The sequence below is a fragment of the Caulobacter sp. GW821-FHT12D05 genome, from assembly GCF_058807295.1.
Map to the genome: position 1 here is coordinate 168,867 of NZ_JBXAQO010000005.1, position 110,037 is coordinate 278,903.

Sequence of the window (110,037 nt, forward strand, 5' to 3'; positions counted from 1 at the left end):
TCGAAGGTTTGGGCCTGTCCTATCTGGACCTCGTTTTGATCAACGACCCGCTGGCCCCCGCCCTGCCCCCGGCCTTCGACGCCGGCCTGCGCTTCCTGCATGAGAGCCGGGCGGTGAGGGGCCTGGGCATCGCCAGCCGCGGCGACATCGATCCGCGCCTGCTGAAGAGCGGCCTGGTCACGGCCATCTCCTCGCCGTTCAACCTGTCGTCCGGCTGGGCTGAGCGCCATCGCATCCGCCATGCGTCGCAACACAACTTCGCGGTCATCGGCGAGGACTTCTGGCCCCAGGCCCTGCGCGAGAGCGCCGGGGTCAGCGCGACGCCCAAGCCGTCGCTGTGGCGTCGCCGCACCGATCCGCTGGCCGACTTCGGCGGCTATGATTTCCTGCACACCACCCCCAGCTGGAACGCCGAGGACATCTGCCTGGGATACGCCCTGACCGAACCCTCGCTGGCCACCGTGCGCGTCACCGCCGACAGCCGCGCCGAGGTCGAGCGCCTGGCCGCCGTGGTCGAGCGCGACCTGCCCACCGGCGTCTGCGCCCAGATCGAAATGGCCCGCTTCTCGGCCCAGGAGCGCGAGAAGGCAGCGGGTCGCACTTGACCCTGAGCCCTATGGCGCCTAGCTGAAAGGCTTACGCTCCAGGACTATTCCCATGACCGACGTCGCCTCCTCCCCCGCCATCGACTTCATCGCCAAGACCGTGGCCGAGCATCCGGTGGTGCTGTTCATGAAGGGCGTGCCGGATCAGCCGCGCTGCGGCTTCTCGTCGGTGGCCGTGCAGATCCTCGACCACCTGGGCGTCGAGTTCATCGGCGTCGACGTCCTGCAGGACGACGATCTGCGCCAGGGCATCAAGACCTTCACCGACTGGCCGACCATCCCGCAGCTCTATGTGAAGGGCGAATTCCTGGGCGGCAGCGACATCGTCCGCGAGATGTTCCAGTCGGGCGAGCTGAAGACCCTCTTTGTCGAGCAGGGCCTCATTTCGGCGTGAGCCGGCTCTTCGTCCCGCCTTCGGACGCCTATTCCCTGACCTTCGAGCCCAAGGCGTCGGACATCGACGCCAACGGCCACGTCAACAACGTGGTCTACCTGGCCTGGGCCCAGGACCTGGCCATCGCCCACTGGGAAGCCTGGGCGAGCGAAGAGCAGCGCGCGCCCTGGAGCTGGATCGCGCGCCGCCATGAGATCGACTACCGCCGTGAATTGCTGCCCGGCGAGATCGCCACCGGATACACCTGGGTCGGCGAGCTGAAGGGTCCGCGCTTCGAGCGCTACGTCCGTATCGACGGCCCCGACGGCGAGATGTGCGCCCAGAGCCGCACCGACTGGGTCCTGATCGACATCGCCGCCAAGCGGCCTGCACGGGTGCTGCCGTGGATGGTCGAACGGTTTACGCCGAAGGGCTGAGCACGGGATTGGCGATGGCGACGCGCTCGCCGGGCGTCAGGCCCAGTTCCGCATAGCTGAACCGCAGCTCGGCCCAGCCCGCCGGCCCCTTGCACGTCTCCAGCCGCCGCCGCGCGAAGGCCACGACCGCATGCCCGGCCTTACGATCGACGCGGAACACGAAGTCGGCCTTGGCCGTGCAGCCCTTGGATGTCACACGGATGGTCAGGGCGTCGGCGGCGGCATTGGCGGCGAGCAACGGCTCCAGCTCGGGAAAGGTCTCGCCGGGCGCCGCGGCCAGCAGGCCAGGCGTGGTCGCGCACCCGGCCAGCGCCAGGGCCGCTCCGGCGATCACAAAACCTCTGCGCGACTGAACGAAGTTCATCGACCTCTGTACGAACGATCCAAACTGCGGTGAAGATCGCCCACCGCTGGCGACATAGCCAGCCTTCGGGGAGTTCATCGTGCGTCTTCGTAGTGCTTTGTTGGCCGCGTCGCTGGCCACCGTCTTCGCTGCGCCCGCCCACGCGGCTTCCGACTACAAGAAACTCGACGCCGAGATCGATCGCCTGATCGTCGCCGGCAAGATCCCAGGCCTGGCCGTGGCCGTGATCGACAACGGCAAGGTCACCCACGTCGTCGCCAAGGGCATGCGCAACGAGAAGGGCGATCCGCTGACGACCGACACGATCATGTACGCGGCGTCGCTGACCAAGATGACCTTCGCCTACTACGTCCTGATGCTGGTCGACGACGGTAAGATCGACCTGGACAAGTCGATCGCCGACTACTTGCCCGAGCCCCTGCCCGCCTATCCGAAATATGCCGACCTGGGCGTCGATGAGCGCTGGAAGACCATCACCCTCCGCCGCCTGCTGACCCACAGCTCGGGCCTGGCCGACCAGCGGTTCTATGATCCGGAGAACAAGTTCCGCTTCAATCTCGAGCCAGGCAGCCGCTACGCCTATTCGAACGAGGGCATCAACCTGGCCCAGCTCGTCATCGAGGAAAGCCTGGGCGTCAAGGTTGGCGACGAAATGAACCGCCGCCTGTTCCAGCCCTTGGGCATGACCCGCTCCAGCATGATCTGGCGCGACGACTTCAAGGGCAACCTGGCCGATGGCGTGCACGAGGACGGCAAGTGGGAGGCCCACGATGACCGCTCCAGCGTCAAGGCGGCCGGCTCGCTGGACACGACGATCGCGGACATGAGCAAGCTGGCGGCGGCCATGGTCTCGGGCTGGGGCCTCTCGGCCAAGACCCGCGCCGAGCTGGACAAGGCCAGCTTCCCGATCGTCAGCGAGGCCCAGTTCCCGCCGTTCCTGATCAAGGACAATCCCGACAACGCCAAGATCGGCCTGGCCGCCGGCATCGGCGTGGTCGTCTATGACGGACCGGAGGGCCACGCCTTCTTCAAGGGCGGCCATAACGACATCACCGACAACCACGTGGGCTGCGTCGAGAAGGGCAAGCGCTGCGTCGTCCTGCTCAGCAACAGCGGCCTGGGCCAGCGCCTCTATCCGACGCTGGTCAAGTCCGTGCTGGGCGACCTGGGCACACCCTGGGCTTGGGAATATCCCCGCAAGCTGCCGGTGGCCGCGCCTTAACCCCAAGGACCAGGATTGCTCGGCGGAACGACCGAAGACGTCACCGGGACGGCCGGCCGCCGCGCGCCCTGCCCCACGCCCAGCCGCATCAACGCCTCGACGCGGTTCTGGGTCGACGGGTGGGTCGAGAACAGGTTGTCCGCGCCCTTCCCGGCCAGCGGGTTGATGATGAACATGTGGGCCGTGGCCGGATTGCGCTCGGCGTCGTGGTTGACGTAGCCGCCGCGCGCATAGGCTTCGATCTTCTCCAGCGCGCGCGCCAAGGCGGCCGGGTCGCCGCCGATCTGGGCGCCGATGCGGTCGGCTTCGTATTCGCGAGCCCGGCTGATGGCCATCTGCACCAGCATGGCGGCGATCGGGGCCAGGATGGCGATGGCGATCGCGCCGATCATCCCGCCGATGCCGCCGCCATTGCCTTCCTCGTCGCGCGAGCCGCCGAAGAAGAACGCGAAATTGGCCAGGGCCGAGATCGCGCCGGCGATGGTCGCCGTCACGGTCATGACCAGGGTGTCGCGGTTCTTCACGTGGGCCAGCTCGTGGGCCATCACGCCGCGGATCTCGTCGCGGGTCAGCAGTTGCAGCAGGCCGGTGGTCGCCGCGACGGCGGCATTGGCCGGATCACGGCCGGTGGCGAAGGCGTTGGGCTGGGCGTTGTCGATGACCGTCACGCGCGGACGCGGCAGGCCGGCCTTCTGGGCCATCTCCACGACGTCGACCACATAGTTGCGGATCAGCGGCTCGGGATGGCTCTCGTCGACCTCCTGCGCGCCATAGGTCCGCAGCACGATCTTGTCGGCGTTCCAGTACGAGAAGGCGTTCAGGGCCAGGGCGAACGCCAGGGCGATCAGCATGCCGGTCGGCCCGCCGATCAGATAGCCCGCGCCCATGAACAGGGCCGTCAGGCCCGCCAGCAGCATGTAGGTCTTGAAGTGGTTCATCGTGCTTGTCGTCAGTCGAAGATGTCGAAGAGGTCGAAACGCTTCTTCTTGTGATGGCCGTACGCGCCGTGGCGACGGTGATCGTCGTCATCGCGGTCGTGGCGCTTGTGGTCGGCATAGTGGTCGGGGCGCTTGTAGGGCCTGGGCTCGGCATAGGCCGCCTGGACCTCCTCGCGCTCGATCACCATCAGCTTTTCCAGTTCGCCACGGTCCAGCCAGACGCCACGGCAGCGCGGGCACATGTCGAACTCAACGCCGGCGCGCTGCACGGCCTGCATGGAGCCGTCGCAGTTGGGGCACATCAGAAGGGGCATACGAAAACCTCCGGTCCAAAGAGATGGATCGGGTGTCCTCGTGTCGGAGGCGGCGCCTTCAGGGAGGGGGGCTTAGGCGGCCGGACCCAGTGACATCGAGAACACCCGATGCGGTCCGACATCACGAGTGCTTGCATCACTCGCCAGAGGGGCCCGGTCCCGCCCCATAAAGCTGGGGTAGCCTCCGGAGCCTTTCAAGGGGGCTCTGTCCCTTAAGGGGCGCAACAAAAAAGGCCCCGGATCGCTCCGGGGCCTTTTCCGTTGGTTCGGATCCGACGCTTACGAAGCGTAGAATTCGACGACCAGGTTCGGTTCCATCTTCACCGGATACGGAACTTCCGACAGTTCCGGAGCGCGGACGAAGGTGGCCGACAGGCTCTTGGCGTCGACCGAGACGTACTCGGCGAAGTCACGCTCGTTCGAGGCGACGGCTTCGAGGACCAGAGCCATGTTGCGCGACTTTTCGCGAACCTGGATCACGTCGCCGGCCTTGCAGCGGTACGACGGGATGTTCACGCGCTTGCCGTTCACGGTCACGTGGCCGTGGTTCACGAACTGGCGGGCGGCGAACACGGTCGGCACGAACTTGGCGCGATAGACGATGGCGTCCAGGCGCGACTCGAGCAGAGCGATCAGGTTCTCCGAGGTGTTGCCCTTGCGGCGAGCAGCTTCCTCGTAGGTGCGCGAGAATTGCTTCTCGGTCAGGTTACCGTAGTAGCCCTTCAGCTTTTGCTTGGCGCGCAGCTGCAGACCGAAGTCCGAAACCTTGCTCTTGCGGCGCTGGCCGTGCTGGCCGGGACCGTACGAGCGTTGGTTGACCGGGGACTTCGGACGGCCCCACAGGTTTTCACCCATGCGGCGGTCGATCTTGTACTTGGCGCTATGGCGCTTGGACATAAGTCACTCTTTATTCGATCCGGGCCGGCTCCCCCAAAGGAGGTGCGATCTCAACGGCGGCTTCGGGTCAATCCGTCATGCGGTTTTCGCGCCGTCCGGCGAGCCGGCGGCGTGAAGGGGTGGCTTATGGGCGAGAGAGGCCGGAGAGTCAATGTTGGCGGGTTATAGCTGAGCCGCATGCCGGATACGGACGACACGCACGACCCCGTCACCGAAATAGTAGCGGATCACATAGGGTGGCACGACGACCAGTTCCCTCAGCGTGGCGGTCGCTCTGCGGCCACGCTCTGGATGATCCGCCAAGCTCTCGACCGCCCCCCCTCAGGCGCACGGCCATGCGTTGCGCGGCCAATGGGCTGAACTGTCCGATATATTCGCGAATGGCCATCAGGTCGGCCAGCGCGCGTTTTGTCCAGACTACTTGCGCCACTTGGCTGGTGCGGGTTGCTCGTCTGGCGTTCCCCAGGTGTCGAGCCAGGCCGCCACCTCTTCGTGCGGCACCACACGGCCGGCGGCGATGTCAGCCATGCCTTCCGCATCGGCGGCCGCTTCGGCTTCCTCGTCGATCTCGAAGATGGAGGGTTCGGGAACCATGAGGGCAGCATAGCAGATCGCCATGCGCCCTCAACGGTCAGAAGCCAGAAACTACAATCTTTGAGCGTGCCACTCCAGGTGCTCGCCGATGAAGGTCGTGATGAAGAAGTAGCTGTGGTCATAGCCGTCCTGGCGGCGGACGGTGACCTTCCCGCCGGTCTTTTCGACGGCGGCTTCGATCAGTTCGGGCTTCAGTTGGCTTTCCAGGAAGTTGTCGGCCAGGCCCTGGTCGATCAGGATGTCGTCGAAGGCCTCGCCCGCTCCGTCCTCGATCAACGCGCAGGCGTCGTGAGCGCGCCAAGCGGCACGGTCGGGACCCAGATAGGCCGTCATCGCCTTGTCGCCCCACGGGCAGTTCAGCGGCGAGACGATCGGCGAGAAGGCGCTGACCGACTTGAACAGGTCCGGGTTGCGCAACGCCAGGGTCAGCGCCCCGTGGCCGCCCATCGAGTGACCGAAGATCCCTCGCCGGCCTGCGTCCAGCGGGAAGGCGCCGTCGACGGCCTCCAGCAGGTCCTTGGTCACATACGAGTACATCTGGAAGTGCGGCGCCCACGGGGCCTGGGTGGCGTCGACATAGAAGCCAGCGCCCTGCCCCAGGTCGTAGGCCGGATCGTCAGCCACGCCCTCGCCGCGCGGGCTGGTGTCGGGCGCCACGATCGCCACGCCGTGCTGGGCGGCATAGGCGTAGCCCCCCGACTTCACCGTGAAATTGTCCTCGGTGCAGGTCAGGCCCGACAGCCAGACGAGATAAGGGAAAGGCCCCTCCCCGTCTGGGGTCCACACCGTGAACTTCATCGGCGTGCCGGTGCTGGCGCTGGCGTGCCGGCAATAGCGCAGCGTGCCGCCGTGGACGCGATGGGTGTTGAGGATTTCCAAGGTCATGTCGCCATCCGTTCGATGGTTAGCCTTCGCCGCGTCGCAGCCAGAACGCGCCGGCGTGCTTGGCCGCGCCCTTGAACGCGCTGCGGCGATAGAGCGGCAGGAGGGTCGGCCTGAACACCTTGGCGTCCGAGGCGTAGATGCCTGGAAACTCGATCTGGTCCCCGCCGGCGCCGCCCAGCAGATAGGCCGCCAGCAGATACTGCTCGCTGTAGAACCGGTCCATCCAGGCCTGCGGATAGTCGTTCGGCAGGAACACGTCGTGCAGGCCGTACATCACCCCGGCGGGCAAGGCCGGCAGGGTCTCGGTGAAGAACACCGTGACGTCCGAATTGGGCAGGCTGCGGTGGCTGTTGTCGATGAAGACGATGTCGTTGGCTTGCAGTAGATCGCCGTACAGGCGGTCCGGCACCTTCTCGAACGGACGGCGGATGACCTTGTCGCAGATCCGGTCGACCTCGGCCCGCGGATAGGGGTCGATCGAGATGATCTTGGTGGACAGACCCCCGTCGCGGATGGCGCGGCGCGCGAACTTGGTCGAGTTGCCGGACCCGACTTCCAGATAGGTCGCCGGCTTCAGCGTGCGGACCATGGCGTACAGGACCATGCCGTCCAGGGTCGGGAACATGCCGTTGATCCAGCCGGGCTCGTCGCCCTCGGGGATCTTGGGGATGCGTTTCAGGTCGGGCAGGTAGTGCTGGATCTGGTCCAGCCAGAACGTGATGCGAGGATGGGACGCGACCAGCTGGTCGACGATCTTCCGCCCGCCAACCGACTTGGCGTAGGGCCGCTGGCGCATCTCATAGGGATAGTCTGAGACGAACAGTCGCCCCTCGTCCCGCGCCGCCAGCAGCCCGCGCGCCTCTTCCACGGCGGGATCGATCGGCGGCGGTTGCGGAGCCTCGACGACGGGTTCGGGCTCCGGCGCCACAGCCTCGACCACCGCCGGCTCGAGCACGGGCGGCTCAAGCGCTGGCGGCAAGGTCTCGGCGCGTTTCTGGAACCGCTTGAGGAACGACATAAGCACCCGTGGCGTGTGATCGAAACCTGCGGGAGACGCGCCCGCCAACGCGTCTCTCGACTGCGGCGATTCCCGTTCGGGACCTAGAACGTCACCACGGTCCGGATGCTCTCGCCCGCATGCATCAGGTCGAAGGCCTTGTTGATGTCTTCCAGCGGCAGGACGTGGGTGATCATCGGATCGATCTGGATCTTGCCGTCCATGTACCAGTCGACGATCTTAGGCGTGTCGGTGCGGCCGCGCGCGCCGCCGAAGGCCGTGCCCTTCCAGACGCGGCCGGTGACCAGCTGGAACGGACGAGTGGAGATCTCTTTCCCCGCCTCGGCCACGCCGATGATGATGCTTTCGCCCCAGCCGCGGTGGCAGGCTTCCAGCGCCGTGCGCATCACGCCGGTGTTGCCGGTGGCGTCGAAGGTGTAGTCCGCGCCGCCGTCGGTCAGGGCCACTAGGTGGGCGACCAGGTCGCCCTGCACGTCCGTCGGATTGACGAAGTGGGTCATGCCGAACTTGCGGCCCCAGTCCTCACGCGCCGGATTGAGGTCGACGCCGATGATCATGTTGGCGCCGACCAGCTTCAGGCCCTGGATGACGTTCAGGCCGATGCCGCCCAGGCCGAAGACGATGGCGTTGGCGCCCGGCTCGACCTTGGCGGTGTTGGTGACCGCGCCCACGCCGGTGGTCACGCCGCAGCCGCAATAACATGCGGTCTTGAACGGCGCGTCCTTGCGGATCTTGGCCACCGCGATCTCGGGCAGCACCGTGTAGTTCGAGAAGGTCGAGCAGCCCATATAGTGGGCGATGGCCTGGCCCTTGTACGAGAAGCGGCTGGTGCCGTCGGGCATCAGGCCCTTGCCCTGGGTGGCGCGGATGGCCGTGCACAGGTTGGTCTTGCCCGACAGGCAGCTTTTGCACTGGCGGCATTCCGGCGTGTAGAGCGGGATCACGTGGTCGCCGACGGCCACGCTGGTGACGCCCGCGCCGACCTCGACCACCACGCCCGCGCCTTCGTGGCCCAGGATCGAGGGGAAGATGCCTTCGCTGTCCAGGCCGTCCAAGGTGTAGGCGTCGGTGTGGCAGACGCCGGTGGCCTTGATCTCGACCATCACCTCGCCGGCCTTGGGCCCTTCCAGGTCGACCTCGACGATTTCCAGCGGCTTCTTGGCTTCGAAAGCGACGGCGGCGCGGGTCTTCATCTTGAGTCTCCTGGAGAGCGAACGCGCGCAATCTGCCGTCGAAGCGACGCCGGGTCGAGCCTCGATACGCACCCATTTTTTGCCCACCGTCGTGACCACGGTTCATCGAACAACTAGGGTCCCGAACCTTCGCCGTCGGAGCTGCCCATGACCAAGACTCTCAACGTCGTCCTGCTGGGCTACGGCATGGCGGGCAAGGTGTTCCACGCCCCGCTGATCGCCGCCACGCCGGGCCTGACGCTGAAGACCGTGGTCACCTCGCGGACGGACCAAGTGGCGGCGGACCATCCGGGCGCGGCCGTTATTCCCGACGTCGCCACGGCCCTGGCCGACCCCGCCATCGATCTGGTCGTGGTCGCCACGCCCGACGCCGTCCACGCCCAGCACGGCCGCGCGGCCCTGGCGGCGGGCAAGGCGGTGCTGATCGACAAGCCGTTCGCCACGACCCTGGCCGACGCCCAGGCCCTGGCGGAACAGGCCACGCACGAAGGCAAGCTGCTCAGCGTGTTCCACAACCGCCGCTGGGACAGCGACTTCCTGACCATCAGGCAGTTGATCGCCGACGGCGCCCTGGGCGAGGTCACGCACTTCGAGTCCCGCTACGACCGCTTCCGCCCCGTGGTCGTCGACCAGTGGAAGGAGAAGGCCGGCGCCGGCACCTGGTACGGCCTAGGCCCGCACCTCGTTGACCAGGCGCTGCAGCTGTTCGGCATGCCCCTGGGCGTCTATGCCGACTTCGCGGTGCAGAAGGATAATGGCCAGGCGGTCGACTACTGCCATGTGCTGCTGCGATATCCGCGCCTGCGGGTCGTGCTGCACGCCTGCCAGCTGGCGCCGACCAACGACCTGCGCTTCATCGTGCACGGGACCGGCGGCAGCTTTATCAAGCACGGCCTGGACCCGCAGGAGGCCGCCCTGGCCGGCGGCGCGAAGCCTGGCGGCGAAGGCTGGGGCGTCGATCCGCGTCCGGGCAGCCTGCTCCGCGTCGAGGGCGGTTCGGACTTCACAAACCTGCCTGGCGACTACCTGGCCTTCTATGCCGCCCTGCGCGACGCCCTGAACGGCGCGGGTTCGAACCCGTCGAACCCCGCCGACGCCCTGGCGACCATGACCGTCATGGACCTGGCCATGCGCAGCGCCCAGGAGCGGCGGGAGCTTCTCACTTCGTAGCCTGAACCTCCGCGATGAGCTCGCGGATCGCGGCCAGGACAGGCTCGGGCTGGTTGGCCTGCATGTAGTGGTTGGAGTTCGGCACGGTGATGTTCCGACCCCGGCTGGACCGCGCCGCCAGCGCCGCGTGCCCGCGCTTCACCACAGCCTCGACGGATTGATTGAAGAAGTCCGTCGCGCCGGGCGTGGGCGGGAACTGGGTCCGCGTCAGCACCACCACCGGCAGCGCGCCCCAGTCCTTTTTCGGTCCCGTATCCTCGTCGATATGGCTGTATTCCGAGGCGATCGTCTCCCACCGCTCGGGGCGCTGATAGACGGGCAGCATCCGCGCCGCCTCGTCGCGCGTGTAGTACGGCAGCTTGGCCCCGAAGCAGCCTTGCGGCGCCTCCAGCGTCATCTCGTGGCTACGCGCCTTGGCGGCGCAGTTGGACCACTTCTCCAGCGCCTTCACGCGCAGCCCGTCGAAGAACGTCTGCTCGCTGGGCGACAGGCCCAGGTCGTCCTGGCCGTAGAAGCCAGGATCGACCAGCACCATGCCGGCGACGTCCTTGGGGAAGCGCTCGTAATAGTAGGGTGCGTAGCGCCCGCCGATCGAGTGCCCGATCAGCACGAACGGCTTGCTCACCCCGGCCTTGCGCAGCAGGGCGTGCAGGTCGTCGGTGACGTTCTTGGGCGTGCGGGGCTGGTCCGAGGCCGGGCTCTGGCCATAGCCCGCACGGTCGTAGAAGCAGGTGCGGTTGGTCTTGCTGAGCTCGACCTGGATGTGCTGCCAGTCCAGGATCGTGCCGCCCAGGGCCTGCTCGAAGACCAGGGTCGGCGCGCCCTGGCCGATGCAGACCATGTTCAGCTGCCGGCCGCCGCCGATATCGACCAGGCGCTTGTCCAGCATTTCCGGACTGCCCGCCGTCATGGCCGGAACCACCGCCTGGGCCGACGACAAGGCCGGCCACAGGCACACCAACAGACCGATCACAAACCCACGCATCATCCCTCCGCTTGAAGCTCAACCAGAGCTTCAGCGGCGAACGGGACGATTCCATGGCGCCGCTTGGGCGTTCGCTAGGCCTTGACCACCGCCGGGAAGCGGAAGGTGCCACCGAGCAGCTCGGCCTTGGGCAGATAGGCGCGCAGATAGAGGGCGAACGGACCCGACTTCGGCGCGGGCAGCCAGTTGGCGCTGCGGTCGCCGCCGGGGTCGGTGCGGCCGATCCAGATGTCCAGCGCGCCGTCGGCGTTGCGCTTCAGGCCCGGCGTGCGGTCGCCGATCGTGTAGCGCTTGATCGGGTTGTCGGTGAAGAAGAACTGCCCGTCGGGCATGGCCTCGTACATCGACAGCGACCAGAAGCCGTCCAGCGGGATCTGGGCCGGCAGGCTCAGGCGATAGAGGCCGTCGCCCGTGAAGTTCCCCGCCCCGTCATCGCCGGCGGCCTTCATGTACATCGCCTCGGCTGGCGGCAGCGCGCCCAGGCCCTGCAGAGCGACGATGCCGCGATAGAGATAGTCCTGGCCGTAGTCGCCCAGGTTCGGGCGCGGATACGACCAGCCGCCGACGAAGGCCTGCCGCCCCTTGGCGAAGATGGTGATCATCCGGGCCTGCTCGACGCCAGCCGCTGCGGCGGCCTCGTCATAGGGTCCCGCGCCCAGGAAAGCGCCGGTGCGGGCCAAGATCTTCAGGTCGGTCGGCGGGGCCGGGTCGCTGGCCAGCAGGCCGCGAGCCGTCGCGAAATAGTCGGCCGGCTTGGCGTCGCGATTGGCATAGGCGGCGACCGGACCACCGGCGGGTCCCTTCACGACGAAGCCGTCCTGGGCCTTGTGGGCGGCGTCTAGATCGGCCTCGCCATTGACCAGCGTGCGGACCAGCAGCCAGACGTGCGGCGTGGCGATCCGCGTCGGGTTCGGCCCACTCGAGGCCTGCCCCGGCCCGACCAGGGTGAAGGTCCCGCCCTTGCCGCCAATCGTGCGCGTGCCCAGCACCACGTTGTTGTTGGTGAACATGTCCATGACCGCCACCGAGTAGTAGCGCTCGCCCAGGGCCGGGATGGTCAGGGTCACCGGCCCCTTGGTCAGGTCCAGGAAGGCCGATGAGTACAAGGTGTCGTTATTGGGCGTCGTCACCCAGCGGGCGTTGTGGTCCGACAGGGTGCGGGTGTGGGAGATCCTGTTGATCGCCGCGCCCGGAGCCTTCAACAAGCGCGCGCGCGTCGTGGCCATCTCGATCAGCGGCAGGGCGTAGAGCCAGGCGTCTCGCGCGGCCGTCGGATCCCCCTGCGCCCGCGCCAGCGACGGAACCAGCCCCAGAGCGCCAGCCATGGCCAACCATTCCCGACGGTTCATCACGACCTCCCCAACATTTGTTTGAAGGGAGTTGAACGCGAGAACCGCCACAGTTCAAGCGGCGCCGAAGCATCGACCTCTCAGGGCATGGCAATGGCCAGGGCAAAGGAGACGCCCATGTCCAGATCCGCCCTACTCGCCGCCATCCTTTCGCTGGCGATCACGCCTGCCGCATTGGCCGCCGAGCGCCAGCATGTTCTGCCGGAGAGCCCCCGCCTGCTGGTGCGTGAGCAGCCACCCGCTTTCGGCGACCGCAGTCAGCCGGTGCTCTATGTCCATGGCGCGAGCTTTCCCTCGGCCCTGTCGGTGATGTTCCGTTTCGGTGGACGATCCTGGGCCGACGCGCTGAACGACGCTGGCTACGACGCCTTCGGCCTGGACTTCGCGGGCTACGGCGGATCGGAGCGCTATCCGGCAATGAACGGCCCGCAGGCAGGCGCTCCGCTGGGCCGCACCGAGGACGCCGTCCGCCAGATCGAGCGCGCCGTCGCCCTGATCCGCCGGGAGACTGGGGCCAAGTCCGTCGCGATCATCGCTCACTCGTGGGGGACCATGCCGGCGACACGCTTTACCGAGTTGCATCCAGAGCAGGTCAGCCGCTTGGTGCTCTTCGGCCCCATCCTGCGCCGCGACGGCCCCGGCGGGACCGAGCCCACAGCCTGGAACCTCGTCACCAACGATCAGCAACACCGCCGCTTCATCAAGGACGTACCGCCCGGCCATGCGCCAGTGTTGGAGGAAGCCGACTTCCCGGCCTGGGCGGCGGCCTATCTGGCGTCCGATCCCGGCGCGGCCCAGCGCTCGCCGCCGGCAGTCAAGGTCCCCTCAGGTCCCTCGGCCGACGTGTTGGACGCCTGGTCCGGCAAACTACCCTACGATCCGGCTCGGCTGAAGGTCCCGGTGATGGTGGTGCGCGGCGCCTGGGACAGCTCCTCGACAGCCGCCGACACGGAGCGGTTCTTCGCCGAGCTGCCACCGAACCTGGAGCGTCGCTTCGTCGAGATCCCCGAGGGCACGCACCTGCTGCACCTGGAGACGGGCCGCCACGCGTTGTACGCGGCGGTCAACGCCTTCCTGGCCGGGCGCTAGGCCTCGCCGCTCTCGGCCGCCTTTTTCGCCGCCAGCTTGGCCAGCACGCGACCCCGGCCCTTGCTCAGCGCGGTGATCACGCCTCGGAGGGTGCGGACCTCCTGGTCGGTCAGGCGCGCGCGCGCCAGGGGGACGCGCAGGTTGCGGACCATTGAGGGGCGCTTCTCCGGCGGATGATAGAAGCCGGCCTTGTCCAGCTCGCCCTCGAGGTGCTCGTACAGGCCCAGTAGCGTGGCCTGGTCGGCGGGCTCCTCGACATTGTGCTCGAACTTCTTCCAGGGTCGGTCGTCCTGGGTCATCTTCCATTCGTAGGCGTTGATCGACACCGCCTGGGCCAGGTTCAGCGAGCGGAAACGCTCGTCGATCGGGATCGAGACGATGGCCTGGCACAGGGCGATGTCGTGGGTCTCGAGCCCCGCGCGCTCGCCGCCGAACAGCAGGCCGACCTTGCGGCCGTTGGCGACTTCGTCGGCCAGGTGGCCGGCGCTTTCCCGCGGGGTGTAGACCGGCAGGCGCGTCTCGCGCGGGCGCGCGGTCGTGGCGTAGACCAGCTTCAGGTCGGCGATCGCTTCTTCCAGGGTGTCGAACACCTTGGCGTCGTCCAGCGGCCAGCTGGCGCCCGAGGCGCTGGCCCAGGCCCGTTCCTGCGGCCAGCCGTCGCGCGGCCGCACCAGGCGCAGCTCATAGAGCCCGAAATTGGCCATCACCCGGGCCACCGAGCCGATGTTCTCGGCCAGCTGGGGCTCGTTCAGGATCACGCAGGGGGGCGTGACTTTGGGGGGGACAGGCTTGAAGTCTTCGGTCATCCGCACCCTTTGCCGCCGACTGAGCGCCCGATGCAAGAGGCTGGCAGCCGAAACCGCCACGGCCGCGTTTACCCGGCATGTCCCGCCGCGCCGTCCTGACCGCCCTCCTCGCCCTGCCCCTGCTGCATGCCTGCGGCGAGAAAGAACCGATGCTGGGCCAGGAAGAGCCGATCATGAAGCCCAAGCGGCTGCAGAAGCGGATCGAGGCGATCGCCGCCCGCGCTCAGCCGGCGACCTTGGGCGTCGCGGTCGAGGACCTGACCACCCGGCAGATGTGGGTCTTCAACGGCGACCACGCCTTTCCGCTGGGCCCGGCCGCGCGGGTGCCGATCCTGGCGGCGACGATGGCCGAGACGGCGGGCGGTCGCCTGCCGCCCGAGACGACCATCCCCGTGCGCGACGTCGACCTGTCGCCGCCACCCAGCGCCGTCGCCGACGCCTGGCCCGAACGCCAGGTCTGGAGCGTCGTCGACCTGGAGGTGCTGGCCGAGCACGGCGACGCCACCGCCCTGGACCTGTTGACCAAGAAGATCGGCGGACCGGGCGCCGTCGGCGGCTGGCTGGACGTCAAGCGCATCGAAGGCGTCCGCGTTGACCGCTACCAGCGCCAGGTCCGCACCGAAGCCGTGGGCTTGGCCTCGTTCCGCGCCGACTGGAAGGGCGAAGCCGCCTGGAACAAGGCGATCGCCAGCGTGCCGCCCGCGCAACGCGCCCTCGCCGCCCGCGAACTGCAGACCGACCACCGCGATACCGCCACGCCCATCGGCATGCTGCGCCTGCTGGAGGCCTTCATGCAGCGCGAGCTGGGCGTGTCGCCCGACGCCGATCGCCTGCTGGGTCACGACCCCGGCCATCTGGCGCTGGCCTTGCCGAGAGGCGCCCGGCTGGCCCAGGCGGCCGGCTCGGCGCGCGCCGACCAGGGCTTCACGCCGTCCAGCCACGCCCTGGCCGTGGTCGAGCTGAAGGGCGGCCGGCGCGTGGCGTTCGTGGTGTTCCTGACCGGCTCCGCGGCCGACGCGGCGACCCGCGAACGGATCATCACCGACATCGGCAAGGCCGTGCTGGAAGAGTTCTAGCGCCGGCGCACCCGCGCCAGGGCCTCCAGCAGTTGGGCCGGATGCAGCGGCTTGGCCAGATGCAGATTGGCGCCGGCCGAGTGGGCGGCGGCGACGTGCTCCTCCATAGCGTTGGCGGTCAGCATGACGATCAGCACCGGCGGCGTGTGCGACGCTGCTTCACGCGCGCGGATGGCGCGGGTGGCGGTCAGGCCGTCCATCACCGGCATCTGCATGTCCATCAGCACGGCGTCGAAGCTGGCGGCCTCCAGGGCGTCCAGCGCCGCCTGGCCGTCCTCGACCATGGTCAGGTCCACGCCGAACGGCTCCAGCACGATCTCGACGACCTTGCGGTTGGTCGGATGGTCCTCGGCGACCAGCACCCGCAGGCCCTCCAGCGAGATCTCGCGGTCCTCCTCGACCGCCTTTTCGGCCAGATCGGCGCAGCGGATCAGCGGCAGCACCACCTCGAAGCGCGCGCCCTGGCCCGGCGTGGCGTCGGCGTCGATCGTCCCGCCCATCATTTCGGCCAAGGCGGCGCAGATCGACAGGCCCAGGCCCGTGCCGCCGAACTGGCGGGTGATCGACTGGTCGGCCTGGACGAAGCGCTTGAACAGGCGGTCGCGCACGGCCCCGTCGAAGCCGACGCCGGTGTCGTGGACCACGAAGCGCACCGCCTCGCCCACACGGTCGACCTCCAACGAGACCTCGCCTTCGGCCGTGAACTTCACGGCATTGGCCAACAGGTTGGAGAGGATCTGGCTGATCCGCCCGGCGTCGCCGTCATAGGTCCCCTCGGCGTCCGGGGCGACGGACCAGCGGAACACCAGGTGCTTGGCCTCGGCCGCCGCCGCGTGCAGCTCGGCCATGCCGCGCACCAGCTGGGTCAGGTCGAAGGCGCCGATGGTCAGCTGGAACTCGCCGGCCTCGATCTTGGAGACGTCCAGGATGTCGCCCAGCACCTGCTCCAGCAGGCGCCCCGACGACGAGACCAGGGCGGCCAACTCGCGGCGGGCCTCGGGATCTTCCTCATTGGCCAGGCGGTCGCCGATGGCGATGACGCCGTTCAGCGGCGTGCGCAGCTCGTGGGACATGTTGGCCAGGAACACTGACTTGGCCTGGTTGGCGCGCTCCAGTTCGGCGGTGCGCTCGGCCACGCGGTCCTCTAGCGAGCGGCGCAATTCCTCGTTGCGGTCGCGCTGGCGGCGCAGAGCGCGGGCCAAGGAGCCGATCTCGTCCGCCCGCGCCTCGATCGGGCGAGCCGCGGCGGGATCGCCCTGCTGCTGGGCGTCGGCCAGCTTTTCGAGCGGCTCGGTGACCATTCGGTTAGTCAGGCGATAGAGCAGCGGCGCCTGCAGGGCCACGCCGATGAAGCCGAACAGCAGCACCCACGAGGCCGTCTTCAGCGACGACCAGACGATGTCGCTGGACGGGAAGGCCATGATGAACCACCAGCCCGGCTCGACCAGGCGGCCATAGGCCACCAGCTTGTCGCCCTTGGGCGAGAGCACCGTGCCGACCTCGCGCTTCTGGGCGCCGATATGGTCGACCAGGCGCTTCAAGTCATTGTCGGTCTCGAACTTGCGCAGGATGCCGACATCGACGACGCCGTTGCGGGCCAGGCCTTGCGCCGCCACCAGCTCGCCGTCGTCGGCCACGATCAGGTTGCGCCCGCCCGGCAGGGCGTCGGCCACGGCGCGCAGCAAGTAGCTGTCCAGCGACAGGCTGGTGCCGAACGCCCCTTTGAACTGGCCCTTGTAGTAGAAGGGCGTCATGCAGGCCGCGTTCAGGCCCCGGCCGCTGGGGTCGGAGATCAGCCGCCGCAGCTTGGTGCACTTCATGACCCGGCTCGGATTGTTTTCCGGCAGGGTCAGCTGGGTCATTTCCTCGTGGGCGATGTCGAGGGTCGGCGGCGCGGTCTGGCGATAGAACATCAGCTTGTCGGGCCGGTTGGGGCCGAACATCACCAGTCGCGTGCGGGGCGTGAAGAAGTAGAAGTTGTCGTAGTGGCGGATTTCGGTCTCGCCGGTGGCGGCCACGACATCGGTCGCGCCGACGAACAGCTCCTGCTCGGGCAAGCTCATCGTATCGGCCTGCGGCAGGTAGGCGCCGACGCCATAGACGTAGCGATTGCCGATCCGCGCGCCGTCGAACAGGCCGGGGATGGAGCGACGGGTGCCGTCGCCCTTTTCCGGGAACAATCGCTCGAACTGGGCGTGGATCTCGGGGTCGTCGCTCATGGCCAGGCGCCGGGTCAGGGCCTCGCCCGCCGCGTCGTGGACCTTGACCAGGTCGGAGAACAGGCGGTCCTCGGTCTTGACCCGCTCGCCGACATATTCGGCCAGGTGCCGGGTCTGGGTGTCGGCCGCGCTTTTGCGCACGAAGACGAAGGCCGCCGCCGTCGCGACGCCCGTCACGGCGATCGACAGGATCGCCACCATGGTCAGCAGCCGCCGCGCCAAAGGCGCGGTCACCCCCGCTATAGCCTCGTTCAAGAAAGCTCCCTGGCCCGCGCCCCCGGGCCGTTATCCCCAAATCGCTACGCTTGAACGCTGAACTCACTAGCAAGGTGGAACCGACTGGCTTTTCCCCTGCGACGCAACAGTCTATAGCCTCCCGGTCCGCGCCGCTTCCTGGCCCTGTGCGCCAGATCGCCACAGGCGCGCCACCGCCAGAGGAACCTCCCCGCAATGGCCAAGATTAAAGTCGCCAACCCCGTCGTCGACATGGACGGCGATGAAATGACCCGGATCATCTGGAAGCTCATCAAGGATAAGCTGATCTTCCCGTACCTGGATCTGGAACTGGACTACTACGACCTGTCGGTCGAGAACCGCGACGCCACCAACGACCAGGTGACGATCGACGCCGCCGAGGCCACCAAGAAGCACGGCGTCGCCGTGAAGTGCGCCACCATCACGCCGGACGAGCAACGCGTCACGGAATTTAACCTCAAGAAGATGTGGAAGTCGCCGAACGGCACGATCCGCAACATCCTGGGCGGCGTGATCTTCCGCGAACCGATCATCTGCCAGAACGTGCCGCGCCTGGTGCCGGGCTGGACCCAGCCGATCATCGTCGGCCGTCACGCCTTCGGCGACCAGTACAAGGCCACCGACTTCCTGTTCCCGGGCAAGGGCACGCTGTCGATCAAGTTCGTCGGCGAAGACGGCGAAACCATCGAGCACGAAGTGTTCAAGAGCCCGTCGGCCGGTGTGGCCATGGGCATGTACAACCTCGACGACTCGATCCGCGACTTCGCCCGCGCTTCGTTCGCCTACGGCCTGGGCCGCGGCTATCCGGTCTACCTCTCCACGAAGAACACGATCCTGAAAGCCTATGACGGCCGCTTCAAGGACATCTTCCAGGAGATCTTCGACGCCGAATACGCCGACCAGTTCAAGGCCAAGGGCATCCACTACGAGCACCGCCTGATCGACGACATGGTCGCCTCGGCGCTGAAGTGGTCGGGCGGCTACGTCTGGGCCTGCAAGAACTACGACGGCGACGTGCAGTCGGACATCGTCGCCCAGGGCTTCGGCTCGCTGGGCCTGATGACCTCGGTGCTGATGACCCCGGACGGCAAGACGGTGGAAGCCGAAGCCGCCCACGGCACCGTCACCCGCCACTATCGCCAGCACCAGAAGGGCGAGTCGACCTCGACCAACTCGATCGCCTCGATCTTCGCCTGGACGCGTGGCCTGGCCCACCGCGCCAAGCTGGACAACAACCAGGAACTGGCCGACTTCGCCCTGACCCTGGAAAAGGTCTGCGTCGACACCGTCGAGAGCGGCTACATGACCAAGGACCTGGCCCTGCTGGTCGGCGACAAGCAAGGCTGGCTGACCACCGAAGGTTTCCTCGACAAGATCGACGAGAACCTGAAGAAGGCCATGGCCTAAGACTCAAGGCTCTTAGCCTAGAGACAAGAGCGCCCCGGAGGATCACCTCCGGGGCGTTTTCTATTCCGCCTTGCCGCGCTCCATCAGCGCCTTGCGCGAAGATCGCTCACAACAATCCTTGGGCGACAATTGACAAATACAACTTATAAGACTTCACTTGCGTACAAGTCGTCCTGTTGGGCGCCTTCCCCGATCCGTAGTCGAGAGTTTCCTCCCCGACCGGATCCGCCTCCAGCGCCGCTTCCGCCCCCGGGAGCGGCGCTTTTTTCTCCCGCTCCGAGCAGAAACTCGTTTTCACAACCACGACTGTGGACAACAGCGAGAACGAACGCCACGATGCCCTCAAAACGTGCACTGGGGAGGGCGCGACATGGATCTGACAACGCGACTAGCGGAGCTTCAGAAGCGAACGATTGAACATCGCGAAGTTCTGCTGACAGAGGAAGCCGCCAAGACGGCGCTCGTCATGCCGTTTATCCAAGCATTGGGCTACGACGTCTTCAACCCGTCGGAGGTCGTTCCGGAATACACCTGCGACGTCGGCACCAAGAAGGGTGAGAAGGTCGACTACGCGATCTGCGACGCCGGGAAGATCAAGATCCTGGTGGAGTGCAAACCGGCTTCGGCGGCGCTGAACCTGAACCACGCGAGCCAGCTCTTCCGCTACTTCAGCGTCACGGACGCTCGGCTGGCGATCCTGACGAATGGCGTCGTCTTCCAGTTCTATTCGGACGTGGAAGCGCCCAACAAGATGGACGACAGGCCGTTCTTCTCCTTCAGCATGGACACGCTGAAACCCACGGACATCCGAACGATCGAGAAGTTCTCGAAGCACGCCTTCGACATCGAAAAGATCGTTCAGGAAGCCGGCTTCCTCAAGCTGCAGTCCCTGCTGCGGAAGGAGTTGGAGAAGGAATTCTCCGATCCGTCCGAGGAGTTCGTACGCATGATGGCGAGCCGGGTTCACGACGGACGCATCACGTCTCAGGTTCGCGAAAACTTCTCAAAGCTGCTCACGAATACGATCTCGACGCTCATCAGGGACCTCGTGAACGATCGCCTATCGTCCGCTTTGAATGCATCAACCATTCCAGAGCAGACGGCGACCATCCAGGAGCCGGAAACCGAGGCCGAAATCGTCACCACTGCCGAAGAAATTTCGGGCTTCCATATCGTACAGGCCATCGCTGCAAAACACGTCAGCCCCAAACGGGTGGTGATGCGAGATGCGAAGTCCTACTGCGCCATCCTTCTGGACGACAATAATCGAAAGACCCTGGCGCGCCTCCATTTCAATGGCCTCACCACCAAGTATTTCGGTACGTTTGTGGGCAAGGAAGAAACGCGCCATCACATCAACGATCTCACCGATATCTACCAATTCGCGGATCAGATCGCACTGCGGCTGAAGGAGCTCGACGGAGCTCCCGACTAGAGATTTCTCGCCCCCTCCCCATAGCGAGCGCGCCTGACGCGCGAGCGCCCTTGCGGCGAACGGCGATAGCTGGTCTATCCGCGTTAACCTTTGAGGTGGGCAAAGCGGCATGACTCTGCAGAAGCGGATCTGGGACCTGATCGTCTTGGCGATCTTCGTCTTCGCCGCCGCCTTCGCCACGGCGCCCTGGTTCGCATTCCGGGCCCTGAAAGCCGCCGCCCAGTACGAAGACGTCCAGGCCATCGGCGAGCTGGTCGACTTCCCGGCCGTGCGCCGCAGCCTGACGGGCCAGCTCCTGGCCGATACGCCGGCCGCCCAACCTGAAGCCCCGTCGATCTGGCGCGATCCGCTCAGCGTCTTCAAGAAGGCCATCGAACCCCTGGCCCCGCCCGAGCCCAAGGTCGACCGCTACCTGACCGTGGCCGGCGTCTCGGCCCTGACTCGAGGCTATGCGCCCGGCAAGGCCCCGCCCGCCTCGGCCCGCGACGGCTCGCTGGGCGGTCAGATCAAGGACGTGGTGCGCGGCCCCTATCCCGGCATCGCCTATTGGGATCCCAACCGCGTGCGCATCTCGATCAAGCGCCCGGACGCCAGCGGCAAGGTCACGATCTTCACCTTCGAGCGCAAGGCGCTGTTTACCTGGAAGCTGGTGCACATCCGCCTGCCGGGCGACGAACGCCAAGGCTGACGCTTAACCCGTGCTGCCCCTCGTTCTCGACGTCGTCTCACGGGTCTGGCCGTTCTTCCTGCTGGTCGGCGCGGGCCTGACGCTGAGCCGTCTGCGCCTGCTCGACGCCAAGATGACCCAGGGCCTGTCGGCCTATGTCTACTGGGTCGGCTTCCCCGCCCTGCTGCTGCACTCGCTGTCGCGCCTGGGGCGCCCCGGACACGACCTGCTGCTGGGCCTGGCGGCCTATGCCGGCGCGGGCCTGCTGGTCATGGCCGTCGTCGTCACCGCCGGCCGCCTGCTGGGCTGGAGCAAGGCCGAGCGCGGCGGCGCGGGCATGGCGTCCGGCGTTGGCAACAGCGCCTTCCTGGCCCTGCCGATCACCGCCGCCGTCATGGGGGCCGAGACCGCCCGCCTGGTCGCCGGCGTCGTGGCCATCGACTTCGTGGTCATGGCCGCCACGGGCGTGGGCCTGCTGGGCTGGGCGGCGGGCCGTTCGGTCTGGCGCTCGACCGTCCAGGCGTTCCGCAATCCCGTCGTGGCCGCCGCCCTGGCCGGCGTCGCCCTGGCCCTGCTGGACCTGGCCTTGCCCGAGCCGCTGGACCGCGCCGTCGGCATGGCCGCCGTCTCGGGCAGCCCGGTCGGCCTGGTCGCCCTGGGCGCGGCCCTGGGCCTGCGCGAGACCGAGGGTCAGGCCGCGCCCTCGTGGGGGCCGGTCACCCTGGCCGCCATCGGCAAGCTGGTCGCCTTCCCGCTGCTGGCCTGGTTCCTGATCGGCCTGACCCCGGCCCCGCCCGCCTTCCGCGCCGGCGCGACCCTGCTGGCCGCCGCCCCGACCGCCGTGAACGTCTTCATCCAGACCCGCGCCTATGGCGTCTTCGCCCGCGGCGCGGCGCGCACGGTGGCCCTGACCACGGCCCTGTCGATGGTCACCCTGGCCCTGGCCGCCCTACTGCTGAAATAGATCCCGGAATCGGGCCGGCCGACCTTGCGTGTGTTTGACACCGCCGCCCCCGGCCGATAGACGCATTTGCGAGTAATTATCGATTGCATGGAAATCGCACAGTCATGGCGCTGGCGTCTTTCCGCGCCTCGTCGCCGCTTTCCAGGATCCGAGTATATGGACGCCCGCACCCCGCCCGCCGTCGCCAAAGCCGCTGGCAGCGTGAGCCTGCCCAAGCTGGCCCTGCGCCCGCTGCTGGGTTTCTTCCACCGCTGGGTCGGGCTGTTCATCGCCGGCTTCCTGTTCATCTCGGGTGTCACCGGCGCGGTCATCTCGTGGGACCACGAGCTGGACGACCTGCTAAATCCGCACCTGATGCACGCCCGCGCCGAGGGCCTCCCCAAGGCGCCGCTGGAGATCGCCAAGCTGATCGAGGCCCGCGACCCGCGCGTCCAGGTCACCTTCATCCCGCTGGCCCCGGAGAAGGGCGAGGCCTACGCCTTTGGCGTCTATCCCAAGCAGAACCCGGCCACCGGCAAGCTGTTCGTCCCCGGCTACAACCAGGTCTTCATCGACCCGGCGACCGGCGCCGAGCTGGGCCGGCGCGACTGGGGCGCGGCCTGGCCGATCACCAGCGAGACCCTCGTCTCGTTCCTGTATGTGCTGCACTACACCCTGCACATCCCGGCCATGTGGGGCATCGACCGCTGGGGCGTGTGGCTGATGGGCGTGATCGCCGTGCTGTGGACGATCGACTGCTTCGTCGGCTTCTACCTCACGCTGCCCGCCAAGACGGGCAAGGGCTGGTGGAGCCGCTGGAAGCCGGCCTGGCAGATCAAGACCAAGGCCAGCGCCTACCGGATCAATTTCGACATCCACCGGGCCTTTGGCCTGTGGCTGTGGGGCGTGCTGTTCACCGTGGCCTTCACGGCCTTTTCGCTGAACCTCTACACCGAGGTCTTCTATCCGGTGCTGTCCAAGGTCTCGAAGACCACGCCCGGCCCGTTCGAACTGCGCACGCCCGCGCCGCTGGACCAGCCCATCATCGCCAAGAAGACCTACGCCCAGGTCATCGAGACGGCTCAGGCGGAAGCCAAGAAGCGCGGCTGGACCGACCCTGTCGGCGGCGCCTTCTACGCCCCCGGCTACGGCGTCTATGGCGTGACCTTCCACCAGCCGGGCGGCGACCACGGCGCGGCCGGCGTCGGCACGCCCTACCTCTACTACGACGCCCAGACGGGCCTGCCGGCCGGCGAGCGCCTGCCGTGGGTCGGCACCGCCGCCGACATCTTCGTGCAGGCGCAGTTCCCGCTGCATTCGGGCCGGATCCTGGGCCTGCCCGGGCGAATCCTGATCTCGTTCATGGGCGTCGTCGTCGCGGCGCTCAGCGTCACCGGCGTGGTGATCTGGCTGAAGAAGCGCAAGGCGCGGGTGGCGCGCCGGGCGAAGGCCTGACTGCTGACAATCTCTGTCAGCGGCCGGACCTAGATTGGCGTCAGGAGGAGACGCCATGATCAGCTACATCACCATCGGCGCGAGCGATATCGACCGCGCCGGCGACTTCTACGACGCCGTCCTGGGCGCCCTGGGCAACCAGCGGCTTTGGCGGCAGGGCGACTGGATCGGCTACGGCCCCGATCCCGAGCACGCCACCGTCATGATCTGCGCGCCCGAGAACGGCCTGCCCGCCAAGGCCGGCAACGGCATCATGGTGGGCCTCAAGGCCGAAACCTCGGAGCAGGTCGACGCCTTCTACGCCGCCGCCATGGCCAAGGGCGGCGTCTGCGCCGGCCCGCCCGGTCCGCGTCCGGCCTATGGCGAGGGCTACTATCTGGCCTATGTGCGCGATCCGGACGGCAACAAGCTGTCGGCGTTCTTGAAGAGCTAGCCCGGCCCCTGCCCGCTCAGCACATTGGAGGTCGGCGCGCTGCCGGGCGGCCCCTGGTCGCCGGCCTTCCAGCCCGTCGGACACGGACCGATGCGCTGGTAACGGCGAGCCTGGACCACCTTGCCGCCGGCGCTCTGCAGCGGCTGCAGGGCGAAGCGGACCGTAAAGTCGTCGACCTTGTAGCGCGTCGTCGTGACATAGAGGCCGTAGCGCGTATCGCCGACCTGGCAGCGCTTGATGTGCTCGTCGGCGGTGTCTTTGGCGACTTGGCCATAAAGCTGGCAGGGCGCGCCGTTGATGTTCGGCTCGACCCGCGAGAACGAGCTGACCACCTCGGGATTGGCGCAGACCAGGACCACGCCGCCCTGGCCGCCGGAGTCCTCGACCACCTCGATCCGCCACAGAGCGGGCGGCGCGAAGTGCTTGGGGGTGTCGACCGGCTTCTGCTCGCAGCCGGTCAGGGCCAGCAGACCGACGACCATCAGGGCCTTTCGCGACATACGACCATCCAGATTTGAACTACGTTTGTAATTCTATTGAACTGGCGTGCGCGCTGCCGTCAAGTCGCAACCTCAGTCGACCGAGGGAGAGCTGCGGTGAAGACAATGGCGAGAACTTTCACGATCTGCGCGACGTCGTTGCTGCTGGCCGCCTCGGCGGGCGCGGCGACCGCTTCCGCCGCCGAGCCGTCCGGCTTCGCCAGCAGCGCGGATGTCCAGGCCCAGCTCCGCGACATGCTCACCGCCATGAAGCCCGACCAAGGCTTCATGTGGCGCCCCCTGGTCCGCGACGGCGCCAACGTGGCGGCGATCGAAATCTGGAAGAAGCCGGGCCGCCCCGCTGTTCACCCCGCCGAAGCCGAATACGCCATCGTGCTGGAAGGCGCCGGCACGCTGGTCTCCGGCGGGACCATGACGGATGCCAAGCCCAAGAACGCCAACCTGATCGAAGGCGGCCAGATCGAAGGCGGCGCGACACGAACGCTCGGCCCGGGCGATGTCATTCTGGTCCCCTCGGGCGTGCCGCACTGGTTCGGGATCACCGGCGAGCGACTGGTCCTGCTGGGGATCAAGCTGCCCGGCGCCAAGTAGGCGCCCGGTCAGCCGCCAGGACGTCCGTCCACGCTTAGCCCATTCGGCCAAGCCTGAACGCACGCCAGCAATCAGACGGTCGGCACCGTGCCGCCGTCGATGACAAACTCCGCGCCGTGGATCGCGGCGGCGCGATCCGAGGCCAGGTAGGCGATGACGTCGGCGACCTCATGGGGATCGGCCGGACGCCCGATCGGGATCCCGCCCAGGCTGTCCAGGACGAGTTGCCGCGCCTCCTCGATCGTGCCGCCATTGGCGGCCTGCAGGCGCTTCAGCAACTCGACGGACGACTCGGTCATGATCCAGCCGGGGGAGACGGCGTTGACCCGCACACCCTTGGGACCCAATTCCTTGGAGATCGACTTGCTGTAGGTCCTGAGCGCGGCCTTGGCGGCGGCATAGGCCGTGGTCGCCTCGGGCAGAGGCAGAACCGACTGGATGGAGGTGACGTGCACCACGGCGCCGGCGCCGCGCTCGATCATCTGGGGAACCAGCAGGCGATCCAGGCGGACCGTGGCCAGCAGGTTCAGGTTCAGTTCGGAGAGCCAGTGATCGTCGGTCAGGGCGACAAAGCCGCCGCCCGGCGTGGACGAACCGCCGATCACGTGGGCGAGGATATCGACGCCGCCCAGGCGCTCGAGCGCCGCCTTGGCCAAGCTTTCCCCGCCCTGCGCCGTCATCAGGTCCGCCTGGACGAACTCGACGCCGTCGATGGGCTCCAGGCTTCCGCGAGCGGCGGTGATCACCCGGGCGCCGCCGGCCAGGAAGCGATCCACCGTGGCGCGACCCAAGCCCTTAGAGCCGCCGCTGATGAGCACGCGCTTTCCCGCGAACTCGGTCGGATCAGCCTTGAGGGTCATGCCGTGATCTCCAGGGCTTTGATGGCGTCGTTTTCGAGCGTGAAGCGATAGGTGAAGCGGATCGGGCTGCCCTTGAAGTCGCCGTGGGCGGGGCCTTCGACGACGACCTGGCCGTCCTCGTGGCGGGCGGTGTCGGGCGTGAAGATCGCCTTCACGGGGATCACGGCCTCTTCAAACAAGGCGCTGATTTCGGCGTGGCCCCGCAGAACGGCCCCGTTGTCGCGGACGACAGCGTCGGCCGCGAAGGGCTCGAGCATGCCGGCGGCGTCCAGGCGGGCGTTCGCGGCCACATACGCGGCGATCGGGGATGGAAGGTCGAGCGACATTTGTTTCTGTCCTGCTTGCTGCACTTCCGTGCCGGGGCGGCTGAAAGTGCGATGTCAGCAAGGTAGCGATGGACAGATCACGCGATAATCAGGACAGTCCGGGACGCTTCATCACGGAAACCGGGACAATGGCGCTGAGTGGCCTGACGGAATTGGACGCCGTCCTCATGGTCGCCCGCCTGGGCAAGTTCCGCACGGCCGCGCTTGAGCTCGGGGTTTCAACGACCGCGCTTAGCAATGCGGTCGGAAAGCTGGAGCGCACGCTCGGTGTACGGCTTTTCAATCGGACGACGCGAAGCGTCTCCCTGACAGAGGCCGGCCAGCAATTCGTCGCGCAAGTCGCGCCCGCCGTCCGCGACATTCATGAGGCCATGGAGGTTGCGCGCTCTCAACAGGCTACGCCGTCAGGCACGCTGCGCATCAACGCCTTTCCGACAGCGGCGCGGGAAATCTTCTCCTGGCTCGTCCTGCCGTTCCTGCGCGCGCACCCTCAGGTCCATATCGATGTCGTCACTGAGGGACGTCTGGTGGACATTGTCGCGGGCGGCTTCGATCTGGGCGTCCGGAGCGCGGACCTTGTGCCGGCCGACATGATAGCCCTTCCGCTGGGGCGCGCGCGGCGCAATGTCGTGGTGGGCTCACCAGCCTATTTGACAGCGCACGGGACGCCCAAGATCCCCCAGGACCTCGCCCAGCATTCTTGTTTCCGCGTCCGGCTTCCCAATGGCGCGATCTATCGCTGGCCGTTCGAGAAGGATGGGCAATCGGTCCATGTCGACGTCGAGGGCGCCATCACCCTCGACGAAGCGAGCCTCGCACGCGCCGCCGCTCTCGCCTCCGTCGGTCTGACCCTCGCGATGGAGTCCGACGTGCGAGACGACATCGAGGCGGGACGCCTTGTGCGCGTGCTTGAGGATTGGACGCCCACGCTGGCGCCCTTGAGCCTCTATTATCCGAGCCGGCGCAATCCGACCGCCGCGTTCAAGGCGTTCATCGACTTCGCGCGGCGGCATAGTGGATCCGGCGATCGCTTCCAGTCTCTTCGGACATGAAAAAGGGGACGCCTCTCAGCGTCCCCTCATCTCGTTTCAAGCTATCGGCCAGATCAGCCGGCCAGCGCCGCCTTCACCGCCGCGAGGCCTTCGTTGGCCTTGCTGTCGTCGGGCGCGCCGCCTTGGGCGAAGTCGGCCTTGCCGCCGGCGCCCTGGCCACCCATGGCGATCACGGCGGCCTTGGCGAGGTCAGCGGCGCTGAACTTGCCGGTCAGGTCGGCGGTGACGGCCACGGTGACGGCGGCCTTGCCGTCGCTGGTGCCGACCAGGGCGACGACGCCGCCATTGGTCAGCTGCTTCTTGAACTCCTCGGCGACGCCGCGCAGTTCCTTGCCGCCGACGCCGTCCAGGACGCGGGCGATCAGGGCCGTGCCGTTGATGTCCTCAGGACCGGCCGCCGCACCGCCGCCGCCGCCCAGGGCCAGCTGCTTCTTGGCGTCGGCCAGTTCCTTCTCGAGGCGCTTGCGGTCGGCGATCAGGGCGTCGACGCGGGCGCCGACTTCGGCGACCGGGGTCTTGAACTGGTCGGCCAACGACTTGGCCACGCCCGCCTGGTCCAGCAGGAAGCGGCGGGCCGCCTCGCCGGTCAGGGCCTCGATGCGGCGCACGCCGGCGGCGACGCCCTGCTCCGAGACGATCTTGAACAGCGCGATGTCGCCGGTGCGGGCCACATGGGTGCCGCCGCACAGTTCGACCGAATAGGCCTTGGCCTCGTCGGCCAGCGACTTGCCCAGGGTCAGCACGCGAACGCTGTCGCCGTACTTTTCGCCGAACAGGGCCACGGCGCCGGCCTCGATGGCCTCCTGCGGAGCCATTTCCTTGGTCTCGGCCGGGACGTTCTGGCGGATGACCTCGTTGACCTCGGCCTCGATCTTGTCGAGCTCCTCGGCCGTCAGCGGACCGCCGTGGCTGAAGTCGAAGCGCATGCGTTCGCCGTCGACCATCTGGCCCTTCTGGGCGACGTGCGGGCCCAGCACATGGTGCAGGGCGGCGTGCACCAGGTGGGCGGCCGAGTGGTTCGAGCGGGTGGTGTGGCGGCGCTCGGCGTCGACCGAGGCCACGACCTGGTCGCCGACCTTCAGGTCGCCCGACAGCTCGACGCGGTGGACGAACAGTTCGCCAGCCTGCTTCTGGGTGTCGATCACCTTGTTCTCGCGGCCGTTGGCTTCCAGCACGCCGGTGTCGCCGGCCTGGCCGCCGCTCTCGGCGTAGAAGCTGGTGCGGTCCAGCAGCACCTCGACGGTCGTCCCGCCGGTGGCGCTCTCGACCTCGACGCCGTCGACCAGCAGCGCCTTCACGACGCCCGTGGTCTCGGTGTTCTCATAGCCGACGAAGTCGGTCGCGCCGGCCTTTTCCTTGATCGCGAACCAGGCGGCCGCGCCGGCCTGCTGGCCCGAGCCGGCCCAGTTGGCGCGCGCCATCTGGCGCTGCTTTTCCATGGCCGCATCGAAGGCGTCGGTATCGACGGTCAGGCCCTTGGCGCGCACGGCGTCCTGGGTCAGGTCCAGCGGGAAGCCGTAGGTGTCGTAGAGCTTGAAGGCGGTGTCGCCGTCCAGCACGCCGCCGCTGGTCAGGTTGGCGGTGGCCTCGTCCAGCAGGCCCATGCCGCGGCCCAGGGTGACGCGGAAGCGCTCTTCTTCCTGGCGCAGGGTCTCGACGATCGAGGCCTCGGCGCGGCGCAGTTCCGGATAGGCCTGGCCCATCTCGGCCACCAGGGTCGGGGCCAGGCGGTGCATCAGGGGCTCGTTGGCGCCCAGCAGATAGGCGTGGCGCATGGCGCGGCGCATGATCCGGCGCAGGACGTAGCCACGGCCTTCGTTCGACGGCGTCACGCCATCGGCCAGCAGGAACGACGACGAGCGCAGGTGGTCGGCGATGACGCGGTGCGACGGGGCCTGGTCGCCCTCGGCCTTGACGCCAGTCAGCTCGACCGACGCGGCGATCAGGCTCTTGAACAGGTCGACGTCGTAGTTGTTGTGCACGCCCTGCAGCACGGCCGCGACGCGTTCCAGACCCATGCCGGTGTCGATCGAGGGCTTGGGCAGCGAGACACGCTCGCCGCCGGCCAGCTGCTCGAACTGCATGAAGACCAGGTTCCAGATCTCGATGAACCGGTCGCCGTCTTCATCCGGGCTGCCCGGAGGGCCGCCGGGGATGCCTTCGCCGTGGTCGAAGAAGATTTCCGAGCACGGGCCACAGGGGCCGGTGTCGCCCATGGACCAGAAGTTGTCGCTGGTCGGGATGCGGATGATGCGGTCGTCGGACAGCCCGGCGATCTTCTTCCACAGGTCGGCCGCCTCGTCGTCGGTGTGGTACACCGTGACCAGCAGCTTTTCCTTAGGCAGCTTGAACTCGCCGGTCAGCAGGGTCCAGGCGTGGTGGATCGCCTGTTCCTTGAAGTAGTCGCCGAACGAGAAGTTGCCCAGCATCTCGAAGAAGGTGTGGTGGCGAGCGGTGTAGCCGACATTGTCCAGGTCGTTGTGCTTGCCGCCGGCGCGGACGCACTTCTGCGAGCTGGCCGCGCGCGGATGGGCCGGCGTCTCGGCGCCGGTGAACACGTTCTTGAACGGCACCATGCCGGCATTGACGAACAGCAGGGTCGGATCGTTCTGCGGCACCAGCGGCGCCGACGGCGTCACCGCGTGATCGGCCTTGCCGAAGTAGTCGAGGAAGGTGCTGCGGATCTCGTTCAAGCTGGGCATGAGCGTCTCAAGTGTGGGCGTCCGGCGAGCGGCCGGGAGTCGCGCGCTGCATAGCGCGGTTTTTGGCGGAGGGGAAACCGATCCACAGATGGTGACCCGGGTTGAGGTGGAAAAGGGCGGGTTCGGAGGCTGAGTTTTGCTCAACCAGCCCTCCAGCCGTCATCCCGCGACTTGTTCACGGGACCCATGGGTCAGCTTCCGCGTGAGAGCTTCGGTCCGCTCCGCACTTGCGGCGGACAGATGGGTCCCGCGCATAAAGCGCGGGATGACGGGGTTTGGTTGGACACCCCTGCCCTTCCCCCTCCTGCGCTGCGCGCCACCTCCCTCGCTAGGGGGAGGATCTCCATCCTGCCCGCTCCAGAAACGAAATAGGCCGCCTGGCATGGGGTCCAGGCGGCCTGCAATCGCGGCCCTCGCGGCGGTCCGGCCGCGGGCGTGTTGAAGGCGGGGACGCCCGGGGTCGGGCGAGGGCCGCGAAACCTTGCGAGGACTATTCTTCCTCGCCGTCCTCCGGGCCGCCGACCAGGAGCTCTTCCTCGATCTTCTGCGACGACTTGCGGACGGCCGCTTCGATCGAGGCGGCGACGTCGGGATTGGTCTTCAGGAACTCGCGGACATTGTCGCGGCCCTGGCCGATGCGCTGGCTGCCGTACGAGAACCACGAGCCGGCCTTGTCGATGATCCCGGCCTTGACGCCCAGGTCGATGACTTCGCCCAGCTTGGAGATGCCCTCGCCGTACATGATGTCGAACTCGACCTCGCGGAACGGCGGGGCCACCTTGTTCTTGACCACCTTCACGCGGACATTGTTGCCGATGATCTCGTCACGGACCTTCACCGAACCGGTGCGGCGGATGTCCAGGCGCACCGAGGCGTAGAACTTCAGCGCGTTGCCGCCCGTGGTGGTTTCCGGGCTGCCGTACATCACGCCGATCTTGTGACGGATCTGGTTGATGAAGATGACGATGGTGTTGGCCTTGTTGATCGAGGCGGTCAGCTTGCGCAGCGCCTGGCTCATCAGACGGGCTTGCAGGCCCGGCAGGCTGTCGCCCATCTCGCCTTCGATTTCCGCCTTCGGCGTCAGGGCCGCGACCGAGTCGATAACCACGATGTCGACGGCGCCCGAGCGCACCAGGGTGTCGGTGATCTCCAGGGCCTGTTCGCCGTTGTCGGGCTGCGAGACCAGCAGGCTGTCGAGATTGACGCCCAGCTTGTGCGCGTAGGACGGATCCAGCGCGTGCTCGGCGTCGACGAAGGCGGCGGTGCCGCCGGCCTTCTGGACTTCCGCCACCACGTGCAGGGCCAGGGTGGTCTTACCCGAGCTTTCCGGGCCATAGACCTCGATGATCCGCCCCTTGGGCAGGCCGCCGATGCCCAGGGCGATGTCCAGGCCGAGCGAGCCGGTGGAGACGGACTCCATCTCGACCTTGCCCTTTTCGCCCAGCTTCATCACCGAGCCCTTGCCGAACGCGCGGTCGATCTGGGCGAGAGCCGCCTCTAGCGCGCGTTGCTTGTCGCCTTCTTCCTTGCCCACGAGTTTCAAAGCCGCCTGACTGGTCATTGTTGATCCGCCCTCTATCCCATGATTCCGGTCGCCCGATCGGCGCTTCCAGCGCCGCGTCCCAACGACCTGTGGAACACAGTTAAAGGCGTACATGCTTTGTTCCAGGTTCGCAAGATGTTCTCATAAGCAGAAACGTCCGTTTCTGACGTAGGCCAGAATGCCGCACCCTGCCGGGCCGGAAATTCCGTGACACCCGCCGCGCCGAAACCGGTCCTTAAGTCCCGCTGTGCCAGCTTCACTGCTTCTTATGGTCCAGTCTTTGGGGGGACTGCAGACTTGTCCATCGATCCGCGCCGCCTTCTGGGCCTGGCCTTCGCCAGCGCCGATCTTCTCGTCGAGCTGCAGAGCGGCCGTGTGCGCCTGGCGCTGGGCGCCGCGCAAAAGGTCATGGGCAAGAGCGAGGCCGGCCTGATGGGCCAGGCCTGGTCCGATCTGTTCCACCCCGACGACCGCCCGCTGATGGAGGCCATGCTCAGCTGCGCCGACGACGGCATCCGCCGGGGTCCGGTGGTGCTGCGCCTGGCCGGGGCCGAGGATCGCTGCGTGCGGGTCATCCTGCGCGCCCTGCCCGAGAACGACGGCCGCGTCTCGTGCGCCGCCACCGCCGCCCAGTCGGCCGGCCCGCCCCTGACCGCCGACAGCCTGCAGCCCCGCGAGTCGTTCGACGACATCGCCCAGGGCCTGTTCGAGGCCGCCCGCGTCACGGGCCTGGAGCTGGAACTGGCCATGGTCGAGTTCGCGGGCCTGGGCGCCATGCGCGAAGGCCTGACGCCCAGCGAGGCCCAGGCCCTGGACGTCCGCGTCGCCAGCGCCGTCCGCGCCGAGTCGCACGGCGGTTCGGCCGCCACCCGCCTGTCGCCCGACCGCTTCGCCCTGCTGCGCCAGCGCGACGACCGGCCCGAGAACATGGTCAAGCGCCTGACCAAGATGGTCAGCGCCGAAGCCGACGCCCACGTGGTGCCGCTGGAGTCCGGCGGCGGCTCGTCCCGCGCCCTTCGCGCCCTGCGCTACGCCCTCGACGACTTCCTGCGCGAGGGCCTGAAGGACATGCCGCCGATGACCCTGTCGGAGGCGATGAACCGGTCCGTGAAGCGGACCCTGGCCCGCGCCGGCGCCCTGGGCGTGGCGGTCAGCCAGCGGCGCTTCACGCTGGCCTACCAGCCGGTGGTCTCGCTGGCCACGGGCCTGGCCCATCACCACGAGGCCCTGGTGCGGTTCGAGGACGGCGGCAGCCCGTTCGCCCTGATCCGCATGGCCGAGGAATTTGACCTGATCGAGGAGCTGGACCACGCCATCGTCGAGCAGGCCGTCAAGAAGCTGGCCAATGACCAGGAGCGCAAGCTGCGCCTGGCGGTCAACGTCTCGGGCCAGACGATCGGCAACGAGAGCTTCGTCGACCATGTCAGCCGCCTGCTCGCCAAGTACGACGAGGCCAAGGGCCGGCTGATCTTCGAGATCACCGAGACCCGCGCCATCGACAACCTGACCGTGGCCAACCAGCACATCCAGAGCCTGCGCGGCATGGGCTCGCTGGTCTGCCTGGACGACTTCGGGGCCGGCTCGTCCTCGTTCGCCTACCTGCAGCAGCTGCAGCTGGACATCGTCAAGATCGACGGCCGCTACGTCCGCGAATTGGCCGACAACGGCCGCGACGGCGCCCTGGTGCGCCGCCTGGTCGAGCTGTGCCGCGACCTGAAGATCCGCACGGTCGCCGAGATGGTCGAGACCGTCGAGGTCGAGGAGATCGTCCGCGCCGCCGGCGTCGACTTCGCCCAGGGCTGGCTCTACGGCAAGCCCGTCGACAAGCCCGCCCCCGCCCTGCGACCCAGCGCGCCGGTCAAAGCCGTTGCGCGCCGGGCCGGGGCTTCCGACAGCTGGGGGTAAGGTCTAGGCCTTGCCGCCCTTCGCGACGATGTAGTCGTCGATCACGCGTTCCAGGGTGGTCAGCGGGGTCATGCCCGAGAGCAGGCCCGCGTCGTGGAATTCGCGGATGTCGAACTTCTTGCCCAGGGCCTTCTGAGCCTTGGCGCGGACGCGCAGCCAGACGATCTTGCCGATCATGTAGCTGCAGGCCTGGCCCGGCCACACGACGTAGCGCTCGATCTCGGTGATCGAGCCGCTTTCCTCGTCGCCCATGGTCTCGGCCATGTACTTCACGGCCTGCTCGCGGCTCCACTTCTTGTGGTGCATGCCGGTGTCGACCACCAGGCGCACGGCGCGGAACAGGGCGTCGTGCAGCATGCCGATGTGGCCGCGCGGGTCGGTCTTGTAGATGCCCATCTCGACGGCCAGCTGCTCGGAATAGAGCGCCCAGCCCTCGGTGTAGCCCGAGAAGCCGATGATCTTGCGGATCATGGGCAGGCCCTTGGCCTCGTTCGAGATCGACAGCTGCAGGTGGTGACCCGGGACGCCCTCGTGCACCGTCAGGGTGGTCAGGGTGTACTTGGCCTGCTCCTTGGTGTCGCGCAGGTTGATCCAGTAGATGCCGGGGCGCTTACCGTCGAGCGAGGGCGAGTTGTAGTAGCCGCCCGGCGCGCCGGCTTCGATGGCCTTGGGCACGCGGCGGATTTCCAGCGGGGCCTTGGGCAGCGCGCCGAAATAGGCCGGCAGCTGCTTCTGGATCCAGGCGGCCTTCTCGTTCAGGTCCTTGATCAGCTGTTCCTTGGACGCATCCGTGTTCGGATAGAAGTCCTCGCCCAGCTTGGCCATGCGCTCGCCGACCGTGCCGGTCTTCATGCCGATGCTCTTGAACAGCTTGTCGGCCTCGGCCGAGATCGACTTGACCAGGTCCAGGCCCAGCTGGTGAATCTCGTCCGGCTTCAGATCCGAAGTCGTGTAGTTCTTCAGCGACGTAGCGTAGTAGGCGCCGCCGTCCTTCAGGCGCCAGCAGCCGGCGTCGTGCACGGCCTTGGGGCGGGCCCATTCCATCAGCGCGATCTGGCGCTTCAGGGCCGGCAGCACCGAGCCTTCGTAGATCTTGGAGGCTTCACCGGCCCAGTCGCCCCCAATGTTTTTCTCTTTCGTGCGGCGGGCGATCGACTTGACCAGCGGCGCGTCGGCCGTCGGGGTGTCGGCGAAGGCCTTCATCTGGATCAGGGTCTTGTCGATGATGAAGTCCGGCGGGATCACGCCGTCGGCCATGTCCTGCTTGGCCAGGGCGGTTTCCTGATCCATCAGGCGGGCGAAGCCCTCCATCCGCGCCAGATAGGCGTCGGCGTCGGCCTTGGTCTCGATGCTGTGCTGGGTGTCCAGGAAGTCCGGCATCTGCTGGTAGCTGCCGGTCAGCTGCGAGAGGACGTAGGGCGCGCCCGAACCGCCGCCGCCGTAGGTGAACTGCTTGTTGCCCTCGTCCTGGACGGCCAGCACGAACTCGACGGTGTCGTAGTTGGCCGCATCCATGCCCTTGATGGCCTTGCGGTCGATGGCGCGCAGGTCGGCCAGCTGTTTGGCGGTCTGGACCTTGCCCGCCTCGATGGCGGCGGCCGAGCGGTCGCTGAGCAGATCCTTGGTCCAGGCCAGGTCGCCGCTGTCGAGGCCCAGGCTGGTGGCCGTCTCGGGCGACTGGCGCAGCTGCTTGGCCATGATGTCGTCGAACAAGGCGTTCAGCTTGGCGACTTCACCCTCGCGGGCCAGGGCCAGGGTCGGCAGACCACCGGTGGCGGCGAACCCCGCGGCGGCGGTGGCGAACATCATATGGCGACGATTGAGCAAGGCTTTCCCTCCCAGGAGCCGAATTGGAGGCGAAGGGGTAAGCCCCTTGCGCGAGTTTGGCGAAATTAATTCCGAGTCATCCGGCGAAATCCAGCGATGATTGCGGTCACACCGATCATGCGAGCGTCACGTAGAGCTCGTTCTCGATCACCCACTGGCCGGTGACCTTCTTCCAGGTGGCCAGATAGGTCCCCGACTGCTCGGCCGCGTCCTTCCAGGAGCCGACCCAGCGGCCGCGTTCGGCGGCGCGGTTACCATCGGCGTCCAGGTCGATCTGCTCGGTCGTGCGGACATAGGCGATGAAGCCCCGATCGGCGAACTGGCTGGCGAAGGCGGCCAGCACGTCCTCGGCCCCCAGCAGCAGCGAGCCGTCGCCGGCGATCAGGGTCATGCGCGGATCGAAGAACGGCCGCAGCCGCGCGGCGTCCTTGGCGGCGATCAGCTTGTTGGTCAGCTTGCGGCGGGCGGCGATGGCGTCGGCGGGGGCGGTCATGGGCTCTTTCCAGGTCGTGGAGCCGGTGTAGCTTGCGGGGCGTCCGCCGCAAACGCCGAGTCTGCATGCCCGTCCCGACCCTGACCACCGCCCGCCTCACGCTCAACGCGCCGCAGCTGTCGGACTTCGAGGACAGCAAGGCCATGTGGGCCGATCCCGTGGTGGTCCGCCACGTCGGCGGCCGCGCCTTCACCGAGGAGGAAAGCTGGACCCGCCTGATGCGCGCCCGCGGCCTGTGGGAGGTGCTGGGCTTCGGCTACTGGGCGGTGCGCGAGACCTCGACGGGGCGTTATGTCGGCGAGGTCGGTTTCGCCGACCTGCGCCGCGACCTGACGCCCAGCCTGTACGACCTGCCGGAGATGGGCTGGGTGCTGGCGGCCTGGTCGCACGGCCATGGATTCGGCACCGAGGCGGTGCGGGCGGGCCTGAACTGGATCGACCAGGCCCTGGCGCCGGAGGTCGTGCCCTGCATCATCGACGCCGACAACGCCGCCTCCCTGGCCCTGGCGGCTAAGGTGGGGTTCAGGATCAAGGCCCATGCGACCTACAAGGGGTCTCCGATCGTGATGATGGAGCGGCGGCGCTAACTCTAAGATCCTCCCCCTACTCCTCCCGCAGCTCCAGCGCCGTGAACGGCGCCTGGCCGCGTTCGATGCGGATCAGGTCCAGCACGCTGACGATCTGGCGCGAGCGCCAATGGCTCATCAGGTACATCAGCGGCCCCATGGTCGCGGTGCAGGCGCTGACGATGACCATGTGCAGGTTGCCCCGGACGAAGCTCATCACGCTGTCGCCGGCCAGCTCGGCCAGCAGCGCCACGATCGACAGCGGCACGGTCAGGTAGCCGATGATCACCACCCGCAAGATCTGGTCCTGCCGGCGCACGTTCAGATTGGCCAGGGCCGACAGCGCGTCGAACGTGGCCTCGTCGACGCCTTCGAGCAGCGCGAACGAACGGATCGTCGACGGGTTCTTGCGAAAGCCGCTGAGGAAGTCGACGCCGACATAGCCCCAGGCGCCGGGCGTCCAGATGGAAGACGGCAACAGCGACCAGACCGGGAAATGGCTCTTCAGGCGCTTCCACAGCGCCCACAGCTCAGTGTTGTCAGTCATGCTCAGGCGTAACCCAGCAGCGCCCGCAGGCCCGGCACATGGAAGTCGACGACCTGCTTGTGGACGTCGGACAGCACCTTGGGCACCTCGGCCGTCACCTGCAGGTTCTCGCGGGCGGTGCGGCTCTCGCGCGGGTCGGCGCCGGCCTCGACGCGCTCGCGCCAGTCGGCCGGCAGGTCGATGCCGCAATCGCCCAAGAGCTGGCGAAAGAAGGCCTCGGCCCGCTTGGAGCCCAGGTCCTTGAGGCTGTCGACGATGTCCTCGTAGCGGACGATCACGGCGCTGGAGCCCATCCAGGCCACGGCGTTCATGCTGAAGATATCGCGCAGGTCCGGCACGCGGCCGTGGGCGCCCAGGATCATCATCATGATGACGTCCTCGACCGCCGCCCCGCCGTCCTTGATGTGGTTCAGGTTCCCCTGGAACTCGTCCGACAGGTAGAAGCGCGCCCGCGCCAGCACCCAGTCATAGGGGTCACGCACCAGCACGATGTGGCGCACGTCGCGCAGGGCTACGGCGGACTCGTCCGAGAACAGCATGTGGCCCCAGCTGATCATCGGGGCCTTGGGATCGAAGGCGTCGCGGCTGCGACCCAGCAGGGCGTGCTGGATGTACTCGCGCGGCCAGTGCTGCTCGGGCGCGACGAACATCCGCAGAATGTTGCGGATCAGGTGGGTGCCGGCCTTGGGCACGCTGTTCAGGAAGACGGATTGGGAGAGACGGGCGCGGTCGAAGCGCTGGCCGATCTCGTCCAGATTGTCGGGCTTGCCCCGGATGATGGCGTTCACGACGGAGGCTTCCCGCGACTCGAAAACAAAAGGCGGCGGATCGCTCCGCCGCCCAAAGACTAGACCGTGACGGCGGGACGCGAAACGCCTCTCGGCGCTCGCATCCCGCCTTCGCGTGCTTAGAACTTCGCTTGGAAGCTCACGAACATGCGGCGGCCGATATAGTCGTACTGCGAGGCCAGCACCGAACGGCCCACCGTGTTGTAGTTACCCTGGGACAGGGTGACCTGGGGCGGGGCCTCATTGAAGATGTTGGCCACGCCGCCCAGCAGGGTGAAGTCCTCGAACTTCTTCTGCAGCGACAGGCTGTGATAGGCCGTGAACTCGGTGTGGATCTTGTAGAACGTGGTCCCGGCCGTGTTCTTGTCGGCATAGTCCTCGGCATCCGAGGCCTTGCCGATCATGTCGATGCCCCACAGCGCGGCCCAGTCACCCTTGGTGAAGCGGAAGTTCAGCTGGCCGGTCCAGTCCGGATCGCCCACGAAACCGTTGCTGTCGACGACGGTGTCGGCGAACAGGGCCGTGGTGTCCTTGAACTGCCAGGTCGACTGCAGCTCGGTATCCAGACGGATGTCCCAAGGCAGGTCCTGGCCGTAGTTCACGGTCAGGTCCAGGCCTTTGTTCACCTGCTTGGCGATGTTCAGGTAGTTGTCGGTGACGTCCGTGATCAGGTTGGACGGGCCGCGCTTGAACAACGAGCAAAGCCCATCGTTCGGGAAGTTCAGCGACTTGTAGCAGCCGCTGACAATCCGGGCCGCGCCCACCTGAGTGATCTCGTCGTTCACCTGGATGTCGAAATAGTCGACCGCCACCTTCAGGTCAGCGAACTTCGGCGTCCAGATAATGCCGTAGGTCGTGGCCTTCGAGGTTTCAGCGTCCAGCGCGCCGGCGCCACCGCCAGAAGTGACCGTCGCTTGCGCGCCCGCGCCGGTATAGGCGGGCGGAATGCCGGCGGCCTTGCAGTTGTCGGCGACGCGTTGCGTGATGTTGCCGGCGGTCAGGTTCGACTGCCAGCGGATGCAGGGATCGATCGAGCGCTGATCGGCAAAGCCAGTCTCTGCGTTCTTGTACAGTTCAAACAGCGCCGGGGCCCGGAACGAGGTGCCGCGCGTGGCGCGCAGGCGAACCGACGGGATGATCTGCCAGTTCAGGCCGATCTTGTAGGTCTGGTCGCTGCCATAGCTGTTGACGTCGGTGTAGCGGCCCGACAGCGACAGGTCCAAGGACTGGATGAACGGCACGTTCTTCACGAGCGGAACGCCCAGTTCGCCGTAGATTTCCTTGGTCGTGTCCTTGCCGGCGGTGATGCCCGAGGTCGACGAGCCCCAGATATTGCCGGCGCGGGTGATGGCGCCGGGGGTGTCGTTGATCTCGTCCTTGCGATAGGCGACGCCGAAGGCGGCGCCGACCGTGCCGGCCGGGAGCTTGAACAGGTCGCCCGAGACCGAGCCTTCGATCGCCAACTGCTTGTAGATCGTCTTGCCGGTTTCGGTGTCGAACAGGAACGCCTCTTCTTCCGGCGTGTACTTGCCGGCCAGGAAGTCGGGCGACATCCAGTTCACGTCGACGCACTTACGCTTGCTGATCGGCGTGGTGTAGCCGACGCACGAGGCGGTCGGGCGCGGGATCGGGTTGGGCTTGCCCAGACCCGTCGTTCCGAAATCGGTGCGGCCGTCGGCGCTGTTGACGGCGTCGGCCAGCAGCACGTCCTGCGAGTACAGGCCCTTGTTGTGGCTGTACTGGGCGAAGATGTCCCAGTCCCAGCCCTTCAGGAAGGTGTCGCCGAAGTCGCCGCGCAGACCGCCGACATAGCGCTGGTAGTCGACCTTCTGGCCATCGCGAGCGCGCGGCGTGACGATGGTCGGGCTGAGGACGAAGTCACCGGTGAAGCCGGCGCTGAAGGGGTCGCCGTAGTCCTCGGTGTAGAGATAGGTCCAGAACTGGCGGTAGCCATTGGTCTTGGTGGCGCGGCGGTTCAGCAGCACCTCGGCATAGGCTTCGACATGGTCGTTCACGTCGAACGAGGCCTGGGCGAAGACCGTGTTGCGCTCGGTGCGCGGCGTCACCGACGTGGCCAGGTTGTAGGGGCTGTTGTAGTCCAGCACGCCCATGTCGGGATTGGCCGGATCGTTGCTGTCGCCGACCACGAAGAAGCCCGGCGGCATGCCCGGATAGTCGCCTGCCTTACCGGCCGGGTACTGCGGAATGTATTTGCCCAGGTTGTTGTTGTAGTCGAACTGCAGCTTGCCGTCGCGACCTTCGAAGTCCGGCAGGGTGTACAGCCAGACTTGATCGTACAGCAGGTCGCGGCACTGGGTCTGGCCCGTGCGCGGGTCGATCGTGTCCTTGCGCTTGCCGTTGGCGTCGAAGATGTACGACTGGCCGCAGTTGGTCCAGGCGCGCTGGCCGCGCGTCTGCTCGGTCTTCTTGGCGTAGTCGTAGGTGATGTTGAAGAAGCCGCGCGAGAACGTCTTGCCGAAGCCGACGCTGGTGCGGAACTCCTGGCCGCCGTGCTTTTCGGGCTGGCTGGCGAAGGCGTCGATGCTGAAGCCGTCCTGGCCGCGCTTGGTGATGATGTTGACGACCCCGGCCACGGCGTCCGAGCCGTAGACCGACGAGGCGCCGTCCTTCAGGATTTCGACGCGGTCGATGGCGGACACCGGCAGCACGTTCAGGTCGAAGGCCGAGACGCCGCCGCGCGTGCCGGCCGGACCGGCGCGACGGCCGTTCAGCAGCACCAGCGTGCGATTGGCGCCCAGGCCGCGCAGCGACACGGTTTCCGAACCCGGGCCGCCGTCGGTGACGAAGGCGCTGGAGACGGCGGCCGTGATCTGCGGCGAACCCGAGGCGATGGTCGAGGACTGCAGCAACTGAGCCGTGTTGCCGATGCCCTTCAGCCGCCCCTGGTCGGCCGTGATGACCTGAACCGGGTCGGGGCTGTTGAACTCGTTGCGCTTGATGCGCGAGCCGGTGACGACGACGGCCTCGACCTCGGAATTATCCGAAGCCTTGCTGTCGGTGGTCTGTAGCGGAGCGGCCGTTTGAGCCATGGCCGGCAACGCAACGCTGACCGCCAGCCCGGCGATGAACGTCGAGGCCAGAAGATGTCTGCGATGGGTGAGCATTGGAGGATTTTCGCCTTTATTACGGAACTCGCGGCACGCCTCCCCACCAAGCCCCCTTGGCGCGACAAGTACCGCTAAGGCCTACCCAATCTGCTTCATTAAATTCGTGCAATCTCACCGTCGCCGTTTTGTCGCATTTTGGACGAACTGTGGCATCTCGCACGCACTAGCGGTGTTCGACGGGGCATTTCGCAGCCTTTTGAGCAGCTTACGCGCACGGAAAGTGCAGCAACTTCAGGCACGAAAAAGGCCGCCGGGGCGAGCCGGCGGCCTGGTAATATTCAAGGCTTGAAGGTTTCAGTTCACCGCGGGAAGCAACCGCTTGGCCTGGGCGATCCAGGCGTCGCGCTCGGCGCGGCCCTTCAGGTTCAGCAGCGCGTCGAACGAGGCCAGCTCGTCGGGCGTCCAGGCGGCGATCTGGCTGAACTTGGTCACGCCCAGCTCGCCCAGCGAGGCGGCCAGCTTGGGGCCGATGCCGACCAGCTGGGTCAGGTCGTCCGTAAGAGCTTCGGCGGTCTTCGCGACGTCCTCGACGACGGGCGCGGCGGCTTCGACGACCTCGACCGGCGCTTCGGCGGCGGCCTCGACGACCTCCTCGACCACGGGCTCGGCCGCGACGACGGGTTCGACCACCGCTTCGGCGATGTCTTCATTGGCGGCGACGATGGCCTCGACCACCGGCTCGGCCGCGGCTTCGACGATCTCTTGCGTGGCGTCGAGCACGGTCTCGGTCGTTTCGGCGACCAGGGTCACGGCCTCGATGACCGGCTCGGCAACCGGCAGAGGCGCAGCGTCCAGAACCGCCACGCTCTCGACGGGCGGCGCGACCGGCTCCGGGGCCAAGGCCATCAGGGCCTCGACATTGACCGCCTCGCGCCAGCGATTGGCCCACCACCAGTAGGAAGCGCCCGCCATCGCGGCGCCACCGAACATCAGCCACAGCGGCGAGGCCGCGCCGATCGCCACGTGCGGGACGGTCTCGGGCTCGACCTTGTCGGCCTTGTATTCAGGAAGGAAAGAGAAGATCGAAACCATGGGGAGGTGCTCCAGCGCCGGCGATCTATTGCGCTGCAGCATAACACGGAAAACGCGTTCGCAACCGCAAAAATGCTCACCTTACGTCAAGCAACTCCGACGACCTTCAGGAGGATCCCCGCAACCACCGTCACGGCGATCATGGCCAGCATCGGCAGGCGGGTGGCGAACACCAGCATCAGGGCCAGCACTGTCACGCCCACCGCGCCGTAGTCCAGGCTGGCCAGGTCCGGCAGCATGACCTTGACCACGCCTGCGACCTCCATCGTCTGGCCGCTGCGGAAGAACAGGTGGATGGCGAACCACAGGGCCAGCTGGCCAATCACCCCGACCGAGGCGGCCGAGATCAGGGCCAGGGCCCGCGCGGGCTGAGGCTCACGCCCCCAACGCTCGAACAAGGGCCCGCCGGCGAAGATCCACAGGAACGACGGGGCGAAGGTCACCCAGGCCGCCATAAGCCCGCCCAGCACAGCCAGCAGCCACGCCCACTCGGCCGGCGCGGTCTGGAAGGCCCCGACGAAGCCGACGAAGACGAAGACCAGGATCAGCGGCCCCGGCGTGGTCTCGGCCAGGCCCAGGCCGTCGAGCATCTGGTTGGCCGTCAGCCAGCCGAACCCCGACGCCGCCTGGCCGATATAGGCCAGGGCCGCATAGGCCCCGCCAAAGCTGATCGCCGCCAGCCCGCCGAACGACAGGCCCATCCAGGCCAGGACCGAGCCCGGCGCGACCAGCCACGCCAGGGCGATCGGGGCGATCCACAGGGCCAGGCACGCCAGGGCCGTCTTCGCCTGCCCCTTCAGCGGCGCGGGGCGCGGCGCAGACTTGCTCCCCGCCTTGGTCGTCGCCCAGCCCAGGACGCCGGCGGCCAGGATCACCAACGGGAACGGCAGGGTCGTGAAAGACAGAGCCACGAAGGCCGCGCCACAGACGAAGGCCGCCAGCCGGTCCTTGATCGCGCGCTTGCCGATCTTCAGCAGGGCCTGCAGCACCAGCGCCACCACCGCCGCCTTCAGGCCCAGCAGCACTGGTCCCGCCCAGTCCGAGCGGCCGTGCGCGACATACAGCGCCGACAGCCCCAGCATCACCAGGAGGCCCGGCAACACGAACAGCAGCCCCGCCGCCACGCCGCCCCGCACGCCATGCAGCCGCCAGCCCAGCCAGGTGGCCAGCTGTTGAGCTTCCGGCCCCGGCAACAGCATGCAGAAGCTCAAGGCCCGCGCGAACGTGTCATCGTCGATCCAGTCGCGCTGCTCGACCACTTCCTTGTGCAGCAGCGCAATCTGGCCGGCTGGACCGCCAAACCCCAGCAGGCCGATCTTCAGCCAGACCGGCAGGGCCTGCGCCAGGGTCGGCGGCGTCTTGCTCACGTGCGCCAGACGCGCGAGCGGCCGCCCTTGTCGCCCAGGCGCGCGGCGATCCAGTCGCCGGCCTGCGCCGCCGCCTCGTCGATCGCGGCGGGCGCGCCGATCATCACCATCGCGCAGCCGTTCATCTTCATGGGATCCGTCAGGGGCCGGAGGCGGAGCTCGGCCACTAACAGATCGCCTGTGACGGTTTCCATCATCCGCAGGAAGGCGTCGAAGGTCTCCAGGTCCTTGATCGGCAGCCAAATGGCGAAGGTCGCGTCAGGCGCGCGGGCCAGGACCGCCTTGGTCGTCTCGGCGATGCGCTTGTAGTCATCCGGCCGCTCGAACGGCGGGTCGATGACCACGAAGGCCCGGCCGCCCCTGCCCGCCTGCTGGACGGCGGTCGCGAAACCGTCGGCCTCCAGGGCCTGGGCGTTGGCGTAGGGCGCCAGGGTCTTGCGCAGCAGCGCCGCGTCGTCGGGGCGCAGTTCGCAGCCGGCGTAGCGATCGGCCTTGCGCAGGCCTCGCGCCATCAACAGCGGCGAGCCGGGATAGAGGTCACCCTCCCGCCCGCCGTTCATGTCGGCCACCGCCTTCAGCAGCGAACCGAACACCGCCGGCGCATCCTCGGCCGCCTTCAGCCGGAAGATCCCCGCCTGGGCCTCGCCCGAGCGGCGGGCCATCTCGCCGGACAGGTCATAGCCCCCTGCCCCGGCATGGGTGTCGATCATCGACACAGCGTCGCTCTCGCTCTGGAGCGCCGACAGCATGGCCAGCACGATCGCGTGCTTATGCAGGTCGGCGAAGTTGCCGGCGTGGAAGGCGTGGCGGTAATTCATCCTGCGTCCCTACCACGCCCCGTGGGCGCGACCAGCCTCGCGAAGCTCCTGGACCATCATGTCCTTGAGAACCTGAGGCCCGACGATCTCGATATCACCGCCCCAGGTGAACAGGTGCCAGGACAGCTCGCGCATGCCGCCGGCCCGGAAGGTCACAGTCACCGACCCGTCGACTTCCTGGTTCACCTTCTGGGTGGCGTGGAAGCGCCAGCGCAGGGCGTCCTCGGCGCGGCGCGGATGGATCCGCAGCACCACGTCCTGGATCTCGTCGTGATAGATGCCGAAGCTCTCGTCCGCGAAGGCCTGCAGCGAGAAGTCCTCGGGCGGCGAGGCCGGCCTATCCAGCACCTTCAGGTCGCTCATCCGGTCCAGGCGCCAGGAGCGCGGACCGCCCGCCCCTTCCGACGCCACCAGATAGTTGCTGCGGCCGAACAGAACGCCCAGCGGCGTCACCTCACGGGTGCGCCCCGGCGTGGTGCCGCCCTTGTAGGTGAACGACAGGGCCGACAGCCCCATGATCGCGGTGCGGATGGCGGTCAGCAGCGCCTGGTCCTCGAACGGGCGCGGCCCGGCATGGACGGCGATGGTCTCGGCCTGGACTAGGGCCTCGACATCCGGGGCCACCTTGCGGCGGGCCGCGCCGCGCAGGGCCGACAGCAGCTTGCCCTCCAGAGCATAGAGCGAAGCCGCCCGCGCCTCGGCGCCCGAGGCCTTGTAGCTGTCGGCGGCCGAGCGCAGCGCCGCCAGCTCCTCGGCGGTCGGGGTCTGGAACACGCCGTCCAGGCCCGAGGGGATGCGGAAACGCTTGGTCGGCGGGTCGTCGATCGCCTCCATCTGCGGGAAGGCCGTCCAGACGGCGTCACGCATCCGCTCGGCAGTGCGGCGGCCCACGTCCAGGGCGCGCGCCATCTCGTCCAGGGTCATGCCCTCGGCCGAACCGGCCAGCATCCGGGCCAGATCCAGGAGCCGTGTAGCTTTCTCGTGTCTCATGCGTTCCTCAAGCGGAGGGGCAACTTACGACCGCTTCTGACGCAATGCCTGGTCATTGTTCGGATGTCGAGACTGGAGAAGCCAATGTCCCGCTTTGCTTGCAACCCCTGGACCACCGCCCCCGTGAACCAGGCCATGATCTCGGCAGTGATGGACTTCGCCGACATCCATCGCGACATGGGCAACGGCCGCACCCTGCGCCGGATCAGCCACGAGCGCGCGGCCAAGGCCGACATGTTCCTGCTGCTGGGCCGCGACGTCGAGCGCGTGATCGACATCGGCCTGGTGTGGAACGACCGCGAGGACCAGATCGTGCGTGTCACCGACGACGCCGAACTGCGCGAATCCCGCCTGCAGGTCTGGGAAGAGGCCTTCGACCTCTTCGAGACCGAAGAGACGGATGAAATGGCCCCGCCGATGCGCCTCGTGGCGTGAAACCGACCATGTACGCGCCCTAGGCGTGTAAAGCGCGCGTACCCAACTGCCTAAAATCCGAGACCCGCCGCCGCGCAAAACGGCGCCATTGAGGCGCCGGCGCGGTTGTGACCGTTTCTAGAACACCCCCCATTGCCGAACGCCGAAACCTGCCTCCCCATGAATTCATCGGGGGAGTATCCGATGATTTTTTGCGTGAATGTCAAAAATCATAATCGTCGGGAGAAAAACGCCACGGAAGAGGGAATCATTACGCGTCAATAAACACAATGAGGGGGTTACTAATGACTCGGCGTTTTAAACCTGCCCTTCTGGCGGGTATTTCCGCGCTATCTGTTACTTTCGGATACTCTGCACAAGCTTTCGCCGCCGCACCTGATGCGCCGGCCGATCAGAACGAAATCGACGTCGTCATCGTCACCGGCACGCGCCAGACTGGCCTGCGCGTCATCGACAGCCCCGCCCCCGTCCAAGTCGTCGACACCAGCACGCTGGAACGCACCGGCGCGGTCGACCTGCGTCTCGGCCTGGCCAACCTGGTCCCGTCGTTCAACGCCCAGGCCTTCGGCGGCGACACCGCCAACCTGACCCTTTCGGCCCGCCTGCGCGGCCTCTCGCCCAACCAGGCCCTGGTGCTGGTCAACGGCAAGCGCCGTCACACCACCGGCAACCTCGCCGTGCTGTCGGGCGTCTACCAAGGCGCCGCCGCCGCCGACCTGGGCTTCATTCCGATGGCCGGCATCGGCCGCATCGAAGTGCTGACCGACGGCGCCGCCGCCCAGTACGGCACCGACGCCATCGCCGGCGTCGTCAACATCATCCTGAAGAAGAACGTCTCGGGCGGCTCGATCTCGGCCACCGGCGGCGAATATTTCGACGGCGGCGGCAAGACGGCCGGCGGCTCGATCAACATCGGCATGGCGCCTACCGAGAGCAGCTATCTGAACATCACCGTCGAGAGCAAATACCACGGCTTCTCGAACCGCGGCCTGGGCGACCAGCGCGTCGTCAACCCGGCTAGCCCGGGCTATTCGGCCGCCAACAACGCCGTTGAAAGCCTGATCCCCGGCTATCCGAACCTGAACCTGATCTCGGGCGACGCCGAGTACCGGATCAACAACCTGGCCTTCAACGCCGGCGTCGAGCTGCCGGGCGACTTCGAGGTCTATTCGTTCGGCACCATGGGCCACAAGGACGCCTCGGCCTACGAGAACTACCGCCGCTACAACCGCATCCAGGGCAAGATGGGCGCCGCCGACCGGCCCTTCCCGCTGGGCTTCTCGCCCCGCGAGCGCATCATCGAGGACGACTACGGCCTGACCCTGGGCGTCTCGGGCAAGCTGGCCGGCTGGGACATGGATCTGTCCTCGACCTACGGCAAGGACGACATCGAGGTGCGCGTCGAGGACTCGGCCAACGCCAGCCTCTACACCGACACCTCGACCACCACGACCAAGGGCTTCACCCCGACCTCGTTCCACGCCGGCAGCTGGCGCACCACCCAGTGGACCAACAACCTGGACCTGCGTCGCGGCTTCGACGTCGGCCTGGCCACGCCGCTGGACGTCGCCCTGGGGTATGAGCAGCGTCGTGACACCTATCGCATCGGCCAGGGCGACGCGGCCTCGACCTACAAGGAAGGCTCGCAGTCGTATCCGGGCTTCCAGAAGACCGACGCCGGCGGCCACGCGCGCACCAGCTGGGCCCTGTACGGCGACTTCGCCGTCAGCCCGATCGAGGCCTGGAAGATCGACGCGGCCATCCGCTACGAGAAGTTCAGCGACTTCGGCGACACCACCGTCGCCAAGCTGACCAGCCGCTATGACTTCAGCGAGATGTTCGCCGTCCGCGGCACGGTCTCGACCGGCTTCCGCGCCCCGACCCTGGCGGAATCGTTCTACTCGGCCACCAACGTCTCGCCGACCAGCGCCTTCGTGCAGCTGGCCCCGAACTCGCCGGCCGCCCGTCTGCTGGGCATCGACGCTCTGAAGCCGGAGAAGTCGAAGAACTACAGCCTGGGCATCGTCGCTCACCCGATCCCGAAGATGACGGCCACGATCGACGTCTATCAGATCAATCTGAAGGACCGGATCTTCGGCTCCAGCTCGGTCTACGGCATCCGCAACGGCGTCGTGGTCAACAGCAACGTCAACGCCGCGATCGCCGCCAACGGCAACATCCTGGACAGCACGGTCGCCAGCACCGGGATCAACATCTTCTCGAACGGCCTGGACACCCGCACCCGCGGCCTGGACTTCGTGGTCTCGTACCCGACCGACCTGGGCGACGCGGGCCGCATCGACTGGACGCTGTCGGGCAACTTCAACAAGACCAAGATCACCAAGGTCAAGACGCCGCCGGCCGCCCTGGCGACCACCAGCGCCGCCTTCCCGACCGGTCAGGTCCTGTTCGCCGGCAACGCCGCCTCGCTGCTCGAGAAGGCCGCGCCGAAGTACAAGATCGGCCTGAACGGCCTCTACACGTTCGGCAAGGTCTCGCTGTCGCTGACCGAAACCTTCTACGGCAAGGCCGAGGCCCTGTCGGATCCGGGCACCGGTCCGCTGCTGAACACCGTGGCCAGCGCCACGGCGATCACCGACGTCGAGCTGTCCTACAAGTTCCTGAAGGGCGTCACCGCCGCTATCGGGGCCAACAACGCGTTCAACAAGTATCCGGACAAGTTCACGACCGCGTTCCAGACCGCCTGTATCGCTTCGGGCGGCGGCTGCGTGACGCAGTACCCGGGCTTCTCGCCGTACGGCATCAACGGCGGCTATTACTACGGCCGTCTGACCTACGCCTTCTAAGGCTTGGGACGAGACTGAATAGCGAAGGGGCGGACCGCAGGGTCCGCCCCTTTTGCTTTGGGGATCAGAGCGCCTTGCCCATCCGCATCAGCGGCACGCGGTAGCCGCCCGAGGTCTCCGCCTCGAAGGCTTCGATGTCGTGGTAGCCGCAGGCGCGGTACAGCGGCACGCCGCCCATGGTGGCCGCCATCTCGACGCGGGCGAAGCCTTCGCCGCGAGCGGCGGCTTCGCAGGCGTCCAGGACCATCCGGCCAACGCCTTTGCGGGTGTGATCGGGGTGGGTGTACATAGCCCGCACCCGCGCGGCGTCGACGTTGGGATCCAGCAGCGCCGCGTCGCGCCCGGCCGAGTGGTCGCCGCCAAACAGGGTGGCGCGGCGGCTCCAGCCGCCGCAGCCGGCGATCTCGCCCGCATCTTCCACGACAAAGTACGTGCCGTCAGCGATCAGTTGGGTGTCCAGGCCCATGATCTCGAACGAAGCCTTCACGCCCTCGGGCGGCAGGAAGTCCCGCAGCAGCTCGCCGATCGCGCGGTCCATCAGGGCCTTCAGCACCGGCATGTCGTCGGCGCGGGCCAGGCGCAGGATCAGGGCGGGTGCGGACGAAGTCATAGGGGCTCCATGTCGGGTCGCCGAGCGGCGAGCAAAACAGGGATTCGGCGAGTCCGTGGCGATCTTTCGCCCCCGCCCACCGATCGCTCAAAGCCGCCCCCAGGCGCCCAATGGTCAGGCGTCGGACCGGTCATCCTGCGTCTTTACTGAAAACGGATTGCGCGGCGAAGATCGGAATTTCGAGATGCTGGCCAACCGGCGCGACGTGATCCGCCGGCAATAACGGGCGGGGATGTAATGAGCGGATTGGACGCGTCTTCGGCGGGTGGCGTACTCACACGCCGTCGGTTCTTCGAAAGCTTGGCCGCGGTCGGCGGCATGTCTTTGGTTCTGTCGGGCATGGAGGCCCTGGGCTTTTCACAGGCTTCGGCCACCGAGCTGCCGCCCGAGCTGACCGGCGGGGCCAAGAACACCAAGGTGGTGATCCTGGGCGCGGGCCTGGCGGGCATGACCGCCGCCTATGAGCTCTCCAAGGCCGGCTATCAGGTGCAGGTGCTGGAGGCTCGCTCCTATGCCGGCGGTCGCTGCCAGACCGCCCGCAAGGGCTTCAAGCACACCGACCTGATCGGCCACGAACAGACCTGCGAATTCGACGACGGCCACTACATCAACCACGGCCCGTGGCGGATCCCGTACCACCACCGCTCGACCCTGCACTACACCAAGCTGTTCGGCGTGCCGCTGGAGAGCTTCGTCAACGACAACGACGCGGCCTATATCTATTTCGAGAAGGGCAAGGGCCCGCTGAACGGCAAGCCGGTCCGCAAGGGCGAGGTCGCCGCCGACATCCGCGGCTACACCGCCGAGCTGGTCGCCAAGGCCGCCAGCCAGGGCCAGCTCGACGCCCCGCTGTCGGGCATGGATAAGGAGCGTTTCGTCGCCTACGTGGTCAACGAGGGGCGGCTGTCCAAGGATCTGGCCTACAAGGGCACCGAAGGCCGCGGCTTCTCGATCCACCCCGGCGCGGGCGTCGATCCCGGCCCTGGCAAGGAGCTGGCGCCCTACGCCTTCAAGGACGTGCTGGACAGCAACGCCTGGAAGGTCCTGAGCTCGGTCACGGGCTACGAGCAGCAGCGCACCATGCTGCAGCCGATCGGCGGCATGGACCAGATCGCCAAGGCCTTCGAAAAGCAGGTCGGCCCGATGATCCGCTACGGCGCGGTGGTCGAGAAGATCAAGCAGTCGCCCACCGGCGTGACGGTCGCCTACAAGGGCGCCGACGGCAAGGCGGCCGAGGTCACGGCCGACTACTGCCTGTGCACCATCCCGCTCAGCGTGCTGAAGCAGATCGACGTCGACGCCTCGGCCCCGTTCAAGGCCGCGATGGAGGGCGTCGCCTACGCGCCGGTCAACAAGATCGGCCTGCAGATGAAGAACCGCTTCTGGGAAGACAAGCACCACATCTACGGCGGCCACATCTATACCGACCTGGCCGGCATCAACTCGATCACCCTGCCCTCCTATGGCTGGCAAGGTCAGAAGGGCGTGCTGCTCGGCTACTACGCGTTCGGCGGCGAAGCGGCCCGGATCAGCGCCAAGAGCCCGGCCGAGCGCGCGGCCTTCGCCGTGGCGGCGGGCCAGAAGATCTTCCCCGAATATGCCGACGCCTACGAGAACGCCTTCTCGTTCAGCTGGCACCTGGCCGAATATAATCTCGGCGGCTGGGCCGAGTGGGGCGAGACCGGCCGCAAGGACAGCTATCCCGTCCTGTGCCAGCCCGACGGCCGTCTCTATCTGGCCGGCGAACACTTGAGCTACCTAGGCGGGTGGCAGGCCGGCGCCATCGAGTCGGCCTGGCAGCAGATCGCCAGAATCCACGCCCGCGTGCAGCAGGCCTAAGAGCAGACTTCGGGGATAAAGAATGACTTTCGCTTATCGTCTCGCCGCCCTGTCTCTAGCTGTGGGCCTCGCCGTTCCGGCGATCGCCTCCGCCGACGGCAAGTCGCTGTTCAACGACAACTGCTCGGCCTGCCACCAGGTGACCGGCAAGGGCGTCAAGGGCGCCTTCCCGGCCCTGGCCGGCTCGCCGTTCGTGCAAGGCCCGCCGCTGGTCGTGACGACCACGGTGCTGAACGGTCGCGCCGGCATGCCCGCCTTCAAGGACGACCTGAACGACGCCGATCTGTCGGCCATCCTGACCTATGTCCGCGCCTCGTGGGGCAACAAAGGCGCGGCCGTCCAGCCCGCCGACGTCGCCAAGGCCCGCGTGGCCGCCAAGGCCGCCGCCAAGGCGCGCGGCCTCCAGGCTCACTGATCTTTCGCACCGCTCAAAGGGAGAAGACCATGAAACGCCTCATCGCTCTGGCCGCCGGCATCGCCGCCCTCGCCGGCTTCGACGCCGCCGCCCACGCCCAGGACATCGTCCGCGGCGGCGACCCCAAGTCGCCGATCGCCAGCGTCGTCACCGTGCCGGCCGGCTACGACACCATCTACGTCTCGGGCATGACGCCGCCGGTCATCGACGAGAAGGCCACGGGCGTCGCCAAGTTCGGCGACACCAAGACCCAGACCCTGGGCGTCATCGGCCGCATCGAAGCCGCCCTGAAGAGCCAGGGCGCGACCCTCGGCGACGTCGTCATGATGCGCGTGCTGCTGGTCGGCGACCCGGCCAAGGGCGGCAAGATGGACTTCCCCGGCATGATGGAAGGCTACAAGACCTTCTTCGGCACCGAAGCCCAGCCCAACAAGCCCGCCCGCATCACCAGCCAGATCACCGCCCTGGTGCAGGACGGCATGCTGGTGGAGATCGAGGCTCAGGCCGCGCGGAAGAAGTAAGGATCGGAGCGGCCGAAACCTCGTCCCCCCGGGTCCGGCTTCGCCGGCCCGAGGGCAGGCTCCGACAAGCTCAGGATGAGGTTTCGACTGACGCACCGTGCCACCCCTGGTCCTCACCCTGAGCCTGTCGAAGGGCGAGGACGACGCACCGCAGATCCGATTTCACCGTTACGCGAAATTAATTCCGTGACAACGTTGTCAGATCGATTTCAAACGTCTATATGGAACTCAGCCCTTTCGGGCGTTTCCTCCCAATGACTCGGCCGCCTTCTTCTCCTGGAAGGCGGCCGTTCTTTTGTCTGGAGCGGAGGAAACCCTCTCTCTTAGAGAGAGGGAGGGACCCACGTCGCAGGCGTGGGAGGGTGAGAGGTTTCACCGCCAGCCAATAATTGCTTCACGCCCCTGGGCGAGTTTGTCGGCGATCACAACTCGCATGAGGGAGGCCCGTGATGGCCTACAACTCAATCGACGACATAATCAGCGCCTGGGCGGCGCGGCACGATCTAAAGCTCAATACGCAGTTTGGCGGTGAGCCCCGTCGCTTCTGCTACATAAGCGCCGGCGAGAAAGAGTGTTTCCAGATCTCTATCGAGCCGCCGGACGATGGAACAATCACCGTCAACGCCTGGGACGTGGAAACCCACGACGATGCTGAGCTTCATCGGGCGTGGAGAACGCATGCCGCAGCTCTCGACGTCACGTTAGACGCGGCTCTGGAGCAAGTCGCCGAGTGGTCGGCGAGGTCTTGAGACGGCGCCCCATCTTGAACGCCCGTAACCTCTCACCCTCCCACCGCTTCGCGGCGGGCCCCTCCCTCTCTCTATGAGAGAGGGGTCTTAGGCTCTCCCTACGACGGAGGATCTTCCGGCTTCGGCTTCTTCTTGCCGCCGAGCTTGATCAGGCCGAAGCCGACGGCGAAGCCCAGGATCAGGCCGATGGCCATGTTGTCGATCAGCGCGCCGAAGATGATGCCGCCGCTGACGCCCAGGACGAAGCCCACGCCACCCTTCTTGTCCATCTGACGCCTTTCGCGGTTTGGTTGAGGCTTAGCTTCTGGGTGCGCCGGGGTGGAGGTGTCAAGCGGCGAACACCACCCCTCCCGATACTCGATCGAACCAAACAAGCTCAAAACCAAGACATACTTCGATACGAACTAGCAATTCTTTGAAATCATTCAATTTTTCAATGTATAAATGCTCAGCCAATGAGCTTCCGGACGCTCAATATTTAATCTGAGACCAGCATACAGGCGCACTTCACCGTCACTATGCTTCGTCGAAGGCAGTTCACGTCTCAGCCTTTGGACATTCGACACGTCCTTCCGCTCGACCGGAAGACCACGGGGTCGTCGTCCAAAGGGGATAGATAATGAAATACGCCAAGACCGCCGCGCTCGCCGGCGCCGCCATGATGCTGGCCCTGGCCTCGGCCGGGTCGGCTTCCGCCCAAGCCATGACCACGCCCTCGATGAGCTGGCCCCTGGCCGCCAATCCCAAGCCCAGCACGATCGACGCCGGGCCGTTTGGCAATGTCTATGTCACCGGCGCGATCAGCGGCATCGGCTATACGCAGGACCGCGCGGCCGGCAGCGACAAGAAGTCTCGCGTCGACTTCTCGAACGCCCAGGTGATGGTCCAGACCACCGAAGGCCCTATCCAATTCTTCGCCCAGTTCGGCGCCTATTCGTTCCCGACCGTGGGCGTGCCGTATGGCAAGGCCATCGACAACACCAAGAACACCTTCGGCGTCATGCCCCAGGCGTTCGTCAAGTTCGTGCCCAATGAGAACTTCTCGATCATGGTCGGCAAGCTGCCCACCCTGATCGGCGCCGAGTACAGCTTCACCTTCCAGAACGCCAACATCACCCGTGGCCAGCTGTGGAACCAGGAGAACCTGATCAACCGCGGCGTCCAGGTGAACTACGCCTCGGGTCCGCTCAGCATCTCGGCCTCGCTGAACGACGGCTTCTATTCGGACAAGTACAGCTGGGGGTCGGCCCTGGTGTCCTATGCGGTCGACGACAAGAACGTTATCGCCTTCGCCGGCGGCGGCAATTTCGACAAGGCCACCGACAAGGCGACCTCGGCCACGCCGCTGCTGCAGAACAATTCCGAGATCTACAACCTGATCTGGACCCACACCAACGGGCCTCTGACCATCATGCCGTACGTCCAGTACACCCGCGTGCCCAAGATGCCGGCGCTGGGCGTCACCGAGAAGGCCTCGACCACGGGCGTGGCTGTGCTGGGCAAGTACAGCTTCAACGAAAACGTCTCGCTGGCCGCCCGCGCCGAACACATCTCGAGCGACGGCAATGGCGTGACCAACCTGCTGTACGGGACCGACAGCAAGGCCACGACCCTGACCCTGACGCCCACCTTCCAGAAGGGCGCGTTCTTCATCCGGGGCGAGGTCGCCTACATCAAGCTGAGCGACTACGACGCCGGCGCGGGCCTGGGCGCCAATGGCGACAAGAAGTCCCAGACTCGCGCGCTGATCGAGACAGGGATCCTGTTCTAGGACCGGGGCTCGCCCCGTCTCCTAGGGGGGCGGGGCGGCCGTCACCACCCGGCCGTCCCGCGCTTCCACCGGCCACGGCGACAGCCGCGCGCCGACGCAGGGACCGCCGACGCAGGTCCCCTCCTCCACCGTGAACACCGCCCCGTGCCAGGAGCACATGATCAGGTCGCCGTCCGGCGTGAGATAGCGGTCCAGTTCCTGGGCCAGCGGCAGGCCGGCGTGCGGGCAGCGGTCGACATAGCCGAACACCGCCTCGCCCCGGCGCACCACGAAGCCGTGGAAGCGCGCCTCGCCGATCTGCAGCACATAGTTACGCGCCTTGCCGTCGGGGATCAGGTCCAGCGGGCCGAGATTGATCCCGGCGCGCGTTTCCCAGATGCGGCCGACGGTAGACGCTTCTTCCGTCAAACCCGCTCGACCGTCTGCTCGATGGCGCCGAAGATCGAGTGGCCCTTGGCGTCCTTCATCTCGATGCGGATGGTGTCGTCGCCCAGCAGGAACGGCGTCTTGGCAGCGCCGTGCAGGATGGTCTCGACCGTGCGCAGCTCGGCCAGGCACGAGTAGCCCAGGCCGCCTTCGCTGACCGGCTTGCCGGGGCCGCCGTCCTCGCCACGGTTGGACACCGTGCCCGAGCCGACGATGGTGCCGGCGCACAGGCTGCGGGTCTTGGCGGCGTGGGCCACCAGGGTCCCGAAGTCGAAGGTCATGTCGACGCCGGCGTCGGCGCGGCCGAAGTCCTTGCCGTCCAGCTCGACCAGCAGGGCGCCGTGCAGCTTGCCGTCCTTCCAGGCGTCGCCCAGCGCGTCGGGCGACACCGCCACCGGCGAGAAGGCGCTGTGCGGCTTGGACTGCACAAAGCCGAAGCCCTTAGCCAGCTCGGCCGGGATCAGGTTGCGCAAGCTGACGTCGTTGCACAGCATGACCAGGCGGATGGCGGCCAGGGCCTCCTCGCGGCTGGCGCCCTGCGGCACGTCGTCGACGATCACGGCGACTTCGCCTTCCAGGTCGCAGCCCCAGGCGGCGTCGGCCAGCGGGATCGGATCGCGGGGGGCCAGGAAGCCGTCCGACGCGCCCTGGTACATCAGGGGATCGGTCCAGAAGGTCTCGGGCATCTCGGCGCCGCGCGCCTGGCGCACCAGCTGCACGTGGTTGACGTAGGCCGAGCCGTCGACCCACTGGAACGCGCGCGGCAGCGGGCTCAGGGCGTCATGCTCGTGGAAGCGTTCCTTGGGCACGCCGCCATGCTCGAGGCTCTCGGCCAGGCCGGCCAGCATCACCCCGCAGCGCTGCCAGTCGTCCAAGGCAGCCTGCAAGGTCGGCGCGATGGTCCCGGCGTCGGTGAACCAGGCCAGGTCGTTGGAGACCACCACAAGCCGGCCGTCACGGCCGCCCTTGAGAGACGCGAGCTTCATCAGCGCTTCCTCTTTCCCAGTTCTAGTTAAGGCAGACGGGCTTTGGGAAAACCCGTCCAGCACGCGTCATAGTCATCCTGAAGCGCGGAAGTCTCCAGAGCGAATTTCGTCGGCCGGATCACCCAGCGGCTTTCGAACATGAAGGCCATGGTCCCGTCGATCTTGTGCGGGGCCAGTTGGGCCTCCGTCGCCTTGGTGTGGCTGGCCACGTCCGGGCCGTGATCGCTCATGCAGTTGTGCAAGCTGGCGCCGCCGGGGACGAAGCCGCCCTCCTTGGCGTCATAGGCGCCGTGGATCAGGCCCATGAACTCGCTCATCACGTTGCGGTGGAACCACGGCGGGCGGAACGTGTGCTCGGCCACCATCCAGCGCGGCGGGAAGATCACGAAGTCGCAATTGGCCGTGCCGGGGATCTCGCTGGGCGAGGTCAGGACCGTGAAGATCGACGGATCGGGGTGGTCGAAGCTGACCGTGTTGATCGTGTTGAAGCGCGACAGGTCATAGCGGTACGGCGCCAGGTTGCCGTGCCAGGCGACGACGTCCAGCGGGCTGTGATCCCACTCGGCGGCCCACAGTGCGCCTTGAAACTTCTGGATCACCAGGGTCGGGGCGTCGACATCCTCGAAGGCCGCGACGGGGGTTTCGAAGTCGCGCGGATTGGCCAGGCCGTTCGAGCCGATGGGCCCCAGGTCCGGCAGCTTGAACGCCGCGCCATAGTTCTCGCAGACATAGCCGCGCGACGGGCCGTCCAGCTCGACGCGGAAGCGCACGCCGCGCGGGATCACCGCGATGTGGCCGGGGCCGGCCTTCAGGACGCCCAGCTCGGTGACCAGGGTCAGCACGCCCTGCTGCGGCACGATCAAGAGCTCGCCGTCGGCGTCGTAGAACACCCGGTTCTGCATCGAGACGTTGGCGACATAGACGTGGACGCCCAGGCCGTTCTGGGTCGCCACGTCGCCGTTGCCGGCGATGGTGACAAGACCATCGACGAAGTCGGTCGGCTCGGCCGGAATGGCGATCGGGTCCCAACGCAGGCGGTTGGGGGTCACGGGCTCGGCGAACGGGCCGCTGACGAGCTTGGCCTGGGCGTAGGGCTGGTAGGCGCCGTGCCCGGCGCTGGGCCGCAGGCGGTAGAGCCAGCTGCGCTTGTTCTCGTGGCGCGGGGCGGTGAAGGCCGTGCCGGACAGCTGCTCGGCATAGAGCCCGAACGGAACCCGCTGCGGCGAGTTCTGGCCGATCGGCAGAGCGCCGGCCACGGCCTCGGTGGCGAAGTGGGCGCCGAAGCCGGTTTGGTAGCGGAGGTCCATGTGCGTTCCGAACCCAATTTTCTTGTCATCCCGGACGCCCTGAAAGGGCGATCCGGGACCCAGGGGCCAGCGCACTGCTGTCGCCCCTGGGTCCCGGCTCTACGCTACGCTTCGGCCGGGATGACAACGAAGGGTAATTTCGAGCCCTAGGCTCAAGCCTCGACCGTGATCACCCCACGGCGGATCTGGTCCAGCTCGATGCTCTCGAACAGGGCCTGGAAGTTGCCGTTGCCGAAGCCCTGGTTGCCCTTGCGCTGGATGATCTCGAAGAAGATCGGCCCGAACAGGTTCTCGGTGAAGATCTGCAGCAGCAGGCCTTCGTCGCCGACATTGCCGTCCAGCAGGATGCGGTTCTTCTTCAAGCGCTCCAGATCCTCGCCGTGACCCGGGACGCGCTTGTCGACCAGTTCGTAATAGGTCTCGATGGTGTCCTGCAGCTTCACGCCGCGGGCGCGCAGCTTCTCGACGGTGCCGTAGATGTCGTCCGTGGTCAGGGCCAGGTGCTGGATGCCCTCGCCGTTGTACTGGCGGATGAACTCCTCGATCTGGCTCTTGTCGTCCTGGCTTTCGTTCAGCGGGATGCGGATGGCCTTGTCGGGCGCGATCATCGCCTGGCTGAACAGGCCCGTGGCCTGGCCCTTGATGTCGAAGTACTTCTGCTCCTCGAAGCCGAAGACCGAGTTGTAGAAGGTCGACCAGGTGCGCATCTGGCCGCGCTTGACGTTGTGGGTCAGGTGGTCGAGCAGGTCCAGGCCGACATTGTTCTTGGCCTCTTCCAGGGCCGCGCCCGGAACCTGTTCCCAGCTGTCATAGATGGTGCCGCCGTCGCCGTAGCGGTCGACGAGGTACAGCAAGCTGCCGCCGATGCCTTCCAGCACCTTGGCGTCCGCGCCCAGCAGCGAGCGCGAGGCGTCGGCGCCCTTGGCGCCGCGCGCCAGGGCGTCGGCATAGGCCTGCTCGACGTTCTCGACGCGGAAGGCCATGCCGTTGGCCGACGGGCCGTGGGCCTCGCGGAAGTCGGCGACCTGGCCGGCCTCTTCCTGGTTGACGATCAGGTTGATGCGGCCCTGCTTGTAGCGGGTCGCGGCCTTGGTCGGGTGCTTGCTGGCGGCGACGAAGCCCAGCTGCTCGATCAGGCCGATCATGGCCGCCGGATCGGGGCTGGTGAACTCGACGAACTCGAAGCCGTCGAGGCCCAGCGGGTTCTGTTCAGTCACGAGGGTCATGCGGGTTCTCCCTGCAGGCAGGCGTTCAGCGCCCGCGCGAATGTGTCGATGTTCTCAACGGTCAGACCGGCCAGATTGATGCGGCCGGAACCCGCCATGTAGATGCCGTGGTCCTCGCGCAGCTGGATCACCTGGGCCGGCGACAGCGGCAGCAGGGCGAACAGGCCGTGCTGCCCGGCCAGCGGCGCCAGCAGCGGGACCGCCGTCGCCAGGCGCTGGCGCAGGTCGGCCACGCGCGTGCGCATAGCTTCCAGTTCGGACTTCCAGAGCGTCGTGAGGGCTTCGCTCTCCAGGATAACACGAACCGTGGCGGCGCCGTGATCCGGCGGCATCGACCAGTTGGTGCGGGCGAGAGCCCGGATGTTGCTGGCGGCCAGGTCGAGCGTCGCCGCATCGCGGGTCAGGGTGTACAGCGCGCCGACGCGCTCGCGGTACAGGCCGAAGTTCTTGTCGCAGGAATAGGCCAGCAGGCCGTCCTCGGCGGCGGCCAGGACCAGGCGCATGCCGGCCGCGTCTTCTTCCAGACCCAGGCCCAGGCCCTGATAGGCCAGGTCGATCAGCGGGGTGATCCCTTTACGACCAACCACTTCGGCGATCGCGGCCCATTGCTCCAGGCTGTAGTCGGCGCCCGACGGGTTGTGGCAGCAGGCGTGCAGCAGCACCGCGTCGCCGGCTCGCGCCGTCTCCAGCGTCGCCATCATCTCGTCGAAGCCCAGCTTCTGGGCGCGCTGGTCGTAGTGGCGGAAGGTGACCGTCTCGATGCCCAGTTGGTCCAGGATCTGAGTGTGGTTGGGCCAGGTCGGCGCGCCGATGAACATGCGGATGTCGAGCTTGGCCGCCAGCAGCAGCTCGCAGGCCAGACGCACCGCGCCGGTGCCGCCCGGAGTCTGCACGCCGAACACTTCGTGGGACACCGCGTCGCCGAAGATGATCGGCTTGAGCAGGTCCAGGTAGCCGATGTCGCCTTCGGGACCGAGATACGACTTGGTGCTCTGCGTGTTCAGCAGGATCTGCTCGGCGGCTTTCACGCTCTCCAACACCGGCGTCGCACCGGCGTCGTCACGGAACACGCCCACGCCCAGGTCGATCTTCTGGGCGCGCGGATCGCGGCGGTACATGCCGATCAGCGACAGCAGGGAGTCCGGCGCCTGAGGCGTCAGGCCAGTGAACACGGAGGAGGTCATGGAGCGCTTCCCGTCGATCTAGGGAAAGCAGCTTATCGCGGCCTCGAAGTCAGATCGTGGCGATCATGACCGACTATCACACAATTTCGGTCACATCATGCCAGCTTATGGCGTCGCAATTGGCCGAATGTAGTCAATCCATATAATCTAGCGGCAAGGCCGTGGAATCCTTGATGGTGTCCATCACGAACGCGGACCGCACGTCCTTGACCGCCGGCATCTTCAAGAGGCGCTTCATCATCAGCTCGCCGTAGGCGTCCAGGTCGGGTGCCACCACCCGCAGCAGGTAGTCGAAATTGCCCGTCATCACGTAGCAGCCCACCACCTCGGGCTCGCGCAGCACGGCCGCCCGGAAGGCCTCGGCCGCGCCTTCGGTGTGGTCGACCTGCACCTCGACATAGGCCAGCACGCCCAGCTGGGCCTTGCGGCGATCGAGCAACGCCACATAGCCGCTGATCAGGCCCGAGGCCTCCAGCTGCTTGACCCGGCGCAGGCACGGACTGGGCGACAGCCCCACCCGTTCGGCCAGGTCAACGTTCGAGATCTTGCCGTCCTCCTGCAGGATCTGGAGGATCTTCCGATCGGCGCGGGTGAGCTTCATCGTGACCGGTTTCAGCTAACAGTTGGCAGATCATGACCCTCTAGCGCATTTCCGGGTCCGGGTGGAGACAAGCCTTGCGCATGGTCAGGCTTGCGGCTCTACCATTGGGCGAAACGCGCAACGCCAGGATCCCAAATGACCGACGGCCCCTTCGCCTCGAGCGCCAAGAAGCTGAAGAGCCCGTTCCAAAAGCAGGGCCAGCGGGTCCTCGGCGGCACGGCGATCGTGCTGCTCCTGCTGCTGGGTTCGTGCAGCGTGCTGAGCCACAGCACCACGGTCGAGCCGGGCAATGTCGGCGTGAAGATCCGCACCCTGGGCGCCTCGGCCGGCGTCGCGCCCGAGCCCCTGCCCGCCCGCTGGTACTTCCGCGGGATAGGCGAGCGGATCATCCAGTATCCGGTGATCCAGCGCACCTACAGCTACACCCGCGAGAAGGACGAGCGCGGCAACGAGAACGAGGAGATCACCTTCTCCGACAATACCGGCCTGCCGATGACGGCCGACATCTCGGTGACCCTGCAGGTCAATCCGGCCTCGGCCCCGAACCTCTACCAGACCTATCGCCTGTCGTTCGACCAGCTGCTGGACGGGCCGATCCGCAACGACGTCCGCTCGGCCGTCGCCGCCGAGGCCGAGAAGGTCGGGGTCGAGACGCTGTACAGCGGCGGTCGCCAGATGGTGATCCAGAAGGCCTATGCCCGGGTGTCCAGCAAGTGGGCCCGTCATGGCGTGACGGTCTCGCAGCTCGACTGGATCGGCTCGATCCGCTACCCGGCCGCCATCATCCAGCAGATGCAGGCCAAGACCCAGCTGGAGCAGGAAGCCTTGGCCGCCAAGGCCCTGGAAGCCAAGGAAACCGCCCTGGCCAACGCCGCCATCGCCAAGGCGCGCGGCGAGGCCGAGTCGATCCGCATCAAGGGCGAGGCCCTGCGCGCCAACCCGCAGGTGCTGCAGCAGCTAGCCATCGAGAAGTGGAACGGCGAGCTGCCCAAGGTGACGGGTGGATCTACGCCGTTCGTGAAGATCGACTAGGGCGCGGACGGCAAGGTCAGCGTCGCGGCCTCCAGGCCGGGCGCGCTGGCCTTGACGGTCAGCTTGCCCGTGCCGCCCCCACGCACCAGGGCCGTCGCCGTGCCGCGATAGGTCGCGCGGACCGGTGAGGCGAACGGCGTGTGGTCGGCGGGCGAGGCGTTGTCGGCGGCCACGAACTTGCCAGCACCCGACACCGCGAAGGTGATGGCCGCCTCGGCCGAGGGCACGACCACCCCCTTGGCGTCGACCACCTTGGCGCGGACGAAGGCCAGGTCGTCGAAGCCCGTCCCGACCGCCTTGTCGTCGCTGGCTAGCACGATCTTCTTGGCCGCGCCGGCCGTGCGCAGCACGTCACGCGGTCCGCCGCCGACGCAGCTGGCGACCACCTCGCCCGGCGCGAAGGTCACGCTCCACTGGCGGGGCGAGCCGTCGGCGGGCAGCGGCTTGGCGCCCAGGGCGCGGCCGTTCAGGGTCACGTCGACCGAGGGGCAGTTGCTGTAGACCTCGATCGTCTCGGGATGCGCCGACAGGTCCTCGGGCGTCCAGTCGTCGAAGATCCGGGGCTTCTGGGCGGGCGTCGCCACCGCGACCATGGTCGGCAGGGCCGGCGCGGGACCGGCCCCGTCGTTGGAGGGCGGCGGCGCGGCCGGGGCGGCGTTGCGCACCACGTGGATGACCGGCGTCTCCGACCACCAGCCCGCGCGCTGCATGCCGGTGACCTTCACCTGGCCGGTGCGATCCAAGAGGCCGGCGGGGTTGCCGATATTGGGCCAGCCGCTGCGGTCGGACTCGCCCAGATAGTCGACGCCGGTCCACAGGAACATGCCGGCATAGGGGGCGAAGTCGCGTACGGCGACCCACGAGCCGCGCGTATGGCTGTTCTCGGTGCCGACGATCTTGCGGGTGGGCTTGTCGGTGCTGGCCTTGGTCAGCTCGCCTTCGCGATAGTTCTGGCCGACCACGTCCAGCATGTCGGCCAGGCCGTTGCTGTAGTCGCCCGTCACGTTGGGTCGGAACAGACCCATGGTCACCGGCCGGGTCGGATCGGTGGCGTGCATGACGTTGAGCAGGCTGCTCAGCGCCGCCTTGGCCTGGACCGGATAGGCGGTGTCGTGGATCTCGTTGCCGGCGCTCCAGATCACCACGCTGGGGTGGTTGCGGTCGCGGCGCAGCATGTCGCGGGCGTCGCGCTTGTGCCAGTCGCTGAAGAACAGGTGGTAGTCGCCGGGCGTCTTGGCGACGTTCCACTGGTCGAACAGCTCGTCCATGACCACGAAGCCCATACGGTCGGCCAGGTCCAGGAACTCCGGCGACGGCGGGTTGTGGGCGGTGCGGATGGCGTTGACGCCCAGGGCCTTCAGGGCCGTGAAGCGCTGGCGCCAGACCGCCAGGGGCACGGCCGCCCCGACCGCGCCGCCATCGGCGTGCAGGGCCACGCCCTTGAGCTTGAAGTTCTTGCCGTTCAGCCAGAAGCCGCTCTCGGCCTTGAACTCGGCGGTGCGGATGCCGAACGGCACGGTTTCGAGATCGCCGGCCTGGCCACCTTCGCCGATCACCCGGATCGAAGCCTGGTAGAGGTTGGGCGTGTCCAGGTCCCACAGCTTGGGCGAAGCGATCGCCAGCTCGGCGGTCAGGGTCTCGGTGCGGCCGACATCGACGGCGACCGGCGCCGCCGTCTGGCGGGCCACGACCTTGCCGTCGGGACCGGTGACGACGATCTCCAGCCCGGCGCGGGCGTTGGTCTTGCCGCCGTTGGTGACGTCGACCTGGACCTTGGCGGTCGCCTGGTCCGCGCTGATGACGGGCGTGCTGACGAACGCCCCGCCCTGCTCGACATAGAGGTCGCCCGTCTCGATCAGCCGGACCTTGCCGTAGATCCCCGAGCCCGCGTACCAGCGCGACGAGGGGGCGAAGGCGGTGTCGGCCCGCACGGCCAGCACGTTGCGGCCGTCGGCCTTGAGAAAGTCGGTGACGTCGTAGCGCAGGCCGACATAGCCGCTGGGGCGGTGACCCAGGTGGTGGCCGTTGATCCAGACGCCGCTGCGCTCCATCACCCCGTCCAGCTCGACGAAGACCCGGCGGCCCGGGGTCGGCTTGGCGTCCAGCATCCGGCGGTACCAGGCCACCCCGGTCGGCAGGAAGCCCCCTGCTCCACCCGCCCGCGCCTTGACGTCGAACGGCCCGGCGATGGCCCAGTCGTGCGGGACCGAGACCTTGGTCCAGCCGGAGTCATCGAGTGCGAGCGTCTCCGCGCCTTCGGGATCGCCAACGAAGACCTTCCAGTCCTCGGTCAGCGGCGTCGTCTGGCGATCAGCCGCGCTAACGGCGGAGCCAAGCAGCAGCGCGAGCGTCGCGCCGGCGAACAAGAGGCCCGTTTTCGACAAGCCGTCCTCCCTGGTGTCGCCGAACGCGGCAACTCTCATTATTCGGGACGATATCCCATTAAATGAAAGGCTAGCGTCAAAGCGGCAGGGTGGTCAATCAGGCGTAGCGCTCAAGGCAAAACGCCCCGGGTTTCCCCGAGGCGCTCTGTCATTTCTTAGATCCGGGCCCCTTATCGGGGTCGCCCTTTCAGTTGGCCAGACGGCGCAGGAAGGACGGGATTTCCAGGTCTTCGCCGTCGTCGGTCTGCGGCGTCTCGATCGGCTGCAGCTGCGGACGCACGCTCTGGGTCGAGCGGGCCTGCGGTTGCGGAGCCGAAGCGGTCTGCTGCTCGTAGCGCTGGCGACCACCGCCGAACATCGAGAAGAAACCACCACCCTGCTTCTGGGGGCGACGCTCTTCGTAATAGTTCTGCTCGGGGAACAGAGGCTCCTCAGAGACCGGAGCGTCATCGACCATCGGGTCCACGATGCGGGTCACTTGGCGAGCGGCCGGCTGGGTGATGCGCGGCTCTTCAGCGACGGGTTCGTCGTAGTAGAGTTCGGCTTCCGGTTCCGGCTGCGGGGCCGACATGACGATCTCGGGCTCGGGCGCCATCGGCTCCGGCGCGAAGGCCGACGACGGACGCTCGGCCGGACGAGCGGCTTCGTAGCGGGCGGTCGGACGGGCCGGTTCCGGCTGCGGGGCCGGACGGGTGGTGTCGGCGATCAGCGGCTGGGTCGTGGTGTTGCGAGTGACGGGCTTGGGCTCGATCTGGGCGATCGAGGCGCCGTCCATGCCGGTGGCGACCACCGACACGCGGATCACGCCTTCCAGCGACGGATCGAAGGCCGCGCCGAAGATGATGTTGGCTTCCGGGTCGACCTGGTCCGAGATCGCGTTGGCGGCCTCGTCGACTTCCAGCAGGGTCATGTCCATGCCGCCGGTCACGTTGACCAGCACGGCCTTGGCGCCCTTCAGCGAGACTTCGTCCAGCAGCGGGTTGGCGATGGCGTTCTGAGCGGCCATCAGGGCGCGGTCTTCGCCGGTGCCCTCGCCGGTGCCCATCATCGCCTTGCCCATCTCGGTCATGACCGTGCGGACGTCGGCGAAGTCGAGGTTGATCAGGCCCGGCAGGACCATCAGGTCGGTGATCGAACGGACGCCCGAGTGCAGCACCTGGTCGGCCATGCCGAAGGCTTCGGCGAAGGTCGTGCGTTCGTTGGCGACGCGGAACAGGTTCTGGTTCGGAATGACGATCAGGGTGTCGACGTAGCGCTGCAGCTCCTGAATGCCGCTATCGGCCAGGCGCATGCGGTGACGACCTTCGAAGTGGAAGGGCTTGGTCACGACGCCGACGGTCAGGATGCCGCGCTCACGGGCGCACTTGGCGATGATCGGGGCCGCGCCGGTGCCGGTGCCGCCGCCCATGCCGGCGGTGATGAAGACCATGTGCGCGCCGTCGAGGTGCTCGCCGATCTCCGGGAAGGATTCTTCAGCCGCGCTCATGCCCACTTCGGGATGCGCGCCAGCGCCCAGGCCCTGCGTGATCTGCACGCCGAGCTGGATGCGACGATCCGTTTTCGCGAACTGAAGCTGTTGCGCGTCGGTGTTGGCCACCACGAACTCAACACCCTCGAGACCCGCCTCGATCATGTTGTTCACAGCGTTGCCGCCAGCGCCGCCCACACCGAACACCACGATACGCGGCTTCAGTTCAGTCGTACGCGGCGCGGAAAGAGAAATAGCCATGGGACCCTCGCGTCCTTAACGCCGAAATCGTCGAACTAGACCTCGGCGACACCCAATCGCCCAGGATTGCCTCGACGATCGTGTTAACAGAACAACCACCATCGTTAATCGGCAGTTAACTGCATAATCTGAGTCGTGGTCGGGTCGAGCGCGACCGTGGGATAAATTGTGGTCTATCAACAGAAAACCCAAGCGAACTAAGGGTTCAGCAAGGATCCACAGCTGCGTGCGACCGAACGACGCTGAGTCGCAATTCTCAGCCAATACCGGCCGTTTGGAGCAGCAAAAAGGCCCGGCGAGAAGCTCGGCCGGGCCTTCAAGGTTAAACAGTAGAGTTAATCACGCTTAAAACTTAAGAGCTTGGCTACAGACCCAAGCTAGAGGTTATCGCGCAGCCACGCGGCTGCTTTCGCCATCGGCGAGGCATTGGGATCCAGCGGACGCTTGCGGGCCACGCCGCCGGCCAGGGCCTTGGACGAGACGGCCTCGCGCGGGCCGAAGGCGGTGCGGTGCAGCGTGCCGGCGGCGGCGCAGAAGGCCGGACCCGAGGCGGCGTCGGCCAGGTGCGGCACCCGGCGCGGACGGCCCAGGCGGACCGGGCGGTCGAACACGCGGACGGCGACTTCGCGCACGCCGGCCAACTGGCTGGCGCCGCCCGTCAGGACGATGCCCGCGCCCGGCTCGACCGGCGCGCCCGAGGCCTTCAGGCGCTCGCGCAGCAGTTCCAGGGTCTCTTCGACGCGCGGCTGGATGATGCCCTTGAGCAGCGAGCGCGGCGCGATCACCGGACCGGCGCCCGGATCGTCGCCGCGCGGCGGGGCTTCGATCATCTCGCGGTCCTCGTTGGCCGAGGCGATCGCGCTGCCGTGCAGGGTCTTGATGCGCTCGGCGCCGACCACCGAGGTCTGCAGGCCGCGGGCGATGTCCTGCGTCACGTGCCCGCCGCCGACGGCCAGGCTGTCGACGTGGCACAGGGCGCCGTTGTTGAACACGGCCACCGAGGTCGAGCCGCCGCCCATGTCGATGCAGACCGCGCCCAGGTCCATCTCGTCCTCTTCAAGCGCGGCAAGCGCAGAAGCGAACGGCGCGGCGACCACGCCTTCGAAGGACAGGTGGGCGCGTTCGACGCAGTGGGCCAGGGTGTGGAAGATGTTCTCGTTGACCGAGACGACCAGCAGTTCCAGGCCCAGCGAGCGGCCGAACATGGCGCGCGGGTCGCGGATGCCGCGCTGGCCGTCGACCGACCAGGCGATCGGCAGCAGATGGATCGGCTTGCGGCCGGGAATACGAACCTGCGCCAGGGCCGAAGCAATGGCGCGCGACAGGTCGCCGTCACCGATCGGGCGGGCGCCCAGCGAGACCTGGGTGTGGACGCGGTTGCTGGCCAGCTGGCCGCCGGCGGTGCAGACCGACACGCCTTGCACGTTGACGCCGGCCACGGTCTCGGCGCGTTCGACAGCCTGGGCGATCGCTTGCGCGGCCTCGTCCAGGTTGACGATCGCGCCGCCCCGCACGCCGCGCGACTGCACGTAGCCCACGCCGGCCGTCGTCAGGGTGCGGTTCTCGCGGTGAACGCCGTCGGCCTTCATGATGAAGCACGTGACCTTGGACGCGCCCAGGTCGACGGCCGCGATGGCGGGCTGGCGCACGAGCGTGGCCTTCAGGCCCTCGCGAGCTTGCTTCCGTTCCTCCAGTCGCGACATCGCTATCGTCACCTCAGCACACTAAATCTACGCGCCACCGGCCGCGGGCTGCCCAGGCAGCGCCGCGTCGCGGGGTCGAACAGCCACCATTTCGGGGTCGCGCAGATCGATCCGCGCAAAACCCATGTCCAGGATTCGCTGTCGTTGGTCGAGCTGATCCAATTGAATCAGCGCGGATTCTTCGTCAATGGCCGGCAGCTGGATCAGCGAGCCGTCCTTCAGTCGAAGATCCCAACGACGGTCATCCACCCGCACCAGCGCTTCCAGTCGGTCGCGCAGACGCGGTCGAGAAGCGACGGCCGGCAGGATCAAGCCCGCGGCCTGGTCCGCCCCCTGCCCCACCACCAGCGGCAGCTGGGGGAAGCGGGCCGGATCGGCCTCGGTGATCACGCGGCCTTCGCCGTCGATAACCTTCATGCGGCCCTGGTTTTGCCAGACCGCCAGCGCCGGCCGCTCTTCCACCGCGATCAGCACGGTGTCGGGCAGCATGCGCACGACTTTCGCGTCCTTCACCCAGCCCACGCCCTGCACCTTGGTGCGGACGTCGTTCAGGTCCATCCCCAGCGTCGGCTGGTTCAGATAGAGGCCCGAGGCCGCCAGGATGTCGGCCTGGGCGGTCGAGGACGCGCCACGAATATGAACCGTCTTCAACTTGAAGCCGGCGGAAGCGAAACTGTTGTCGACGCCATGGACCATGGACATGCCGATGCGCTCGGCCCGATGGCCGGTCGCCAGCATCACCACAAGACCGAGACCCAAGGCCGCGCCTGCAACCGTCAGGGCGACCGTGGGCGACAGACCCACGCCCTTGGCGGCGTGCAACTTGGCGGCCGGCTGCGCCCCCCGGGGCGCCGGCTTACCTTTGCTCGGACTTACGGGCGCTTCGGCCCGGGGTCGCCTAGGCTTAGGCGGTCCCCCCCGCACTACAGCGGGCATAAGCGTCCTCCACGATCCACAAAACTAACTGGTCAAACGGGATCCCGACGTGATCGGCCTGCTCGGGAGCGAGCGAGGTCGGCGTCATGCCGGGCTGCGTGTTGACCTCTAGAAGGACCAGAATGTCGTTAATGTCGTCATAACGGAAATCCGACCGGGTTACCCCTTGGCAACCAAGAGCCGAGTGCGCCAACTCAGCCATCCGCATGGCGCGATCCCTTACGCCATCAGGGATTGGGGCCGGTAGGACGTGGATCGATCCGCCTTCGGAGTACTTGGCTTCGTAGTCGTAGAAACCTGTGGATGCACGGATATCCGTTACCGCCAGCGCCCTGGGACCATTTGACTCACCCAGCACCGCCACGGCCAATTCCAACCCCCGGATGTAGGGCTCAACCATGACTTCCTCGCCGAAAGTCCAGGAAGGAGAGGCAAGTTCTTCCGGCGGACGGTTCGCGCCCTCCAGAATGATGAACACCCCGACCGACGACCCCTCGGCATTGGGCTTAACGACATAGGGGGGCTGCAACACATGGTCGCGCGCGACATCGTGTCGGTTGTAGAGACCGCCGCCCGGAACGATCACGCCGGCGGCCGCCAGCACGGCCTTGGCCTTGGCCTTGTCCATCGCCAGCGCGGAGGGCAGGACGCCCGAGTGGGTGTAGGGCAGCTTCAGGGTTTCGAGTACGCCCTGGACGCAACCGTCCTCGCCCCATTCGCCGTGCAGGGCGTTGAAGACCATGTCGGGCTTGGTGGCGGTCAGGACCTGGGCGACGTCCTTGCCCGGATCGATCCGCGAGACCTTGGCCCCCAGCCGCTCCAGCGCGTCGGCGCACTCGCGGCCCGACACCAGGCTGACCTCGCGTTCCGACGAAGGGCCGCCGAGCAGGACGGCGATGTGGCGGCCAAGCAGGGGCTGGGTCATGGAGGCGCTCTATAAGCCCTCCCCCTTGATGGGGGAGGGTTGGGTGGGGGTGCCGCGCCGCATTGGACGCTTGTCCCCTTCCTAGAGAGGCGGAAAGGCCGTGCCAACACCCCCATCCCTACCCTTCCCCCATCAAGGGGGAAGGGAGAGCGGAAGTTGTGAGTTTTAGTGCGAAGCCGGCCCGCCCGCCGCCTTGATCACGCGGAAGTCGATACCCGTCTCGGCCACCAGGTAGATCAGGCTGGCCCAGGCGGCGACGTTCTGCGCCAGTTCGTCGGGACGCACCTTGTTCAGGGTGTCGTCGGCGGTGTGGTGGTAGTCGAAGTAGCGGGTGGCGTCCTGCTCCAGCTCGACCGAGGGCACGCCGGCCTCTTCCAGGCCCTCGATGTCGGCGCCGCCGTGGGTGGCGGGGGTGCGGCTGACATAAATCTTCAGCGGGGCCAGGACATTGGCGGCCACCGTGGCGAACGGATGGGCTTGGGCGCCGGCCGGCAGCTTCAGCGCGAAGACACGGTCCGCGCCGGTGTCGCTTTCGCCCGCCAGGACGATCTTGGCGACCTCGTCCTTGTGGGCGGCGATATAGGCTTCCGACGAGCCGCCGCTTTCTTCCGAGCCGAACATCACCACGCGGATGGTGCGCTTGGGGTGCTTGGGCAGGTCGCCGATCAGCTTGGCCGCGGCCGTGGTGATGGCCACGCCCGTGGCGTCGTCCAGGGCGCCGGTGCCGACGTCCCAGCTGTCCAGGTGGCCGCCAATAACGATGACTTCGTCCGGCTTTTCCGAGCCCTTGATCTCGCCCGAGATGTTCCAGGCCACGTCATTGGCGTCGGTGGTCGAGGCCAGCTTCAGCTTGATGCGCAGCGGCTTGCCTTCCTTAGCCAGGCGCTCCAGCTGCTCGGCTTCCGGCACGCCCATGGCGGCCGAGGGGATCGAGGCGACGCCGTCGCCGAAGGCGGTGACGCCGGTGTGCGGCACGGTCGAGTCCGAGGTCGAGATCGAGCGGATCAGCAGGGCCACGGCGCCGCGCTTGGCGGCCTCCACCGGACCCGAGCGGCGCGAGATGCCGGCGACGCCATAGCCCGAACCGTCCTGGGCCTTGACCATCGGCTGGGTGATGACGGCGATCTTGCCCTTCAGCGCGCCCTCGGGGGCGGCCATCATCTCGGCATAGGTGCGGAACAGGGCGACGTCGGCTTCGATGCCTTCGGCCGGGGTCGGCACGGTGCGGCCCAGGCCCACGATGCCCAGCTTCATCGGATAGGGACCGACCAGCTCGGCGCTCTCTTCACCGCGCGTCCACGACGGCTTGGCGAACTGCTCGACCTTCACGTCGGTGAAGCCCAGAGCCTTGAACTTGGCCACGCCCCAGTCCTTGGCGCGCTCCATGGCCGGCGAACCGACCAGGCGCGGGCCGATATTGGTGGTCAGGTCCTCGGTGATGTCCCAGGCCAGGCGGTCCAGCAGCGCCTTGTCGCGCAGGGCCTCAGCGGTGGCGACGGGGTCCTTGGCCGGGGCGCCGTCGAAGTAGTCCTTGATGCCCTGCTTCTGGGCGGCGGTGGCGCTAGCCTTGGCCGGCTTAGAAGTCTGGGCATGGGCGACGCCCGAAACGAGGGCCAGCGCGGCGGTGGCGACCAGAAGACGACGGTACATGAGCAAGGATTCTCCCCAATGGCCGGGGAGTCATAGCACCGGTTCCTGACATGGGGAGTCAGCAATGGAGCGCGGGATGGCGATGCCTAAAAGATCCTCCCCCTAGCGGGGGAGGTGGTCGCGGAGCGACCGGAGGGGGAAGTGCTGCCGAGCCGGCCCCTTCCCTCTCCGTCGCCTTGGGCGACACCTCTCCCCTGGGGAGAGGGTCTTAAACCGATCGCCCGATCCGCTTGATCTCCCAGTCCAGCTGCACGCCGGTCTTTTCCAGCACGTCGGCCCGCACGGCCTCGCCCAGACCTTCCAGGTCGGCGGCGGTCGCCTCCCCCGTATTGATCAGGAAGTTGCTGTGCAGCGGCGAGAACATCGCCCCGCCATACGGCTTGCCGCGCCAGCCGGCCTCGTCGACCAGCTTCCACGACGAGTGGCCCGGCGGGTTCTTGAAGGTCGAGCCGCCGGTCTTTTCGCGGATCGGCTGGGTGGTCTCGCGGCGGCTGGTGATCTCGGCCATGCGGGCCTTGATCGCCTCGGGTTCGTCGGCGGTCCCTTCATAGATCGCGTCCAGCACGATCAGGTCCGCGCCCATCAGCGCGCTGTGGCGATAGGTGTAGTCGAAGCCTTCGCCCGAGATCTCGGACACCTCGCCAGCACGGTTCATCACCCGCGCGGACTGGATGACATTGACGGTCTCGGAGCCATAGCAGCCGGCGTTCATGATCACCGCGCCGCCGATCGTGCCGGGGATGCCGGCATAGAACTCCAGCCCCGCGATGCCGGCCTCGGCCGCCTTGCGGGCCAGGATGGCGTCGGGCACGGCGCTGCCGGCCTTGATGCGGTTGTCGCCCAGGGCCTCGACGGTGTTGAAGCCCTTGCCCAGGCGGATGATCACGCCGTCGACGCCGGCGTCGCGGACCAGCAGGTTCGAGCCGACGCCGATGGCCAGGACCGGCACGGCCGGATCCAGCGCCTTCAGGAAATCGGACAGGTCCTGCTCGTCGGCCGGCAGGAACACCACGTCGGCCGGGCCGCCGACCCGGAACCAGGTGAACGGCGCCAGGGCCTCGTCGATCAGCAGCTTGCCCCGGACGGCGGGGAGATCGGTCTTCCAGCTCATTTAGCGAGAGCTTCCAGCTGACCGGGCAGAGCATAGGACCACGAGGTGATGTCGCCCGCGCCCAGCAGCACGACCAGGTCGCCGCTGGCAGCCTCGGCCGCGATCAGCTCCGGCAGGGCCGCGGGGCTTTCCAGCGGCAGAGCGCGGCGGTGGCCGAACTTCTTGAGGCCTTCGACCAGGTGGTCGCGGTCAACGCCCTCGATCGGCTGCTCGCCGGCCGTATAGACGTCGGCGACGATCACCGTGTCGGCGTCGTTGAAGCAGCTGCTGAACTCGGTCATCAGGTCGCGCAGGCGCGTGTAGCGGTGCGGCTGGACCACGGCGATGACCTTGCCTTGCGTGACCGCGCGGGCGGCCTTCAGCACGGCGGCGATCTCGACCGGGTGGTGGCCGTAGTCGTCGACGACCCGGATGCCGTTGGCGACGCCCGTGGTGGTGAAGCGGCGCTTGACCCCGCCAAAGCCGGCCAGGCCCTTGGCGATGGCGGCGGCGTCGATGCCCAACTCGCGGGCCACGGCCACGGCGGCGGTGGCGTTCAGCACGTTGTGGTGGCCGGCCATCGGCATCTTCAGGCCGTCATAGCGGACCTGCTCGCCGTTCAGCGGCGACACCACGATGTCGAACTTGGCGCCCTCGGGACCCATCTCGATGTTGGAGACCCGGACCTCGGCCTGCGGATTGGTGCCGTAGGTCACCAGGCGGCGGTTCTCGATCCGCGAGGTCAGGGCCTGGACTTCCGGGTGGTCGGTGCAGACGGCCGCGAAGCCGTAGAACGGGATGTTCTGGATGAAGTCCTGGAAGCCCTTCTTCACCGCGTCGAAGTCGCCCCAGTGGTCCAGGTGCTCGGCGTCGATATTGGTGACGATGGCCACGGTGGACTTCAGCTTCAGGAAGCTGCCGTCGCTCTCGTCGGCCTCGACGACGATCCAGTCGCCCTCGCCCACTTTCGCGTTGGTGCCATAGGCGTTGATGATGCCGCCGTTGACAACGGTCGGGTCCAGGTCGCCGGCGTCCAGCAGGGCCGCGACCATCGAGGTGGTGGTGGTCTTGCCGTGCGTGCCGCCGACGGCGACCGAGAACTGCAGGCGCATCAGCTCGGCCAGCATTTCGGCGCGGCGCACCAGCGGCAGGCGCTTGTCGCGGCCGGCGGCCATCTCGACATTGTCGGCCTTGATGGCGGTCGAATAGACGATCGCCGACGCGCCTTCGACATTGGCCGCGTCCTGGCCGATGAAGATGCGCGCGCCCAGCTTTTCCAACCGCTCGGTATTGGCGCTGGCCTTGGCGTCGCTGCCCTGAACGGTGTAGCCGATACGCAGCATGATCTCGGCGATGCCGGACATGCCTATGCCGCCGATGCCGATGAAGTGCACGGGGCCGAGTTCGAAGGGGACGGGGCGTCGACGCTGGATCATGAAAAGCCGATTAGACCAATTCCGCGCGGCGGGAAACGCCCTCCTGGCTCTGTGCGTGTGCGTATCGCCCGCAGCGGCTCAGGCCCAGCTTGAACTGCGCCTGGCCGATGTCGGCCGCTTCGCCGTGTTCGTGGACATGGGCAGCGTTCGGTGGGAGGGCCGGACCGCCAAGCTCCGCGTGCTCCAGGTCACCGAAGGCGGCTTCAAGGCCGGCGCCGAAGAGTTCTGGGGCGGCTGGCGCCACGAAGTCATCGACTGCGACGCCCGCACCATCGCCCACGCGGGCTTTGGCAGCATCCGCGCCGGCGGCCGCGAGGGCCCGGTGACCGGCGACCTGCGCCCGGCCGCGCCCCTACCGGCGGGCAGCGCCGACGAGGCGGTGGCGAAAGTGGTGTGCGACGGCTGGCGGCCGTTTGCCAAGGTTGCGGCGCCGACCAGCGTTGAGGACGCTGTGACGATCGGGCGACCGCTGATCGAGACCGGCGCGGAGCCCTGAGCCCGCGCAACCGCAGAGCGCCTGGCGCGCTCTGTCGGCATGGCCCTGTCCCGCGAAATCTTGATCGACCGTCTGGTCAAGGCCGGCGAGGCCGAGGTCGCCGGCGCGCCGGCCGACGAGATCGCCAGCTATTTCGACACCGAGACTTTCCACTTCCACGGACCGGATGGCTTCGAGACCGACTATGCGGGGCTGAACGCCTATTTCGAGTCGATCCGCGCGGCCTTCGACGACCGGACCATTCGGCGCGGCATCATCGTCGTCAACGGCGATACGGTCGCCTGCCAGACCTGGATCGAAGGGACTTTCGTCCGCGACTTCACGATGTCGCCCGCCGGCCCGCTGCCACCCAACGGCGCGCGGGTCACTTGGGACTTGATCAACATCTTCCGCTTCGACGCCGAGGGCAGGTTGATCGAGGAGTTCGTGCGCACGGACTATCGCAGCTTCCTGCGCCAGCTGGGGGCGGAAGGCCGCTAGCGCGCCGTCCGCTCCACCAGGTCCGCCAGCTTCTCCGCCGCGTCCGGCGTGGCCACGCTCCGCGCGCCTTCGGCCATGCGCGCCAGGCGTTCGGGGTTCTTGAGCAGGGCGTTCAGGGCGCCGGCCATGGCGTCCACCGTCAGCTCGTCTTCCAGGCACACGGCCGCGCCACCCGCCTCTTCCAGGAGCTTGGCGTTGAAGCGCTGGTGGTCGTCGGCGGCGATCTTCAGCGGCACCAGGATCGAGGGCCGGCCGGCGACGGCCAGTTCCGTGCAGGTCGAGGCGCCCGAGCGGCCGACGACCAGGTGGGCCTGGCGCAGATAGCCGGCCATATCGCGGAAGAACGGCGCGACCTCGCAGTCGACCATGGCGTTGCGATAGGTCTTGCGGGCGCCTTCCATGCTCTCGGCGCGAGCCTGCTGGAACACCTTCAGGCGGCCACGGATGTCTTCCGGCAGCTTGGCGATCGCTTCGGGGATCAGTTCGGACAGCAGGCGCGCGCCCTGGCTGCCGCCGGTCACCAGGATGCGCAGCTGCACTTCCGGAGCGATGTAGGGCACGTCGTAGAGCGCGCGCACCGGCGGGCGCACGGGGTTGCCGACGACATGGGCGCGGGCCTTCACGGCGGGCTTGGCCATCTGCAGCGTCGGGAAGGCGCACGCGACCTCGTCGACGCGCGGCGCCAGGAAGCGGTTCACGCGGCCTAGAACCGCGTTCTGCTCGTGGATCACCGTCGGGCGCTTCTGGCTGAGCGCGCCCAGCAGGGCCGGCAGAGCGGGATAGCCGCCGAAGCCGACCACGACCGCCGGGTCCAGACGCTTGAAGGCCGCGCGGGCCTCCATGACGCCCTGCATGACCACGAAGCCGGCCTTGATCATGCCCAGCGGGTCGTTGGACTTGGCCGTGGCGGCCGACAGGGCCAGGCGCTCTTCGGCCGGGAACTTGTCGGCGTACATGGCGCCACGGTCGTCCGTGGCCAGCACGACGCGCCAGCCGCGCGCGGACAGGGCTTCAGCGAGCGCCTGGGCGGGGAACATATGGCCGCCGGTTCCCCCGGCGGCGACGACTGCCAGCTTGCTCATATCAGGCGAACGCGCCGCCCAGGCTGAACTCGCCCGTCGCCCCGTAGGCGCCGGGGCGCTTACGCACCAAGGCCAGGGCCATGCCCAGCGTCAAACCCATCGCGAGCATCGAGGAGCCCCCGTAACTGATGAACGGGAGCGTCATGCCCTTGGTCGGGATCATGTTCAAGTTCACGGCGATGTTAATGATGGCCTGCTGGCCCACCAGGACGAACAAACCGGCCGCCGCGACCTGCTCGAAGGGGTCGTTCAGCTTCATGGCCTTGTACAGTCCGCGCACCACCACGAAGGCGAACAGCGCGATCAGGGCCCATGAGAAGATCAGGCCATATTCCTCGGCCGCCACCGAATAGATGAAGTCGGTGTGCAGGTCGGGCACGTGACGCTTCATGACGCCCTCCCCCGGCCCGCGCCCGAACAGGCCGCCGGCCCGGATGGCCTCGGCGGCGCGGGTGATCTGGTGAGTGTCGGCCTGGTCGGGGCTGAGGAACTTCTGCACCCGGGCATGCACGTGGTCGAACAGGAAGTAGGTCGAGCCCAGCCCCGCCAAGGCGACCGCGCCCAGGCCCATGATCCACGAGATCGGCACCCCGGCCATCCAGAAGGCGGCCCCGAAGGCGATGGTGATCAGCACGGTTTGGCCCACGTCCGGCTGCACCAGCAGCAGGGCCACGGCAATGAAATAGAGCAGGAAGGCGATCGAGACGCCGGGCACGCCCTCGCCCTTCTGGCCTTCCGAGAACATCCACGAGACCAGCACGATCAGGGCCGGCTTCATGAATTCGGACGGTTGCAGGGTGAAGCCGCCGAACTGCAGCCAGCGGGTGGCGCCCTTGGCGTTGTGGCCGATGAACGGCAGGGCGATCATGATGGCGATCGCAGCGATGTAGATGAAGAACGCCGCCCGCCGGATGCCCTTGGGCGACAGCATAGACACCGTCAGCATGACCACCGTCGAGGCGGTGGCGAAGAAGCACATGCGGATAGCGAAGTGGAACTGGTCGTCGATGCCGATCCGCTGGGCCGCGGCCGGGCTCGAGGCGAACGACAGCAGCATCCCTAAGGTCACCAGCAGCGCCGTGGCGCCCAGCAACCAGCGATCAGTCGTCCACCACCAGATGCCGAGCGCGGTGCGGTCGGTGCGGGCGAAGGCATGTGTCGCGTTGGAGGCCATGGCCGGAGAGTCGGACCGCAGGGTTAATCAAAGCTTGCTGCGCTGTTGTACGCCGGTGGACATGCGGCGAAAAGCGCGTGGATGATGACCCGATCCGAGGTAGGAGAGGCTCATGTCCGCCTCCGACGACCTCCGCACGCTCGAAACGACCGCCGACGCGGCCGAACGCAACACCCTGGCGCTGAAGCTGGCCGAGCAGAAGACACCCGGGCTGGACGTCGTGCTGGCCCGCCTGATCCAGCGCCCGGACCTGGCCGACAAGCGCGGCACGCTGGTCCATGCCCTGGGTTATCTGGATTGCTCGGACCATGTCGGCCTGCTGGTCGAGCTCGTTTTGACCGCCGACTTCGAGGTCGCCCACGAGGCTCTGCAGGCTCTGGAGACCGTCGAGGAAGCCGACGGCGAGGACATCGAACAGGCCTTCGACCGCTTCCAGGCGGTCCACGCCGACCCGAACCTCCCGGCCTGGCGCAAGGAGCTGCTCGAGGACCTCTCCGAGATGTTCGACTAGCCCAAGGCCTGTTTCGTCCAGGCGACGATCTGGGCCGTGCTCATCGCCCCGGCTTGGCGAGCGACGGGCGCGCCATCCTTAAACAGGATCAGCGTCGGGATGCTGCTGACGTTCAGCGCCCCGGCGGCGGCGCCTTCGGCTTCCGAGTCCAGCTTCAGCAGGCGCACGGTCGGTTCCAGCTGACGGGCGGCGGCCTCCAAATGCGGGGCCATGGTCCGGCAGGGACCGCACCACGGCGCCCAGACGTCCAGCAGCAGGGCCGCGCCCTTGGTCATCCGACGATGGCGGGCGAGATCGGCGCCGGTCACTGCGGTCGGCTTGCCGGTGAACAGCGATTCCTTGCAGCTGCCGCACTTGGCCGACAGCGGATCGCGGTCCTGCGGCAGGCGATTGCCGGCGCCGCATGCGACGCAAACGACCTGTGACATGACTTCGGGCCTCCTTCGCCCTTCGAACACTCGTGCTTAGAAGGCTGTTCCCCTGAAACACGAATGGCTCAGCTTGAATTCGCCGGCCAGCCGGTGATCATGGTCAGGGTTGTAGGGGCGTATGTGTGGCTGACGAGGGATCCGACAAGACCGTGCTGGAAGGCGCAGGGGTCTATTTCCTCAGCGTGGTCGAGGCCAGTCAGGACTGCATCCGGGTGATCAGCCCCGAGGGCGCGGTCGAATATATGAACGCCCAGGGCAAGAGCCTGTTCGAGATCGAGGATTTCGACGGCCGCAATCGCCAGCGCTACTGGCCCGACATGTGGCCGGCCGAAAGCCGCGACGCCGTCGAACAGGCCCTGCGCACCGCCCAGGCCGGCCACGCCGTGGCCTTCCGCGCGTTCTGCCCCACGGCCAAGGGCGCGCCGCGCTGGTGGGACACCACCGTCTCGCCGATCCTGGAGAACGGCCGCGTCACCCGCGTACTGGCCACCTCGCGCGACGTCACCGGCGAACGCTTGGCCGAGAGCCACCGCCAGCTGCTGGTCAACGAGCTGAACCACCGGGTCAAAAACACCCTGGCCACCGTCCAGTCGATCGCCAAGCAGTCGCTGCGCAACGCCGGCGTCGGCTCGGACGTGCGCGACGCCCTGGAAGGCCGGCTGATGGCCATCGCCGCCACCCACAACGTCCTCACGGATCACAACTGGTCCGCCGCCAGCCTGCGCCAGATCGTCGACGGCTCGGTCGCGCCCTACAGCGCCAATCCCAGCCAGCTGACCATCACCGGCACCGACCTGCAGGTCTCGCCCAAGCCGGCGGTGGTCATGGCCCTGGCCTTCCACGAACTGGCCATCAACGCCCTGAAATACGGCGCCCTCTCGGCGGCCGACGGCCATGTCGACATCCGCTGGTCGATCCAGCCGGGCGACGAGCTCTACATCGAATGGGCCGAACGCGGCGGCCCGGCGGTGCGCCCGCCGGAGAAGCGCGGCTTCGGCTCGCGGATCGTCGAGACGGCGTTGCCCAACGAGCTGGGCGGCGCGGTGGAGGTGGACTACCGGACCGAGGGGCTGAGGTGCTCGATCCGGTCTCCGCTGGCGGCGCTGGACAAGGTGGATGCGTTCATGCCGCTGGGGTGAGGCCCGCCCGGCCGCTACGCCTCGGTCGCGACTTCCCGGAATTCGTCGGCGGGAACGAAGGCGGCGCCCTCCTCGTCCAGCACCCACGCTCCGACGAATGCGGGATGGGCCGGGTCGACGTCCTCGTCGATCAAGTCGCCCGCATAGAGCCCGACATTGCTGTAGTCGAAGTCGAGCGAGAGCTGATGGGCCATTTCGATCATCTCCTCGGCCATCCGGCGCGAATAGCCCTGAGCTTCGCTCTTGTCGCCGAAGTCGGCCGTCAGTGTGCTGACTTCGGCCGCATCGCTGCCCTGGGTCGCGCTGGTGGTGACAATGGTGAAGGCTGGCATGGTGATCTCTTTCAGGTCTGTCCCCTTCCCTAACCCGTTCGTTCGCGGAAGCGGCCCGTATTCTGAAAAAACTTCTTACAAGAACGGCGGGAGCCCCGGCGTCGCCGAGGATCAGTCGCCGCCGCGGCTGTCCTTTTTTGTTGTGCGATAGGCTTTTTGCTGTGCGCCGAGGCGGCGACGTTCCGCGTCCTTGGCCTGGCGCTCGGCCTTTCCTTCCACGGCGGCCAGTTCGAGCTTGAGCTTCTGGAAGTGGTCCCAGCGCTTGTGGTCCAGCGCTCCGCTGCGCAGAGCGTCCTGAACCGCGCAGCCGGGTTCGCCGCCGTGACCGCAATCGTTGAACCGGCAGGTTTCGGCCAGTTGCTCGATATCGTCGAACACCGTGTCGACGCCTTCGTCCGCTTCGATCAGGCCAACCTCCCGAATGCCGGGCGTATCGACGATCAGCCCACCGCCGGGCAGCAGGATCAGTTCGCGGTGGCTGGTGGTGTGGCGGCCTTGGTCGTCGGCCTCGCGGATCGCGCCCACGGCCATGCGCTGCTCGCCCAGGAAAGCATTGACCAAGGTGGACTTTCCCGCCCCGGAAGAGCCGATCAGCACGCAGGTCCGCCCCACGGTCAGATAGGCCGACAAGGCGTCCAGACCCAGACCCTGCCGCGCCGACACCAGGATAACCGGACAGCCGGCCGCCAATGCCTCGATCTCGGCGACCTGGGTCTGCGGGTCGGCGCAGAGATCCGACTTGGTCAGCACGACGACGGGCTGAGCGCCGCTTTGCCAGGCGGCGGCCAGATAGCGCTCGATACGGCGAGGATTGAGGTCGGCGTTCATCGAGGTGACGATAAAAGCCACGTCGATATTGGCGGCGATGACCTGCGGCGTCTGCACGCCGTCCACGGCCCGGCGCACGAAGGCGGTGCGGCGCGGCAGGATGGCGTGGATGGTGGCGGAGCCTTCCTCAAGGTTCATCGACAAGGCCACCCAGTCCCCCACGGCGGGGTGGCCGGCCTCGCGCGCCTCATGGCGCCCCCGGCCCGAGAGCTTCGCGCGAAGCTCGCCCTGGTCGGTGGCCACCAGATATCCGCTTCGCTGCTGGACGACGACGCGGCCAGGCGCGTGGCCGGCCCGCGCGTGAGGCTCGAAAGCCCGCGCCATCAGGTCGGACCATCCATATTGCTCGATCAAGTCAGGTGCATCCCATCGCAAACGCCTTGCGCGTCTAGCCGAGGATTGGACGGCGATAACACCGGCGCCGTGTGGCCTAAGCCACCGCCGCCTTACTGCCGCCCACCAGCCCGTTCACCGCCGCGCGGAACGCCTCGCCCCGCGCCTCGAAGTCGCTGAACTGGTCGAACGATGCGCACGCCGGCGACAGCAGCACAATCGCCTCCTCGCCGCTGGCCGCCGCGTCGGCATAGGCCTGTTGCACGGCCTTCTCCAGGGTCACGCTCATCTTGACCTCGGCCTTGCCGGCCAGGGTGGTGGCGAAGACGTTGGCGGCCTCGCCGATCAGATAGGCGGTGGCGATGCGGGGGAAGAGGTCCTTCAGGTCGTCGATGCCGCCGGCTTTGGCGACGCCGCCGGCGATCCAGTAGAACTTGGGATAGGACGACATCGCCTGGCGGGCGGCGTCGGCGTTGGTCGCCTTGCTGTCGTTGACGAAGCGGACCTTGCCGATCTTGCCGACCGTCTCCATCCGGTGAGCCAGGCCCGGGAAGGTCATCAGGCCGTCGACGGCGTCCGACACCGAGATGCCGATGGCGCGCGCGGCGGCGTAGGCGGCGGCGGCGTTCTGCCAGTTGTGACGGCCCGGCAGGCTGCGGGCGCGCAGCAGGTCGGCGACCTCGACCACGCGTTCGCCGGTGGCGTCGTACAGCACGCCTTGCAGGGCGTAGACGCCCCGGCCCATCGCCTTGCCGGCGCTGATCGGCCAGATGGTGCGGCGGTTGGCGGCGGTGATCTCGGTGCAGATCTGCTGGCACCAGGCGTCGTCGACGCCGATGATCGCGGTATCGCCCTTGCCTTGGTTCAGGAAGATCCGGCGCTTGGCGGCGATGTAGCCGTCCATGCCGCCGTGACGATCCAGGTGGTCGGGCGAGATGTTCAGCAGCACCACCGCGTCGGGGTGCAGGCTCGACGTCAGGTCCAGCTGATAGGAGGACAGTTCCAGCACGTAGACCGCGCCGCCATGCATGTCTTCAAGACCGAGGACCCCTTGGCCGATATTGCCGCCGACGCGGGTGTCGCGACCGGCCGAGGCGCACAGGTGGCCGATCAGGGCGGTCGTGGTCGACTTACCGTTGGTGCCGGTGATGGCGATGATCTTCGGACGCTTGTGGATCGGCGCGGCGTTGACCGTGCGGGCGAAGAGTTCGACGTCGCCCAGGATCTCGACGCCGGCGGCCTTGGCCTTGTCGACGGTCCAGTGGGGCTTGGGATGGGTCAGCGGCACGCCCGGCGACAGCATCAGGGCGGCGAACTGGCTCCAGTCGGCGGCCTGCAGGTCGACGACGGGAAAGCCCTCGGCGGCCGCGGCTTCGCGGCTCTCCGGCTTCTCGTCCCATAGGGCGACCTTCGCCCCACCCGCGATCAAGGCGCGCGCGGCCGTCAGTCCGGTGCGGCCCAGGCCGAACACCGCGACGGTCTTGTCCTCGAATCCGCGGACGGGGATCATATTCCGGGTGCTCCTAGCGCAGCTTCAGGGTGGCGAGGCCGACGAAGGACAGCATCATCGCCACGATCCAGAAGCGGATCACGACGGTGGATTCAGCCCAGCCCAGCTTCTCGAAATGGTGGTGGATCGGCGCCATCAGGAAGACCCGCTTGCCGGTCTTCTTGAAGTAGGCGACCTGGATCATGACGCTCAGCGCCTCGGCCACGAACAGGCCGCCGACGATGCCCAAAACGAGCTCGTGCTTGGCGCAGACGGCGATCGCGCCCAGCGCGCCGCCCAGGGCCAGCGAACCGGTATCGCCCATGAAGATCTTGGCCGGCGGCGCGTTGTACCAGAGGAAGCCCATGCCCCCGCCGATGATGGCGCCACACAGCACCGCCAGTTCACCTACGCCCGGCGCGAAGTGCAGGTTGAGGTAATCCGCGAACTTGTAGTTGCCGACCAGGTAGGCGATCAGGCCGAAGGTCGAGGCGGCGAACATCACCGGCACGATGGCCAGGCCGTCCAGGCCGTCGGTCAGGTTCACCGCGTTGGAGAAGCCGGCGATCGTGACCGCCGCGAACACCACGTAGAACCAGCCCAGATTGATCACCAGCGCCTTGAAGATCGGGAAGACCACGCTGGTCTCCATCCCCGGGGTCATCGGCGACTTGGGCGCGAAGACGATCAGGATGACGGCGGCGATGATGGCCACCGCGAACTGGGCGACCAGCTTCTGCACGCTGGAGAGGCCGGCCGTGGTCTGCTTGGTGACCTTGGCGTAGTCGTCCATGAAGCCCAGGATCCCGTAGCTGCCGGTGATCAGCAGCACGACCCAGACGTGGATGTTGCGCAGGTCCGCCCACAGCAGCGAGCCCACGAACAGACCGGCCAGGATCATGAAGCCGCCCATGGTGGGCGTGCCGGCCTTCTCGGTGACGTGACGGGCGATGCCGTCGGTGCGGATCGGCTGGCCCTTGCCCTGCTTGGCCTTCATCCAGCGGATGAAGCGCGAGCCCATCGCCACGGCGACGATATAGGCGGTCAGCATCGCCATGCCCGACCGGAAGGTCAGGTATTTCAACAGGTTCAGCGCCGGGACATGCTCTTGCGAGCGCGCCAGCCATTCATACAGGAAGTACAGCATCAGCCCTGTTCCCCAAGGTCGAGCGCGGCCAGGGCCCGGGCGAGAACCCCGGCCTTGGAGCCGTTCGACCCCTTCACCATCACCACGTCATCTGGACGGATCGCCCCCGCCAGCTGCGCCGTTAACTTTTCAGTAACTTCCGCGTAGCCGCCTCGCCGAGTCGGCGGAAGCTGCTCCCACAGCGATTTCATGTGGACGCCTGCGAGAAAAACCACGTCAACGTTTGCACGGTCGATCGGGCCTGCAAGCTCGGCGTGAAACGCCGCGCTGCCCTCGCCCAGTTCGAGCATGTCGGTCAGCACGACGACCCGTCGGCCGGCGACCTTGCGCGCGCCCAGGGTCTTCAAGGCGGCCTGCATCGAGACCGGATTGGCGTTGTAGCTCTCGTCCACCAGGGTGAAGGCGCCGCCGTCGATATGGACCGTCTTCTCGGCTCCGCGGCCCTCGATCGGAGCGAAGGCGGCCAAGGCCGCCAGCGCCGTCTCGCGCGGCACGGCCAGGGCTTCCAGCATCAGCAGGACGCACAGGCTGTTGGGGCCCCAGTGGACGCCGGTCTGGCGGATCGGGAAGCTGATCGCCTCCCCGCGCAGCTCGACCGAAACCGTGGCCCCCTCGCCTTCCACGGTGAAGCCCGTGAGGCGCGCGGTCGCGCCGGCCGCCTCGCCGAAGCTCCAGACCAGGGCGCCGGCCTTGGCGGCCTCGGCGCGCAGCAGCTCGAACCACTTGTTGTCGGCGTTGAGGACGGCGACGCCGCCGGGCTCCAATCCCGCGAAGATCTCGGCCTTGGCCAGCGCCACGCCCTCTTCGTTCGGGAAGTTCTCCAGGTGCACAGGGCCGACCGTGGTGATGGCCACCGCGTGCGGGCGGACGAACTGGCTGAGCGGGGTGATCTCGTCGGCGTGGTTCATGCCGATCTCGAACACGGCGCGTTCCGTGTCGCGCGGCATACGAGCCAAGGTCAGGGGCACGCCGATGTGGTTGTTGTAGCTCTTGACCGAGGCGTGGGCCTTGCCCGCCAGGCGCAGGCCGGCCTCGACCGCGCGGGTGACGCTGGTCTTGCCGACCGAGCCGGTCACCGCCCCGCGCTTGCACTGCGGCGCGCGTTCGCGAGCGGCGACACCCAGCAGTTCCAGAGCCTTGAAGGTGTCCTCGACCATCACGGCCGGGGCGTCGACCGCCTTGGCGGCCAGGACGCCCGTCGCGCCATTGGCCACGGCCTGGGCGACGAAGTCATGGCCGTCGCGCACGCCGACCAGCGGCACGAACAGGTCGCCCGGCTCGACCGAGCGGGTGTCGATCGACACGCCGGTCACGGCGAAGTCGCCGGCGACCTTGCCGCCGACCGCTTGCGCGATCTCGTCAGCGGTCCAGAGGGCTTCAGGCATGCACGCCCTCCAGCGCTTCCAGGGTTTCGGCCACGTCGTCGAACGGGTGGACGACGCCGGCGACGATCTGCCCCTGCTCGTGGCCCTTGCCGGCGATGACCAGCACGTCGCCCTCGCCCATCAGCTGGACGGCGGCGCGGATGGCGGCGCGGCGATCGCCGATCTCGCGGGCGCCCGGCGCGGCCTCCAGGATGGCGGCGCGGATCGAGGCGGGCTCTTCCGAACGCGGGTTGTCATCGGTGACGATGGCGATGTCGGCCAGGCGCGCGGCTATGGCGCCCATCAGGGGCCTCTTGCCACGATCGCGGTCGCCGCCGGCGCCGAACACGGCGATCAGCTTGCCGCGCGTGTGCGGGCGCAGGGCTTCCAGCACGGTCTCGAGACCATCGGGCGTATGGGCGTAGTCGACATAGGCCTCGCCGCCCTTGGGGCCGCGACCGACACGCTGCAGGCGGCCAGCGGCGCCTTCCAGGGTCTCCAGGGCCTTCAGCACGCGCACGGGATCCTCGCCGGCGGCGATGCACAGGCCGGCGGCGACCAGCACGTTCGAGGCCTGGAAGGCGCCCGCCAGCGGCAGCTGGATGTGGTGGACGACGTCGTCGATCTCGACCGCCATGTCCTGGCCGGCCGGGGTCGGGGTGCGCGAGATCAGGCGCAGGCCCTGGCCGTCCTCGCCCACCGAGAACACGCTCTGGCCCGAGGTGACGGCGGCGGCGGCGAAGTTGGGGAAGGCCTCGCTGTCGGCGTTCAGCACCGCCGTCGCGCCGCCCGGCGTCAGGGTGTCGAACAGGCGCAGCTTGGCGGCCCGGTACTCTTCCATCGAGCCGTGATAGTCGAGGTGGTCCTGGGTGAAGTTGGTGAAGCCGGCGGCGCGCAGCTTGACGCCATCGACGCGGCGCTGGTCGACGCCGTGCGAGGAGGCTTCCAGGGCCAGGTGGGTAACGCCCATCTCGGCCAGGCGCGCGACCATCTCGGCCACGTCGCCGGCGTCCGGCGTGGTCAGGCCCGGCGGGGTCAGTTGCTGGTCGGGCTGGCCCTTCTCGCTGACCACCACGCCCAGGGTGCCCATGCTGGCGGCCTTGTGGCCCAGCTTGGCGAAGATCTGGCGGGCGAAGCCGGCGACCGAGGTCTTGCCGTTGGTGCCGGTGACGGCCACGCACATGGCCGGCTGCTTGCCCCAGAAGGCGGCCGAGGCCAGGGCGTAGGCGCGACGGGCGTCTTCCGAACGGACCACCGGCACGCCCAGGCCTTCCAGCCCGCCCTCGGGGGCCAGCACGGCGGCGGCGCCCTTGGCCACCGCGCCCGGCGCGAAGTCGCGGCCGTCGACCTTGGTCCCCGGCAGGGCGGCGAACAGCCAGCCGGCCGTGACCTTGCGGCTGTCGGCGGTGACGCCGGCGATCACCGGGTCATTGGCGAAGGGACGGTTGAACAGTTCCGACAGATGTCTGGTCATAGCCCCGCCTCCGGTACGGCGTTCTTCGGTGGGCTGGCGATGGTCACCAGCTGCGTCTTGCGTTGCACGCCCAGGAACGGCGCGATGCGTTCGATCACCTTGCCGGCCGGCGGCGCGCCGACCCAGCCGCCGGTCGAGAAGCCGGCCGACTTGGCGTTGCCATGCGGCTCATCCATCAGGATCAGCACGAAGTAGCGGTCGGCCTCCAGCGGCCCGTCGGTCGGGAACACCGCCGCGAACGACGAGACCTGACGCTGGTGATTATAGCCCCGGATCGAGGGGTCGTACTTCTCGCCCGTGCCGGTCTTGCCGCCGACCGACAGGCCCGGCACGTCGGCCTTGCCGCCGCTGCCGCCTTCGCCCGGAATGACGTTGGCGCGCATTATCTTCAGCATCTCGGCGGAGGTGTTCTCGGAGATCACCCGCTTGCCTTCCGGACGCACGCCCGGCGGCAGCTTGCGGATGGTCAGCGGGATCGACTCGCCGCCGTTCAGCAGCGCGCCCATCGCCTGGGCCAGAGCCAGCGGGCTGACGTTCATGCCGTGGCCGAACGAGGTCGAGGCCACCGCGTCCATGTCCCACTTGCGCGGGGTCAGCGGACGGGCCGACTCCATCAGCTCGACCTTGGCCGGCTTGGTCAGGCCGAGAGCGGTGAAGTACTTGGACAGCCGCTCGCCGCCGATCTTCTCGGCCAGCATGGCCGTGCCGATGTTCGACGAGTGCTTGAACACCTCGACCAGGGTCAGGATGGCCTTGGCCGCGTGGTAGTCATGGATGGTGCGGTAGCCCAGCTTGAACGGCTCGCGCGCATCGAAGGTCGAGGACGGCGTCGCCACGCCGGTGTCCAGGCCGATCGCCACGGTGAACGCCTTGAAGGTCGAGCCCATCTCGTAGACCGAGGCGGCCGCGCGGTTCAGGCGCTGGTCGTCGGTGGCCTCGCCCGCCTTGTTGGCGTCGTAGTCGGGATAGCTGGCCAGGCCCAGGATTTCGCCGGTGTGGACGTTGGTGACCAAGCCCACCGCGCCCTTGGGCGTGAAATCGGCCGTGGCCTTGCGCAGTTCGTCCTCGAGGGCCGCCTGCACGCGCACGTCGATCGACAGCTGGGTCGGGCCGCCTTCTCCACCAGCAGCTTTACGGATCGGATCGTCCAGGGCGCGTTCGGCGCCGGCCAGGCCCTTGCCACCGCTGTCGACGAAGCCAACAAGGTGCGCGGCCGTCGGGCCCATCGGGTACATCCGCCGCTCCTGCTCCTCGAACGAGATGCCGGGCAAACCGAGATTGAAGATGGCGTCCTTTTCGTCGGGCGTCAGACCGCCCAGCACGAAGGCGCGGTGGTCGCCGAACACGGCCTTGTCCAGGCGCTTGGCCGGCACCTGCGGCAGCGCCTTACCCAGGGCTCGGCGCACTTCCTTGGCGTCCCAGACCTCGCGCGGATCGACATAGAGCGCGTAGTGGGCCAGGTCGACGGCCAGCAGCTTGCCGTTGCGGTCGACCAGGTCGCCACGCGCGCCTTCGGCGCCCTGGGCGTAGCCGTTGCCGCGCCCGGCGTTCGAGAACAGCGCCGCCCAGCCCGCGCCCAGGCCCACGCCGACGAAGCACAGGCCAAAGAAGCCCATGACCAGGAAGATGCGGATGCGGGTGTCGTCTTCGGGCTTGGCCTGGGCGCGCGAGCGCTCAAAGGCGTGCTCCAGGCGCCAGACGCGCTCGATCAGCCACCGCCAGAACGGCGACTGGAAACCACCGGGCCCGAGGTTGGAGAGGCTCATCGCGGCGCCGCCGGGATCTGGGGCGGCGGGGGCGGCGGCGGCGGAGGCGGCAGGTTGGCGTCGTCCGGCAGCGCCTCGGGGCCATCGGCGGCCAGGTCCTCGGGCCCGACCGGCGCGGCCGAGATCGGGGCGCGTGGCAGCTCGCGGCGGCGCGCCACGTCGATCAGGGCGTCCTCGGTGATCTCGTGGTCCGGCGCGATCGGCTTCAGCTGCATCATCAGCGCCAGCTGCTCGATGCGGCGCGGCTGCTCCAGGTGGGCGACCTCGGCTTCCAGCAGGCGCTTGCGGACGCCCTCGTTGCCGATCTCCTGCTCGATCCGGCCGATCTCCTGCAGCTCGCGACCGGCGAAGGTCTTGGCCAGATAGACGCTGGTGAACAGGGTCAGCAGGATGCCCACGCCCGCGACTTCCACGATGCGGAAGCCCCGGACCCGGCGATTGAAGAGGCCCGAGACGCTCATGCCAGAGCCTCCCAGACGGGAGCCTCGGTGCGGACGGCGGCGCGCAGCTTGGACGAACGCGCGCGCGGGTTCACGGCCAGCTCGGCCTCGCCCGGCGCGATGGCCTTGTTGGCGATCAGCTGGAAGCTGGCCGGCGCGCCGGTCGGCGCCTGCGGCAGGTGGCGCGAGCCGCCCGGCGTGCGCCCTGCCCGCTCGGCCAGGTAATTCTTGACGATGCGGTCTTCCAGCGAGTGGAAGGTCACCACCGCCAGACGCCCGCCCGGCTTCAGGATCCGCTCGGCGGCGTCGAGACCGGCTTCCAGCTCGCCCAGCTCGTCATTGACCGCGATGCGCAGCCCCTGGAACGAGCGGGTGGCCGGATGGACCTTGGCGCCCTTGCGGCCACCCAGAGCGCGCTCGATCACTTCCGCCAGGTCCAGGGTGCGCTCGAACAGGCGTTCCTCGCGGCGACGGATGATGAAGCTGGCGATGCGGCGCGAGGCGTGCTCCTCGCCGTACACATAGAGAATGCGGGCCAGCTCGGTGTGGTCCAGCGTGTTGACCAGGTCGGCGGCGGTCGGGCCGCTGTCGCTCATCCGCATGTCCAGCGGACCGTCGCGCATGAACGAGAAGCCGCGCTCGGCCTCATCCAGCTGCATGGACGACACGCCGATATCCAGCACCACGCCGTCGACCGACCGCGGCGCGAAATGCTCGGCCATCTGCGAGAAGCGGTCCTGGATCAGGCGGAAGCGGTCGGTCGGCAGGCCTTCGGTGAAGCGCAGCACGGTGGGATCGCGGTCGAAGCCGACCACGCTCGCGCCGGTCGCCAGGATGGCGCGCGTATAGCCGCCCGCGCCGAAGGTGCCGTCGATGATGGTCTCGCCCGGCTTGGCGCCCAGGGCCTCGACCACTTCATCCAGCAGGACCGAGATGTGCGGGGCGTCGCTCACGAGGCGCTCCCCAGCTTGGCCGTGCGTTGCTGGGCGCGCAGGGCGGCCAGGCCTTCCCGGGCCAGATCACGCTGGACCGCGCGATGGGCCTGGAAGGCTTCGCGGGACCAGATCTGAAAACGCTCACCCATACCGACGACGGTCACCCAATCCGTGAGACCGCACATTTCGCACAGGTGATCGGGCAGCGTAATGCGACCAGCTGTATCAAACGACAGCTTGGACATGCCGCCCAGGATGCTGACCTCCAGGGCCGAGCGCGTCGGATCGCCGAACGGCAGCTCCTCGATCACACCCAAGTAACGGTCGAACAAGGCTTTTCCGCCAGCTTCCAGGCAGTCGGCCTCGATGGCGGGGAAGCAGAAGATCCCGTCGAACATGCCCGAGACAGCCGCGCGGAATTCCTGCGGCACAACGATGCGCCGCTTGCTGTCGAGCTGTTTCTCGAACGTCGAGAGAAACACTGAAGCCGAACCCCGCCAGTCCCAACTCGGTCGGCGACCCAACACATCGCCCCGATGGCAATTGGGTTAACATGGGATGAATTGGGAGACAATGACACCAAGGCCCATTTCATCGAGAATTCAAAGGTGTCGCACCCCTTGTTCACGGGGCGTGATAGTTAATCCACAGAACATACACAGAACTTATTGAGCAGAGGTCTTGGGCGGTGTCATTGGAGCCCAGTTGAAATGAATCTGCTCCCCTTCTGGGGGAGCTGTCGGCGAAGCCGACTGAGGGGGCTAATGCGGCCTATGCCGAGCTGCCCCCTCCGGCCCTCCGGGCCACCTCCCCCAGCGGGGGAGGAGAGAAAATGGACCAGATGATCTGTAAGCCGGGTTCTGTTCCACCCTCGAAAGGATGGCGACGATCATTCCTCTGGGCCGGCCATTGCTGGACGGCTCTCGCGACCTACCCGGACCCTCTCAGCCAGTGACGGCCTATCCGACGCGAGGCCGGCGCGGGGTCCCTATTCGGTCTTGCTCCAGGCGGGGCTTGCCATGCCGTCCCTGTCGCCAGGTCCGCGGTGGGCTCTTACCCCACCCTTTCACCCTTCCCGCCCCGTAGGGAGGAGGTTTGCTTTCTGTGGCGCTTTCCCTGGGATCGCTCCCGGTGGGCGTTACCCACCGCCTTGTCACCGTGGAGCCCGGACTTTCCTCGGCGTCCGAAGACGACGCGACCGCCCGATCATCTGGTCCGGGACGGTGTTTGACGGCGCGGAGCCCAAAGGTCAACGCTTCAGCGTCAGAGGCCGCGCATCAGGTCCGCGATCGGATGATCGCCCAGACCCTTGGCCGCGCCCAGGCGGTCGGCGTCGCCCTTGTTCTGCGAGAGCTTGAAGGTCCCCTCCAGCCGCTCGACGAACAGCCGGCCGCCCTGGATGCCGCGCAGCAGGTTGTCGAACTTGCCGGGCTTCATCTTGTCGCGGGTCCAGGGCTTCTTCGGCAGCAGCCGCGCTTCTTCCTGAGCCGACAGGTCGTCCAGAAGGGCGATCAGCTCTTCATCGTTCAGCGGCGCGACCGAGCCTTCGGCCTCGACGGACTGGTAGTTCCAGGTCGGCACCTGGTCGGCGCTCTCGTACCAGTCGGGGCTGACATAGGCGTCGAGGCCCGCGGCCAGCGCCACCGCTCGGAAGCCTTGGGTCAGGTGCGGCGTCAGGACGTTGCCGCGCGACAGGTGGAAGTCGAGGGCGATCTCGCCGTCCAGGTCGCGGATCACCACCGGCGACTGGGCCACGAACGGCCGGCCGCCGACCGAGGCGGCGAAGGTCACGAACGGACGGGCGGCGATGAAGTCCAGCAGGACCGCGCGGTCCTCGACGCGGAAGCGATTGTCCGGATGCATTACTCGGCCGCCGCGCGCAGCAGGCCCACCAGGCGCGCCCGGGTCTCGCCGTCGGCGATGCCGTCGAAGCGGCTCTGCAGCCAGTGGCGCTGGAAGGCGCCGACCACGGTCGTGGTCCACTCATCGTACTTGCCGGTCGGGGCGCAGTCGAAGCCCAGGCGGGTCAGGCCGGCTTGCAGCGCGAACACGCCAGTCCCCTCCTCACCCTGGCCCAGCGGCGCGCCGGGCGACGGGGCCGGCTCGATCCACAGGCCGTGACCGCTTTCGGCCAGGCGCTTCCACGGGAAGAGTTCGCCCGGATCGATCTTGCGGGCCGGGGCGATGTCGGAATGGCCCAGGATGCGGCTGTCGGGGATCATCCAGCGCGAGCGCACGTCGGCCAGCAGGTTGATCACCGACGCGATCTGCGCCTCGGGGAACGGGCGATAGCCGAACTCGTGGCCGGGATTGACGATCTCGATGCCGATCGAGGCCGAGTTGATGTCCTTGACGCCTTTCCAGAAGGCGGCGCCGGCATGCCAGGCGCGGCGCTCTTCGGGCACCAGGCGGAAGATGCGGCCGTCTTCCTCGACGCAGTAGTGGGCCGAGACCTTGGCCTCAGGATCGCGCAGGCGCTCGATCGCCGCCTCGCCCGTCTCCATGCCGGTGTAGTGCAGCACCACCGTGTCGGGCACGGCCTTGCGGGCGTCGAAATTGGGCGACGGGGCCTCGATGACAGGCAAGCTCATTGGGCGCGGTTCCGGATCGACATCAGTAGCGGCATGACCTGATTCCGCCGAAGCGCGATGATCAGAACACCCAGCAAGGCGAGCGCCGCGCCGATCCCCATCCGCAGATCGAAGTGATCGTGGGTGATCAGCACGCCCAGCAGGATGGTGAAGAGCGGCGTCAGCAGGGTGAGCGGAGCGATCAGGTTGGCCTCGTAACGCTGGATCAGCCCGTAATAGGCCGTATGGGCCACGACCGAAACCACCAGCGCCGAGAACAGCACCGCGCCGATGAAGGGCCAGCCCGCCTGGATCCCGGCGGCGACCTGTCCGGGCTCCATGAAAGCGCTCATCGCCGCCAGCGGCCAGAACGACGAGAAGCCTACCCAGGCCTGGAACTGCAACGGCTTGACGCCCTCGACCTGCTTCATCAGCACCGCGCCCAGCGAGCCGGTGAAGGCGGCCGCGACGATCAGCCAAAGGCCCGCCGACAGCTCCAGGCCCTTGGGGCTCCACATCACGACCACCGCGCCCAGCAGTGTCAGGGCGATGCCCAGGCCGCGCCGCCAGCGGATCTTCTCGCCCAGGATCAGCACCGACAGCAGGGTCGTGAACGGCACGCCGACCTGGATCACCACCGAGGCCGCCGACGGCGAGGCGGTCTGGAAGCCCATGAACAGCAGGGCGAAGTTGCCGCCGCCCATCAGCAGGCCCACCAGCACCATCCGCCAGGTCGGCCGCGGCGCCGGCAGCAGCCACGGCAGGGTCAGGATCGCCACCACCGCGAAACGCACGGCGGCGTAGTACAGCGGCGGCACGCCCCAGTGGGCGACGACCAGCTTGGAAATGATGTTGCTGCTGGCCCAGACCAGGCAGACGAGGACCAGGATGCCGAAGTCGCGAAGAGACATGAAGTGACCCGATAGGCCGCAGTTGACGTTCGGTCAAAACGGTCGTTTGTTGGTGAACACTGTTCACATACAGCCACGCCGGGTCAACCGGCGGGCATCCAGACCGGGCGGGAAACGAAATGACCATGGAACATGTCGACGTCCTGATCGTGGGCGCGGGACTTTCGGGGATCGGCGCGGCCTATCACCTGAAGAAGCACTGCCCCGGCAAGACCTATGCGATCCTGGAAGGGCGCGAGGCGATCGGCGGCACCTGGGACCTGTTCCGCTATCCCGGCATCCGCTCCGACAGCGACATGTACACCCTGGGCTACAGCTTCAAGCCGTGGAAGGCCGCCAAGGCCATCGCCGACGGCCCGTCGATCCTGGGCTATGTGCGTGAGACGGCCCGCGAGCATGATGTCGACCGCCACATCCGCTTCAAGCACCTGGTCAAGCGCGCCAGCTGGTCGACCGAGACCGCGACCTGGACCGTCGAGGCCGAACACGACGGGCAGATCGTCCAGTACAGCTGCGGCTTCCTCTACATGTGCGCCGGCTATTATCGGTACTCGGCCGGCTACACGCCCGACTTCCCCGGCGTCGATCGCTTCAAGGGCCAGGTCGTCCACCCGCAGCATTGGCCGGAAAACCTGGACTATGCCGGCAAGAAGGTCGTGGTGATCGGCAGTGGCGCCACCGCCGTGACGCTGGTCCCCGAGATGGCCCGCACCGCCAGCCACGTGACCATGCTGCAGCGCTCGCCGACCTATGTGGTCTCGCGCCCGGCCGAGGACGGGGTGGCCAACTGGCTGCGGTCCAAGCTGCCGGCCATGACCGCCTATGGCCTCACGCGGTGGAAGAACGTCCTCTTCCAGATGCTGTTCTTCAACATGGCCCGCAAGAAGCCGGAGAAGGTCAAGGAACGGCTGCTGGGCATGGTGCGCGAGCACCTGGGGCCGGACTACGACATCGGCACGCACTTCACGCCGCGCTACAATCCGTGGGACCAGCGCCTGTGCCTGGTGCCCGACGCCGACCTGTTCGCCTCGATCAAGGCGGGCACGAGCTCGGTGGTCACCGACCATATCGAGACCTTCACCGAGGGCGGCATCCAGCTGAAGTCGGGCAAGACCCTGGAGGCCGACGTCATCGTCACCGCCACCGGGCTGCAGCTACAGCTGATCGGCGGCATGGAGGTCGTGGTCGACGGCAAGACGGCCCAGCTGTCGGAGTCGATGAGCTACAAGGGCATGATGTTCAGCGACGTGCCGAACCTGGCCTCGGCCTTCGGCTACACCAACGCCAGCTGGACGCTGAAGGCCGACCTGACCAGCGAATATGTCTGCCGGCTGCTCAACAGCCTGGACCGCGCCGGCGCCGACTACTGCGTGCCGCGCATCGACGGCGCGATGGAGGTCGCGCCGTGGCTGGACTTCTCGTCGGGCTATGTCACCCGCTCGATGGACCAGTTCCCCAAGCAGGGCCTGCGCAAGCCATGGAAGGTCCACCAGAACTACGCCCTGGACCTGGTCGCCCTGCGCTTCGGCAAGGTCGAAGACGGGGTGATGGAATTCGGGAAGAAGACGGGCGCGAAGGCGGCGCCCGTAGCGGAGAAGGCGGCGGCCTAGTTTCCCTATCGAATTTGATAGGTTGTGAACTCCGGCCCCGCCCCCGACCTTTCTACGGGAAGGAGATCGCGTATGGCGCAACCGTCCTCGTACCTGGGCTGGAAGATCGACTACGCCAATCCACCGGGCGAGCCTGCCTATCTGGATCCGGGCTCGATGCACTGGCGGGTCTACAAGAACCCGATCGCCCTGGCGGTCGGGGGCGTGGCGGCCGTGCTGCTGGAGTTCGCCGACGCGCGGATCCGCTCGGGCGTCTGGGACCACTCGACCTACAAGGTCGACCCGATCGGCCGCTCCAAGCGCACCGGGATCGCCGCCATGGTCGGGGTCTATGGCCCGCAGGCCGCCGCGCGGCGGGTGATCCAGGGCGTCACTAACATGCACACGCGGGTGGTGGGCGAGACGCCGAAGGGCGAGGCCTACAAGGCGCTGGACGTCGAGCTCCTGGACTGGGTCAGCGCCACGGCCGGCTACGGCTTCCTCAACGCCTATGACCGCTTTGTCGAGCCGCTGACCGAGGCGGAGAAGACCCGCTTCTACGAGGAGGCCCATCCGATCGCGCGGCTGTACGGCGTGAAGTACTCGCCCTCCTCCCAGGCCGACTTCCTGGCGATGATGGACAAGCTCGCGCCCCGCTTCGAGCCGCACCCGATCGTCGGGGAGTTCCTGGACATCATCCAGTCGGGCCAGGCCGCGCCCGCCGCGCCGAAGTTCCTGCACAAAGCCCTGGCGCGGGCGTCGGTGTCGCTGCTGCCGCCCATCGTGCGCGAGCGGCTGCGGCTGGGCGGCGAATACGACCTGACCACCGTCGACCGCCTGGCCCTGAAGGCCGCCGGCCGGCTGGCCGAGAAGATTCCGATCAAGAGCTCCCCGCCTAGCCAGGCCAGCCTGCGCCTGGGGTTGCCGTACGACTTCCTGTATCGCAGCAAGGCGGAGCAGCGGAGGTTGTTGGCGGCGCGGACCGGAGGAGCCGAAGACCTCGCCCTTCGACAAAGCTCAGGGTGAGGTCTTCTACTGAAACGCCTTTGAAGTAGTCCTCATCCTGAGCTTGTCGAAGGACGAGGACGGGCCACGAGCCTCTACTTCTTCAGGTACTTATCCAGGAAGTCCACGTACGCATCCGACGCCTTGATGCGGTTGTCGCGCTTGAGGAAGCCGTGGCCCTCGTCGGGGAACACCACGTACTCGACCGGCGTGCCGCCTGCCTTGACCTCGGCGACCAGTTCGTCGCTCTCGACCTTCAGCACGCGCGGGTCGTTGGCGCCCTGGATGACCAGCAGCGGCTTCTTGATGTTCTTGGCGTGGAACAACGGCGAGATGGCGCGGTGGCGCACGCCGTCGGTGGCCGGGTCGCCCATCTCGTCATAGAGCGACTCCTTGAACGAGGCCCACCACGGCGGGATCGAGGTCAGGGTCCGCACCCAGTTGGTGACCCCGAAGATGTCGATACCGGCGTCGAACACGTCCGGCTGGAAGGCCAGGGCCGCGGCGGTCATGTAGCCGCCGTACGAGCCGCCAACCACCGCGATGCCGTTATCGGCGATCCAGTCCTGGCCCTGCAGCCAGGCCTTGGAGGCCACCACGTCCTTCAGGTCGACGTCGCCGTGCTTCTTGTCGTCCAGGTGGAAGAAGGTCTTGCCGTAGCCCGACGAGCCTCGGTTGTTGATCGCATAGACCGCGTAGCCGTGGTTCACCAGGTGCTGGACCATCGGGTTGTAGCCCTTGCGGCTCTGGCCGCCGGGGCCGCCGTGGACCAGCACGATGGCCGGGACCGGCTTGGCGGCCGAGGCGTCCTTGGGCCGGTACAGCACGCCCGGCACCTCCAGCCCGTCATAGCTCTTGAAGCGCGCGACGCTGGCCTCGACCAGGTCGCTCTCGGCGATGGCCGGGTTCTGGGCCTTGGTCAGGCGCTTGGCCTGGCCGCTCTTGAGGTCGGCCACGAAGATGTCGACCGGCGAGGTGTCGGAGGCCACCGCGACGGCGATGGCGCTTTCGTCGCGATTGAAGCGCACCGCGCCGATGTCGCCATCCGGCAGGCCGGTCAGCTTCACCGTCTGGCCGGTCTTCTGGTCGAGCAGGGTCAGCTCAGTCGACGCATCCGCGTTCAGGGCCGAGACGCGGTAACGGCCCGACTTGGAGAAGCTGACATCCTGGACGTCCCAGTCGGCCTTGATCAGCGGGGCCTTGGCGCCGCCGGCCAGGGCGTAGGTCCAGGCCTGGTTGAACTCGCCGTGCTCGTCGGTGGCGAAGACCAGCGCCTTGCCGTCCGGCGTGAAGCCATAGACGTTGTACGAGACGTTGCCGGTGTGCGGCGTGATCAGCTTGGGCTCGCCCTTGGCCTTCAGGTCGACGAGGTACAGGTTGCCGTCGGCGCTGGTGCGCGGCTTGGACAGAGCCAGGGTCCCGCCATCCGGCGAGATGTCGCCCAGTTCGTAGCCCGAGTTTTGAAACACCAGGGTGCGGGCATAGGTCTTGGCGTCATAGGCGTAGACGTCGAAGGTCTTGGCGTCGCGCTCGTTGGTGTAGAGCCAGAAGTGGTCGCCCGAGGCGCTCCAGCCCACGAAGCCGGCCTTGACCTTGTCGCCCGGCGTCAGGTCCTTCACCGCGCCGTCCAGGCCGCGCACATAGACGTGGCTCAGCTCGTTGCCGCCGCCGTCGGCGCTGAACAGCACGCGGGCGTCCTTGGGAAACCAGCTGATGGCGAAGGTGGCGTTGGTGGTCGAGGTCGTCAGCGGCGTGGCCGCTCCACCGGCCACCGGCAGGCTGTAGACGTTGTAGACCCCGGTCTGGTCGCCGGAGATCAGCAAGCTCTTGCCGTCCGGCGAGAAGCTGAAGCCCGCGTCGGGCGCGGCCCGATAGCTGGTGGTCTCGTAGAACGCCTTGGCGGAATAGCTCTTCACCTGAGCCAGAGCCGCGGGCGCGACGCCGCCCATCAGCAGCGCCGCGCACAGCGCGACCGACATCGAACGAAGCTTCATCGCCGTCCCCCCGATTGTTTGAGACGGCGAGCTTAACCCTTGGCGGTTGGCTGGCAACCGCTCAACCGGAGACGTTTAGTCCTCGTCGTCGAACGGCGCGTCGTCCTCGACCACCGCCGGCTTGGCCTCCGCCTTCGGCGCCTTGCGCTTCACGAACCGCAGCGCGGTGTGGCTCTGCGAGAACGCGCAGACCTTGGTGTCGACGAAGCCCAGGCTGCGCACGGCTTCCAGGATCTCGACATCCTTCAGCGGCGCGCCCTTGCCCTTCTGGGCCACGATCCAGATCGCGCCCTTGGGCCCCAGCGCGCCTTCCCAATCCTCGATGCGGTCGAAGTCGGCCAGGTCCTCGACGCCCAGGAACAGCAGGTCGACGCCCTCCTCGGCCTCGCCCAGCTCGATGCGGGTCTCCAGCTCGGCGATGAACGCCTCGTCCTCGACGCCGTCGACCACCACGGTCATGCCGGGCTTCACCCCCAGCTTGTCCAGGCGCGAGGGTGGGTTCTGGATGGCGTGCAGCCATTTCTCGGCCTGTCCGGGCTCGAGCGTGAAGCGGGTGCCGTCGCTGAGCACCAAATCGTCGTTCTCGACACGCAGGTTGCGCAGCGCATGGCCCTGATAGATGCCGCGCACCGCGCCGCGGAAGATCAGCTTGGGCGGCTCCCACAGCAGCTTGCCCTCGCTCTCGCCGTCGGACAGCTGGCCCCAGACGCCGCTCGCTTCCTTACCCATGCTTACTTGCCTTCGAACTTGGGCTGACGCTTCTCGAGGATCGCGTCGACGCCTTCCATGTGGTCTTCGGTGTGGTGAGCGATGGCCTGGGCGGCCGCGCTCATCTCCATCAGCGTGTCGTAGCTGGCGGTCTGGCCGTGCTTGAGCAGGCTCTTGGCCATGCGCAGGGCGTGCGGCGGCTGCTGGGCGATCCGGGTCGCCAGCGCCATGGCCTCGTCCATCAGCGTCTCGGCCGGCACCGACTTGCTGATCAGACCCCAGTCGGCGGCCTTGGCCGCATCGATGACGTCGCCGGTGAACAGCAGTTCAGCCGCGCGGCTCATGCCCACGGTGCGCGGCATCAGCCAGGCGCCGCCGTCGCCGGGGATCAAACCGAGCTTCAGGAAGGTGACGCCGAACTTGGCGGTGTCGGCGGCGATGCGGATGTCGGTCATGCAGGCCACGTCGCAGCCCAGGCCGATCGCCGCCCCGTTCACCGCCGCGATCGACGGGACCTCCAGGCCGTAGATGGCGCGGACGATGCGGTGGATGTTCTTGCGGTAGCCGTCGCGCACCGCCACGCCGTTGCCGCCGAACGCGCCCTCGCGGGCCTTCATCGCCTTGACGTCGCCGCCGGCCGAGAAGGCCTTGCCCGCGCCGGTCAGGATCACGCAGCGGATGTCCTGGTCGTCGTTGATCGCCTCGCACGCGGCGGCGACCTGATCACCGTCGCCCGGCGCGCCCAGGGCGTTCATCGCCTCGGGCCGGTTCAGGGTCAGGATGGCGATATGACCGCGCTTTTCGGTGAGGATGAGGGACAAAGGGGCGCTCCTGCTGTGCTTCTTTTGATTTTCCCCTTCCATAGACGGGTTTTCCCCCGCCGTGCAGCCTGACGCGACGATACAGCCGGGTCGATCGGGTCGATCACGAAAACGCGATTGGCGCGGCGGCTCGACCCGACATTGAAATGACTTCTGGGACGATGACGAGGCTGCGGCGAATGACCGAGCACGCGAAGGCCCGACACGTGTTGATTATCGAGGATGAAATCCTCGTCGCGTTCGAGGTCGAAGCTCTTCTGGCGGAGATGGGCTTCACGAGTTTCGATATAGCCGACAGCGCCGCTGACGCGCTGCAGCTGGCCATCGCCAATCCGCCTGATCTCATAACAGCCGACTACCGCATCGTGGGCGGCACCGGCCTGGAAGCCGTCGAGGCCATCGAGAGCCGGCTGGGACGCATTCCCGTGGTCTATGTCACCGGCAATGCCGACCAGCTGCGTGGGCGCGTCCAGCCGATCGTCGACAAGCCGATCTCGGCGCGGGTGCTGGCGGAGGCCTGCGCCAGAGCCTCCAACGCCTAGAGGTTGTCCCCTCCCCGCCTTGGGCCTAGAAGCTCAAGCACGGGAGGACGCGATGCACGAGATCACCACCGTCGAAGCGCTCGAGGCGCTGTACCAGCCTCAGCCCGTGCCCGCTTCGACCGTCAAGGTCACCGACCACATCACCCCGCACTATGCCGCCCTGATCGAGGCCTCACCGTTCGTGGCCCTGGCCACGGTGGGTCCCGAGGGCCTGGACTGCAGCCCGCGCGGCGACCTGCCCGGCTTCGTCCGCATAACCGATCCCAAGACCCTGATGCTGCCCGACCGGCGCGGCAACAACCGCATCGACAGCCTGCGCAACATCGTCCGCGACCCGCGCGTGGCGCTGCTGTTCCTGATCCCCGGCTCGGGCACCACCTTCCGCGTCAACGGCCGCGCGGTGCTGAGCACGGATCCGGCCCTGCTGGACAGCTTCGCCGTCGACGGCAAACCGCCGCGCACGGTGATGGTGGTGAGCGTCGAGGAGGCCTACTTCCAGTGCGCCCGCGCCATCGTCCGCTCGGGCCTGTGGAAGGCCGAAAGCCACGTCGACCCGGCCAGCCTGCCCACGCCCGGCGCCATGCTGGCCGCCGTCACCGCTGGCGAGGTCGGCGGCGAGACCTACGACCGCGAATGGCCCGGCCGCGCCGCCAAGACGATGTGGTGAGGCCTACTTCGCCGCCGCGAACCGCTTGAAGAAGCTGGTCGGCAGCCATTCCGGGCGCTTTTCCGTGTCGGCGATCTCGCGGATCATCGTGGCCATGTAGGCGTTGAAGCGCACCGCCGTCGGCAGGTCGAACGGCTGGGACAGGTCGTCCTTGGGGCCGTGATACCGCTCGGCCCGCCACTGGCGATCGGCATTGGCCTCGGGCGAGCCCACCGGGTGGGCTAGGCGTCCGGCCAGAGCGGGAACGCCGGTGCGGATGAAGCTGTATTGATCCGAGCGGACGAAGGCCAACTGGTTCGGGGCCGGGTCGGGCATGACCGCGAAGCCCTGACTGGCGGCGGCGCGGCGGGCCACGGCGCCCAGGGTCGACTCCTCCTCGCCCATCACGATGATGGCGTTGGCCGGCCGCGAGGGCATGAACATGTCCATGTTCACATTGGCCACGATCGCGCCCTTGGGCACGGTCGGCTTCTCGGCGAAGTACTGCGAGCCTAGGAGCCCCTGCTCCTCGGCGGTGACGGCCACGAACAGGATCGAGCGCTTGGGCGCCGCACCGGCCTTGAGCGCCGCGGCCTGCTCCAGCAGCGAGGCGACGCCGCTGGCGTTGTCCATCGCGCCGTTGTTGATCGCGTCGCCGTCGATCGGCGTGCCGACGCCCAGGCCGTCCAGGTGGGCGGCCAGGACGACATATTCCTTGGACAGCACCGGGTCAGAGCCCGGCAGCACCGCCGCCACATTGGGCGACACGGCCTTGGTGGTCTCACGGCTGACGGTCGCACGGACGCTCTGGTTCAGGGCGAAGCCAGGCACGACCTTACCGGCGTCGGCCAGGACCAGCAGCTCCTCCAGGGTGTGGCCCGAGGCGGTGAACAGCTTCCCGGCATGGGCCGGGTTCATGGCGGCGGTGAACAGCTCGCCCTTCACCGGGTTCAAGGCGGGATCGGCCAGCCGCATCGCCGGCTCAACAGCGCGCAGCTTGGAGCGCTCCCACGGGATCTCGACCTGCTTGGGGTTCTGGAGGGTGATCAGGCCGATCGCGCCGGCCTTCTGCAAAGGCTCCCAGCGCTCGCGGGCGGCGTGGGCGCGCAGCGAGCCGGGGACGTTGCCGGGACCGCCGCTCAGCACCACCGCCACCTTGCCGCGCAGGTCGACGCCGGCGAAGTCGTCGTGGCCAGCCTCGGGCATGTGCAGGCCGTAGCCGATGAACACCAGCGGCGCCTCCGGCAGGCTGGCCGGCTGGGCGACGCGGGCGGAGAGCACCAGATCCTCGCCCAGGGCCAGCGGCGCGGCGACCCCGTCCTTGACCAGGGTGACGCTGGATTTGTCGGGGAAGATCCGCTGCACCGCGAACGCCACGGGCTGGAGATAACCGTCGGTCCCGGCGGGCTTCAGGCCCATGGCCGAGAAGCGGCCGGCGACATAGGCGGCGGCGCGGTCGTAGCCAGGCGTGCCGGCCAGGCGGCCTTCCATGTTGTCGTCGGCCAGCACCTTGACGTGCGCCCACCAGCGCTCGGTGGCGGGAAGATCGGCGGCGCAGGCCGAGCCGGCGGCAGCGAGGGCGGCCACCAGGGCCAGGGGCGTGAGCTTGATCATGACCCAACTTTCCAGGCGACCGCTCAAGCTGGCAAGACCCCGTTCGTCGAACAACGCCAGTCGCGCGTCGAGGAGGGTTGTGGGCGCTAACTCTCCTCGATCTGGCGCTCGTCCTCGCGGCTGATCGAGACCTCCTCGAAGTCCAGCTCCTCCTGCAGGATCAGGAAGGCGTCGGCGCCGACCTCGCCGGACAGGCGCAGCTCTTCCAGTCGCAGGCGCTGGCCGTGAATGGCCTTCAGACCGATGGCGCGGCGGGCCTCCAGCGGACCGGTGGCCGGCGGGAAGCCGGTCGGCACGGCGGCGAAGCGATAGCGCCAGTGGTCGACGGCCTCGCCCGTCCGGCCGTCCAGCACCCGCAGGGCCGCGCCGGCCAGATCGCCGCGCAGGCGGACCAGCTCCTCACCCAGGGCGTCCTCGCGATCCAGGCCCATCAGGCGGATCAGCGGCGTCAGGGTCAGGCCCTGGAGGACCAGCGTCGCCAGCACCACGGCGAAGGCGGTCAACACCACCAGGTCGCGCTGCGGGAAGTTGGCCGGCAAGGCGAAGGCTGTCGCCAGCGTCACAAGGCCCCGCATGCCGCACCAGCCAACCAGCACGCCGTGCTTCAAGCTGGGCATGGGATAGCCGCCGCGCAGGCTGTGGAACTGCTGGGCCAGGCGGATATAGACCAGCACCCAGACCATCCGCACGACGATCAGGGTGGCGACCACCAGGGCCGCGAAGACCGCCGCGTCCATCAGCCGGTCGCGATCCATGGCCAGGACGATGGTGCGGGCCTGGAAGCCCATCAGCAGGAAGGCCACCACGTTCAGCAGGAACACCGCCGAGGTCCAGACGGCGAAGCTGTGGATGCGCATGCGCGGCGGCGTGCGCATGGCGGCCGTGCTGGCGACGGTCATGGCGAAGGCCACCAGGCACAGCACCGGCGACACGCCCAGCCGCTCGGCGAGCACCCAGCAGCCGAAAGCGACGACGAACTCCATGACGTTGCCGCCCAGGGTGCCGGTGACGAACGGGCTGAGGAACCGCAGCACCCGCGCCAGCAGCATGCCCAGAATGACCCCACCCGGCGCGGCCAGGCTGAGCTTCACCCCCAGGGCCGGATCGATGCCGCCTTGCGCCTGGAAGGCCAGGGCCGCCGAGAACAGCAGCAGGGCCGAGGCGTCATTCAGCAGGCTCTCGCCCTTCAGCACCGCGATCGAGCCGCGCGGCATGCGCACGCTGCTGAGCACGGCGGTGGCGGCCGCGGCGTCCGGCGGGGCGACGATCGCGCCCAGGGCCACGGCGGCGGCGATCGGCAGGCCGGCCATGGCCACGCCCAGCCAAGCCACGGCCCCGGCGCTGAGCGCCACGGCCACCACGACTAGGGCGAACAACGGCCGCCACAGCTTGCGAATGTCGGCCAGCGGGAAGTCGAAGGCCGCATCCACCAGGGCCGGGGCCAGGAACAGGGCCAGGGCCGTATGCGGCTCGATCGAGATGTTCGGCGCGCCCGGCACCAGCGCCAGGCACACCCCAGCGGCTGCCAGCATGGTCGGATACGGCGCCTTGATGCGCCGCGAGACCTGCAGCAGCAGGACCGCGATGCCCACCAGGGCCAGCAGGCTTTCGAAGAAACTCACGCGGCGCGCTCCGAACGGTCAGGCATCGTATCGGAATCCTTCGACATTCTCGTTGGCGACCGGCGCCTCCAGGCTCTTGCCGACGGCGATCTTCGACAGTCGCACGTCGCGGACCGGCAAGGTGGCCTCGCCCTTGATGCGGCAGACGAACTTGGCCTCCTCGACCCGCACGTCGCGCATCACCAGGCTCTGGATCGGCGTCAGGCGGCGCTCATAGGTCGGGACCAGGTTGCGCCACTGGTAGAGCACGTCGGTGTCGACGCTCAGCACGCCGCCGACGATCTTGGTGGCGCTGACATTCTCGACAACGATGTTGCGGACATAGCCGCCGCGACGCTCGTTGGTCTTCACGAACAGGATGTTGTTGATCGGCACCGCCCAGCCGTCCGCCCCCTTGCCGTCGCCGGTGAAGTGGCAGTTCTGGACGAAGACGTTCTCGATCCCGGCCGACAGCTCGCTGCCGATCGCCATCAGCTGGTGGCCGTTCAGGACCTTGCAGTCGCGCATGACGATGTTGCGCGAGGGTGTGCCCAGTCGCCAGGCGTCCTGGTCGCGGCCCGACTTCACCGAGACGGCGTCGTCGCCCTGGTCGAAGACGCAGTCCTCGATCAGCACGTTCTGGCTCATCTCCGGATCGACGCCGTCGTTGTTGTGGCCGTGGGCGCGGATCTTCACGCGGCGGATGACCACGTCGGTGCAGAGGAACGGGTGCAGCACCCAGAAGGGGCTGTCCTCGATGCTGATGTCCTCGACCAGCACGTGGCGGCAGCGGTTGAACTGGATGAACTGCGGGCGAAGATTGGCCTCCCCCGCCGTCATCTGGCGCTCGCTGACCGGCTCGCCCTTGGCGCTGGCGTGGTAGAGCTTCACCAGCGCGTCCATGTGCGGCTTTGGCCGGGCGTACCAGACCTTCCAGACGTCCAGCTTGGCCTTCAGCTTGCCGGGCCCGGTGATCGCCACGTTCTCGCAGTCATAGGCGTAGACCAGCGGCGAATAGTTCCAGCACTCCAGCCCCTCCCAGGTGGTCAGGACCGGCGGCAGGTAGTCGGTGGGTTTTTCGGAGAACAGCAGGGTCGCGCCTTTGACCAGGTGCAGGGCGACGTTGCTCTTCAGATGGATCTTGCCGGTCGGCCAGGTCCCCTCGGGCACGACCACCACGCCGGAGCCCGCCGCGTTGGCGGCGGCAATAGCCTGAGCAATGGCCTGGCTGGTCTTGCCCTGGTCGCCCTGATCGGCGCCGAAGTCGGTGATCAGAAACCGACGGCTCTTCGAGAAGTCCGGCACGCCGATGCTGGGCATGTCGAACGGCGCGGCCGGACGGATCAGCTTGCGCGGCGCAGCGGCGGCGATCGCCGGCGTCAACAAGGCCAGACCCGCAATGCCCCGTCGCGTCAGCTGCGCCATCATCGATCTCTCCGACTCTTTCCGTCAGGACAACCGATCGGCGGCCAATTACCAAGACAAAAGCGGCCCCGGAGTTTCCCCCGAGGCCGCTCGAAAACACAACAGTCCCCCTGCCGGGCCGCTTTAGTCGTCGCGGTGGACGCGTTCGCGGCGCTCGTGCCGTTCCTGGGCTTCGACGCTCATGGTCGCCGTAGGGCGAGCATCCAGTCGAGCCAGGCCGATGGGCTCGCCCGTCTCCTCGCAATAGCCGTAGGAGCCATCCTCGACTCGGCGCAGGGCCTGGTCGATCTTGGAGATCAGCTTCCGTTGACGATCGCGGGTACGGAGCTCAAGAGCCCGGTCGGTTTCCGAGGACGCGCGATCAGCCAGATCGGCGTGGTTCTCGGTTTCTTTCTGGAGATGAGTGACCGTTTCGCGAGATTCGCGAAGGATCTCTTCTTTCCATGCCAGCAGCTTTTGCTTGAAATACTCAAGCTGCCGTTCGTTCATAAAAGGCTCGTCCTCGGAAGGACGATAACCAGACTTCTCAACAAGAACAGTGGCCGTTTGCATCAACGCCTCACGCCCCAATGAACTCAGCCCTTAAGGGCTGCGTGCTTATAGCAAAAGGTGAGCCGCGTTCAATGAACCTCGCGTGAGCGGCGCGTTCATGGCGCGCCCCTCGCTCGCGAAGGCCATTTCCACGGCGCGGACAGGTATAAAACGCGCGAGAAAGCCAAGCGTGGCAGGGAAAAACCGCTTTCAGGTTCCCCGCCTCGCTCATTTCAGTGGCCCCGGCTCTGCAGCTTGGCCAGCTCGACGGCGGCGCGCGTCTCGATCTCGTTGAGGATCCCCTCGAGTTTGGGATCATCGGTGTTCTCGCGCTGCTCGCGAATGGCGCGGGTCAGGCGGTCCAGGGTGCTGGGCGTGATGTCGCCGTCGATCAGGGCGATACGGACCTCACCCAGGATGTCCAGGATCTGGTCGGCGCGGCGGACGGCGCGCTTCTTGCGCTCCAGAGGGCTGCCGACGGCGCCCATCTCCTGCAGCGCCAGCAAGGCGTCGACCGAGCCGACGCCGGTCAGGCCGCCCACGGACGTGGCGCCAACGGCGCCGGCGGGGGCTGCGCTCACGGACGGAAGGCTAAAGCCCGTCGATCCGCCGGCGGGCTTGGCCCGCGACGCGCCAGTCGACGAGACGCCCCCCGTGCTGGAAACCTTCATCCGACCGCTCCAAAAGCTCTCATGCGCGAGTCACTTTTCTCATCGCACGAAACATAGTGCGTCCGCGCGCTTGAAGTATGGTTAATGCCGGGCAGATTCTGCCGCCGGGCGCCGGGCGGACCACCGCCAAATCCGGAATCCCTTGAGTCATAAGGCCTTCAAAGTGGCCCGCTTCTGGCAAGAGGCGGCGCGGGGATCTTCCCCCGCTACGGAATTGCCATGTCGCGTTCATTCTTTCGCACCGTCCTGACCGCCCTCGCCGTCGCCTCGGCCTTCGTCGCCGCGCCGGCGATCGGCAAGTCGCGCATCAAGGACATCGTCGCCTTCGAGGGCGTTCGCGAGAACCAGCTGATCGGCTACGGCATCGTCGTGGGCCTGAACGGCTCGGGCGACAGCCTGCGCAACGCGCCGATGACCAAGCAGAGCCTGGAGGCGATGCTGGAACGTCAGGGCGTCAATGTCCGCGACGGCAACCTGAACACCAAGAACACCGCCGCCGTCATGGTCACGGCCAACCTGCCGCCGTTCTCGGCCGCCGGGTCCAAGCTGGACGTCACCGTCTCGACGCTGGGCGACGCCAAGAGCCTCTTGGGCGGCACCCTGCTGGTCACCAGCCTGCAAGGCGCGGACGGCCAGACCTATGCGGTGGCCCAAGGTTCGGTGCAGACCGGCGCCATCGCGGCCGGCGGCGCCTCGGGCAGCTCGGTCACCAAGGGCGTGCCGACCGCGGGTCGGATCGCCGGCGGCGGCGTCATCGAGCGCGAGACCGGCTTCCAGATGGTCAACATGGACATCATGCGCCTGACGCTGCGCAATCCGGACTTCACCACCGCCCGCCGCATCGCCGACGCCATCAACGCCAAGTTCCCCGGCTGCGCCCAGGCCCAGAACCCGACCATCATCGCCACCCGCGCGCCCGCCAACACGGACATGATCACCTTCATGACCAACATCGAGAACCTGGAAGTCGAGCCCGACGGCCCGGCCAAGGTGGTGATCGACGAAGTGGCCGGCGTGATCGTCATGGGCGACGACGTCCGCATCAGCCAGGTGGCCATCGCCCAAGGCAACCTGACCATCTCGGTCCAGGAAAGCCCCGCCGTCAGCCAGCCGGCCCCGTTCAGCCAAGGCCAGACCGCCGTCGTCCCGCAGTCGACCGTCAATGTCGACGAGGAGAAGGGCAAGAAGCTGGTCACCCTGGGCGGCTCGCCGTCGCTGAAGGGCTTGGTCGGCGGCCTGAACGCCCTGGGCGTCACGCCCCGTGACATGATCTCGATCCTGCAGGCCGTGAAGGCCGCGGGCGCCCTGCAAGCCGACATCGAGGTGATGTGATGAGCGCCTTCGACACGATCTCGACCTTCGTCCCGCAGTTCGGCGCGGCCGCCGCCACGGTGAAGACGGCCGCCAAGGCGGTGCAGACGGCCGGCGCGGCGGTTAAAGGCGCGGTTGAAGATACGACCAAGGACACCGCTGCCCGCAAGAAGATCGCCGACACGGCCAAGACCTTCGAGGCCTCGTTCCTGTCGGTGATGATGCAGCAGATGTTCGAGGGCGTGAAAACCTCGGAGCCCTTCGGCGGCGGCAACGGCGAAGAGATGTTCAAGTCGATGATGACGGACGCGATGTCCAAGGAAGTCACCAAGGCCGGCGGCGTCGGCCTCTCCTCCGTCATTCAGCGCGAGATGCTGAAGATGCAGGGCCTGAAGGAGCACTAAGCCATGGCCATCGCCGCCATCGACGCCGACGATCGCGTCCATCAGCTGACCCTGCTGACCGAACGCCTGACCGACCTGATCGCCAAGGAGGCCACGGCCTTCGAGAACCACCGCCCGCACGAGGCGGCGCAGTACGTCGAGGAGACGGCCAAGCTGGCCAATGTCTATCGGCACGAGTCGATGCGCGTTCGGCACAGCCCTGCCCTGGTCGAGGCCGCCAAGCCCGAGCTGCGCCAGCGCCTGCTGCGCGCCACCGAGGCCTTCGACGCCGTCCTGGCCCGTCAGGCCCGCGCCGTGAACGCCGCCAAGACCGTGACCGAGGGCCTGGTCCACGCCGTCGCCTCGGAAATCGCCAGCCAGCGCGCCGCCCCGGCCACCACCTATGGCTCCGGCGGCATGGTCAATGATCGCCCGGCCATGGGCTCGGCGATCACGCTGAACCGCAAGGCTTAGATCAGCTTGAAGACGGCGGCGGCCCTGGCCGCTCCGTCCGGATCCCCGAAGTCCGCCACCGGATACTCCGCCACCACCGCCAGCCGCTCGGTCGGCAAGGACGCGCGGAACGGGTCGCCGATCAGCACCACGATCCCGGCCGCCATGCAGCGCCGCAGGAACACTTCGGCCCGCGTCGCCAGGTCCTGGTCGTAGAAGAGATCGCCCACCACCATCAGGTCGACGTCCGGCGGATCGCCGTCCAGCAGGTCGGCCTGCTCGATCACGATCGTTACGCCATTGGCGGCGGCGTTCAGGCGCGCGGCCGTGACTGCATAGGGATCGACATCGACCGCCCTCACCTCGCCCGCACCGGCCAAGGCGGCAGCGATGGCGACCAGGCCCGAGCCCGCGCCAAGGTCCAGCACGCACTTTCCAGCGACGGCCTCCGGATGATCGAGCACGTGCCGCGCCAGGGCGAGGCCCCCGCCCCACGGCCGCGCCCAGTACGGTGAGCCGAATTCTGGATCGGCGTCGGCCAGGCGCATCAGGCCACTGCTCGGCCCCGCCCGGTGCAGACGGATCTCCGGCACGCCGGGCACGGGTTCGAGCGGCAGGCGCTGCTGGATGAAAGCGTCCAAGTTCACCGGCGGACTTAAGCCCCTAGTGCGCCCCGTCGATCAACCGCTTCTTGCGCCGGTGCAGGCTGGCGGCGACGGCGATCAGCACCAGCGGGACCAGGGCCGACATCAGGTGTTCGGCCAGGCCGTGCAGCCAGGGCTTCAGCAGATAGCCGAGCAAGCCCAGCACATAGTAGCCGACCGCGAAGATCGACAGCCCCTCGACCAGGCCCTGCAGCTTGGTCTGCAGTTGCAGGCTGGCGTCCATGCCGCGCAGGGTTTCCTGGTTCTGGCGATCTTGAGCCAACCCCAGCTTGGTGCGCAGCAGGTCGCCGCTGCGGGCGATGCGCAAGGACAGGTCGTCCAGCCGCCGATCGGCCGCTTCCCGTGTCCGCATGGCGGGCAGAAGGCGCCGGGCGATGAACTCGCTCATGGTCGAGTGGCCGGGCACGCGGCGCTCGCGCAGGGCCTCCAGCCGATCCAGGGTCAGGCGGTGATAGGACTCGGTGGCCCCGCGACGGAAGCGGCTCTTGGCCGCCCGCAGCTCGACCTCGGCCGACAGCGCCAGCAGGTGGTCGAGGACGCTCTGGCTGTCCTCGCCGGCGGCCAGGCCGCTGGTGATCGCCGCCAGCCGCGCCTCGGCCCCGTCCAGCCAGGCCAGCAGCTCGCGCGCCGGCGGGAAGCCGATCAGGGCCAGTTTCCTGTAGTTGCCGATCTCCAGCAGGGTCTGCACCAGCCGCGAGACCTCGTCATGGGCCAGGCTGACATTGCGCACATGGATGCGGCCCGTGCCGCCCTCGCGCAGCCGGAAGTCGGTCCAGATCCGCGCCGCTCCGTCGAACACCTCGCACGAGACGCAGCGGGCCAGATCGATGTGGCCGCCCAGGTCGTTTTCGGAAGGCGGCTGCGCGCCGGGGGCCGAGACCGAGATCTCGACGCCCCGGAATACCTGGCCCGGCGCGCCGTCCAGCCAGAAGGCGCCGGGCTGGGGCTGGAAGCCCAGGTCGTGTCCCAACGGTCCGTAAGCGAACCAGGTCCAGGTCGAGAACTCCTGGTGACGCTCCCACAGCCAGCCGCCGTCTTCGCCTTCGACGACCACACGGCCCAGTGCGGGGTCCTGCCCCGGAGCGAACAGGGAAACGAAACCCGCCTCCGCCGCGCGGTCTTCAGGCTCGACCAGATAGACCCACTGGCGCAGGCGGACCGGCGCGCGGTCCAGCGGCAGAGCCCGCAGGTGCATCAGTTCGCTCAATGTCACCCGAAGCGGGTGGTCCCGACCGCCGTCCATTTCTGTCCTCGCCCTGCGTTGCCGGGTCATCGGATCGCGCCCAATGTTACCGGTCACATAGACTTAGCCGAGGGTGATCCTCCGTTCAATGCCGATCGCCTCCAGGAAGTCGGCGTCGTGGCTGACGACCAGCAGCGCCCCGTCATAGCCCGACAGCGCCGCCTCGACGGCCTCGATCGAGGCCAGGTCCAGGTGGTTGGTCGGCTCGTCCAGGATCAGCAGCTGCGGCGGCGCGGCCGCACACAGCACGCAGGCCAGCGCCGCCCGCAGGCGCTCGCCGCCGCTCAGGGTTCCGGCGACCTGATGCGCGGCGGTGTTGCGGAACAGGAACCGGGCCAAGGCCGCATGGGCGTCGTTCTGGGTCGCGGCCGGGTTCAAGCGGCGGAAGTTCTCCAGGATGGTCTGGTCGTCGGCCAGCAGCGCCGCTCGCTGGTCCAATAGAGCGACGGGAACGGACAGCTTTACCGCCCCCGAAGTCGGCAAGAGGTCGCCGGTCGCCAGGCGGATCAGAGTCGTCTTGCCCGTCCCGTTCGGCCCCGACACCGCCACCCGCTCGGGTCCGGCGAGGCGGAACGACAGGTCCTGGATCACCGGCGTCCCCTCCGGCCAGACGAAGCTGACATCGTCGAAGCTCAACACCGTCCGCCCGTCCGGCAGGCCCGACGACGGCAGGTCGAAGCCCAGGGTCCGGGCGCGCTCGACGCGGGCCTCGGCCGCAGCCTTGGCTTCCGCCGCCTGGCCCGCCAGCTTTTCGGCCAGCTTGCCTTCACGCGCGCCGCTCATCTCGGCCCGCTCGGCCATCATGCCCAAGACGATCTTGGGCGTGCCGCCGCGGTCGGCGAAGCGCTTGCCGGCGGCGTCGCGGCGGTCCTTGCGCTCGCGGGCCACCTGGGCCTCGCGGGCGACGCGGCGGACTTCCTTCTCGGCGTGGTCCAGGTCGCGCTGGGCCGCCTGCGCCTCCTCGGCCTTGCGCTCGGCATAGAGGTCCCAGCCACCGCCGTGCGAAC

General features: G+C 67.6%; 105 protein-coding genes, 1 other RNA gene and 2 pseudogenes (2 of these 108 running past the window's edge). 36 read left to right on the forward strand and 72 right to left on the reverse strand.

The window, feature by feature from the left end:
- The 3 genes in view from AC1RRR_RS24095 to AC1RRR_RS24105 are tightly spaced (at most 52 nt apart) and all read left to right on the forward strand, a layout consistent with a single transcriptional unit that may run on beyond the window.
- On the forward strand, positions 1–605 hold the 3' portion of the coding sequence (locus tag AC1RRR_RS24095) for an aldo-keto reductase family protein (RefSeq protein ID WP_492816885.1). It extends 289 nt beyond the left edge of the window; 605 of the gene's 894 nt are visible here — the last part of the coding sequence; the start codon falls outside the window, past its left edge; its stop codon occupies positions 603–605.
- A gap of 52 nt (positions 606–657) precedes the next feature.
- The gene (gene grxD, locus AC1RRR_RS24100) at positions 658–999 is read left to right on the forward strand and encodes a Grx4 family monothiol glutaredoxin (protein WP_492816887.1); all 342 of its coding nucleotides are present in this window, start codon (positions 658–660) and stop codon (positions 997–999) included.
- Entirely contained in the window at positions 996–1,415 is a 420-nt protein-coding gene (locus AC1RRR_RS24105) for an acyl-CoA thioesterase (protein WP_492816889.1), read from the forward strand. Before grxD ends, AC1RRR_RS24105 begins: the two co-directional genes overlap by 4 nt.
- Here the strand turns inward: AC1RRR_RS24105 and AC1RRR_RS24110 are convergent.
- Complete coding sequence (locus AC1RRR_RS24110; protein ID WP_492816891.1) at positions 1,399–1,779, reverse strand: hypothetical protein; 381 nt, start codon at positions 1,777–1,779, stop codon at positions 1,399–1,401. The two genes, AC1RRR_RS24105 and AC1RRR_RS24110, sit on opposite strands and share 17 nt — an antisense overlap.
- A gap of 79 nt (positions 1,780–1,858) precedes the next feature.
- Between AC1RRR_RS24110 and AC1RRR_RS24115 the strand changes: the two genes are divergently transcribed.
- A complete protein-coding gene (locus AC1RRR_RS24115) occupies positions 1,859–3,001 on the forward strand; it encodes a serine hydrolase domain-containing protein (protein ID WP_492816893.1) in 1,143 nt (380 codons plus the stop codon).
- Here AC1RRR_RS24115 and htpX read toward each other — a convergent pair.
- The 8 genes and pseudogenes from htpX to AC1RRR_RS24155 form a co-directional block, all read right to left on the reverse strand.
- Entirely contained in the window at positions 2,998–3,939 is a 942-nt protein-coding gene (gene htpX, locus AC1RRR_RS24120; protein ID WP_492816895.1) for a zinc metalloprotease HtpX, read from the reverse strand. The two genes, AC1RRR_RS24115 and htpX, sit on opposite strands and share 4 nt — an antisense overlap.
- A gap of 11 nt (positions 3,940–3,950) precedes the next feature.
- Positions 3,951–4,253 (reverse strand): TFIIB-type zinc ribbon-containing protein, encoded by a 303-nt coding sequence (locus AC1RRR_RS24125; RefSeq protein WP_492816897.1) that lies wholly within the window; start codon positions 4,251–4,253, stop codon positions 3,951–3,953.
- A 279-nt stretch (positions 4,254–4,532) separates the two neighbouring features.
- Positions 4,533–5,150 carry a 30S ribosomal protein S4 gene (rpsD, locus tag AC1RRR_RS24130; protein WP_291877282.1) on the reverse strand — a complete coding sequence of 206 codons (618 nt, stop codon included), beginning with the start codon at positions 5,148–5,150 and terminating at the stop codon, positions 4,533–4,535.
- A 162-nt stretch (positions 5,151–5,312) separates the two neighbouring features.
- Positions 5,313–5,616: pseudogene (locus AC1RRR_RS24135) on the reverse strand (type II toxin-antitoxin system RelE/ParE family toxin).
- Entirely contained in the window at positions 5,568–5,744 is a 177-nt protein-coding gene (locus tag AC1RRR_RS24140) for an antitoxin (protein WP_492817147.1), read from the reverse strand. The pseudogene AC1RRR_RS24135 and the gene AC1RRR_RS24140 overlap by 49 nt, the downstream one beginning before the upstream one ends.
- Before the next feature lie 51 nt (positions 5,745–5,795).
- Positions 5,796–6,629, reverse strand: a complete 834-nt coding sequence (fghA, locus tag AC1RRR_RS24145; RefSeq protein ID WP_492816899.1) for an S-formylglutathione hydrolase — start codon at positions 6,627–6,629, stop codon at positions 5,796–5,798.
- A 19-nt stretch (positions 6,630–6,648) separates the two neighbouring features.
- Positions 6,649–7,647, reverse strand: coding sequence for a class I SAM-dependent methyltransferase (locus tag AC1RRR_RS24150; RefSeq protein WP_492816901.1), 999 nt, complete (start codon positions 7,645–7,647; stop codon positions 6,649–6,651).
- Between the two features lie 83 nt (positions 7,648–7,730).
- A complete protein-coding gene (locus tag AC1RRR_RS24155) occupies positions 7,731–8,840 on the reverse strand; it encodes an S-(hydroxymethyl)glutathione dehydrogenase/class III alcohol dehydrogenase (protein ID WP_492816903.1) in 1,110 nt (369 codons plus the stop codon).
- 147 nt (positions 8,841–8,987) lie between these two features.
- On the opposite strand from AC1RRR_RS24155, the gene AC1RRR_RS24160 reads away from it, so the two are divergent.
- The gene (locus AC1RRR_RS24160; protein WP_492816905.1) at positions 8,988–10,010 is read left to right on the forward strand and encodes an oxidoreductase; all 1,023 of its coding nucleotides are present in this window, start codon (positions 8,988–8,990) and stop codon (positions 10,008–10,010) included.
- Here AC1RRR_RS24160 and AC1RRR_RS24165 read toward each other — a convergent pair.
- Together AC1RRR_RS24165 and AC1RRR_RS24170 are read right to left on the reverse strand one after the other, a co-directional pair.
- Positions 10,000–10,998: an alpha/beta fold hydrolase gene (locus tag AC1RRR_RS24165; protein ID WP_492816907.1), complete on the reverse strand. Its 999-nt coding sequence runs from the start codon at positions 10,996–10,998 to the stop codon at positions 10,000–10,002. The genes AC1RRR_RS24160 and AC1RRR_RS24165 overlap by 11 nt on opposite strands.
- A 71-nt stretch (positions 10,999–11,069) precedes the next feature.
- Entirely contained in the window at positions 11,070–12,344 is a 1,275-nt protein-coding gene (locus tag AC1RRR_RS24170; RefSeq protein WP_492816909.1) for a DUF1254 domain-containing protein, read from the reverse strand.
- A gap of 117 nt (positions 12,345–12,461) precedes the next feature.
- On the opposite strand from AC1RRR_RS24170, the gene AC1RRR_RS24175 reads away from it, so the two are divergent.
- The gene (locus AC1RRR_RS24175; RefSeq protein ID WP_492816911.1) at positions 12,462–13,433 is read left to right on the forward strand and encodes an alpha/beta hydrolase; all 972 of its coding nucleotides are present in this window, start codon (positions 12,462–12,464) and stop codon (positions 13,431–13,433) included.
- On the opposite strand, the gene AC1RRR_RS24180 is transcribed toward AC1RRR_RS24175, so the two are convergent.
- The gene (locus AC1RRR_RS24180; RefSeq protein ID WP_492816913.1) at positions 13,430–14,239 is read right to left on the reverse strand and encodes an RNA methyltransferase; all 810 of its coding nucleotides are present in this window, start codon (positions 14,237–14,239) and stop codon (positions 13,430–13,432) included. The two genes, AC1RRR_RS24175 and AC1RRR_RS24180, sit on opposite strands and share 4 nt — an antisense overlap.
- A 77-nt stretch (positions 14,240–14,316) precedes the next feature.
- Between AC1RRR_RS24180 and AC1RRR_RS24185 the strand changes: the two genes are divergently transcribed.
- Positions 14,317–15,315 (forward strand): serine hydrolase, encoded by a 999-nt coding sequence (locus AC1RRR_RS24185; protein WP_492816915.1) that lies wholly within the window; start codon positions 14,317–14,319, stop codon positions 15,313–15,315.
- Here the strand turns inward: AC1RRR_RS24185 and AC1RRR_RS24190 are convergent.
- Complete coding sequence (locus AC1RRR_RS24190) at positions 15,312–17,735, reverse strand: ATP-binding protein (protein WP_492817149.1); 2,424 nt, start codon at positions 17,733–17,735, stop codon at positions 15,312–15,314. The genes AC1RRR_RS24185 and AC1RRR_RS24190 overlap by 4 nt on opposite strands.
- A gap of 249 nt (positions 17,736–17,984) precedes the next feature.
- Between AC1RRR_RS24190 and AC1RRR_RS24195 the strand changes: the two genes are divergently transcribed.
- The 6 genes from AC1RRR_RS24195 to AC1RRR_RS24220 all read left to right on the forward strand — a co-directional run bounded on the left by AC1RRR_RS24195 (position 17,985) and on the right by AC1RRR_RS24220 (position 24,129).
- The gene (locus AC1RRR_RS24195) at positions 17,985–19,196 is read left to right on the forward strand and encodes an NADP-dependent isocitrate dehydrogenase (RefSeq protein ID WP_454714805.1); all 1,212 of its coding nucleotides are present in this window, start codon (positions 17,985–17,987) and stop codon (positions 19,194–19,196) included.
- Between the two features lie 370 nt (positions 19,197–19,566).
- Entirely contained in the window at positions 19,567–20,631 is a 1,065-nt protein-coding gene (locus AC1RRR_RS24200) for a type I restriction endonuclease (protein WP_492816917.1), read from the forward strand.
- 109 nt (positions 20,632–20,740) lie between these two features.
- Entirely contained in the window at positions 20,741–21,319 is a 579-nt protein-coding gene (locus AC1RRR_RS24205) for a DUF2939 domain-containing protein (protein ID WP_492816919.1), read from the forward strand.
- Positions 21,320–21,332: 13 nt separating this feature from the next.
- The gene (locus AC1RRR_RS24210; RefSeq protein WP_492817151.1) at positions 21,333–22,262 is read left to right on the forward strand and encodes an AEC family transporter; all 930 of its coding nucleotides are present in this window, start codon (positions 21,333–21,335) and stop codon (positions 22,260–22,262) included.
- A gap of 156 nt (positions 22,263–22,418) precedes the next feature.
- Positions 22,419–23,696: a PepSY-associated TM helix domain-containing protein gene (locus AC1RRR_RS24215; RefSeq protein ID WP_492816921.1), complete on the forward strand. Its 1,278-nt coding sequence runs from the start codon at positions 22,419–22,421 to the stop codon at positions 23,694–23,696.
- 55 nt (positions 23,697–23,751) lie between these two features.
- Positions 23,752–24,129, forward strand: coding sequence for a VOC family protein (locus tag AC1RRR_RS24220; protein WP_492816923.1), 378 nt, complete (start codon positions 23,752–23,754; stop codon positions 24,127–24,129).
- Here AC1RRR_RS24220 and AC1RRR_RS24225 read toward each other — a convergent pair.
- Positions 24,126–24,629, reverse strand: a complete 504-nt coding sequence (locus tag AC1RRR_RS24225; protein ID WP_492816925.1) for a hypothetical protein — start codon at positions 24,627–24,629, stop codon at positions 24,126–24,128. The two genes, AC1RRR_RS24220 and AC1RRR_RS24225, sit on opposite strands and share 4 nt — an antisense overlap.
- A 105-nt stretch (positions 24,630–24,734) precedes the next feature.
- On the opposite strand from AC1RRR_RS24225, the gene AC1RRR_RS24230 reads away from it, so the two are divergent.
- Positions 24,735–25,220 carry a cupin domain-containing protein gene (locus AC1RRR_RS24230; RefSeq protein ID WP_492816927.1) on the forward strand — a complete coding sequence of 162 codons (486 nt, stop codon included), beginning with the start codon at positions 24,735–24,737 and terminating at the stop codon, positions 25,218–25,220.
- A gap of 71 nt (positions 25,221–25,291) precedes the next feature.
- On the opposite strand, the gene AC1RRR_RS24235 is transcribed toward AC1RRR_RS24230, so the two are convergent.
- Both AC1RRR_RS24235 and AC1RRR_RS24240 read right to left on the reverse strand, forming a co-directional pair.
- Positions 25,292–26,080, reverse strand: coding sequence for an SDR family oxidoreductase (locus tag AC1RRR_RS24235; protein WP_492816929.1), 789 nt, complete (start codon positions 26,078–26,080; stop codon positions 25,292–25,294).
- Positions 26,077–26,406: a nuclear transport factor 2 family protein gene (locus AC1RRR_RS24240; RefSeq protein WP_492816931.1), complete on the reverse strand. Its 330-nt coding sequence runs from the start codon at positions 26,404–26,406 to the stop codon at positions 26,077–26,079. The genes AC1RRR_RS24235 and AC1RRR_RS24240 overlap by 4 nt, the downstream gene beginning before the upstream one ends.
- A 68-nt stretch (positions 26,407–26,474) precedes the next feature.
- Here AC1RRR_RS24240 and AC1RRR_RS24245 point away from each other — a divergent pair, with 68 nt between their 5' ends.
- Positions 26,475–27,458, forward strand: a complete 984-nt coding sequence (locus tag AC1RRR_RS24245; RefSeq protein WP_492816933.1) for a LysR family transcriptional regulator — start codon at positions 26,475–26,477, stop codon at positions 27,456–27,458.
- A 53-nt stretch (positions 27,459–27,511) separates the two neighbouring features.
- Here the strand turns inward: AC1RRR_RS24245 and alaS are convergent, their stop codons facing one another.
- Positions 27,512–30,160, reverse strand: coding sequence for an alanine--tRNA ligase (gene alaS / locus AC1RRR_RS24250; protein WP_492816935.1), 2,649 nt, complete (start codon positions 30,158–30,160; stop codon positions 27,512–27,514).
- A gap of 490 nt (positions 30,161–30,650) precedes the next feature.
- Entirely contained in the window at positions 30,651–31,721 is a 1,071-nt protein-coding gene (recA, locus tag AC1RRR_RS24255; RefSeq protein WP_492816937.1) for a recombinase RecA, read from the reverse strand.
- Positions 31,722–32,000: 279 nt separating this feature from the next.
- Between recA and AC1RRR_RS24260 the strand changes: the two genes are divergently transcribed.
- Complete coding sequence (locus AC1RRR_RS24260) at positions 32,001–33,608, forward strand: EAL domain-containing protein (RefSeq protein ID WP_492816939.1); 1,608 nt, start codon at positions 32,001–32,003, stop codon at positions 33,606–33,608.
- A gap of 3 nt (positions 33,609–33,611) precedes the next feature.
- Here AC1RRR_RS24260 and AC1RRR_RS24265 read toward each other — a convergent pair whose 3' ends face one another.
- Both AC1RRR_RS24265 and AC1RRR_RS24270 read right to left on the reverse strand, forming a co-directional pair.
- On the reverse strand, positions 33,612–35,435 hold the full coding sequence (locus AC1RRR_RS24265; RefSeq protein ID WP_492816941.1) for a DUF885 domain-containing protein: 1,824 nt from the start codon (positions 35,433–35,435) through the stop codon (positions 33,612–33,614).
- A 115-nt stretch (positions 35,436–35,550) separates the two neighbouring features.
- Positions 35,551–35,928, reverse strand: a complete 378-nt coding sequence (locus tag AC1RRR_RS24270) for a nuclear transport factor 2 family protein (protein ID WP_492816943.1) — start codon at positions 35,926–35,928, stop codon at positions 35,551–35,553.
- 65 nt (positions 35,929–35,993) lie between these two features.
- Between AC1RRR_RS24270 and AC1RRR_RS24275 the strand changes: the two genes are divergently transcribed.
- Positions 35,994–36,515 carry a GNAT family N-acetyltransferase gene (locus AC1RRR_RS24275; RefSeq protein ID WP_492816944.1) on the forward strand — a complete coding sequence of 174 codons (522 nt, stop codon included), beginning with the start codon at positions 35,994–35,996 and terminating at the stop codon, positions 36,513–36,515.
- 16 nt (positions 36,516–36,531) lie between these two features.
- Here AC1RRR_RS24275 and AC1RRR_RS24280 read toward each other — a convergent pair whose 3' ends face one another.
- The 7 genes from AC1RRR_RS24280 to AC1RRR_RS24310 form a co-directional block, all read right to left on the reverse strand.
- A complete protein-coding gene (locus tag AC1RRR_RS24280; protein WP_492816946.1) occupies positions 36,532–37,041 on the reverse strand; it encodes a hypothetical protein in 510 nt (169 codons plus the stop codon).
- A 2-nt stretch (positions 37,042–37,043) separates the two neighbouring features.
- On the reverse strand, positions 37,044–37,829 hold the full coding sequence (locus tag AC1RRR_RS24285) for a hypothetical protein (protein ID WP_492816948.1): 786 nt from the start codon (positions 37,827–37,829) through the stop codon (positions 37,044–37,046).
- 119 nt (positions 37,830–37,948) lie between these two features.
- Positions 37,949–40,954 carry a TonB-dependent receptor plug domain-containing protein gene (locus tag AC1RRR_RS24290; protein ID WP_492816950.1) on the reverse strand — a complete coding sequence of 1,002 codons (3,006 nt, stop codon included), beginning with the start codon at positions 40,952–40,954 and terminating at the stop codon, positions 37,949–37,951.
- 297 nt (positions 40,955–41,251) lie between these two features.
- On the reverse strand, positions 41,252–41,989 hold the full coding sequence (gene phaH, locus AC1RRR_RS24295) for a phasin PhaH (protein ID WP_492816952.1): 738 nt from the start codon (positions 41,987–41,989) through the stop codon (positions 41,252–41,254).
- A gap of 86 nt (positions 41,990–42,075) precedes the next feature.
- Positions 42,076–43,356 carry a chromate efflux transporter gene (gene chrA, locus AC1RRR_RS24300; RefSeq protein ID WP_492816954.1) on the reverse strand — a complete coding sequence of 427 codons (1,281 nt, stop codon included), beginning with the start codon at positions 43,354–43,356 and terminating at the stop codon, positions 42,076–42,078.
- Positions 43,353–44,174 carry a 23S rRNA (adenine(2030)-N(6))-methyltransferase RlmJ gene (gene rlmJ / locus AC1RRR_RS24305; protein ID WP_492816956.1) on the reverse strand — a complete coding sequence of 274 codons (822 nt, stop codon included), beginning with the start codon at positions 44,172–44,174 and terminating at the stop codon, positions 43,353–43,355. Before rlmJ ends, chrA begins: the two co-directional genes overlap by 4 nt.
- A 9-nt stretch (positions 44,175–44,183) precedes the next feature.
- Positions 44,184–45,164 carry a helix-turn-helix transcriptional regulator gene (locus AC1RRR_RS24310; protein WP_492816958.1) on the reverse strand — a complete coding sequence of 327 codons (981 nt, stop codon included), beginning with the start codon at positions 45,162–45,164 and terminating at the stop codon, positions 44,184–44,186.
- Positions 45,165–45,248: 84 nt separating this feature from the next.
- On the opposite strand from AC1RRR_RS24310, the gene AC1RRR_RS24315 reads away from it, so the two are divergent.
- Positions 45,249–45,599 carry a hypothetical protein gene (locus AC1RRR_RS24315; protein ID WP_492816960.1) on the forward strand — a complete coding sequence of 117 codons (351 nt, stop codon included), beginning with the start codon at positions 45,249–45,251 and terminating at the stop codon, positions 45,597–45,599.
- Positions 45,600–45,883: 284 nt separating this feature from the next.
- Entirely contained in the window at positions 45,884–48,406 is a 2,523-nt protein-coding gene (locus AC1RRR_RS24320; protein ID WP_492816962.1) for a TonB-dependent receptor plug domain-containing protein, read from the forward strand.
- 64 nt (positions 48,407–48,470) lie between these two features.
- Here the strand turns inward: AC1RRR_RS24320 and AC1RRR_RS24325 are convergent, their stop codons facing one another.
- Positions 48,471–49,016, reverse strand: a complete 546-nt coding sequence (locus AC1RRR_RS24325) for a GNAT family N-acetyltransferase (protein WP_492816964.1) — start codon at positions 49,014–49,016, stop codon at positions 48,471–48,473.
- A gap of 237 nt (positions 49,017–49,253) precedes the next feature.
- Here AC1RRR_RS24325 and AC1RRR_RS24330 point away from each other — a divergent pair, with 237 nt between their 5' ends.
- The 4 genes from AC1RRR_RS24330 (at position 49,254) to AC1RRR_RS24345 (ending at position 52,540) form a co-directional block, all read left to right on the forward strand.
- On the forward strand, positions 49,254–50,855 hold the full coding sequence (locus AC1RRR_RS24330; protein WP_492816966.1) for a flavin monoamine oxidase family protein: 1,602 nt from the start codon (positions 49,254–49,256) through the stop codon (positions 50,853–50,855).
- A gap of 22 nt (positions 50,856–50,877) precedes the next feature.
- Positions 50,878–51,270, forward strand: coding sequence for a c-type cytochrome (locus AC1RRR_RS24335; protein WP_492816968.1), 393 nt, complete (start codon positions 50,878–50,880; stop codon positions 51,268–51,270).
- A 29-nt stretch (positions 51,271–51,299) separates the two neighbouring features.
- A complete protein-coding gene (locus tag AC1RRR_RS24340; protein WP_492816970.1) occupies positions 51,300–51,791 on the forward strand; it encodes a RidA family protein in 492 nt (163 codons plus the stop codon).
- 449 nt (positions 51,792–52,240) lie between these two features.
- Positions 52,241–52,540: a hypothetical protein gene (locus AC1RRR_RS24345; RefSeq protein ID WP_492816972.1), complete on the forward strand. Its 300-nt coding sequence runs from the start codon at positions 52,241–52,243 to the stop codon at positions 52,538–52,540.
- 98 nt (positions 52,541–52,638) lie between these two features.
- Here AC1RRR_RS24345 and AC1RRR_RS24350 read toward each other — a convergent pair whose 3' ends face one another.
- On the reverse strand, positions 52,639–52,809 hold the full coding sequence (locus tag AC1RRR_RS24350; RefSeq protein WP_492816974.1) for a hypothetical protein: 171 nt from the start codon (positions 52,807–52,809) through the stop codon (positions 52,639–52,641).
- 350 nt (positions 52,810–53,159) lie between these two features.
- Here AC1RRR_RS24350 and AC1RRR_RS24355 point away from each other — a divergent pair, with 350 nt between their 5' ends.
- On the forward strand, positions 53,160–54,311 hold the full coding sequence (locus tag AC1RRR_RS24355) for an outer membrane beta-barrel protein (protein WP_492816976.1): 1,152 nt from the start codon (positions 53,160–53,162) through the stop codon (positions 54,309–54,311).
- A gap of 21 nt (positions 54,312–54,332) precedes the next feature.
- On the opposite strand, the gene AC1RRR_RS24360 is transcribed toward AC1RRR_RS24355, so the two are convergent.
- From AC1RRR_RS24360 to AC1RRR_RS24385, 6 genes are all read right to left on the reverse strand, one after another.
- Positions 54,333–54,719, reverse strand: coding sequence for a Rieske (2Fe-2S) protein (locus AC1RRR_RS24360; protein ID WP_492816978.1), 387 nt, complete (start codon positions 54,717–54,719; stop codon positions 54,333–54,335).
- Entirely contained in the window at positions 54,716–55,723 is a 1,008-nt protein-coding gene (locus AC1RRR_RS24365) for a fumarylacetoacetate hydrolase family protein (RefSeq protein WP_492816980.1), read from the reverse strand. The genes AC1RRR_RS24360 and AC1RRR_RS24365 overlap by 4 nt, the downstream gene beginning before the upstream one ends.
- 26 nt (positions 55,724–55,749) lie before the next feature.
- Entirely contained in the window at positions 55,750–57,030 is a 1,281-nt protein-coding gene (gene hmgA, locus AC1RRR_RS24370) for a homogentisate 1,2-dioxygenase (protein ID WP_492816982.1), read from the reverse strand.
- Positions 57,031–57,182: 152 nt separating this feature from the next.
- Positions 57,183–58,256: a 4-hydroxyphenylpyruvate dioxygenase gene (gene hppD, locus AC1RRR_RS24375; RefSeq protein WP_492816984.1), complete on the reverse strand. Its 1,074-nt coding sequence runs from the start codon at positions 58,254–58,256 to the stop codon at positions 57,183–57,185.
- Entirely contained in the window at positions 58,253–59,440 is a 1,188-nt protein-coding gene (locus tag AC1RRR_RS24380; protein ID WP_492816986.1) for an amino acid aminotransferase, read from the reverse strand. Before AC1RRR_RS24380 ends, hppD begins: the two co-directional genes overlap by 4 nt.
- 133 nt (positions 59,441–59,573) lie before the next feature.
- On the reverse strand, positions 59,574–60,041 hold the full coding sequence (locus AC1RRR_RS24385; RefSeq protein ID WP_492816988.1) for an Lrp/AsnC family transcriptional regulator: 468 nt from the start codon (positions 60,039–60,041) through the stop codon (positions 59,574–59,576).
- Positions 60,042–60,176: 135 nt separating this feature from the next.
- On the opposite strand from AC1RRR_RS24385, the gene AC1RRR_RS24390 reads away from it, so the two are divergent.
- On the forward strand, positions 60,177–61,073 hold the full coding sequence (locus AC1RRR_RS24390; protein WP_492816990.1) for an SPFH domain-containing protein: 897 nt from the start codon (positions 60,177–60,179) through the stop codon (positions 61,071–61,073).
- Here AC1RRR_RS24390 and AC1RRR_RS24395 read toward each other — a convergent pair.
- The 9 genes and pseudogenes from AC1RRR_RS24395 to murC all read right to left on the reverse strand — a co-directional run bounded on the left by AC1RRR_RS24395 (position 61,070) and on the right by murC (position 72,926).
- Complete coding sequence (locus AC1RRR_RS24395) at positions 61,070–63,457, reverse strand: glycoside hydrolase family 2 TIM barrel-domain containing protein (RefSeq protein WP_492816992.1); 2,388 nt, start codon at positions 63,455–63,457, stop codon at positions 61,070–61,072. The two genes, AC1RRR_RS24390 and AC1RRR_RS24395, sit on opposite strands and share 4 nt — an antisense overlap.
- Before the next feature lie 187 nt (positions 63,458–63,644).
- Entirely contained in the window at positions 63,645–65,186 is a 1,542-nt protein-coding gene (ftsZ, locus tag AC1RRR_RS24400; protein ID WP_492816994.1) for a cell division protein FtsZ, read from the reverse strand.
- Positions 65,187–65,221: 35 nt separating this feature from the next.
- Positions 65,222–65,288, reverse strand: a pseudogene (locus AC1RRR_RS24405) (hypothetical protein).
- Positions 65,289–65,563: 275 nt separating this feature from the next.
- Positions 65,564–66,889 (reverse strand): cell division protein FtsA, encoded by a 1,326-nt coding sequence (ftsA, locus tag AC1RRR_RS24410; protein ID WP_454714756.1) that lies wholly within the window; start codon positions 66,887–66,889, stop codon positions 65,564–65,566.
- 27 nt (positions 66,890–66,916) lie between these two features.
- Positions 66,917–67,825 carry a cell division protein FtsQ gene (ftsQ, locus tag AC1RRR_RS24415; protein WP_291878047.1) on the reverse strand — a complete coding sequence of 303 codons (909 nt, stop codon included), beginning with the start codon at positions 67,823–67,825 and terminating at the stop codon, positions 66,917–66,919.
- A complete protein-coding gene (locus AC1RRR_RS24420; RefSeq protein WP_492816997.1) occupies positions 67,794–68,750 on the reverse strand; it encodes a D-alanine--D-alanine ligase in 957 nt (318 codons plus the stop codon). The genes ftsQ and AC1RRR_RS24420 overlap by 32 nt, the downstream gene beginning before the upstream one ends.
- A gap of 165 nt (positions 68,751–68,915) precedes the next feature.
- Positions 68,916–70,406: a M20/M25/M40 family metallo-hydrolase gene (locus AC1RRR_RS24425; RefSeq protein ID WP_492816999.1), complete on the reverse strand. Its 1,491-nt coding sequence runs from the start codon at positions 70,404–70,406 to the stop codon at positions 68,916–68,918.
- Between the two features lie 202 nt (positions 70,407–70,608).
- The gene (gene murB / locus AC1RRR_RS24430) at positions 70,609–71,511 is read right to left on the reverse strand and encodes a UDP-N-acetylmuramate dehydrogenase (protein WP_492817001.1); all 903 of its coding nucleotides are present in this window, start codon (positions 71,509–71,511) and stop codon (positions 70,609–70,611) included.
- The gene (murC, locus tag AC1RRR_RS24435) at positions 71,508–72,926 is read right to left on the reverse strand and encodes a UDP-N-acetylmuramate--L-alanine ligase (RefSeq protein ID WP_492817003.1); all 1,419 of its coding nucleotides are present in this window, start codon (positions 72,924–72,926) and stop codon (positions 71,508–71,510) included. The genes murB and murC overlap by 4 nt, the downstream gene beginning before the upstream one ends.
- Here murC and AC1RRR_RS24440 point away from each other — a divergent pair.
- Both AC1RRR_RS24440 and AC1RRR_RS24445 read left to right on the forward strand, forming a co-directional pair.
- Entirely contained in the window at positions 72,925–73,422 is a 498-nt protein-coding gene (locus tag AC1RRR_RS24440; RefSeq protein WP_492817005.1) for a hypothetical protein, read from the forward strand. The two genes, murC and AC1RRR_RS24440, sit on opposite strands and share 2 nt — an antisense overlap.
- Before the next feature lie 39 nt (positions 73,423–73,461).
- Positions 73,462–73,902 carry an ester cyclase gene (locus AC1RRR_RS24445; protein WP_492817007.1) on the forward strand — a complete coding sequence of 147 codons (441 nt, stop codon included), beginning with the start codon at positions 73,462–73,464 and terminating at the stop codon, positions 73,900–73,902.
- Here the strand turns inward: AC1RRR_RS24445 and murG are convergent.
- Complete coding sequence (gene murG, locus AC1RRR_RS24450) at positions 73,899–74,984, reverse strand: undecaprenyldiphospho-muramoylpentapeptide beta-N-acetylglucosaminyltransferase (RefSeq protein WP_492817009.1); 1,086 nt, start codon at positions 74,982–74,984, stop codon at positions 73,899–73,901. The two genes, AC1RRR_RS24445 and murG, sit on opposite strands and share 4 nt — an antisense overlap.
- Position 74,985: 1 nt before the next feature.
- Positions 74,986–76,158, reverse strand: a complete 1,173-nt coding sequence (gene ftsW, locus AC1RRR_RS24455) for a putative lipid II flippase FtsW (protein ID WP_492817011.1) — start codon at positions 76,156–76,158, stop codon at positions 74,986–74,988.
- A 112-nt stretch (positions 76,159–76,270) separates the two neighbouring features.
- Between ftsW and AC1RRR_RS24460 the strand changes: the two genes are divergently transcribed.
- Complete coding sequence (locus tag AC1RRR_RS24460; RefSeq protein WP_492817013.1) at positions 76,271–76,669, forward strand: hypothetical protein; 399 nt, start codon at positions 76,271–76,273, stop codon at positions 76,667–76,669.
- Here AC1RRR_RS24460 and AC1RRR_RS24465 read toward each other — a convergent pair.
- The gene (locus AC1RRR_RS24465; protein ID WP_492817015.1) at positions 76,666–77,097 is read right to left on the reverse strand and encodes a thioredoxin domain-containing protein; all 432 of its coding nucleotides are present in this window, start codon (positions 77,095–77,097) and stop codon (positions 76,666–76,668) included. The genes AC1RRR_RS24460 and AC1RRR_RS24465 overlap by 4 nt on opposite strands.
- Positions 77,098–77,222: 125 nt before the next feature.
- Here AC1RRR_RS24465 and AC1RRR_RS24470 point away from each other — a divergent pair, with 125 nt between their 5' ends.
- Entirely contained in the window at positions 77,223–78,239 is a 1,017-nt protein-coding gene (locus AC1RRR_RS24470; protein ID WP_492817017.1) for a sensor histidine kinase, read from the forward strand.
- Between the two features lie 14 nt (positions 78,240–78,253).
- On the opposite strand, the gene AC1RRR_RS24475 is transcribed toward AC1RRR_RS24470, so the two are convergent.
- The 14 genes from AC1RRR_RS24475 to AC1RRR_RS24540 form a co-directional block, all read right to left on the reverse strand.
- Positions 78,254–78,571, reverse strand: coding sequence for a hypothetical protein (locus AC1RRR_RS24475; protein ID WP_492817019.1), 318 nt, complete (start codon positions 78,569–78,571; stop codon positions 78,254–78,256).
- Between the two features lie 111 nt (positions 78,572–78,682).
- Entirely contained in the window at positions 78,683–79,753 is a 1,071-nt protein-coding gene (rsgA, locus tag AC1RRR_RS24480) for a ribosome small subunit-dependent GTPase A (RefSeq protein ID WP_492817021.1), read from the reverse strand.
- A gap of 76 nt (positions 79,754–79,829) precedes the next feature.
- Positions 79,830–81,242, reverse strand: coding sequence for a UDP-N-acetylmuramoyl-L-alanine--D-glutamate ligase (gene murD / locus AC1RRR_RS24485; RefSeq protein WP_492817023.1), 1,413 nt, complete (start codon positions 81,240–81,242; stop codon positions 79,830–79,832).
- 13 nt (positions 81,243–81,255) lie between these two features.
- Positions 81,256–82,368 carry a phospho-N-acetylmuramoyl-pentapeptide-transferase gene (gene mraY, locus AC1RRR_RS24490; RefSeq protein WP_454714733.1) on the reverse strand — a complete coding sequence of 371 codons (1,113 nt, stop codon included), beginning with the start codon at positions 82,366–82,368 and terminating at the stop codon, positions 81,256–81,258.
- Positions 82,368–83,753, reverse strand: a complete 1,386-nt coding sequence (locus AC1RRR_RS24495) for a UDP-N-acetylmuramoyl-tripeptide--D-alanyl-D-alanine ligase (protein WP_492817026.1) — start codon at positions 83,751–83,753, stop codon at positions 82,368–82,370. Before AC1RRR_RS24495 ends, mraY begins: the two co-directional genes overlap by 1 nt.
- Positions 83,746–85,206: a UDP-N-acetylmuramoyl-L-alanyl-D-glutamate--2,6-diaminopimelate ligase gene (locus AC1RRR_RS24500; protein ID WP_492817028.1), complete on the reverse strand. Its 1,461-nt coding sequence runs from the start codon at positions 85,204–85,206 to the stop codon at positions 83,746–83,748. The genes AC1RRR_RS24495 and AC1RRR_RS24500 overlap by 8 nt, the downstream gene beginning before the upstream one ends.
- Complete coding sequence (locus AC1RRR_RS24505) at positions 85,203–86,972, reverse strand: peptidoglycan D,D-transpeptidase FtsI family protein (protein WP_492817030.1); 1,770 nt, start codon at positions 86,970–86,972, stop codon at positions 85,203–85,205. The genes AC1RRR_RS24500 and AC1RRR_RS24505 overlap by 4 nt, the downstream gene beginning before the upstream one ends.
- Positions 86,969–87,433: a cell division protein FtsL gene (ftsL, locus tag AC1RRR_RS24510; RefSeq protein WP_454714728.1), complete on the reverse strand. Its 465-nt coding sequence runs from the start codon at positions 87,431–87,433 to the stop codon at positions 86,969–86,971. The genes AC1RRR_RS24505 and ftsL overlap by 4 nt, the downstream gene beginning before the upstream one ends.
- On the reverse strand, positions 87,430–88,365 hold the full coding sequence (gene rsmH, locus AC1RRR_RS24515) for a 16S rRNA (cytosine(1402)-N(4))-methyltransferase RsmH (RefSeq protein ID WP_492817033.1): 936 nt from the start codon (positions 88,363–88,365) through the stop codon (positions 87,430–87,432). Before rsmH ends, ftsL begins: the two co-directional genes overlap by 4 nt.
- Positions 88,362–88,829, reverse strand: coding sequence for a division/cell wall cluster transcriptional repressor MraZ (locus tag AC1RRR_RS24520; protein ID WP_492817035.1), 468 nt, complete (start codon positions 88,827–88,829; stop codon positions 88,362–88,364). Before AC1RRR_RS24520 ends, rsmH begins: the two co-directional genes overlap by 4 nt.
- A 351-nt stretch (positions 88,830–89,180) precedes the next feature.
- An RNA gene (gene rnpB, locus AC1RRR_RS24525) (RNase P RNA component class A) lies at positions 89,181–89,561 on the reverse strand.
- Positions 89,562–89,610: 49 nt separating this feature from the next.
- The gene (locus AC1RRR_RS24530) at positions 89,611–90,210 is read right to left on the reverse strand and encodes an FMN-binding negative transcriptional regulator (RefSeq protein WP_492817037.1); all 600 of its coding nucleotides are present in this window, start codon (positions 90,208–90,210) and stop codon (positions 89,611–89,613) included.
- Positions 90,210–90,938: an N-acetylmuramoyl-L-alanine amidase gene (locus tag AC1RRR_RS24535; protein ID WP_492817039.1), complete on the reverse strand. Its 729-nt coding sequence runs from the start codon at positions 90,936–90,938 to the stop codon at positions 90,210–90,212. The genes AC1RRR_RS24530 and AC1RRR_RS24535 overlap by 1 nt, the downstream gene beginning before the upstream one ends.
- Positions 90,935–91,828 (reverse strand): DMT family transporter, encoded by an 894-nt coding sequence (locus AC1RRR_RS24540; RefSeq protein WP_492817041.1) that lies wholly within the window; start codon positions 91,826–91,828, stop codon positions 90,935–90,937. Before AC1RRR_RS24540 ends, AC1RRR_RS24535 begins: the two co-directional genes overlap by 4 nt.
- 119 nt (positions 91,829–91,947) lie before the next feature.
- Here AC1RRR_RS24540 and AC1RRR_RS24545 point away from each other — a divergent pair, with 119 nt between their 5' ends.
- Together AC1RRR_RS24545 and AC1RRR_RS24550 are read left to right on the forward strand one after the other, a co-directional pair.
- Complete coding sequence (locus tag AC1RRR_RS24545; protein ID WP_492817043.1) at positions 91,948–93,438, forward strand: flavin-containing monooxygenase; 1,491 nt, start codon at positions 91,948–91,950, stop codon at positions 93,436–93,438.
- 72 nt (positions 93,439–93,510) lie between these two features.
- Positions 93,511–94,443, forward strand: coding sequence for an oxygenase MpaB family protein (locus AC1RRR_RS24550; protein ID WP_492817045.1), 933 nt, complete (start codon positions 93,511–93,513; stop codon positions 94,441–94,443).
- A gap of 74 nt (positions 94,444–94,517) precedes the next feature.
- Here AC1RRR_RS24550 and AC1RRR_RS24555 read toward each other — a convergent pair whose 3' ends face one another.
- The 3 genes from AC1RRR_RS24555 to AC1RRR_RS24565 form a co-directional block, all read right to left on the reverse strand.
- Complete coding sequence (locus tag AC1RRR_RS24555; protein WP_492817047.1) at positions 94,518–96,416, reverse strand: S9 family peptidase; 1,899 nt, start codon at positions 96,414–96,416, stop codon at positions 94,518–94,520.
- Positions 96,417–96,491: 75 nt separating this feature from the next.
- Complete coding sequence (locus AC1RRR_RS24560; RefSeq protein WP_492817049.1) at positions 96,492–97,145, reverse strand: DUF3052 domain-containing protein; 654 nt, start codon at positions 97,143–97,145, stop codon at positions 96,492–96,494.
- A gap of 2 nt (positions 97,146–97,147) precedes the next feature.
- A complete protein-coding gene (locus AC1RRR_RS24565; protein WP_492817051.1) occupies positions 97,148–97,945 on the reverse strand; it encodes a crotonase/enoyl-CoA hydratase family protein in 798 nt (265 codons plus the stop codon).
- A gap of 179 nt (positions 97,946–98,124) precedes the next feature.
- Here AC1RRR_RS24565 and AC1RRR_RS24570 point away from each other — a divergent pair, with 179 nt between their 5' ends.
- Both AC1RRR_RS24570 and AC1RRR_RS24575 read left to right on the forward strand, forming a co-directional pair.
- On the forward strand, positions 98,125–98,487 hold the full coding sequence (locus AC1RRR_RS24570) for a response regulator (protein ID WP_492817053.1): 363 nt from the start codon (positions 98,125–98,127) through the stop codon (positions 98,485–98,487).
- Between the two features lie 52 nt (positions 98,488–98,539).
- Complete coding sequence (locus tag AC1RRR_RS24575; RefSeq protein WP_492817055.1) at positions 98,540–99,154, forward strand: pyridoxamine 5'-phosphate oxidase family protein; 615 nt, start codon at positions 98,540–98,542, stop codon at positions 99,152–99,154.
- Positions 99,155–99,157: 3 nt separating this feature from the next.
- Here the strand turns inward: AC1RRR_RS24575 and AC1RRR_RS24580 are convergent, their stop codons facing one another.
- The 5 genes from AC1RRR_RS24580 to fliX all read right to left on the reverse strand — a co-directional run bounded on the left by AC1RRR_RS24580 (position 99,158) and on the right by fliX (position 104,975).
- On the reverse strand, positions 99,158–100,747 hold the full coding sequence (locus AC1RRR_RS24580; RefSeq protein WP_492817057.1) for a M28 family metallopeptidase: 1,590 nt from the start codon (positions 100,745–100,747) through the stop codon (positions 99,158–99,160).
- 86 nt (positions 100,748–100,833) lie between these two features.
- On the reverse strand, positions 100,834–102,369 hold the full coding sequence (locus AC1RRR_RS24585; RefSeq protein WP_492817059.1) for a cation:proton antiporter: 1,536 nt from the start codon (positions 102,367–102,369) through the stop codon (positions 100,834–100,836).
- 18 nt (positions 102,370–102,387) lie between these two features.
- Entirely contained in the window at positions 102,388–103,776 is a 1,389-nt protein-coding gene (locus AC1RRR_RS24590; RefSeq protein WP_492817061.1) for a glycoside hydrolase family 28 protein, read from the reverse strand.
- A 120-nt stretch (positions 103,777–103,896) separates the two neighbouring features.
- Positions 103,897–104,325: an RNA polymerase-binding protein DksA gene (gene dksA / locus AC1RRR_RS24595; protein ID WP_291877972.1), complete on the reverse strand. Its 429-nt coding sequence runs from the start codon at positions 104,323–104,325 to the stop codon at positions 103,897–103,899.
- 212 nt (positions 104,326–104,537) lie between these two features.
- The gene (fliX, locus tag AC1RRR_RS24600) at positions 104,538–104,975 is read right to left on the reverse strand and encodes a flagellar assembly regulator FliX (protein ID WP_492817063.1); all 438 of its coding nucleotides are present in this window, start codon (positions 104,973–104,975) and stop codon (positions 104,538–104,540) included.
- Positions 104,976–105,194: 219 nt separating this feature from the next.
- Between fliX and AC1RRR_RS24605 the strand changes: the two genes are divergently transcribed.
- From AC1RRR_RS24605 to AC1RRR_RS24615, 3 genes are read left to right on the forward strand one after another with little or no spacing between them, the layout of a single operon-like run.
- A complete protein-coding gene (locus AC1RRR_RS24605) occupies positions 105,195–106,307 on the forward strand; it encodes a flagellar basal body P-ring protein FlgI (protein WP_492817065.1) in 1,113 nt (370 codons plus the stop codon).
- Positions 106,307–106,690, forward strand: a complete 384-nt coding sequence (locus tag AC1RRR_RS24610) for a rod-binding protein (RefSeq protein ID WP_492817067.1) — start codon at positions 106,307–106,309, stop codon at positions 106,688–106,690. The genes AC1RRR_RS24605 and AC1RRR_RS24610 overlap by 1 nt, the downstream gene beginning before the upstream one ends.
- 3 nt (positions 106,691–106,693) lie before the next feature.
- On the forward strand, positions 106,694–107,143 hold the full coding sequence (locus AC1RRR_RS24615; RefSeq protein ID WP_492817069.1) for a flagellar basal body protein: 450 nt from the start codon (positions 106,694–106,696) through the stop codon (positions 107,141–107,143).
- On the opposite strand, the gene AC1RRR_RS24620 is transcribed toward AC1RRR_RS24615, so the two are convergent.
- The 3 genes in view from AC1RRR_RS24620 to AC1RRR_RS24630 are tightly spaced (at most 33 nt apart) and all read right to left on the reverse strand, a layout consistent with a single transcriptional unit that may run on beyond the window.
- Positions 107,140–107,769: a class I SAM-dependent methyltransferase gene (locus AC1RRR_RS24620; RefSeq protein ID WP_492817071.1), complete on the reverse strand. Its 630-nt coding sequence runs from the start codon at positions 107,767–107,769 to the stop codon at positions 107,140–107,142. The genes AC1RRR_RS24615 and AC1RRR_RS24620 overlap by 4 nt on opposite strands.
- Before the next feature lie 16 nt (positions 107,770–107,785).
- The gene (locus AC1RRR_RS24625) at positions 107,786–109,060 is read right to left on the reverse strand and encodes a DUF3422 domain-containing protein (RefSeq protein ID WP_492817073.1); all 1,275 of its coding nucleotides are present in this window, start codon (positions 109,058–109,060) and stop codon (positions 107,786–107,788) included.
- Between the two features lie 33 nt (positions 109,061–109,093).
- Positions 109,094–110,037, reverse strand: the 3' portion of a protein-coding gene (locus AC1RRR_RS24630) for an ABC-F family ATP-binding cassette domain-containing protein (RefSeq protein WP_492817075.1). 637 nt of this gene lie beyond the right edge of the window; 944 of the gene's 1,581 nt are visible here — the last part of the coding sequence; its start codon lies beyond the right edge, outside the window; its stop codon occupies positions 109,094–109,096.

What these genes read in the sequence shown, in the direction of transcription:
- AC1RRR_RS24240 (WP_492816931.1), bottom strand. Translation starts at nt 26,406, where the DNA reads ATGTCGCTCGACCTTCCATCCCCGATCGCCGCGTATGTGGCCGCGAAC.
- AC1RRR_RS24180 (WP_492816913.1), bottom strand. Translation starts at nt 14,239, where the DNA reads ATGACCGAAGACTTCAAGCCTGTCCCCCCCAAAGTCACGCCCCCCTGC.
- AC1RRR_RS24150 (WP_492816901.1), bottom strand. Translation starts at nt 7,647, where the DNA reads ATGTCGTTCCTCAAGCGGTTCCAGAAACGCGCCGAGACCTTGCCGCCA.
- AC1RRR_RS24160 (WP_492816905.1), top strand. Translation starts at nt 8,988, where the DNA reads ATGACCAAGACTCTCAACGTCGTCCTGCTGGGCTACGGCATGGCGGGC.
- AC1RRR_RS24460 (WP_492817013.1), top strand. Translation starts at nt 76,271, where the DNA reads ATGTCCGCCTCCGACGACCTCCGCACGCTCGAAACGACCGCCGACGCG.
- AC1RRR_RS24275 (WP_492816944.1), top strand. Translation starts at nt 35,994, where the DNA reads ATGCCCGTCCCGACCCTGACCACCGCCCGCCTCACGCTCAACGCGCCG.
- AC1RRR_RS24610 (WP_492817067.1), top strand. Translation starts at nt 106,307, where the DNA reads ATGAGCGCCTTCGACACGATCTCGACCTTCGTCCCGCAGTTCGGCGCG.
- AC1RRR_RS24140 (WP_492817147.1), bottom strand. Translation starts at nt 5,744, where the DNA reads ATGGTTCCCGAACCCTCCATCTTCGAGATCGACGAGGAAGCCGAAGCG.
- AC1RRR_RS24535 (WP_492817039.1), bottom strand. Translation starts at nt 90,938, where the DNA reads ATGAGCTTGCCTGTCATCGAGGCCCCGTCGCCCAATTTCGACGCCCGC.
- AC1RRR_RS24475 (WP_492817019.1), bottom strand. Translation starts at nt 78,571, where the DNA reads ATGCCAGCCTTCACCATTGTCACCACCAGCGCGACCCAGGGCAGCGAT.
- AC1RRR_RS24580 (WP_492817057.1), bottom strand. Translation starts at nt 100,747, where the DNA reads ATGATCAAGCTCACGCCCCTGGCCCTGGTGGCCGCCCTCGCTGCCGCC.
- AC1RRR_RS24315 (WP_492816960.1), top strand. Translation starts at nt 45,249, where the DNA reads ATGTCCCGCTTTGCTTGCAACCCCTGGACCACCGCCCCCGTGAACCAG.
- AC1RRR_RS24540 (WP_492817041.1), bottom strand. Translation starts at nt 91,828, where the DNA reads ATGTCTCTTCGCGACTTCGGCATCCTGGTCCTCGTCTGCCTGGTCTGG.
- AC1RRR_RS24310 (WP_492816958.1), bottom strand. Translation starts at nt 45,164, where the DNA reads ATGAGACACGAGAAAGCTACACGGCTCCTGGATCTGGCCCGGATGCTG.
- rpsD (WP_291877282.1), bottom strand. Translation starts at nt 5,150, where the DNA reads ATGTCCAAGCGCCATAGCGCCAAGTACAAGATCGACCGCCGCATGGGT.
- AC1RRR_RS24110 (WP_492816891.1), bottom strand. Translation starts at nt 1,779, where the DNA reads ATGAACTTCGTTCAGTCGCGCAGAGGTTTTGTGATCGCCGGAGCGGCC.
- AC1RRR_RS24530 (WP_492817037.1), bottom strand. Translation starts at nt 90,210, where the DNA reads ATGCATCCGGACAATCGCTTCCGCGTCGAGGACCGCGCGGTCCTGCTG.
- AC1RRR_RS24270 (WP_492816943.1), bottom strand. Translation starts at nt 35,928, where the DNA reads ATGACCGCCCCCGCCGACGCCATCGCCGCCCGCCGCAAGCTGACCAAC.
- AC1RRR_RS24385 (WP_492816988.1), bottom strand. Translation starts at nt 60,041, where the DNA reads ATGAAGCTCACCCGCGCCGATCGGAAGATCCTCCAGATCCTGCAGGAG.
- AC1RRR_RS24325 (WP_492816964.1), bottom strand. Translation starts at nt 49,016, where the DNA reads ATGACTTCGTCCGCACCCGCCCTGATCCTGCGCCTGGCCCGCGCCGAC.
- ftsZ (WP_492816994.1), bottom strand. Translation starts at nt 65,186, where the DNA reads ATGGCTATTTCTCTTTCCGCGCCGCGTACGACTGAACTGAAGCCGCGT.
- murD (WP_492817023.1), bottom strand. Translation starts at nt 81,242, where the DNA reads ATGATCCCCGTCCGCGGATTCGAGGACAAGACCGTCGCGGTGTTCGGC.
- AC1RRR_RS24230 (WP_492816927.1), top strand. Translation starts at nt 24,735, where the DNA reads ATGGCGAGAACTTTCACGATCTGCGCGACGTCGTTGCTGCTGGCCGCC.
- AC1RRR_RS24330 (WP_492816966.1), top strand. Translation starts at nt 49,254, where the DNA reads ATGAGCGGATTGGACGCGTCTTCGGCGGGTGGCGTACTCACACGCCGT.
- AC1RRR_RS24575 (WP_492817055.1), top strand. Translation starts at nt 98,540, where the DNA reads ATGCACGAGATCACCACCGTCGAAGCGCTCGAGGCGCTGTACCAGCCT.
- htpX (WP_492816895.1), bottom strand. Translation starts at nt 3,939, where the DNA reads ATGAACCACTTCAAGACCTACATGCTGCTGGCGGGCCTGACGGCCCTG.
- AC1RRR_RS24420 (WP_492816997.1), bottom strand. Translation starts at nt 68,750, where the DNA reads ATGACCCAGCCCCTGCTTGGCCGCCACATCGCCGTCCTGCTCGGCGGC.
- AC1RRR_RS24235 (WP_492816929.1), bottom strand. Translation starts at nt 26,080, where the DNA reads ATGACCCTCAAGGCTGATCCGACCGAGTTCGCGGGAAAGCGCGTGCTC.
- recA (WP_492816937.1), bottom strand. Translation starts at nt 31,721, where the DNA reads ATGACCAGTCAGGCGGCTTTGAAACTCGTGGGCAAGGAAGAAGGCGAC.
- AC1RRR_RS24615 (WP_492817069.1), top strand. Translation starts at nt 106,694, where the DNA reads ATGGCCATCGCCGCCATCGACGCCGACGATCGCGTCCATCAGCTGACC.
- AC1RRR_RS24550 (WP_492817045.1), top strand. Translation starts at nt 93,511, where the DNA reads ATGGCGCAACCGTCCTCGTACCTGGGCTGGAAGATCGACTACGCCAAT.
- AC1RRR_RS24170 (WP_492816909.1), bottom strand. Translation starts at nt 12,344, where the DNA reads ATGAACCGTCGGGAATGGTTGGCCATGGCTGGCGCTCTGGGGCTGGTT.
- AC1RRR_RS24335 (WP_492816968.1), top strand. Translation starts at nt 50,878, where the DNA reads ATGACTTTCGCTTATCGTCTCGCCGCCCTGTCTCTAGCTGTGGGCCTC.
- AC1RRR_RS24625 (WP_492817073.1), bottom strand. Translation starts at nt 109,060, where the DNA reads ATGACCCGGCAACGCAGGGCGAGGACAGAAATGGACGGCGGTCGGGAC.
- AC1RRR_RS24500 (WP_492817028.1), bottom strand. Translation starts at nt 85,206, where the DNA reads ATGACCAGACATCTGTCGGAACTGTTCAACCGTCCCTTCGCCAATGAC.
- AC1RRR_RS24465 (WP_492817015.1), bottom strand. Translation starts at nt 77,097, where the DNA reads ATGTCACAGGTCGTTTGCGTCGCATGCGGCGCCGGCAATCGCCTGCCG.
- AC1RRR_RS24165 (WP_492816907.1), bottom strand. Translation starts at nt 10,998, where the DNA reads ATGATGCGTGGGTTTGTGATCGGTCTGTTGGTGTGCCTGTGGCCGGCC.
- phaH (WP_492816952.1), bottom strand. Translation starts at nt 41,989, where the DNA reads ATGGTTTCGATCTTCTCTTTCCTTCCTGAATACAAGGCCGACAAGGTC.
- AC1RRR_RS24555 (WP_492817047.1), bottom strand. Translation starts at nt 96,416, where the DNA reads ATGAAGCTTCGTTCGATGTCGGTCGCGCTGTGCGCGGCGCTGCTGATG.
- AC1RRR_RS24355 (WP_492816976.1), top strand. Translation starts at nt 53,160, where the DNA reads ATGAAATACGCCAAGACCGCCGCGCTCGCCGGCGCCGCCATGATGCTG.
- murB (WP_492817001.1), bottom strand. Translation starts at nt 71,511, where the DNA reads ATGAGCTGGAAGACCGATCTCCCCGCCGTCCGGGGCAAGCTGCTGATC.
- AC1RRR_RS24195 (WP_454714805.1), top strand. Translation starts at nt 17,985, where the DNA reads ATGGCCAAGATTAAAGTCGCCAACCCCGTCGTCGACATGGACGGCGAT.
- AC1RRR_RS24345 (WP_492816972.1), top strand. Translation starts at nt 52,241, where the DNA reads ATGGCCTACAACTCAATCGACGACATAATCAGCGCCTGGGCGGCGCGG.
- fliX (WP_492817063.1), bottom strand. Translation starts at nt 104,975, where the DNA reads ATGAAGGTTTCCAGCACGGGGGGCGTCTCGTCGACTGGCGCGTCGCGG.
- dksA (WP_291877972.1), bottom strand. Translation starts at nt 104,325, where the DNA reads ATGCAAACGGCCACTGTTCTTGTTGAGAAGTCTGGTTATCGTCCTTCC.
- murC (WP_492817003.1), bottom strand. Translation starts at nt 72,926, where the DNA reads ATGATCCAGCGTCGACGCCCCGTCCCCTTCGAACTCGGCCCCGTGCAC.
- ftsW (WP_492817011.1), bottom strand. Translation starts at nt 76,158, where the DNA reads ATGGCCTCCAACGCGACACATGCCTTCGCCCGCACCGACCGCACCGCG.
- AC1RRR_RS24545 (WP_492817043.1), top strand. Translation starts at nt 91,948, where the DNA reads ATGACCATGGAACATGTCGACGTCCTGATCGTGGGCGCGGGACTTTCG.
- AC1RRR_RS24225 (WP_492816925.1), bottom strand. Translation starts at nt 24,629, where the DNA reads ATGTCGCGAAAGGCCCTGATGGTCGTCGGTCTGCTGGCCCTGACCGGC.
- AC1RRR_RS24320 (WP_492816962.1), top strand. Translation starts at nt 45,884, where the DNA reads ATGACTCGGCGTTTTAAACCTGCCCTTCTGGCGGGTATTTCCGCGCTA.
- AC1RRR_RS24125 (WP_492816897.1), bottom strand. Translation starts at nt 4,253, where the DNA reads ATGCCCCTTCTGATGTGCCCCAACTGCGACGGCTCCATGCAGGCCGTG.
- mraY (WP_454714733.1), bottom strand. Translation starts at nt 82,368, where the DNA reads ATGCTGTACTTCCTGTATGAATGGCTGGCGCGCTCGCAAGAGCATGTC.
- fghA (WP_492816899.1), bottom strand. Translation starts at nt 6,629, where the DNA reads ATGACCTTGGAAATCCTCAACACCCATCGCGTCCACGGCGGCACGCTG.
- AC1RRR_RS24280 (WP_492816946.1), bottom strand. Translation starts at nt 37,041, where the DNA reads ATGACTGACAACACTGAGCTGTGGGCGCTGTGGAAGCGCCTGAAGAGC.
- ftsL (WP_454714728.1), bottom strand. Translation starts at nt 87,433, where the DNA reads ATGAGCGTCTCGGGCCTCTTCAATCGCCGGGTCCGGGGCTTCCGCATC.
- AC1RRR_RS24390 (WP_492816990.1), top strand. Translation starts at nt 60,177, where the DNA reads ATGACCGACGGCCCCTTCGCCTCGAGCGCCAAGAAGCTGAAGAGCCCG.
- AC1RRR_RS24175 (WP_492816911.1), top strand. Translation starts at nt 12,462, where the DNA reads ATGTCCAGATCCGCCCTACTCGCCGCCATCCTTTCGCTGGCGATCACG.
- AC1RRR_RS24560 (WP_492817049.1), bottom strand. Translation starts at nt 97,145, where the DNA reads ATGGGTAAGGAAGCGAGCGGCGTCTGGGGCCAGCTGTCCGACGGCGAG.
- AC1RRR_RS24440 (WP_492817005.1), top strand. Translation starts at nt 72,925, where the DNA reads ATGAAAAGCCGATTAGACCAATTCCGCGCGGCGGGAAACGCCCTCCTG.
- AC1RRR_RS24205 (WP_492816919.1), top strand. Translation starts at nt 20,741, where the DNA reads ATGACTCTGCAGAAGCGGATCTGGGACCTGATCGTCTTGGCGATCTTC.
- AC1RRR_RS24495 (WP_492817026.1), bottom strand. Translation starts at nt 83,753, where the DNA reads ATGCCTGAAGCCCTCTGGACCGCTGACGAGATCGCGCAAGCGGTCGGC.
- AC1RRR_RS24570 (WP_492817053.1), top strand. Translation starts at nt 98,125, where the DNA reads ATGACCGAGCACGCGAAGGCCCGACACGTGTTGATTATCGAGGATGAA.
- AC1RRR_RS24605 (WP_492817065.1), top strand. Translation starts at nt 105,195, where the DNA reads ATGTCGCGTTCATTCTTTCGCACCGTCCTGACCGCCCTCGCCGTCGCC.
- AC1RRR_RS24155 (WP_492816903.1), bottom strand. Translation starts at nt 8,840, where the DNA reads ATGAAGACCCGCGCCGCCGTCGCTTTCGAAGCCAAGAAGCCGCTGGAA.
- AC1RRR_RS24350 (WP_492816974.1), bottom strand. Translation starts at nt 52,809, where the DNA reads ATGGACAAGAAGGGTGGCGTGGGCTTCGTCCTGGGCGTCAGCGGCGGC.
- AC1RRR_RS24365 (WP_492816980.1), bottom strand. Translation starts at nt 55,723, where the DNA reads ATGAAGCTCGCGTCTCTCAAGGGCGGCCGTGACGGCCGGCTTGTGGTG.
- AC1RRR_RS24340 (WP_492816970.1), top strand. Translation starts at nt 51,300, where the DNA reads ATGAAACGCCTCATCGCTCTGGCCGCCGGCATCGCCGCCCTCGCCGGC.
- AC1RRR_RS24505 (WP_492817030.1), bottom strand. Translation starts at nt 86,972, where the DNA reads ATGAGCCTCTCCAACCTCGGGCCCGGTGGTTTCCAGTCGCCGTTCTGG.
- AC1RRR_RS24245 (WP_492816933.1), top strand. Translation starts at nt 26,475, where the DNA reads ATGGACAGATCACGCGATAATCAGGACAGTCCGGGACGCTTCATCACG.
- rlmJ (WP_492816956.1), bottom strand. Translation starts at nt 44,174, where the DNA reads ATGAATTACCGCCACGCCTTCCACGCCGGCAACTTCGCCGACCTGCAT.
- AC1RRR_RS24445 (WP_492817007.1), top strand. Translation starts at nt 73,462, where the DNA reads ATGGCCCTGTCCCGCGAAATCTTGATCGACCGTCTGGTCAAGGCCGGC.
- AC1RRR_RS24290 (WP_492816950.1), bottom strand. Translation starts at nt 40,954, where the DNA reads ATGCTCACCCATCGCAGACATCTTCTGGCCTCGACGTTCATCGCCGGG.
- hppD (WP_492816984.1), bottom strand. Translation starts at nt 58,256, where the DNA reads ATGACCCTCGTGACTGAACAGAACCCGCTGGGCCTCGACGGCTTCGAG.
- ftsA (WP_454714756.1), bottom strand. Translation starts at nt 66,889, where the DNA reads ATGTCGCGACTGGAGGAACGGAAGCAAGCTCGCGAGGGCCTGAAGGCC.
- AC1RRR_RS24200 (WP_492816917.1), top strand. Translation starts at nt 19,567, where the DNA reads ATGGATCTGACAACGCGACTAGCGGAGCTTCAGAAGCGAACGATTGAA.
- murG (WP_492817009.1), bottom strand. Translation starts at nt 74,984, where the DNA reads ATGAGCAAGCTGGCAGTCGTCGCCGCCGGGGGAACCGGCGGCCATATG.
- AC1RRR_RS24380 (WP_492816986.1), bottom strand. Translation starts at nt 59,440, where the DNA reads ATGACCTCCTCCGTGTTCACTGGCCTGACGCCTCAGGCGCCGGACTCC.
- AC1RRR_RS24190 (WP_492817149.1), bottom strand. Translation starts at nt 17,735, where the DNA reads ATGGTGGCGATCCTGTCGATCGCCGTGACGGGCGTCGCGACGGCGGCG.
- AC1RRR_RS24185 (WP_492816915.1), top strand. Translation starts at nt 14,317, where the DNA reads ATGTCCCGCCGCGCCGTCCTGACCGCCCTCCTCGCCCTGCCCCTGCTG.
- alaS (WP_492816935.1), bottom strand. Translation starts at nt 30,160, where the DNA reads ATGCCCAGCTTGAACGAGATCCGCAGCACCTTCCTCGACTACTTCGGC.
- grxD (WP_492816887.1), top strand. Translation starts at nt 658, where the DNA reads ATGACCGACGTCGCCTCCTCCCCCGCCATCGACTTCATCGCCAAGACC.
- hmgA (WP_492816982.1), bottom strand. Translation starts at nt 57,030, where the DNA reads ATGGACCTCCGCTACCAAACCGGCTTCGGCGCCCACTTCGCCACCGAG.
- AC1RRR_RS24215 (WP_492816921.1), top strand. Translation starts at nt 22,419, where the DNA reads ATGGACGCCCGCACCCCGCCCGCCGTCGCCAAAGCCGCTGGCAGCGTG.
- AC1RRR_RS24220 (WP_492816923.1), top strand. Translation starts at nt 23,752, where the DNA reads ATGATCAGCTACATCACCATCGGCGCGAGCGATATCGACCGCGCCGGC.
- ftsQ (WP_291878047.1), bottom strand. Translation starts at nt 67,825, where the DNA reads ATGCCCGCTGTAGTGCGGGGGGGACCGCCTAAGCCTAGGCGACCCCGG.
- AC1RRR_RS24590 (WP_492817061.1), bottom strand. Translation starts at nt 103,776, where the DNA reads ATGATGGCGCAGCTGACGCGACGGGGCATTGCGGGTCTGGCCTTGTTG.